Below are 111142 nucleotides of genomic sequence, written 5' to 3'. Positions count from 1 at the left end.
GCGACGGGATCGCGGTGGTGGCGCTGGAGGTCGGCGACGCCGCCGGGGCGTACGCGGAGCTGGTGGCCCGGGGTGCGACCGGGCTGATCCCGCCGCGGACCTGGACCGGGGCGGACGCCGAGGTGGTGACCGCCGAGGTCGGCGGCTTCGGCGACGTCGTGCACCGGCTGGTGCAGCGGCGCGGCGACCGGTCGGCGTTCCTGCCCGGCGCGGTCACCGCGACCGGGCCAGGCAAGGGCGAGGCCGACCTGCTCGCCGAGATCGACCACCTGGCGGTCTGCGTGCCGCCCGGGCAGCTCGACGTGACCATCGGCCACTACGAGCGGGTCTTCGGCTTCCAACAGATCTTCGAGGAGCACATCGAGGTCGCCGGCCAGGCGATGAACTCCAAGGTGGTGCAGAGCCCGTGCGGGCGGGTCACCCTGGTGCTGCTGGAACCGGATCCGACCCGCCGGCCGGGGCAGATCGACGCGTTCCTCGCCGAGCACGACGGCGCCGGGGTGCAGCACCTGGGGCTGCGCACCGACGACATCGTCACCGCGGTCGGCGCGCTCGGCGAGCGGGGGGTGCGCTTCGCCGGCACCCCCGCCAGCTACTACGACACCCTGGAGCAGCGGGTCGGACCGGTCGACGCCCCGCTGGAGCGGCTGCGCGACCTGAACATCCTGGTCGACTCCGACCACGGCGGGCAGCTGCTGCAGATCTTCACCGAGTCGATGCACCTGCGCCGCACCCTTTTCCTCGAGCTGATCGAGCGACGCGGGGCGCGCACCTTCGGCAGCGGCAACATCAAGGCGCTCTACGAGGCCAAGGAACGGGAGTTGGCCGCCGCCGCGGCGGCCGTACCGCAGGGGGTGATCGCGTGACCGCGACCGAGTTCGAGCCGACGCTGACCGCCGAGGAGGAGGCGCTGCTGCCCTCGGAGTCCGACGTGCGCTTCTACGCCGAGCACGGCTGGTACCTGTCGAAGAAGCTGCTCACCGACGACGAGGTGGACGCCCTGGCCGCGGCCGCCGACCGCTACTACGCCGGCGAGCGGGACCGCCGGCTGTCGGTCCGCCCACCGAAGCTCGCCTACTGGGAGCCGGCGCAGGGGTCGGTGCAGCGGCACAACGACTACGTGCACCACGAACACGACGGGCTGGCCGCGATCCTGCGCAAGCCGCTGATCGGCGCGGTCGCCGCCCGGCTCGCCCGGGCCACCGAGATCCGGATCTTCCAGTCCACGCTGATCTACAAGCCGCCGATCTCCGGCGAGCCGTCGAACATCGTGCCCTGGCACTTCGACAAGCACTACTGGGCGTCCTCGTCGTCGGAGGACATGCTCACCGCCTTCATCCCATTCCACGACTGCGGGGAGGAGATGGGCACGATCACCATGGTCGACGGCTCGCACCGGTGGAAGGAGATCGGCGCGGACGACACCGTGGTCCGGCACTTCGCCGAGCGCGACCGCGGCCAGCTGGAGGAGATGCTGGCCGAGAACGCCGCGTACAACGGCGCCGAGATCCGCAAGATCCCGATGGTGATCCCCCGGGGACACATGTCCTTCCACCACTGCCGCACCTACCACGGCAGCGGCGCCAACGTCAGCGGCCGTCCCCGGCAGGCGATCTCGCTGCACCTGCAGGACGGCGCGAACGCCTGGCGGGAGTACCCGCTGTCGGACGGCACGCTCGCCGCGTACAACCACGACGTGCTGGTCCGCCGCACCCACGAGGGACGGCCGGACTACGCGGACCCCGACTACTGCCCGGTCATCTGGCGCGACCGCGCCCAGCAGGGAGGCTGACAATGTCACGGTACGACTGGGGACGGACGCATCCGGGCATCGAACGGCTGGAGAAGGCGGTGACCGACCGCCGTGACGTGGTGGTCAAGCACCCGCTCTACGCCAACCTGGACACCCACGAGGCGCTGGTCACCTTCATGGAGCACCACGTCTTCGCGGTCTGGGACTTCATGTCCCTGCTGAAGTCGTTGCAGCGGCAGCTCACCTGCGTCACCGTGCCGTGGATCCCCACCGGGCCCACCGGCAGCCGCCGCCTGATCAACGACATCGTGATGGTGGAGGAGAGCGACGAGCTGGGCGAGGGCTACATCAGCCACTTCGAGCTCTACGTACGCGGCATGGCCGAGGCCGGCGCGGACACCGCCGCGGTGCAGAAGCTGATCGACCTGCTGCGCGCCGGCACCCCGGTCGCCGAGGCGCTGGCCGGGGCCGGTGTCCCGGCGGCGTCGGCCCGGTTCGCCGCCACCACCTGGAAGATCATCGAGGAGACCCCGGTGCACTGCCAGGCCGCCGCCTTCGCGTTCGGCCGGGAGGACCTGATCCCCGACATGTTCACCCAGGTGGTCGCCGTCAACGAGCGCAGCCGGCGGCTGCACACCTTCGTCGACTACCTGGAGCGGCACATCGAGGTCGACGGGGAGCAGCACACCCCGATGGCCATGCAGATGCTCGCCGACCTCTGCGGCGACGACGACGTCAAGTGGCAGCAGTGCGCGGACACGGTCAACCTGGCGCTGGCCGCCCGGGCCCGGCTCTGGGACGACATCCTCGCCGCGGTCAAGGAGGGTCGCGACCGGTGATCGACGCCGACCAGGTCCGGCTCTACCGCACGGTCCGGCTGATTCGCCGCTTCGAGGAGCGGGCCGTCGAGCTGGTCCACTCCGGGGCGATCGTCGGCGGCATCCACCCGTACCTCGGTCAGGAGGGGATCGCCGCCGGGGTGTGCGCCGCGCTGCGGGGGACGGACCTGGTCACCGGCACCCATCGCGGGCACGGGCACGTGCTCGCGAAGGGTGCCGACCCGGCCCGGATGATGGCCGAGCTGTGCGGCCGGGAGACCGGGCTGAACCGGGGCCGCGGCGGCTCCATGCACGCCGCGGACTTCTCCGTCGGGGTGCTGGGCGCCAACGCCATCGTCGGCGCCGCCGGCGCGATCCTCACCGGGGCGGTGTGGGCGCGGCGGCGGCGCGGCGGGGACACGGTGGGGGCGACCTTCTTCGGCGACGGCGCGGTCAACGAGGGGATGCTGCTGGAGGCGTTCAACCTGGCCGCGCTCTGGCGGGTGCCGGTGCTCTTCGTCTGCGAGAACAACGGCTACGCCACCACCATGCCCGTCGAGGGCGCGGTCGCCGGCACCATCACCGGCCGCGCCGACGCGTTCGGCATGCCGGCGGTCGTCGTTGACGGCCAGGACCCGGAGACGGTACGCGACGCCGCGTCCGCCGCCGTCGCGCGGATGCGCGCCGGCGGCGGCCCGGAGCTGGTCGAGGCCCGCACCTACCGGTTCGACGCCCACCACACCTTCGAACATTCGGTACGCCTCGACTACCGCCCGCCGGAGGAGGTGGCCGCCGGCCGGTCCCGGGATCCGGTGCGCATCCAGGGCGACCGGCTCCCCGCCGCCGCGCGGGCGGCCGTCGACGCGGAGGTGGAGACGGTGGTAACCGCGGCCGTCGAGTTCGCCCTGGCCAGCCCCGAGCCGGATCCGGCCGGCGCGCTGGACCACCTGTACGCCAGCGGGCTGACCGCCCGGACCGGAGGTGGCTGATGCCCAGGTTGTCGTACCGCAGGGCGCTCACCCGGGCGCTCGCCGACGAACTGGCCCGCGACGAGAACGTCTTCCTGCTCGGCGAGGACATCCGGGTGGCCGCCTCGAACGTCACCTCGGGCCTGCTCAAGCGCTTCGGGCCGGAGCGGGTCCTGGACACCCCGCTGTCCGAGCAGGCGTTCACCAGCTTCGCCACCGGGGCGGCGCTGGCCGGGATGCGGCCGGTGATCGAGTTCCAGATCCCGTCCCTGCTCTTCCTGGTCTTCGAGCAGATCGTCAACCACGCGCACAAGTTCCCGCTGATGACCGGCGGGCAGTGCGCCGCGCCGGTCACCTACCTGGTGCCCGGCTCCGGTTCCCGGACCGGCTGGGCCGGGCAGCACTCGGACCACCCGTACCCGCTCTTCGCCCACGTCGGAATCGTCACCGCGGTGCCGGCCACCCCGACCGACGCGTACGGGCTGCTGGTCTCGGCGATCCGGCACGACGACCCGGTGGTGGTCTTCGCCCCGGCCGGCGCGCTGGACGTCCGGGAGGACGTCGACCTGACCGCCCTCGCCCCGGTGCCGCTGGGGCGCGGGGTGGTCCGCCGGGCCGGCACCGACGTCACGGTGGTCGCCGTCGGGCACCTGGTGCACGACGCGCTCGCCGTCGCCGCCGAGCTGGCCGATCAGGTGTCGGTGGAGGTCTTCGACCCGCGGACCGTCTACCCGTTCGACATCGACGGGCTGCTGGAGTCGGTGTCCCGCACCGGCCGGCTGGTGGTGGTCGACGACGCGAACCGCTCCTGCGGCATCGCCGGCGAGATCATCGCCAGCGTGGTGGAACGGGTGGCGCTGGCCGCCCCACCGCGCCGGGTGACCCGCCCGGACGGCGCGGTGCTGCCCTTCGCCGCCGCCCTGGACCGGGCCGTGCAGCCCAGCCGGGACCAGCTCACCGCCGCCATCCAACTGACCATGAAGGACGGATGACCATGGACCCGAACTATGCGTGGCCGCCGGCCGGCCAGGCGTGGGCCGACCTGCCCGAGGCCGCCCGTACGGCGATGGTGGCCAGTGGCGCCGCCGCCTGGGAGCAGGTCTTCCACGGCCGGGCGACGTACAACAAGCAGTGGCGGCTGGCCCGGCCGCCGGTGCTCACCGCGGACGCGTTCCGGGAGCTGAACGAGGTCTGCGACCGGCTGGCCCAGCTCATCCTGGAGGCCTGCCGGCGGCGGGCCGGCACGGCCGGCGAGCTGCGCCGGCTGCTCGGCGTGCCGGTGGGGGAGACCCGGCTGCTGGACGAGGACGAGCCGCTGCACGAGGGCTTGCTCGCCGCGTACCGGCCGGACGTGCTGGTCTCCGGCGGGGTGCCCCGGTTCGTCGAGTACAACATCGACAGCAGCCTCGGCGGCGGCTTCGACGCGGACACGGTGATCTACCGGTACGCCGAACTCTTCCGGAAGCAGGGGCTGTTGGACGGGCTCGCGGTCCGCCCCGCGCCGTCCCTGCTCGACCAGCGGTTCGTGGCGATCCGGGAGACCCTCGGCCTGGCCGAGGGTGCCCGGGTGGCGTTGCTGATGGATTTCGACGCCGAGTACCCGGGCCTGGACGACCCGGAGACCTTCATCCGGATCCTCGACCCGCTGGCCGTCCGGGCGCGTGACTTCGGCATCGACCTGGTGATCGCCCCGGTCGCCACCGCCCGGCTGGACGACGCTCGCCGGCTGGTGGTGGGCGCGGCCCCGGTGGATGCCCTGTTCCGGCTCTTCGTGCCGAACCGGGTCACCCCGAGCGCCGGCCTGGACGCGGTGGCCGGGGCCCTGGACGCGGGGACCCTGCCGATGTTCGTCAGCGCGGCTGCCTGGCTGCTCGGCAACAAAATCAACTTCGCCTGGCTCTGGGAGGACCTGGACGAACTGCCGGAGGCCGATCGGGTGCTGGTCCGCCGGTACGTCCCGCACACCGTGGCGCTCACCGCCGACCAGCTCGACCGGGCGTTGGCCGAGCAGCGCGACCTGGTGGCCAAGCCGGCCGACGGCTCCGCCGGGTACGGGGTGCTGATCGGTCGGGAGCTGACCCCGGCCGCCTGGGAGGAGGGGCTGCGCGCCGCCCTCGCGCGCGGCGGCAACGTCCTCCAGCGGTACATGGAGGCCGACCGGGTGGCGATGGACTTCGTGCAGATCGAGACGGGCGAGACGGTCACCGCCGAGGTCCCGTACAGCCTCGCCCCCTACCTCTTCGGCCGTACCGGCTCCGGCGCCCTGGCAAGGGTCGGCTACCCCGGCTGCGAGGAGGTGCTCAACCTCGCCCGCGGCGTCCTCCTCACCGGCATCCTCCTCACCGACTGAACCCCCGCCGGGTTGGAACTCCGTTGATCAAGGAGTTTGGGCACTGTCGAGCCGCCTTCCGTGCCCAAACTTCTTGATCAGTGAATGGCGCGTGGGGCGACCGAGCTTGACCACGATGGGTGACTGTGGCGGTGGGCGCTTGTCGTGATGAGCGGTATGACGCTCCGTCATAAATATGACGCTGCGTCATATCGGTCGCGGAGCAGATACGGCCCGCCGTCGCGACACGTCCGGGAGGGCGGTCGTCGGCAGATGAGCCGACCGCAGGGGCTGCCCCTCCCGTGTCGGCGGCTCCCGCATGCGGCGCTCCATCATGCGGCGCAGGCGCCCCCGCAGGCCTTCGATCCAGCACGCGGCGCTGGCGCCCCTGCTTGCGGTCGATCCAAGGCGCGGCGCGGGCGCGTCCGGCAGGTGTTCGATCTAGGACGTGGCGGGGCCCGGGGCCGATTCGGGCGCGGGGACGCGGCGGGCGTTCAGCTGGGCGCCGGGCCGGCGGGCGGCCAGGTGGGCGCCGAGGCGGCGGACCGTCTCGGCGGCGGCGATCGCGTCACTGCGCGCGCTGCCGTGCCGCCCGTCCGCGCTGTACAGCGACGGGTCCGCGACGGCGGGATGGTCGGTGAGGTGCACGTGCAGGGTGCCCAGCCGGGCGGACAGCAGGCCGGTGCGCGACGAGAGAAGTCGCATCCGCTCCCGGAGGCCGGGCCGGAGCGAGTCCGGGACGGCCGGGCTCCACGAGACGTCGAACATGCCCACGGTGATCACCTCCGCGCCGGCGTCGCGAAGCGCGGCGACCATCGCGGCCAGCTCGGCGTCCACCGCGTCGGCGTCGAACAATGGCCGGAACGCGTCGTTGCCGCCGCACACCACCAGCGCCAGATCGGGGGCGAACGCCACCGCCGCGTCCAGCTGGGCCGCGCGCACCTCGTGCGCCCGCAGTCCGCGCCGGCCCAGGTTGAGGTACGCCAGTCCGGGCCGCGCCGCGGCCAGCTCGGCGGCGATCCGGTCCGCCCACTGCACCTCGGGGTAGCCGGCGACCGGCTCGCACATCCCCTCCGCGACACTGTCGCCGAGCACCACGAACCGGTGCCACGGGTGGCCGCGCAGCAGGTCCGCGCTCTCCCCGGCGCGCAGGCAGTACGGGTCCGTCGCTTCGGTCAGCCTCGATGGCATGCCGGCACGGTAGCCGACCGACGCCGTCCCGGGCCAGAGCCCGGCGCGGACCGGAGCCGAAGCGGTCAGAGGCGCGGGTCCAGCTCCACCTCGGCCAGGTAGATGCTGGTCCGCCCCTCGTGCGAGGAGTAGTAGCTGACCCGGAGCAGCCCGTCGTGCCAGGCCAGCCCGGGGTAGCTGGTGTCCCCGCCGGAGGGGAGCGCGACCAGCTCGTTCAGCGTGCCCTCCTCGGGGTCGAGTTCGCAGACCGCCGTACGGACGCCGCCGTCGTGCAGGCGTACGCCGGCGATCAGCCGGCCGTCGGGCAGCCGGCGCAGCGCCGGGCCACCGACCCGGACGCCGAGGTCCGTCCAGGCCCACTCCCGGTACGGCGGGCGGGCCCGGCCGAGCTGCGCGGTCGCGCCCTCGCCCCGGCCGATCTGCTCAGTCGCCGGGTTCCCGTCGCGCCGCAGCAGGCAGTACGCCGTGCCGTCGGGCGCGAAGACCAGGCCCGACTCGTTGGGGTAGCCGTCGGCGAAGAGGCTGGACACCCACGGCGACAGGTCGACCCCGTCGTCGCTGCGGTAGAGCCGGGCGAAGCGCGGGTCCCGGGTGGCGTAGCCGACCCCGTACATCGCGTCGTCCTGCCAGGCCGCCTGCCACACCCACACGTCCGGCTCCCCGACCGGGCTGGCCTCGCCCCAGCCGCGCCCGTCGTCGGAGAGCCAGGTGACCGTCGTGAAGGTCTGCTGTGCCTTCGGGGCGTCGCCGGTGGCCGCGGCGGCGAGCAGCTGCAGCCGCCCGTCGGGGCGTACCACGAACCGCGGGTCGCGCAAGTCGGTGGCGGGGCTGGTGAGCCGTGCCGCCGGCGTCCAGTCCCGGCCGTCGGGGGAGGCCAGCACCCGGATCGCCCCGTCGTCCGAGATGTGCGTCCCGCCCTCCCGGAACGCGCAGAGCCAGGTGTCGCGGTGGCGGACCAGATCGGTGAAGGCGTTGTGCGGCGCCTCGTCCCAGATCCGCCGGACCTCGCGTACCCGGGCCCCGGTCGCCTCTCGGCTGGTCGGTGTCGACGTCATCGCGGCTGCTCTCCTCCGTTCGGCGAACACGCCCGTCACCTGCGGCGCCCTCGGCGGAAACATGTGCCCTCGCTCGGCCACGATCGTAGCGCCGGCGGCTGCCTCCACCCGGCGTCGGGGCGTACCGGCGTCGCGGTCCGCCGGCCCGAGCCGCCTCGTGCGGGGGCATGATGGGCGGATGGTGCAGGTGGCGGTCTGCGGGCCGGCGTCCGCGACGGAGACCGAGCTGGCGTACGCCCGCCGGGTGGGGGAGCTGCTCGCCGCGCGCGGGGCGACGGTGCTCTGCGGAGGCGGCGGCGGGGTGATGGCCGCCGTCGCCGCCGGCGCCCGCTCCCGCGCCGGCCTGGTGATCGGGGTACGCCCCGACGACGGCACCGCGCCCGGCCCGGTCGCGGACGTCTCGGCGACCGTGGTGACCAACCTGGGACAGGCCCGCAACGCGGTGCTGGTGTGGAGCGCCGACGCGGTGATCGCGGTCGGCGGCTCGTGGGGCACGCTCAGCGAGGTGGCGCTCGCCCTGCGCCGGGGTGGCGTGCCGGTGGTGGTGCTGGGCGGCTGGCGGGTGGTGGACGCGGACGGCCACCCGGTCCGGGGCCCGGAGCACGTCGACCTCCCCGAGGAGGCGGTCCGGGTGGCGCTGTCCCGCGTCGGGCGAGCCGGGAGCGGCCGGTCCTCGTAGTTGTTCCTGAGGTCGGTCACCACCGTCGGTGCATGGTTGCCTTGGTGCCGGTCACCAGGCTCGCCGGCGGAACGTCATCGGCCACGACCGCGCCAGCGGCTACCACGGCATCACGGCCAATGCTGACGCCGGGCAGGATCGTGGCGCCGGCGCCGATCCACACGTTCTCCGCCACGTCGATGGGCGCGCCGGTGAGGTACAGCCGCCGCTCCTCGGGATCGACCGGGTGTCCGCTGGTGATGAACGTGACCTTCGGGCCGACCATCACGCGCTCGCCGAGCCGGATGCCGGCGTAGTCCAGGAACGTGCAGTTCTGGTTGATGAACACGCGCTCGGCGAGGTCGAGGTGGAGGCCGTGATCCGTGTAGAAGGGCGGATAGATCGTGACTCTCGCCGGCAGCGGCTTGCCGAGAATCTGTTCGAACAGTTCTGCCTTGCCCGCTTCGTCCTCGAAGGGCAGGACGTTCAGGCGGGAGGTGAGTTGGGTGACCTGCAGGACCCTCTCGGCCATGGCCTGGAACTCGGCGCTGTGGATGCGCATGAGACGGTCGCTGGACATCCCCTACAACTACCACCGACCCCACCGGGCAGTCGACCGCCAACCACCCGCACCACGACTCAGCGTAAGCGTCAGCAACGTCCTTGCCTCCTCCACCTGGTCCGCTGTCGGGGGTGGTGCACGGGCGTAGACAGCAGCAGGACAAACTGGACGGATGACGCGTCGTGCCGGCCTGACCCCCATGGCGCACTTCGTGCTGCGCGCGTCCGACGGGGACGCGCCGCTGCCGGAGCTCGCCGACGCCTGGGTGCGCGCCGGGAAGCGGTCGTCGCGCCTGGACGAGGCCCTGCCCGCGCTCGCCCGGGCCCTGGCCGACCTGGTGGCCGACGGGCTGGTCGAAGTACGCCGCTTCCGCACCTGGCCGGCCGGCTGGGACGGCGGCGCGCCGGTCGACGGCGACCGGCTGGATGCCGACACCCGCCAGCCCGGCACCTGGCTGCCGGGTCCGGCCCGCGACGGCCTGCTGGTCGCCCGGCTCACCGCGCGGGGCCGCGAACACCGCTGACGGTCGGGTAACTTCCGATCATGGATCTCGCCGACCTCCAGTCCCGCGCGAAGGCCGTCGCCGACCGGTACGACCAGCACCATCGCGCCGCCGGACGGGAGCCCTGGGGCGGCCCCGAGTTCGCCCTCGGTTTCGTCGGCGACGTCGGTGACCTCGCCAAGCTGGTGCTGGCCGTCGAGGGGCGACGGGACATCGCCGACGCCCGGGACCGGCTGGCGCACGAGCTGGCCGACTGCCTCTGGTCGGTGCTCGTCCTCGCCGACCGGTACGACGTGGACCTGGTCACCGAGTTCCGCCGGATGACCGCCGGCGTCGAGCGGCACCTTGACGAGCGGGACGGGTCGGCCGCCCGGTTCGCCGACACGGGCGGCGAGCGGCGGAACCTGTCGGAGTGAGCTGCCAGACTGGCCACCTACCGACCGGGGGAGGACCGGATGCGCAAGATCATCCTGTGGATGTCGGTGTCGCTCGACGGCTACTTCGAGGGGCCGGAGCACCAGCTCGACTGGCACCGGGTCGACCACGAGCTGCACGCGTACTTCAACACCGAGCTGGCCGGCATGGGCGCGTTCCTCGACGGCCGGCGCACCTTCGAGCTGATGGCCGGCTTCTGGCCGACCGCCGACCAGGATCCGGCGGCCAGCGCGACGGTGCGCGAGTTCGCCGGGATCTGGCGGGACATGCCGAAGGTGGTCTACTCCCGCACGCTGCGACACGCCGACTGGAACACCACGATCGTGCGGGACGTCGTGCCGGAGGAGGTACACGCGCTCAAGGCCCAGCCGGGCGGTGACCTGGTGCTCGGCGGGGCGGAGCTGGCCGCCACCTTCCGGGAGCGGGGGCTGATCGACGAGTACCGGATCTTCGTGCACCCGGTGCTGATCGGCCGTGGCGTGCTGCTGTTCCCGCCGTCGGACACAACCGCCGACCTGCGGCTGGTCGAGTCCCGGGCGTTCGGCAACGGCGTGGTGATGCTGCGCTACCAGGTGTAGTCGCCGCCCGCCCGGCTCAGGCGCTGCGACAGGGCGCGGTGGCCTCCGGCCGGCCGCAGGTGGCCAGGCTGCACCAGCGCCGCATGCCGGTCTCGTCGAGGAACAGCCAGCCGCACCGCGCGTCGGGGCAGACCCGGATCGTCAGCCGTCGCGGGTCGGCCAACAGCTCGGCACCGCTCCACGCCGCCGCGTGCACCGGCAGCCGCAGCCCGGCGACGAGGTCCGGCCGCCAGCGGCCCCGCCCGTCGGCCTCCTGGCGGAAGCGCATTGTCGTGGCGGCGTCCTCGGCGTACCGGGCGACCGCGTCGAAGGCTCGATGGTCCTCCGGGTCGGTCAGGCACGCGTACAGCCGGGCGCGCAGCGCGCGTGCCTCGTCGAGCGCGGCGGCCGCCCGAACCGGATCGCGCCGGGCGAGCTCGAGCAGGCGGCCCACGGCGACCTCGTCGGCCAGCCCCACGTGACTGGTCCAGACCGCCAGGGTCCGGTAACCGCGCAGCCACTCCGCGCCGGGCATCGGCGGCTGGTGGCCCCACCCGGCGAAGGTGTTGCAGAACTCCAGCGCCGGATGCCCGCCGACGCTCCACGGCAGCGCCTCCCCGCGGACCCGCACCTCGTACACCGGCCGGCCGGTGCGTTCCAACCGGGGGTCGGCGCGCAGGATCCACCGGTGCACCTCCCGCAGCCGGTCGCCCGGCTCGACTCCCAGGTCGTCCACCAGCGTCCGTCGGGTGCTGCGGTACAGCCGCAGGGCGTCGGCCTGCCGGTCGCCCCGGTACAGCGCGGTCATCAGGGTGGCGACCAGGTGTTCCCGGGTCGGGTGCCGGTCCGCCAGCGGGCTCAACTCGGTCACCACCCGGGCGTGCTGGCCCAGCGCGAGCCGGGCCTCGGCGCGCAGCTCGACGCCGGTGAGCCGGCGCTCCTCCAGCGGACCGTGCAGCCGTTCCCGCAACTCGTCGTCGGCGGTGTCGGCGAGCAGCGGCCCGCGCAACAGCACCAGCGCCCCGTCCAGCAGCCGGACCCGCTCGGCTGGGTCGGTGCTGGCGGCGGCCCGGTCCACCAGCCGGGTGAACTCCACCGCGTCCACCCGGTGCCCGTCGGGTTCCAGCAGGTAGCCGTCGCCCCGGGTGGTGATCCGGACCTGATAAGGGGCCAGCGACGCCCGCAACCGCCCGATGTACGTGTGCACGGCGCCCCGGGCCGAGGCCGGTGGGCGGCCGTTCCACAGCAGGTCGATGAGTCGGTCGGTGCTTACCAGGTGACCCACGTCGAGCAGCAGCACGGCCAGGATGCACCGTTCCTGGCGACGGCTGCCGAGGTCGACCGGCCTGCCGTCGTGGCGGGCCTCGAACGGCCCGAGCAGTCGGAACTCCATACCCCTGTGACCGTCTGGCCCTGTGGACAGGTTGTCGGGGCCGGTGATCCGGTGGTGACCGCGGCGGGCCGGCGGGCCCCGGCGGGCCTCGGCGGGGCGCGTCGACGCGGACCGACGCCGCCGCAGTGGTCAGGGCGTGGTGAGCGCCGGCGGTGATGGTGGGGGCTTGCTGACACCGAGCAAGGAGCAGACATGCGTAGGAGAATGAGCGTTGCGACCCTGCTGGCGATGGTCGCAGTCGTCGCGGCCGGGCCGGCGCCGGCGTCCGCCGCGACGACGGAGGTGACGCACGGCTGGGTGCCTGCCCCGCAGGCGCCCTTCGACCAGCCCGCCGGGGCGCGGTGCGACTTCGCCATCCACAGCGAAGCCGTCCGCGACGAGGTCCGCAAGCTCGTGCTGGACACCAACCCGGACGGCTCGCCGCGCCGGGAGTTGTACGCCGGAGATCTGATCGTCGAGGTGACCAACACCGAGAGCGGGGCGACCACCCAGGTGGACGCCAGCGGCACCGCGATGATCGAGTACTTCCCGGACGGGTCGATGACGTGGTACGCCAACGGCCCCGCGCTCTTCGGCTTCCGGGAGAACGGCGGCACCCTGCCGCGCGGCTACTGGCTCGTCGACGGGCAGTACGTGATGGAGTTCAGCCCGACGTTCTACAAGACCCTCACGCTGGTCCACGGCACGACGCACAACGTCTGCGACGACCTCGACTGATCGTCACGGCACGGGCGCGGCGGCCGGCGCGGCCGCCGCCCGCTCCGTGCGCCACCCCCCGAGCAGCAGCGGAGTGACGGTGAGCACCAGACACAGGGCCGACATCACCCACAGCGCGGGGACGAGGTCCAGCGCGGCCACCGACCACCCGCCCAGCAGCGCGCCGACCGGCAGCCCGAGGAACGCCACCGAACCCGCGATGCCCAGCACCCGGGTCTGCAACGCCTCCGGCACCCGCTCGTAGAGGGCCGCGCCGAGCAGCGGGTTCACCGCGGCGATCGCCACCCCGGACAGGAACGTCACGCCCAGCACCACCGCCAGCTCGTCGCTGAGCGCCAGCGCCAGCAACCGGGGGGTGCCGCTGGCCGCCACGCCGACCGCGAAGGTGAGCCGCCGGGGCAGCCGCGGCCCGGCCACCGTGAAGATCAGGTTTCCGAGCAGCGCGCCCCCGGAGAAGACCCCCAGCACCAGGCCGAAGCCGGCCGGGTCGCCGAAGACCTGCGCCACCCAGAGCGGGATGTAGACCGCGACGCTGGCGTTGGCGAACATGTTCAGCGCCGACACCACCACCAGCATGGTCAGCAGCACCCGGTCGGTGCGCAGGTAGGCGAAGCCGCCGCGCAGCGCCCGCAGGTAGCTCTCCCGCGGCGCCGGCTCCGTCGACGCCGGCGGATGCACGAGTACGCCGATCAGCAGCGCGCAGACCGCGAAGGTCGCCGCGTCGATCCAGATCGCCCGGGTCACCTCCACCCAGTCGATGAGCAGCCCGCCGAGCACCGCCCCGAAGAGGGTGACGCCCCGGCTCATCCCGTCGTAGGCCGACGTCAGCCGGATCAGCGACACCCCGGCCCGTTGGGCGGCCGGGCGGAACATGACGTGCTTGACCCGGTCGCCGATGCCGCGCAGCCCACCGGCCACCGCCACCATCGCGACCAGCGTGCCGAACCCCAGCCAGGGTGCCAGCGCGACCACCGCCATCACCGCCGCGCTGGCCGCGTCCGCCAGCACGGAGGTGCGCCGCACCCCGAACCGGTCCGCCCACGGGGTCGCCAGCGCGCTGGAGAGCATGTACGGCAGAGTCTCCGCCGCCGCCACCACGCCCATCTTCGTGGGGCTGCCGGTGGTCTCCAGCACCAGCCAGGGGATGGCCACCACCGAGATGCGGGTGCCCAGGTTGGAGATCAGGTCGGCGGTGACCAGGGTGTACAGCTCCCGGCGCGGGTTCACGCCGGACTGCCGATCACCGTCGGGGCGACCTCCTCCGTCGGCGGATGAGCGGCGGCGTAGCGGGCCCGCAGGGCGTTCTTGTCCACCTTGGCCGACCGGTTCAGCGGCAGCCGGTCGACGAACTCCACCCCGCCGGGCGCCCAGGTGTCGCTCAGCTCGGCGGTCACGAGCGCGATCAGCTCGTCCCCGGTCACCGTCCCGCTGGGAGCCGGCACCACGAAGGCGTACGGCAGCTCGCCGGCCACCGGGTCGGGCACGCCGATCACCGCGGCGGCGCGTACCCCGGGGTGGCCGGCGAGGACGTCCTCGATCGGCCGGGAGTAGATCGGCCAGCTGCGCTGCCGGGTGAGGATCCGGTCCTGCAACCGGTCCACCAGGTAGAGGTAGCCGTCGGTGTCCAGGTGACCGACGTCGCGGGTGCGGACCCAGCCGTCGACCAGCGTCTCGGCGGTCAGCTCCGGCTGACCGTGGTAGCCGACGAAGCTGAGGTTGGTACGGACCCAGACCTCGCCGTCCTCGCCTGCCGGCAGCGCCCGCCCGTCGGCGTCGCGGATCTCGACCGTCACGTCCCCGTACGGCCGGCCGCAGGAGCGCAGCCGCTCCGGATGCTCCGGGTCCTCGCTGAGGCCGGGCAGAGCGCAGATCACGACGGCCTCGGAAAGGCCGTACACGATCCGCAGGCACGGGCCGAAGCGGGCGATCGCCTGGCGCAGCCGGGCGGGCGCGGCGGGGCCGGCGCCCACGTTGAACATGAACATGACGGAGAAGTCGGCGCCGTCCAGGGCCGGGTGGTCGAGCACCTCGTAGAGCATCGGCGGGGTGACGAAGGTGGAGGTGAGCCGCTCGGTGTCGACGGTGCGGATGAACGCCGCCGGATCCCACTGCTGGCGCAGGAAGAGCACCCCGCCGGTGAAGAGGTTGAACAGCGTGGTGATCTGCCCGCTGGCCAGCCACATCGGCGAATGCGAAAGGTGCCGCAGCAGCGGGAAGCCGGCGCCGCGGAAGTCGGCCGCGAGGGCGAGCACCTGTCGGTAGAAGCTCTCCCGGTGGTGCACCAGCTTCGGAGTCCCGGTGGTGCCGCTGGTCTGCAGGAACGACTCCGGCGTGGGCACCCGGTCGGGCAGGTCGACCCCGGTGACGGGGGTCAGCTCCGCGCCCAGCCGCAGCACCGGCACCCCGGCCAGCGAGGCGGCGAGCTCCGCGCCGAGGCCGTCGTCGGCGTGGTGCACGAACACCTCGGGCCGGGCCAGCCGGGCGAACTCGTCGACCTCCCGGCGGGAGGTCACCGGCGCGATCCACATGGTCCGGCAGCCCAGCAGGTGCAGGGCGAGCTGGAGCAGCGGCCCCTCGACGGCGTTGCCGAGCATCACCAGCACCGCCGCGCCGGGGCGTACCCCGTGGGTGGTCAGTGCGGCGGCCAGGCCGCGCACCTCCGCGGCGACCTCGGCGTAGCTGAGCCGGCGGCCGTCGCCGACCAGCGCCTCCCGGTCGCCGAAGCCGGCGAACAGCGTGAGCGCGTCATGCACGTAGGTGGTGGATCGGTCGGCACCCTCGGTCATCGCACAGCCCCCAGGTCGATGCGGTGGCGGTCGACGCCGCGGCCCGGTGGGACGCGCCGCGGCGACCGGCCGGTGGTGACGTCCGGGCAGGTCGGAGCGCCCGGGACGCGACGGGGTGCGCGAGTTGGCGACCGCACCGCCGCCGACTGCGAGCCTAGGCGCGCAGCGGTGCCGGGGGACAGAGCCGAACGGCGTCCGGCGGCACCCCGCGGACATTCGATCATGTCGATCGGGTTGATTGACGCCCGTCAGCGCCAGCGGCTAGGTTTCTGGACCATCGTCCGGGCGGTGCGTCAATGGACTCCGGCCCTGGGCGGGCAGACCATGGAGGTTCAATGTCGACCCCGAAGAGATGGCACGTCATAGCGTCCGCGGCCGCGTTGCTGGTGGTGGGCGCCCCGGCGGTGGTGGCCAGCGCCGGTCCGTCCGACACCGACACCGTCCAGCACCCCCGGGCCGAGTGGGCGGGCAGCTGGGCCGCGGCGGTCACCCGCGGCAACACCGTCGGCCTGACCAACACCGGCCTGAACAACCAGAGCATCCGGATGACCGTGCACACCTCGGTCGGCGGCGACCGGGTGCGGGTGCGGCTGAGCAACCTCTACGGCGAGCAGGCGGTCAAGGTCGGGCACGCGACCGTCGCCCGGCCGAACACCACGACCCCCGACGACCGGTCCGACATCGACGCCGCCACGCTGCGCGAGCTGACCTTCGGCGGCGCCGCCTCGGCCACCATGAACAAGGGCGCCGAGCTGCTCAGCGACCCGCTCGACTTCCCGGTGGACGAGCAGGAGGACCTGGTGGTCACCCTGCACTTTCCGGTGCTGACCGGGCCGGTGACCTTCCACGGCCAGTCCAAGGTCACCAACTTCATCGGGGCCACCGACCTGACCACCGCCGCCGACGGCACCGGCTTCACCATCCGGCCGAACTGCTGCTGGATGTTCCTCTCCGGGGTCGACGTGGAGCGCCGGCACACCCCGGGCTCGGTGGTCGTCTTCGGCGACTCGATCGGCGACGGCAACGGCAGCACCGTCAACGCCAACAAGCGCTGGCCCGACCTGCTCGCCGACCGGCTGATCGACACCCGTCCGGAGGTGCGCACCCCCGGCGTGCTCAACCTGAGCCTGGCCGGCAACCGGCTCAACCACGAGGGCCCCGAGCCGGGCGCGGGCGGCTTCCCCGGCTACAACGAGCTCGGCCCGAACGCCCTCGCCCGGCTCAACGAGGACGTCTTCCCGCAGACCGGGGTGGAGACCCTGGTGACCCACCTCGGCATCAACGACATCTGGATGTCCGACGACTCCGCCGAGAGCATCATCGCCGCCCTGCGGCAGATCAACCAGCAGGCCAAGGAGCGCGGCCTGCGCAGCCTGGTCGGGACGATCACGCCGTACGAGGGCAACGGCGGCCCGGGGGTGTGGACGCCGGAGAAGGACGCCACCCGGCAGGCGGTCAACACCTGGCTCCGGACCCAGGGCGCGAGTGAGTTCGACGGGGTACTGGACTTCGACGCCGTGCTGCGCGACCCGGCGCAGCCCAGCCGGCTGCTGCCGGCGTACGACTCGGGTGACCACATCCACCCGAACGACGACGGCAACCAGGCGATGGCCGACGCCGTACCGCTACGACTGCTGGGTCTGTGACACCGGTGGGGCGGCGGGGGTGACCCGGCCGCCCCACCGTCCATCCTGGGGAGGAAGCACCATCGTGGACGTCGACGAGATCCTGACCGGCCTCTACAGCGAGCAGGGCCGGCAGAACCCCTATCCCTGGTACGCGGCCCTGCACGCGCACGGCCCGATCAGCGCCATCCCGACCCGCCCCGAGCACAGCACCGTCTCCGCCGTCGCCGCCGGGTACGACCTGGTCGACCAGGTGCTCCGCGACCCGCAGTGGTGCAAGGGCGCCCCGCCCGGCTGGCAGGACCAGGAGATCCTGCGGACCTTCATGTCCTCGATGATGTTCACCGACCCGCCGGACCACACCCGGATGCGGGCGGTGTTCGCGAAGACCTTCACGCCGCGGCGGCTCGGCGCGCTGGAACCGGTGATCGTCCGGGTCGTCGACACCATGCTCGACCGGATCGCCGAGGCCGGCGCCGGCGGCGCCGAGGTCGACTTCGTCGCCGACTTCGCGTACCCGGTGCCGGCGCTGGTGATGGCCGAGTTCATCGGCCTGCCCGAGGCCGACCTGCCCTGGTACCGGCAGCGGGTCGACTGGATCGACGAGTTCATGGACGTGGCCGGCAAGACCCCGGAACGCCTCGCCCGGGCGAACCAGGCCGCGGCGGAGCTGCGCGGCTACTACCGGGAGCTGATCGGGCACCGGCGCCGGCAGCCCGGCGAGGACCTGATCAGCGGGCTGGTCGAGGCGCTGGACTCCGGCGACGTGGAGCTGACCGAGGAAGAGCTGATCAGCAACCTGATCGTCCTGTTCAACGCGAGCTTCGTGACCACCGTCTACATGTTCAGCAACGGCCTGCCGCTGCTGCTCGCCCACCCGGACACCGTCGCCGCGCTGCCCGGCGACGACGGGCTGGCCCGCGGCTGCGTCGATGAGGTGCTGCGGATGGAGAGCCCGGTGCACTTCCTGGCCCGGGCCGCGCCGAGGGACACCGTCCTCGGCGGCGTGCCGGTCCGCCAGGGCGAGAACGTGCTGCTGATCATCGCCGGGGCGAACCGCGACCCGGCCCGGTTCCCCGACCCGGACCGCTTCGACCCGCGACGGTCCGGCCCGCCGTCGCTGGCCTTCGGCGTCGGCCTGCACTTCTGCCTCGGCTCGGCGGTCTCCAAGCTGGAGGGGCGGCTCGCGCTGCCCCGGCTCCTCGCCCGCTTCCCGGAGTTGACCGTGACCCGGACGCCCAGCTACAGCGGGAGCCTCTTCCTGCGCGGCATCGACAAGCTTTTCGTCTCGACCGGCGGACAGGAGCGGGCATGACCGTCGACCCTCAGGTGGTCGCGTACCGGGCCGCGCGCGCGGCCGCCGGCACGCCGCCGCTGTACACCCAGACCCTGGCCGAGGCCCGCGCCGCCGACCTCGCCGCGATCCGCGCCGGCGGCGGCGACGTCGAGCCGGTGCACCAGGTACGCGACACGCAGGTCCCCGGCCCGGGCGGTGACCTTCCGGTACGGATCCACCGCCCGGCCGGCGGCGGGCCGATGCCGACGCTGGTCTGGTTCTTCGGCGGTGGCTGGACGTTGGGCAGCGTGGACACCGCGGACGGGATCTGCCGCCGGCTGGCCAACGCGACGCCCTGCCAGGTGGTGACGGTCGGCTACCGGCTCGCCCCGGAGCACCCGTTCCCGGCCGCCGTGCTGGACTGCCACGCGGCCACCGCCTGGCTGGCCGGGCACGCCGACGAGTTCGGCGTCGACCCGGACCGGCTGGTGGTGGGCGGGGACAGCGCCGGCGGCAACCTGGCGGCGGCGGTGACCCTGCTGGCCCGGTCCAAGGGTGGGCCCCGGCTCGCCGGGCAGCTGCTGGTCTACCCGAACACGGACCAGCGGCCCGGTCGTCGGCCGGTCGGGGAGGAGGACCCGCTGCTGTTCAACCGGCACTCCGTCGACTGGTACCGGGGGCACTACCTGGCCGACCCGGCCGACGCGGCGGACCCGCTCGCCTCGCCGCTGCTCGCCGAGGACCACTCCGGTCTGCCGCCCGCCCTGGTGGTCACCGCCGAGCACGATCCGCTGTGCGACGAGGGGGAGCGCTACGCCGAGCGGCTGCGGGAGGCCGGCGTCCCGGTCCGGCTGAGCGGCTACCCCGGGATGATCCACGGGTTCTTCGCCATGCCCGGGGTCTTCGACGCCGGCCGGCGGGCCCAGGATGAGGCGGCCACCTTCCTGCGGGAACGCTTCGCGCTCGTGGGGTCCGTCCCGGGCGGGTCCGACGATGCCTGACGCCGTCCCGCCGGTCTGCCTGGCGGACTTCGCCGAGCCGGCCCGGGCAGTGGTGCCGCCGGGGGTCTGGGACTACGTCAACGGCGGCAGCGGGGCGGAGATCACCCTCGCCGCGAACCGGGCCGCCCTGGACCGGGTCGCCGTGCTGCCCCGGATGCTCACCGGGGTGGAGAACTCCCGGACGACGGCCACCCTGCTCGGCCGGGAGCAGGCGATGCCGGTGGCGGTCGCGCCGATGGCGTACCAGCGGCTGCTGCACCCCGACGGCGAACTGGCCCTCGCCGCGGCGGCCGGCGCGGCCGGCGTGCCGTACGCGCTGAGCACCCTGAGCAGCACCCCGATCGAGGAGGTCACCGCCGCGACGGCGGGACCGGTCTGGTTCCAGCTGTACTGGCTGCGCGACCGGGCGCTGGTCGCCGAGCTGGTGGACCGGGCGCACATCGCCGGCTGCGCGGCGCTGGTGGTGACCGTCGACGTGCCGGTGCTCGGCCGGCGGCGGCGGGACGTCCGCAACGCCTTCGCGCTGCCGCCCGAGGTGACCGCGGCGAACCTGCCCGGCGGCCGGGACGACCTGGCCCACACCGGCACGCCCGGGGTGTCGGCGATCGCGGCGCACACCGGTGCGGTCTTCGCCCCCGCGCTCACCTGGGCCGACCTGGAGTGGCTGCGCGACCGTACCCCATTGCCGCTGCTGGTCAAGGGCGTCCTCGACCCCCGCGACGCGGTGCGGGCGGTGCAGGTCGGCGCGGACGCGGTGGTGGTCTCCAACCACGGCGGCCGCCAGCTCGACGGCGCCCCCGCCACCGCCGCCGTGCTGCCCGAGGTGGTCGCCGCGGTCGCCGGCCGGGCCGAGGTGCTGCTCGACAGCGGGGTGCGCGGCGGCACCGACGTGCTGCGCGCCCTGGCCCTCGGCGCGACCGGGGTGCTGCTGGGACGCCCGCTGCTCTGGGCGCTCGCCGCCGGCGGGCGGGCCGGCGCCGAGAAGGCGCTGGAGCTGCTCGCCGTCGAGCTGCGCGACGCCCTCACCCTCGCCGGCTGCGCCGACCCCGCCGCGGCCCGTCAGCTGCGCACGCTGACCGGAGGCTGACGTGGACGAACCGGTGGACCTGGAGCTCGCCACGCTGCACCCGGCGGTCGACGATCCGGCCCTGAACTCGATGAACTTCCTCAACGAGGTGGCGCAGCACTGGCCGGACGCGGTGTCGCTGGCCGCCGGCCGGCCGTACGAGGAGTTCTTCGACGACGACGCCCCGCGCCGCTGGCTGGACCGGTTCCGCCGGCACCTCGCCGAGGACCTCGGGCTGAGCCCCGAGCAGGTTCGGCGGACCCTGTTCCAGTACGGCCGGACCAAGGGGATCATCCACCATCTGGTCGCCCGCAACCTCGCCGTCGACGAGGGGGTACGCGTCGATCCCGAGGCGATCGTGGTGACCGTCGGCTGCCAGGAGGCGATGTTCCTGGTGCTGCGGGCGCTGCGGGCCGGCCCGCGGGACGTGCTGCTCGCGGTGGCCCCCACGTACGTCGGGCTGACCGGCGCGGCGCGGCTGGTGGACCTGCCGGTGCGCCCGGTGGCCGGCGGCCCGGCCGGCGTCGACCTGGCCGACCTGCGCGCCCAGGTGCGCCAGGCCCGGGCCGAGGGGCTGCGGCCCCGCGCCTGCTACGTGATGCCGGACTTCGCCAACCCGTCCGGGGCCAGTCTCAGCGTGGACGACCGGCGGCGGCTGCTCGACCTGGCCGCCGAGGAGGAGCTGCTGCTGATCGAGGACAACCCGTACGGGCTCTTCCCGGCGGGCGACGCCCGCCGGCTGCCGACGCTCAAGGCGCTGGACACCGGTCGTCGGGTGGTCTACCTGGGCTCGTTCGCCAAGACGGTGCTGCCCGGCGCACGGGTCGGCTATGCCATCGCCGACCAGCGGGTCGCCGGCCCGGACGGGACAGTCGGCCCGCTCGCCGACCAGCTCGGGAAGATCAAGAGCATGGTCACGGTGAACACCTCGGCGCTGGCCCAGGCGATGATCGGCGGGGCGCTGCTGGAGCACGACTACTCGCTGGTGGCCGCGAACGTCCGGGAGCGGGCCGCGTACGGCCGCAACCTGGCCCACCTGCTCGCCGGCCTGCGTCGGCGGTTCCCGGCGCCGTCGCCGGTGCGCTGGAACGCCCCGGCCGGTGGCTTCTTCGTGGTGGTCACCGTGCCGTTCCCCGTCGACGACACGCTGCTGCGCCGCTCGGCCGAGCGGCACGGGCTGCTCTGGACGCCGATGGCCCACTTCTACGACGACGGCGCCCCGGTGAACGCGCTGCGGCTGTCGGTCAGCGCGGTCACGCCCGAGCAGATCGACCTCGGCCTGGACCGGCTCGCCGCGCTGGTCGCCGCGGAGTCGGGTGCCGCCGGGGGCGGGCGGACTCTGCTCAGCCCGGGTGCGGCCCCCTGATCTCACCCGAGCCGCGGGGGATCAGCCGGCTCGCCACCAGGTGGGTCGTCGGCCGCCACTGTTCCCCGTCCAGCCGCCGGAAGATCAGCGACGCGGCGACCCGGCCCATCTCGGACGGGTTCTGGGCGACGACGGTGACCGCCGGCTGGAGGAGATCGGCGAGCGGGAAGTCGTCGAACCCGACGAGGGCGACCTCGTGCTCCCGACCGAGCTGCTGCAGCGCGCGGATCGCCCCGACGGTGACCAGGTTCTGCGCGGTGAACAGAGCGGTGGGCGCTGACCCGGCGGACAGCAGCCGGCGCACGGCCTCTTCGGAGGCCCGCTCGGTGTGCAGGTCGTGCACGATGCTGGCGGTCGACGGTCGGATGCCGTGGTCGCTGAGCGCTTCCTTGTAGCCCTGGAACCGCTGGCGGGCCGTCGGGATGGTCCGCAGGTCGCCCAGGTAGGCGATGTCGCGATGCCCGTGCCCGACCAGATGGCGCACGGCCGCAGCGGAGCCCTCCTGGTTGTCGGTGAGGACGGCGTCCACCGGCAGCCCGACCGGAGGTCGGTCGACGAACACCACCGGGGTGCCGGTGCTGACCTCGCCGGCGAGGTAGCTGTGGTCGTCGCTGGCGGGCACGACGACCAGGGCGTCGGCCTGCCGCATGGTGAAGGCGCGGACCAGGTCGCGTTCCCGCTCCGGATTCTCGTCCACGCTGCCGGCGAAGATCAGCACCCCCCGGTCCCGCGCGGCGTCCTCGATGGCCCGGTGCAGAGCGGCCGAGAAGGGGTTGGCCAGATCCTCCAGGACCGCGGCGATCGCCGCGCTGCGACCGCTCGATCGGCGCAGGCTGCTCGCGGTGAAGTTGGGCCGGTAGTCCAGTTGGGCGACCGCCCGCCGCACCGCGGCGGTCTTGGGCGCCGACACACCCGCCTCGCCGTTCACGACCCGGGAGGCGGTCTTCGTGCTGACACCGGCGAGCATCGCGACGTCCCGAAGCGTCGGTCGGGCCTTGGCTGTGCTCGTCGGCGTGTTGGCGGCGGTGTGCATGGGCGCTCCTACCGGGCAGGTGGTGGGGCGGCGGTCGGGGCGACGTGCGCCGCCCCCGACCGGCCGCCGATGATCGACGGCCAGGTTATCGCCAGACCGAGCGCAACGGCCGGACGGTGAGTGAACGCACCACCACGTCGCCACCCGCGCTGAAGAGGCGGGTCCGGGATCCTCATCGCATCCTCCGTGCATCGAGGACGTCCGCCGCCCGGTCCCGGGCCGGCGGCCGAACGTGGGCGAATTCTGGCGCTGCTCTGACATCGATGTCAAGGGCTACCTACGAGTTGCATCCCGGTTATGGAAAACCACGCACCAATCCATTGACATCCGTCCGACACTGCCCCGAAACTGCGCTGACATCGTTGTCGGAACCCCCACGGCCCGGCCGTGTCGTCCTTGAGGGAGAAACACATGATCCAGCGCATGGCCCGCCGCCGCGTGGCCCTGCTGGTCGCCGCCGCAGCGGCAACCGGCATGGTCGTCAGCGGGTGCGGCGACAGCTCCGGCGGCGGCTCGGGAGACGGCGGCAAGAGCGTCGCCGTTTCACTGATCACCAAGAACTCCACCAACCCGTTCTTCGTGACCATGCAGCAGGGCGCGAAGAAGGCCGCCGACGCGGAGGGCGTGAAGCTGACCCTGGCCGCCGGCAAGGAGGACGGCGACGAGGCCGGGCAGGTGCAGGCTATTGAGAACGCCATCGCCCGCGGTGACCAGGGCATTTTGATCACCCCGAACGGCCCCGGCGTGAACCCGGCCATCAAGAAGGCCCGAGACGCCGGGCTCTACGTCATCGCGCTGGACACCCCGCCCGACCCGGCGAACACCGTGGACATCACCTTTGCCACCGACAACTTCAAGGCCGGCGAGCTGATCGGCAAGTGGACCGCGACCCAGCTCGCCGGCAAGCCGGCGACCGTCGCCCTGCTGGACCTCTTCAACGACAAGGTCGTCTCCGTCGACTACGACCGGGACCAGGGCTTCCTGACCGGGATGGGCATCGACACCGCCGACAAGAAAAAGAACGGCGACGAGGCGAAGACGGGCAGTTACTCAGGCGGCACCTACACGATCGCCTGTAACGAGCCGACCAACGGCGCCGAGGACGGCGGTCGCACGGCGATGGAGAACTGCCTGACCAAGAACCCGGGCATCAACGTGGTCTACACGATCAACGAGCCGGCCGCCGTCGGTGCGCACAAGGCCCTCCAGGCGGCCGGCATGACGCAGGGCGTCCTGGTGGTCTCCGTCGACGGTGGCTGCGACGGCGTTCGGCAGGTCAAGGACGGCGTCATCGGCGCCACCTCCCAGCAGTACCCGCTCAAGATGGCCGAGTTGGGTGTAAAGGCGATCAAGAAGATTGCGAACGACGGGGAGAAGCCGAAGGCCTCCGACGGCCTCGACTTCTTCGACACCGGCGTCACCCTGGTCACCGACAAGGCGGCCACCGGGGTCGAGAGCATCACCAGCACCGACGGCGCCCAGCGCTGCTGGGGCTGAGCCACCGCCGACGCGGTCGAGGGGCCCGGGGAACCTCCGCCCCGGGGCCTCGACCGCACGGTTCGTCCGCCACCGCCGACAACGGCAGGGAGCCCGCCGTGACCACCACGACACCACCCACCACCGCCGCGCAGCAGTTCGCCCAGCGCCGGCACTCGCCGCTGCAGCGCGTTCAGCACCTGCTGCACGCGCACCCCGCGATCAGCCCGTTTCTCGTGCTGGTCGGATCGTTCGTCGTCTTCTCCATGCTCAACCCGCGTTTCGCCGCGCCCAACTCACTTTCGCTCGTGCTGCAGCAGGTGGCCGTCATCGGGGCGCTCGCCGTCGGGCAGACCCTGATCATCCTGACCGCGGGCATCGACCTCTCCGTCGGCGCCATCGCCATCCTCGCCATGATGCTCTCGGCCAAGCTGGCCCAGGAGCAGGGGCTGCCGGGGATCCTCGCCATCGGTCTCGCCATCGTGGTCGGTGCGGCCGCGGGGGCACTCAACGGAGCGCTGGTGACCCGGCTGAAGCTGCCGCCGTTCATCGTCACGCTCGGCACGCTCAGCGTCTTCACCGCCATCGGGCTGCTCTACTCGGGCGGCCAGAGCGTGCAGGCCACCGACCTCCCGGCGGTGCTCAGCTGGACCGGCGAGTCCTTCCCGCTGGGCCGGTTCCGGATCACCTTCGGCGTCGTCGCGGTCGTCCTCCTCTACCTCGCTATCGGCTTCGCCCTGGCCAAGACGGCCTGGGGCCGGCACGTCTACGCCGTGGGCGACGACAAGGAGGCCGCCCGGCTCGCCGGCATCCGCGTCGACCGGGTCCTGCTGAGCGTGTACGTCGTCGCTGGTGCCATCTACGGCATCACGGCCTGGATCCTGATCGGACGTGCCGGCGCGGCGAGCCCGAACGCCATCACCGACGCCAACCTGGAGAGCATCACGGCCGTGGTCATCGGCGGCACCAGTCTCTTCGGCGGCCGGGGCGCGGTGCTCGGCACCCTGCTCGGCGCGCTGATCGTCGGTTTCTTCCGCAGCGGCCTCTCCCTCGCCGGGGTGGACGACCAGTACCGGGTACTCGCCGTCGGCCTGCTGGTGATCCTCGCCGTGGCCGTGGACCAGTGGATCAGGAAGGTGAGGTCATGACCGCCACCACGCACGTCCCCGCCAGTCGGTCGGGTGCCGCCGACAGCGAGCAGCGATCTCCGGTGCTCTCGGCCCGGGGCCTGGTCAAGACGTTCGGCAAGGTCGTCGGGCTCGACGGGGTGGACCTCGACCTGTACCCGGGTGAGGTGCTCGCCGTCATCGGGGACAACGGCGCGGGCAAGTCCACGCTGATCAAGTGCCTGACCGGGGCGCTGAGCGCCGATGCCGGACGACTCTTCCTCGAGGGGAAGCCGGCGCAGTTCAAGCGGCCGCAGGACGCTCGCGAGGCCGGTATCGAGACCGTCTACCAGACGCTGGCCGTGGCGCCGGCGCTGGACATCGCGAGCAACCTCTTCCTGGGCCGGGAGAAGCGCCGGAGCGGTGTGCTGGGCTCGGTGCTCCGGATGCTCGACCAGAAGGGCATGCGGCGGGACGCCACCCAGGCCCTCGCCGACCTCGGGATCGGCACGCTGCAGAACGTCGCGCAGGCCGTGGAGACCCTCTCCGGGGGCCAACGGCAGGCGGTTGCGGTGGCGCGGGCCGCGGCCTTCGGCAGCAAGGTGATCGTGCTCGACGAGCCGACGGCCGCGCTCGGCGTCAAGGAGTCCAACCAGGTCCTGCGGATGATTGAGGAGGTCCGCGCGAAGGGGCTGCCGGTGATCCTCATCAGCCACAACATGCCGCACGTCTTCGAGGTCGCCGACCGCATCCACATCCAGCGGCTGGGCCGCTGCGCCGGAGTGGTGACCCCGAGGTCGCACACGATGCCAGAGGCGGTGGCGATCATGACCGGTGCGACCACCCTCGAGGAGACCCCGGGGCGGACGGCGGATTGAGTCCGTGACAGATCTGAACGGAACTCGACCGTGACCCGGGAGGAGAGGAACAACGTGATCACCGTCGTCGGTGAGGCGCTGGTGGACCTGATCGAGCACGGGCCGGGGGAGGTGGTGGCTCGCGCCGGGGGCAGTCCGGCGAACGTCGCCGTCGCGCTCGCCCGGCTGGGTCAGCCCACCACCCTGCTGACCCAGCTCGGTGACGACGCACACGGGCGGAGGCTGCGCGACCACCTGAGCGGCAGCGGCGTACGGCTGGATCCCGCGTCGGTGTCCGACCTGCCGGGCACCAGCGTGGCCTGGACGCGGGTCGGCGCGGACGGGCAGGCCCGCTACGAGTTCGACATCGCGTGGCGGTCCTTCCCCGACGGAGCGTTCACGGAACCGGGTGTTCCCGCCGCCTGCCTGCACACCGGCTCCCTCGCCGCCGTGCTGCAACCGGGCGCCGACGACGTGCTGGCGCTGGTACGCGACCGGCGGGCCACCACGATGATCAGCTACGACCCGAACTGCCGGCCGTCGCTGATGGGTGACCGGGCGGCGGCGCGGCGCCGGGTGGAGGAGCTGGTGGCGGTGAGCGACATCGTCAAGGTGAGCGGGGAGGATCTGGCCTGGCTCTATCCAGGTCGCCGGCACGAGCAGGCGGCAGCTGACTGGCTGGAGCGGGCTGCGTCCCTCGTGGTCGTCACCCAGGGCGACGGTGGAGCGTGGGCGGCCACCCGCCAGTGTGCCGTGCGGGTGGACGCGCTGCCGGTGGTCGTGGTGGACACCGTCGGGGCGGGGGACGCGTTCACGGCGGGGTTGCTGGCGGCGCTCAGTGAACGGGATCTGCTCGGTGCGGCGCGGCGGAACGCCCTGCGCGCCGCCCACCCCGACGTCGTCGCCGCGGTGCTCGGGGAGGCGGCTCGCGTCGCCGCGTGGACCTGCGGCCGCCGGGGCGCCGACCCGCCCACCCGCGCCGACCTGGCGGCCGGGTCAGCCGCCGTGGCCGGAACCCCGGCCGGTGGCTGACCTTCCGGAGGAATGCAGCCGCGGTTTCGATGACCGGCGCCGGCCCACCATAATGGAGCGATGGTCGCTTGGGAGTACGCCCTGCTGGTCCGCCGCTACCAGGGACAGGGACGCAATTTCCACGTCTCGTTCGTCTGGTACGCCCCGGACGGATCGCGGACCGACATCACCGCGTACGGCGACACCGCGATCGCCCACCTCAACCGCGCCGGCCGGGAGGGCTGGGAGCTGGTCTCCGCCGCCGAGGACGTCAACAACGTCCAGGGCAGCACCGAGGTCCACCGCTACCACCTCAAGCGCCCCCTGCCCTGACCCCCCGGACCCCCGGCGCCACCCGATGAGGGGCGGCGGCGGGGGTGCGGCGGGAGCGGGTGTCAGCCGAGGTCGACGGCGGGGTAGAGCGGGAAGCCGGCCAGCAGCTCGGTGGCCTGGTGGCTGACCTTGTCGGCCAACGCGGGGTCGAGGACGTACTTGGCCTTGGACTCGCCCGGGGTGGTCTGGCTGAGCACGGTGTGGATCAACTCGGCGGTCTGGTCCATCTCCGCCGTGCCGAGGCCGCGGGTGGTCAGCGCCGGCGTGCCGATCCGGATGCCCGAGGTGTACCAGGCGCCGTTCGGGTCCTGCGGGACCGCGTTGCGGTTGGTGACGATGCCCGAGTCCAGCAGCGCCTGCTCGGCCTGCCGGCCGGTGAGGCCGTAGCCGGAGACGTCCAGCAGCACCAGGTGGTTCTCGGTGCCGCCGGTGACCAGCTTCGTCCCCCGGCTCAGCAGGCCCTCGGCGAGCGCCTGGGCGTTGTCGACGATCCGCTGGGCGTAGTCGGCGAAGTCCGGGCGGCGGGCCTCGGCCAGGGCGACGGCCTTGGCGGCCATCACGTGCGGCAGCGGGCCGCCGAGCACCATCGGGCAGCCCCGGTCGACCTGGTCGGCCAGCTCCGAACCGCAGAGCACCATCCCGCCGCGCGGGCCGCGCAGCGACTTGTGGGTGGTGGTGGTGACGATGTGCGCGTGCGGCACCGGGTCGAAGTCGCCGGTGAAGACCTTGCCGGCGACCAGGCCCGCGAAGTGCGCCATGTCGACCATGAAGGTCGCGCCGACCGAGTCGGCGATCTCCCGCATGATCCGGAAGTTGACCTTCCGCGGGTACGCGGAGTAGCCGGCGACCAGGATCAGCGGCTTGAACTCGCGGGCCGCCTCGGCCACCCGGTCGTAGTCGATCAGCCCGGTGACCGGGTCGGTGCCGTAGCTGCGCTGGTCGAACATCTTGCCGGAGATGTTCGGCCGGAAGCCGTGGGTGAGGTGGCCGCCGGCGTCCAGCGACATGCCCAGCATCCGCTGGTTGCCCAGCTCCCGGCGCAGCGCGAACCAGTCGGCCTCGGTCAGGTCGTTGACCTGGCGGACCTGCGCCTTCTTCAGCGCGGGGGACTCCACCCGGTCGGCCAGGATCGCCCAGAAGGCGACCAGGTTGGCGTCGATGCCCGAGTGCGGCTGCACGTACGCGTGCGCGGCGCCGAACAGCTCCTTGGCGTGCTCGGCGGCGAGCGCCTCGACGGTGTCGACGTTCTGGCAGCCGGCGTAGAAGCGGCGGCCGACCGTGCCCTCGGCGTACTTGTCGCTGAACCAGTTGCCCATCGTCAGCAGCGTGGCCGGGGAGGCGTAGTTCTCACTGGCGATGAGCTTGAGCGACTCGCGCTGGTCGGCCAGCTCGGCGCCGATGGCGTCGGCCACCCGGGGCTCGACGGCGCGGATCACCTCGAGCGCGCTGCGGAAGGCGGTGGATTCGGCGTTCAGCGACATGTGACCTCCTACTGACGTGTGGAAGGCCCAGGCGCTCGGCGTGCGTCCTCATGACGGGGCCGCTTCCCGATGGTGCTCCATCCCCACGCGCCAGTCACGGCCCACCGGTGATCCTAGCGGGTCGCCCCCGGACGGTCCCGGTCCACCTCCGGAGAACCCGCGTGGTTCGGTGGCCGAGCCCGGCTCGGCCGACTGACCCGTACCCGCCCCGCCGCCACCGCGTACCCCCGGCGCGGGGGCGGCGTGCGTACGATCGGCGGATGCGCGGACAGGACGGCAACCTGGTCGCCATCAGCGACCTGCACGTCGGGTACCCGCAGAACCGGGCGCTGGTCGAGGCGCTGCGACCGGAGTCGCCGCGGGACTGGCTGCTGGTCGCCGGCGACGTGGCGGACACCGTCGCCGACATCGAATGGGCCCTCGGCCTGCTCGCGCGGCACTGGCACACGGTGGTCTGGGCGCCCGGCAACCACGAGCTCTGGACCCCACCCACCGACCCGGTCACCCTGCGCGGGGTGGCCCGCTACCAGCACCTCGTCGAATTGTGCCGGCGACTGGGGGTCCTCACCCCGGAGGACGAGTACCGGGTGTGGCGGGGGCCCGGCGGACCGGCACTGGTCGCGCCGCTGTTCCTGCTCTACGACCACAGCTGGCGCCCTGACGGGTTCGACACCCGCGAGGCGGCGCTCGCCGAGGCGTACCGGACCGGGATCGTCTGCACCGACGAGTTCCTGCTGCACAACGATCCGTACCCGAGCCGCCCGGACTGGTGCGTGGCCCGGCTGGGCGAGACCGCCCGGCGGCTGGACGCCCGTGACCCGGCGCTGCCGACGGTGCTGGTCAACCACTGGCCGCTGGTCCGGGAACCGACCCGGGTGCTGCGGTACCCGATCTTCGCCCAGTGGTGCGGCACCGAGGCCACCGCCGACTGGCACCGCCGGTACGACGCCGCGGCGGTGGTCTACGGGCACCTGCACATCCCGCGCACCACCTGGTACGACGGGGTGCGCTTCGAGGAGGTCTCGGTGGGCTACCCCCGGGAGTGGCAGCCGCGGGGCGTACCCGGGCTGCGGCGGATCCTGCCCGCGCCCGACGGGGTGCCGCCGACCGCCTGGTGACACGGCACGGGGCCCGACCGCGCGGCCGGGCCCCGGGTGCTTCGCGGGTCAGGCGGTCGCGGCGTCGCGCGCGCTCTTGAGCGCCTTCGGGTCGTCGGGGCGGCGCGGCGCGTCCGCGCGCATCGCGATCATCCGCTCGCCGATCTCCTGGAGCTGGTTGCGGCCGAGCGCCTCCCGGACCTTCGGGAACCACTCCTGCTCCTCCTCCTCGACGTGGTGCTCGACGTTCTCGATCAGCACTGTGGTCTTGGCGACGAGGCGCTCGTCGGAGGCGTTCATGGCCGCCAGCTCAGCGCAGAGCAGATCGGCGACGTGGTGCTCCTCGTAGGACTCGAGAATGTCGTCCTCGAGGTCGGGCAGGAGCTTGCGGACCTCGGGGTACATCACCTCGTTCTCCAGGTACGTGTGCACCGTCAGGGCCTCCAGGATCTGCGTCACCAGCTGCTGGCGCTTCTCCGCCGGCCCGTCCTCGGCCTTCTGGAACTCCTTGAAGAGACGACGCATCTCCTTGTGGTCCTCTTTGAGCAGGACGATGGCATCGGTGGACACCGGCAGACCTCCTTGGTTCGGCTGACCGTGTTCCGGTACCCCGGGCCTGAACTGCGAAAACGGGTGGGGCCCGGCGGAATTCCGCCGGGCCCCACCACGGGTCGTGCCGTGCTGTGCTGCTACTTCACCACGTTGTACGCGTCGACCATGCCGGCCCCGTAGAACGCGTTACGCTCGCCGCCGGAGCAGGTCGCGTCGTAGGCGTGCGGGCCGGCCGCGATCAGCGGCACCGGGTTGTAGACGCCGTCCGGGCAGGACTGCGCCACCGAGGTGCCCTCCAGGAACGCCGCCAGCTCACCCGGCGACATGCCCGGGTGCGCCGACAGCGCCAGGGCGGCGACACCGGTCGCGTGCGGACCGGACATCGAGGTGCCCTGCTTGTAACCCCAGCCGTTGGTCTTCGTCGCCGTGTTGAACGTGGTCGACAGGATCCCGTCGGTGAGGGTGGAGCGGACGCCCTGGGTACGGAACCGGGTGTCGCCACCCGGCGCAGTGACGTCGATGACGCCCTGGCCGTACGAGGAGTAGTAGCTCTTCGCCCCGGTCGGGCCGACCGCCGAGACGGTCACCACGCCCGGCGCCTCGGCCGGCAGGTCGAGGCAGGCGTTGGTGAGGTTCTCGCGCTCCTCCGGAGTCCCGTCGTCCGGGCTGCCGAAGTCGGAAAGCTTGTGCGCGAGGTCGTAGTTCGAGTTACCCGCGGACGCCACGTTGAGCACGCCCTTGCTGTTCGAGTAACGGATGGCCCGCTGCACGGCCTGCCACACCGGACGCTGGCGCGCGTCGTTGCGGCAGTTGAGCTCCCACGGGTCGATGTAGTAGCTGTTGTTCGTGACCTGCATGCCGTGCGTGGCGGCCCACATGAACCCGCAGACCGCGGCCTCCGGGTAGATGTAGCCGCCGTCATTGACCACCTTCACCGCGGCGACCTTGACGCCCGGCGCGATGCCCGTCACGCCGACGCCGTTGATGGCGGCGGCGATGGTGCCGGCCACGTGCGTGCCGTGGTCGGAGGTGGTCGGGTTCCAGGCCGCCTCGGTGGTGTCGGTGACACCGCCGATGCAGGACGTGCTCTTGTCCTTGGCGATCTGGGTGGCCAGGTCGGGGTGGCTGCTGGAGATGCCGCTGTCCAGCACGCCCACCACCACGTTGGAGCTACCGGTGGTGACCGCGTGGGCCTGCGGGACGTGGATCATCGGCATGTCCCACTGCTGACCGAACAGGGGCTCCTTGGTCGGGTCGGCGGTGGCGTTCGCAGCCTCGGCCGCGGAGACCTCCAGGGTCTCGCCCTCCTCGAGGGCGGTGCCCAGGCCGGTGGTGGCGGCGACCGACTCCACGCCCACGCCCTTCACCTGGGTGGCGAAGTCGGGGTTGGTGGAGCGGACGACGAGCACACCGATCTGGTCGTACGTGGCCACCACGGTGCCGGCGGCCGCGGCCACGCGGGCCGCTGCCGGGCCGGTCGCGGCGCCCTGCGGTGCCAGGACCAGGAACGTGGTGTCCGGTCCGACGGCCGCCGCGGGCGCCAACCCACCGGTCAGGGCGAGGCCGACGCCGAGCGTCACGGCGGACGCGGCGGCCAGTGTCTTGCGACGGAGGTTCTTCACACAGACTCCCAGGGGGCCGTCCCCCGCCGGGCGGTGCCCCGCGATGAGGGAGCGGCCCGGCGGAAGCGGGCGGATGCCCGCTTTCGAAGCAACAGCGTAGGTAGTCGGTGTGGCGTTACACACATCCGTTCGGTCAGACAAGAAGTGTCAGACGGTGGCGAGGGTGTGCGGGATCTCGTCGAGCAGCTCCCGGGCGAGGAAACCGATCCTGCCGAACTGCGGGACCAGCCGTTGGCCGCTGACCGCGTGCGCCCACGCCGCCCAGCAGGCCGCCTGCGCCGGTTCCGCGCCCCGGGACAGCAGCCCGGCCAGCAGCCCCGACCGGACGTCCCCGCTGCCCGAGGTGCCCAGCCCGGCGTCGCCGCTCTCCTCCCGCCAGCCCGAACCGTCCGGGGTGGCGATGTGGCCGTAGAGCGACACCACGGCCTCGTACCGGCGGGCCAGCTCGCGGGCCTCGGCGTCCAGGTCGTCACCGGGTTCGCGGCCCAGCAGGTGCCCGGCCTCGGTCAGGTTCGGGGTGAGCACCACCTTCCGCCCCGAGCCCACCAGCAGGTCCGGCTCGTGACTGAGCGCCCCGAGCGCGTAGGCGTCCAGCACCAGCGCGGTCTCCGGTCGGGCCGAGTCCAGCACCAGGTGCAGCAGCGCGCGGGTCTGGTCGATGTCGTTGAGGCCCGGGCCGACCGCCACCACGTCGGCCCGGGACACCAGGTCGCCGAGCCGGTCGCCGGGATCACCGGCGACCGCCCCGTCGGAGGTCTCCGGCAGCCCGACGACCAGGGCCTCCGGCACCTGGATGCTCAGCGCCGCGGCGGTGGACTCGGCGGCGGCCAGTTGCAGCACGCCGGCGCCGGCCCGCAGCGCGGCCACCCCGGCCAGCAGCACCGCGCCCGGGGTGAAGCGGGAACCGCCCACCACCAGGACCGTGCCCCGGTGCTCCTTGCCGCCGGTCGGCACGGGCAGCGCCCAGTCGCGCAGCAGGGCCGGCGTGATGACGCGGGTGTCAGACCGGTTCGGCATGGACCTCGTCCTCCCTGGTCGGTCGGGCGCCCTGCTGGTGCAGGTGGCGTACGTCGTTGAAGGTGTCCGGGGTGAGCCGGCCGTCGGCATCCGCGGACCAGCCGGTCACCGAGCAGTTGGCGATCACGTGCTCCCGGGTCAGCGCCATCAGGTCCGCCTCGGTCAGCCCCTCGACCAGGTAGCGGAGCAGGAACACCAGGGCGTCGTGGCCGAAGAGCAGCACCCGCCGGCCCTCGTGGTCGCGGCGCAGGTCGCCCAGGAGGGTACGCAGCCGCAGCGCGACGTCCGTCCAGGATTCGCCGCCCGGCGGCCGGTAGTAGAACTTGCCGAGCCGGCGGCGCCGGTCGGCCTCCTCCGGGAAGCGCTGCTGGACGCCGAGGCCGGTGTAGCCGTCGAGGATGCCCAGCTCCCGGTCCCGCAGCCGCTCGTCCCGGGTGGCCGGGATCCCGGTGCCGGCCAGCGCCAGCTCCGCGGTCCGCACCGCGCGCAGGTACGGCGAGACCACCGCCACGTCCGGCCGGCGCTCGGCCGGCAGCCCGGCCAGCCAGCGCGCGGTGGCCCGGGCCTGCTCCTCCCCGGTGGTCGACAGCGGTACGTCGGCGTCGCGGTGGGTCAGGTCGATCAGCGCGGCGCCGGACGCCTCGGCCGCCGAGGCGGCCACGTTCGCCGTGCTCTCGCCGTGCCGCACGATCCAGAGGGCTGCCAGTTCGGACATGGCCCCATGCCTACCCGGGGGCCGGACCGGGTAACCGTGCCGGCTCGGCGGGACGCGGTCGGGGCCGGGCGCATGGAGCCGGTGAGGACGGGTAACCGCCGACGTCCACGACAGTGACCAGGGGAGGTACACCGTGGCGACCATGGTGAACGAACAGATCAGTCCGGTGAAGGACAAGAACTACGACCTGATCCATGCGGTGCAGATGTCGCTGAAGCACGTGTGGCAGCTCGGGATCTACATCGCCGACGCGGAGGCCCGGGGCGACACGGAGCTGGCCACCTGGTTCCGCAAGATGCAGGAGAACAACCGCAAGGCCGGCGAGCAGGGCAAGCAGATGCTGATGACGCGGCTGCGCGAGGACATCTGACCCAGGGTTGGAGCGGCCGGGTGGACCGTGCGGTCCGCCCGGCCTCCGTCGCGTACCCGACCACCGCCGGACCCGGAACGGGACTGCGCCGCACGCATCGACCCGGAAGAATGACGCCTCCGATCCCGCGCCGGGCGGGATCCGACGGGAGGCGGAGCCGGATGACCGTGGTCAAGGGGCTGCGTGAGGCGCTGGTGCTGTTCGTCGTCGCGGGGCTGGTGGCGGTGTTCGGCGCCGTGGTCTGGCACTACGCCCGGGGTGGCGACCTGGTCCAACGCCTGGGTTTCACCCTGATGATCGTCGGCGGGCTGCTGGGGATGACCAGCGACCTGACCCTCAGCCGGCTCGGCACCATGGAGTCGCGGACGATATTCGGTCGGCCCCCGGAGAAGGAGGGTGCCGGGGACGGGCGGGTGCTGACCGGGTTCGGCATCTTTCTGTTCGTCTCCGTGCCGCTGATCGCGTTGGGTCTGCTGCTGGCCTCCTGACCGCCCTCGGCGCGCTGTCGGTGGCTGCCGTTATGGTCCCCGCACATCGCGGGTGATCAAGGAGACGGGCGTGCGCAGATTCGACTGTGTCAGCGGCAGCGCGGCGAAGTTCTGGGAGGTGGAATCCGCCGAGCTGACGGTCACCGTCCGATATGGACGAATTGGCTCGGCGGGGCGGATCCAGGTGAAGGAGTTCGGCTCCGCCACCGATGCCGGCGCGCACGCCGACCGGCTGATCGCGGAGAAGCTGCGCAAGGGGTACGTCGAGGTACCCGCCGCCGGGACACCCGCCGCCCCCATGTCGAGGGCCGTGACCGCTGAACCGGCGACGTCGGCTGTGGCGGGGGAGCCGGGGACGACCGGTCCGATGTCGGCCGCCGACGGCCCGACGGCGCCGGCGACCCCGGCCGGACCGCAGGCTGAGGCGCTTCCCGACGAGGAGACCTTCGTGGTGCCGGCCGGCTGGCGGCGGCACCTCCTGCCGCGCCGCGACGGCCTGCCCGGTGCTGTCCTTCCGCGCGGAGCCAAGGCGCGCAAGGCCGGCGAGGAGTTGCTGGCGTCCCTGGCCGCCGGCGTCGAACGGCTGCTGGACAACAGTGACGACGCCGAGCTGGTCGGCGCGGTCCGCGCCCACCTGGCCGGCGAGCGCACACCGCTCGGCGCGGCCGGGCTGGTGGTGGCCGTCGGGCACGAGATCGCCTGGCGGGACACGGACCGGGGTCGCGACCTGGCCGACCTGCTGGTCGCCGACGACGGCGTGGTGGCCGCCGCCCGTGCCGTCATCGAGTCGATCGGGATCAGGACGGAGGGGCACCGGGACCACCACCGGTGCGTCCTCGCCCGGGCGGGCGGCGGGGCGGCCGACTGGGGCTACCGGGGAACCCGGCTGGCCGTCCTGGGCCGGGTCCGCGCGTACCTCGCGGTGGCCACCGACGACGAGTACGCCGCCGCCCGTGCCGCGCTCGTCCCCTACCGGCAGGTCGACCTGGCCAACCGGGTGGTCACCTCCTTCCTGCTGCCCACCGAGGCGGACTGGGTGGCCGAGGATGTGCCCGCCGTGGACGCCACCGGGGACCGGTTCCTCGCGGAGCTGATGATGTACGCGGCGCCCACCGCCGAGGACTTCGCCCGGATGGCCGACCGTCTCGGCGTCCACTCCGCCGTGTACGACCCGGCCGCGGTGGTCACCGCCGCCGCGGCCGTAGGCCCGTCGATGGCCCCGCTGCTGGGCGACTGGTTCGACCACGAGTACGTCGACGCGGCCGGCCGGCAGCGGCTGGTCTCGCTGCTGGCCGCCTTCCCCACCGACGAGGCGATGCGGCTGCTGCTGGACCGGCTCGACCAGAAGTACGTCCAGGCCGGCGTGCTGGAGATGCTCCGGCGCTTTCCGGTGCGCGGGGTCCGCCTGCTGGCCCGGGCGGCCGGGGGACGCACCGCCGCCGCCCGGGACGCCGCCACGCTGCTGCGCGGCCACGTGCTGACCAACCCGGCCGCCGTCGCCGCGGCGCTGCCGCTGCTCGACTCCGACGACCGGCAGCGGGTCACGCAGATCCACGCCGACCAGGGGTCGCTCACCCCGGCCACCCCCGACCGGCTGCCACCGGTGCTGGTCAGCCCGCCGTGGCTGGCCAGGCGGCAACGGACCGCACCGCCGGTGGTGGCCGGACTCGTCCGGCCCGACGAGGCCGCGATCGCCTGGCTGCCCGGCGAGCGGGAGCGCTGGGCGGCCACCCAGGTGTACTACATGTCGTGGTGGCGACAGGGCGAGGACCTCAGCGACCTGGCGCCGACGATCGCCTCCGGGCGGTACCCCGACAACGAAGGGATCGCCTTCTTCACCCGGGCGCCCCAGGCGGTGGCCCGTCCGCTGGTCCGGTCGTGGCGCCCGCGCGACACCTGGGACACCGGCTCGTGGCTGCCGCGGGTGGTGGGACGGCTGGAGCTGGACGCCCTCCCCGCCGCGCTGCACGTTTCCCGGAGCAGCCCGCAGGTCGCCGCCGGGGTGCTGCTGCCGTACACCGGTGGTGAGGTCGCCGACCTGATGGCCGACTGGCTCGACCGGCTCAAGTCGGCGCGCCCGGCCGCCCTGGCCTGGTTCCACCGGCACCCGGCCGCCGCCGCGCGGGCGCTGCTGCCGACGGCGTTGGGCCCGGCCGGCCCGCGCCGGCGGGCGGCCGAGCGGGCGCTGCGGACGGCGGCCGGGGCCGACCGGGACGCGGTGCTCGACGCCGCCCGGGGGTACGGCGAGGACGCCGTGCGGGGCACCCTGGCGCTGCTCGACGCGGACCCGCTGGAGCAGCTGCCGGCCCGGATCCCGGCCCTGCCCCAGTGGCTCGACCCGGTGGTGCTGCCGCCGGTGCTGCTGCGGGACCGGTCCGCCGCGCTGCCCGCCGAGGCGCTGCGGCACCTCTGCACCATGCTGGCCATCTCCAAGGCCGGCGACGTCTACCCCGGCGTGGCGCTGGTCCGCGAGGCCTGCGACCCGGCGTCGCTGGCCGAGTTCGGCTGGGCGCTCTTCGAACGCTGGCAGTCCGCCGGCGCGCCGGCGAAGGAGAGCTGGGTGCTCGCCGCGCTGGGCTGGATCGGCGACGACGACACCGCCCGCCGGCTCGCCCCGGTGATCCGGGCCTGGCCCGGCGACGGCGGGCACGCCCGGGCGGTCACCGGGCTGGACGTGCTCGCCGCCATCGGCACCGACGTGGCGCTGATGCACCTCTGGGGCATCTCCCAGAAGGTGAAGTTCCGTGGGCTGCGCGAGCGGGCCGCGCAGAAGGTCGCCGAGGTCGCCGCCGACCTGGGCCTCACCGCCGAGCAGCTCGGCGACCGCCTCGTTGCCGACCTCGGGCTCGACGCCGACGGCAGCCTGGTCCTCGACTACGGCCCGCGCCGGTTCACCGTCGGCTTCGACGAGCAGCTCAAGCCGTACGTGGTGGACGGGGCGGGGGCCCGGCGCAAGGAGCTGCCGAAGCCGGGTGCCCGGGACGACCAGGCGCTCGCGCCGGAGGCGTACCAGCGCTTCACCGGGTTGAAGAAGGACGTCCGGACCCTCGCCGCCGACCAGATCCGCCGGTTCGAGGCCGCGATGGTGGCCCAGCGCCGCTGGTCCGCCGCCGACTTCCGCCGGTACCTCCTGGCGCACCCGCTGCTCTGGCACATCGTCCGGCGGCTGGTCTGGGTCACCGTCGACGAGGCCGGGGCGGTCGGCACCGCGTTCCGGGTGGCCGAGGACCGCAGCCTGGCCGACGTCGAGGACGAGGCGTACGCCCTGCCGGACGACGCCACCGTCGGCATCGCGCACCCGCTGCACCTCGGCGACGCGCTGCCCAGCTGGGCGGAGCTCTTCGCCGACTACGAGATCCTCCAGCCCTTCGCCCAGCTCGGCCGCGAGATGCACCGGCTCGCCGACGCGGAACGCGACGAGCGGCTGCTCAGCCGGTACGCCGGCGTCGAGGTGCCGACGGGCCGGCTGCTCGGACTGGAACGCCGTGGTTGGCGCCGCGCCGACGCCCAGGACAACGGCACCCAGCCGTGGTTGGAGCGCAAGCTGCCCGGCGACCGGGCGATCGTGATCAACATCAATCCGGGCATCACCGTCGGCGTGGTCGACATGTTCCCGGAGCAGAAGATCGAGGAGATCTGGGTGAACGACCGTCCTGAGGGGCAGTGGCACGCGCGCGGCGGCCGGGTGCGCTTCGGCGAACTCGATGAGGTCACCGCGTCCGAGGTGCTGCGCGACCTCGCGGAGGTGACCCGGTGACCGCCGTCGACCCGACCGCCGAGCGGGCGCAGCGCCCCCCGGCCGAGGTCCGCTACGCCGACGAGCTGGCCAAGCTGGCCGCCGATGACGGCGACCCGCGCCCGCCGGGCTGGGCGCTGAGCCTGCGCGCCGCCCGCCGGTTCATTCTCGGCGACCCGGCCGCCGGCATCGTCCGGAAGTTCGTCGGTGACCCGTCGCTGATCGACCGGGCGCTGGTGGCGCTGGCCACCAGCCGGGGACTGATGCTGGTCGGCGAGCCCGGCACCGCCAAGTCCCTGCTGTCCGAGCTGCTCGCCGCCGCGGTCAGCGGCGACTCGACGCTGACCATCCAGGGCGGCGCGGCCACCACCGAGGACCAGATCCGCTACTCGTGGAACTACGCCCTGCTGGTGGCGGACGGCCCGTCGCCCCGGGCGCTGGTGCCGGCGCCGCTGCTGCGCGGCATGGCCCAGGGGAAAGTGGTCCGCTTCGAGGAGATCACCCGCTGCCCGCTGGAGGTGCAGGACTGCCTGCTATCCCCGCTCTCGGACCGGGTTCTCGCGGTGCCGGAGCTGCCCGGCGCCGACGCGATGGTCTTCGCCCGGGAGGGGTTCAACGTGATCGCCACCGCGAACACCCGGGACCGGGGCGTCAACGAGATGAGCGCCGCGCTGAAGCGTCGGTTCAACTTCGAGACGGTCTTCCCGATCCCGGACCTCGCCACCGAGCTGGGCCTGGTCGAGGCGGAGGCCGGCGCGCTGCTGCGGCGCTCCGGGGTGACCGTGCCGCCCCGGCGGGACGTACTGGAGGTGCTGGTCACCACGTTCCGGGAGCTGCGTACCGGATTGACCGAGCGGGGCGACGCGATGGAGCGGCTGTCGGCGGTGATGAGCACCGCCGAGGCCGTCTCCGTCGCGCACGCGGTCGGGTTGCGCGGCTGGTTCCTGCGCGGTGAGGCCGGCGACGCCGCCGACCTGGTCGCCTGCCTGGCCGGAACGGCCGCCAAGGACGACCCGGAGGACCTCGCCCGGCTGCGCCGCTACCTGGAACAGCAGGTGCCCCGCCGCCCGGGCGGCCAGTGGCAGGCGTTGCACGACGCCCGGCACCTGCTGCCCGGCTGATGGCCACCACCGACCCGGCCGGCGTCACGCTCCTCGGGGTCCGCCACCACAGCCCGGCCTGCGCCCGGCTGGTGGCGGCCACCATCGCGGCGCTGCGCCCGGCGTACGTCCTGGTGGAGGGGCCGGTCGACCTGAACGACCGACTGGACGAGCTGCTGCTCGGACACGAGCTGCCGATCGCGGTGTTCACCGCGTACCGGGACGCCGGGCGGCGGCACGCCTCGTGGAGCCCGTTCTGCGGGTACTCCCCGGAGTGGGTGGCGCTGACCGAAGGGCGGGCCGCCGGGGCGGAGGTCCGCTTCATCGACCTGCCCGCCTGGCATCCGGCGTTCGCCCGGCGCAGCAACCGGTACGCCGACGCCGACCAGCGCTACGCCGAGGCGGTGACCCGGCTCTGCGCCACCCTGTCCGTGGACAACGTGGACGCCCTCTGGGACCACCTGTTCGAGATCGGGCCGGACGACGGGCTGGCCGAGCGGCTGGCGGCCTACTTCGACCTGCTGCGCGGGGAGTCCGAGGCCGGGGAGGACGACACGGCGCGGGAGGCGTACATGGCCGGCTGGGTGCGGGCCGCCCGCGCCCGGGCCGGGGGCCGTCCGGTGCTGGTGGTCACCGGGGGCTTCCACCGGCCCGCGCTGGTCCGACTGCTCGACGCCCACCCCGTCGACGCCCCCCGGGGCTGGCCCGAGGTGCCGGCACCGGAGGGGGACGCGGTGGCCGGCAGCTACCTGGTGCCGTACTCGTTCAAGCGGCTGGACGCCTTCGACGGCTACCAGTCCGGGATGCCCTCGCCCGGCTACTATCAGCGGCTCTGGGAGGGCGGCCCGGAGCGTGCCGCGGACGGCCTGCTGGAGACCGTGACCACCCGGCTGCGCGCCCGCCGGCAGCAGGTCTCCACCGCCGACCTGATCGCGGCGCGCACCATGGCCGGCGGCCTGGCCCGGCTTCGCGGGCACGCCCATCCGGCCCGGGTGGACGTCCTCGACGGCCTGGTCTCCGCCCTGGTCACCGACGCACTCGACCAGCCCTTGCCGTGGACGGCCCGGGGCCGGCTCGCCGTCGGCACCCACCCGGCGGTGGTGGAGATGGTGGTCGCGCTGAGCGGGGAGCGGACCGGCCGGCTGCACCCGGACACCCCGCTGCCGCCGCTCGTGGGCGACGTCGAGGCGGAGCTGCGCCGGCACGGCGTCGACCCGGCGGCCGACCTGGACCTCGACCTCACCGACCCGGCGGACCTGGAGCGCAGTCGGCTGCTGCACCGGCTCCGGTTGCTCGGTGTGCCCGGTCACGTGCGCGAGCGCGGCCCGCGGGTGGGTGCCGACGCGGTGCTCGCCGAGCGCTGGGTCGCCCGACCCACACCGGACCGGCTGGCCGAGATCATCGAGGCCGGCGGGTACGGCCCGACGGTCCTCGACGCCGTCACCGCCTTGGTCGAGGAGCGGATCATCCGGATCGGTGGGGACGTCGACGGCCTCGCCACCCTGCTCTTCGACACCGCGCTCTGCGGGCTGCGCGGGCACTCCGCGCGGGCGCTCGCCGCCCTCGCCGGGGCGGTCGGCGCGGTCACCGCGCTGCCCGCGCTGGGCCGGGCGCTGGCCGTGGCGCTCGGCCTCTGGCGGCACGACCGGCTGCTCGGCAGCGCCGGGGCGGCGCCGCTCGGGGCGGTCATCACCGCCGCCGTCGACCGCGCGCTCTGGCTGGCCGAGGGCGTGCACGCCGCCACCGCCCCCGCCGACCCGGGCCGGCTGGCGGCGCTGGTCGCGGTCCGCGACGCGCTCCGGTACGCCGGCCCGGCGCTCGGTCTCGACCCCGCGCCGGCGTTGGCCGTGACCGGCCGGATCGCGGCGGACCCGGCCGCCCCGCCCGACCTGCGCGGTGCCGCGTTGGGGCTGCGCTGGTCGCTGGGGGCCGGCGGTGACCCGGCCACGGCGGTCCGGGCGGTCGCCGCCCCGACCGTGCTCGGCGACTGGCTGGCCGGCCTCTTCGCGCTGGCCCGGGAGGAGGTCGTCGACGGCGACCGGGCGCTGTTGGCGGTGCTCGACGGCCTGCTCGGGGCCATGTCGCCGCACGACTTCCTGGTGGCGCTGCCCGCGCTGCGGCAGGCGTTCGGCTGGTTCCCGCCCCGGGAGCGGGAGACGGTCGCCCGGCACGTGCTGGACCTGCGGGGCGACGCCGCACCGGCCCGCGCACTGCTCCGCCTCGACGCCGACCCGCTCGTGGTCGCCCGCGCCCGGGCGCTGGACGCCCGCGTCGACGCCCTGCTCGCCCGGGAGGGGCTGCTCCCCGACCGGCCCGACCCGCAAGGAGTTCCGCGATGACCGACCCCGTGGTGGAACGCTGGCGGCTGGTGCTCGGCGAGCCCGCCCAGTCGAGCCTCGGTTCCCTCGGCGCCGACGCCGCCGGCCGGGACGCCGCGCTGGACTGGCTCTACGGCCGGGACGAGGAGCTGGACCGGCGGGACGTCCGCCGGGCCGGCAGTGGCCCGTCCCTGCTGACCACGGTGGACTGGCTCGACGAGATTACCCGGCTCTTTCCCCGGGAGACCGTGGAGCGGCTGGAACGCGACGCCGTCGAGCGGTACGGCATCCACGACGTGGTCACCGATCCGCAGGTGCTGGCCCGGGTCGAGCCCAGCCCCACCCTGCTGCGCGCGGTGCTGCGGACCAAGCACCTGATGAACCCGGAGGTGCTGCGGCTCGCCCGGCGGATCGTGGAGGCCGTGGTCCGGCAGCTCGTGGAACGGATGGCCACCGAGGTGCGGCAGTCCTTCTCGGGGGCCCGGGCCCGTCGGCCCAGCCGGTTCCGGCAGGCGCGGAACTTCGACGTGCGGCGCACCATCCGGGCGAACCTGGCGCACTGGCGGCCGGACGAGCGGCGGCTGCACGTGCGTACCCCGCACTTCTTCTCCCGTACCCGCCGGCACGTGGACCGGTGGCAGGTGATCCTGCTGGTGGACCAGTCCGGGTCGATGACCGGGTCGGTGATCCACGCCGCGGTCACCGCCGCCTGCCTGTGGGGGCTGCCCGGGGTCCGCACCCACCTGGTCGCCTTCGACACCGCGGTGGTCGACCTCACCGCCGACGTGGACGATCCGGTGGAGCTGCTGATGAAGGTGCAGCTCGGCGGCGGCACGGACATCGCCCGCGCGGTCACGTACGGCGCGCAGCTGATCGAGAACCCGCGGCGGGCCATCGTCGCGCTGATCACCGACTTCTACGAGGGCGGCAGCGAGGCGCAGCTGGTCCGGGCGGTCCGGCAGCTGGTCGAGCAGGGCACCCACGTGCTGGGCCTGGCCGCGCTGGACGAGGAGGCCAATCCGGCGTACGACCGGGGCATGGCCCAGCGGCTCGCGGACGTCGGGGCTAGCGTCGGCGCGATGACGCCGGGCGAGCTGGCGGCCTTCGTCGCCGAGCGGGTGGGCCGGTGAGCGCCCGGGCCGACCTGTTGGCGCTCACCCCGGAGGTGCTCGCCACCCTCAGCAACCGGGGGCTGGTGAAACGGGCCGTGAAGGCGGTGGACGCGGGGGAGCTGCCGCAGCTGCGGACCGACGGCGACGGAACGGTGCACGCCGTCCATCCCGACGGAGTGGGCAGCAGCCTGCCCACCGCGGGTGGTCTGGGCGCGGGCAGCTGCTCGTGCGGGGCGGCGGGGATCTGCCGGCACCTGCTGGTCCTCGTCCTCGCCTACCAGCGGCAGGCTGCCGTCGGAGCGTCGGCACCGGACGGGTCGGACGCCGGCGCCGCAACCGCCGGGCCGCAACCGGCCGTCACCTCGGACGCCGGCGCCGCAACCGTCGGTCCGGACCCGGCCGTCGCGATCGCCGCGCCGCGGCGGCCCGCCGCGACCGTCGGGACGGACCCGGGCGGCGTTGTCGTGGCCGACGGGGCACCGACCCCGGCCGCGTCGTGGTCGCCGGGCGAGGTGACCGACGAGGCGCTGACCGAGGTGGTCGGCGCCGCCGCGCTGGCCGCCGCCCGCCGCCGGCACCGGCGGGGATACGTCGCCCTGGTCCGCCGGCCCACCGTCGAGGATCCGGTGCCGCAGGTGGAGCTGCCCACCGGCACGGTCCGCTTCCTCGTCCCGCACCAGGTCGCATTCGCCCACGCCGACGCGGCCGACGGCAGCGCAGAGGCCGTCGCACTCGCGGTCTGGGCGTACCGGGTGGCCGACCGGGAGCGCCCCGGGCTGCGCGAGGCGCAGGTCCGGGTCGGTGGCGGCGGGCCGGAGGTGGATCTCGCCGCGCTGGACCGGGCGGTGGGGGTGGCCGGTGAGGTGCTGCTGGCCGGGGCGGTGCACACCGGCGCCGGCGCGGCGGCCCCGCTCGCCGCGGCCCGCCGCGACCTGGACGCAGCCGGCCTGCGCTGGCCGTTGCTTGCCCTCGACGAGCTGGCCGCCCAGCTCGACGCGTACGCCGCGCGCGGTGCCCGCTACCGTCCCGCCGACCTGGCGGAGGTGCTGGCCGAGCTGCCCGCCCGCAGTCGGGCGGTGGCGAACCGGGGCGCCAGCCCGGCCGAGCGGGTGCTCGGCACCGACGAGCCGGCCGAGACGCCGCTACGCCGGCTGCGGCTGACCGGGATCGGCGCCCGGGTCCGCGAGTCGGCCGACGAGCTGAGCGTCGAGGTCTTCCTCGCCCAGCCGTCCGGGGCCGGCGTGCTGGTGCTGCGCCGGGACTGGCCGCGCGCCGACCAGGAGCGGGTCACCGGGCACGACCTCGCGCACCGGCGCGTCGCCGGTGCCACCGTCGGCGGCCTGGCCGGCGGCAACGTCGTCACCGAGTCGGCGGTGCGCAGCGCGTCCCGGCGGATCCGCTTCGCGGCCGGGCGGATCGCCCGCACCACCGTCTCACCGGGTGCCGGCTCCTGGGGCGAGCTGCCCCCGGGCCTGCTGGTCCGGGACCTCTCCGCACTGGACACCGCCCTCGCGGAGCTGCCGCCCCGGCTGCTGCGCCCGCGGGTCGCCGCCGAGTCGGTGCGGGTGGTGGAGATCGCCGAGGTACGGGCCGTCGGCTACGCCGCGGGCGAGCAGCGCCTCGACGCGGTGGTCGCCGACCCCTCCGGCGCCACCGCGACCGTGTCGGCGGTGCACCGGTCGATCTGCCCGGGCGCGCTGGACCGCCTCGCCGCCGCCCTGACCGGCGCGTACGGCACCCCGCGATACGTCAGCGGGGCGGTCCGGCGGGGCGCCGGCGGCCTGGTGGTCGAGCCGTTCGCGGTGGTGGCGGGCCAGACGGTGGTCGTACCCGATCTCGCGGACGGCACCGGCGACGGCCCGTTGGCCAGCGCGGAGGGCGCGGCGTTGGACGCGGTGGACGCCGCCCTGCGCGAGGGGTTGGGGCTGCTTGCCCGGGCCGCGCACGCGGGGCTGCGGCACCTGCCGGCCGGCTTCCCCGACCGGCTGCGCGCGGCGGGCGCGGCGCTGGCCGCGGCCGGGCTGGAGCGGTGCGGGGCGGCGTTGCGCGACCTCGCCGGGGCGCTCGGCCCGGCGCCGGGCGACGCGGCGGTCCGGGCGTGGGTCGACGCGCAGCTCCGGCTCCTGGTGACCGCCGAGGCCCGGTGAGCCGCGGGCCCGGATGGTGAGCGGCTACCCTGCCCCCGTGGACGGCACGGCGGACGGCGAGCGGCTGGCGGAGTCGCTCGGGCGCGCTCTGGCCCGGCTGAGCTTCGTCGACCTGCCCGCCGACGCGGTGACCGCCCGGGTCATCGAATCCGTGGCCGGCTGGGCCGGCGAGCAGGGCTGGCGGGTCTACCGTCGCGCCCCGAGCGTGCTGCCGTTGCCGCCGCCGCTGTCCGATCGGCAGTCGGTGCTGGACGTGGCGTGCGCCCGACCCGACGGGCCGCCCGTCGTCGTCGAGGTCGACCACACCGACCGGCGGCGTACCTGGGAGAAGCTGGCGGCGGAGGCCGCGGCCGGCCGGGTCGCGCTCTGGGTGCGCTGGGGGCCGGGGCGGTTCGTCGCGCCGCCGCCGCCGATCCACCTGGTGACCTGCGAGGTGGCCCGCCGCAACGGACCGGCGGGGGTGGGCCGGCTGCACAGCCGGACCCCGGATGCCCACCGGCCGCCGCCCGAGCACTCGGCCCGCGGAGCCGGCGGCACGGTCGCGGAGCCGCTGCCGTTGCCGCCGGAGGACGGGACGCCCTGAGTCACCCGGCGCGCCCGTGCCGGCGGCCTTACTCGAACCGGGACGGGTCCCCGGCGCCGCGCCGGACGATCTCCGGCTCGTCGGAGGAGAAGTCGACCACGGTGGTGGGCACGGTGCCGCACTCCCCGGAGTCGATCACCGCGTCGAGCTGGTGGTCCAGCCGCTCCTTGATCTCCCAGCCCTGCGTCATGGGTTCCTCCTCGCCGGGCAGCAGCAGGGTGCTCGACACCAGCGGCTCGCCCAGCTCCGCCAACAGGGCCTGGGCCACCGCATGGTCGGGGATCCGGACCCCGACGGTCTTCTTCTTCGGGTGCAGCAGCCGGCGTGGCACCTCCTTCGTGGCGGGCAGGATGAACGTGTAGCTGCCGGGAGTCGCCGCCTTGATCGACCGGAACAGCGCGTTGTTGATCTGGACCAACTGGCCGAGCTGCGCGAAGTCCCGGCACACCAGGGTGAAGTGGTGCCGGCTGTCCAGGTGCCGGATCTCCCTGATCCGGTCGAGGCCGTCCCGGTTGCCCATCCGGCAGCCGAGCGCGAAGCACGAGTCGGTCGGGTAGGCGATCAGCCCGTCGGAGCGCAGCAGGTCGACCACCCGGCTGATCGTCCGTGGTTGCGGGTTCTCCGGGTGCACGTCCAGGTACGTCGCCATGGCCGCAGCTTAGAAGGGTAGGTAGCGGCTCGTCGCGTCGGAGTCCCGGGGATCGGCCGCTGCCGCTGCCGAGCTGCGGACCGTGGCTTCGCCCTCGAAAACCTGCCCGGGAGGGTTGTCTAGGCTTGGGCATGTTCTAACCCCGTTGGTTCTGCTGCTCGATGTACTGATGCAGGACGGTCAGCGGGGTGCGCCGGGTAGCCGGCGGCGGGAAGTTGACCGGCAGGTGGGCGTGGTTGTTCTCGCCGTTGAACTCGATCAGCTCGGTCTGGAAGTCGGCGCACACCCCCCCCCCGCATGATCTCTTCCATGGGGTCAGGTGCCGGTCGGCGAACACGCGGTATCGGAGCCTTGTCACGAAGACCAGGTGAGCGTGAGGGGCGAAAGCCTAGCGCCCTTCTGGCCGTACGCTCGCAGATTCGGTCATAGACCGATGCTAGTTTGTCCGATGTGCAGCTTCGGTACAACTACCGCGTCTACCCGACGCCCGCCCAGGAGGAGGCGCTGGCGAGGGCGTTCGGATGCGCGCGGGTAGTGTTCAACGACGGGCTGCGCGCACGGCAAGAGGCCAGGGAGCAGGGCCTGCCGTACATCTCCGACGGGGAACTGTCGAAGCGGGTCCTCACCCAGGCCAAGGGCACCTGCGAGCGGGCGTGGCTCGGCGAGGTGTCCGCCGTGGTGCTCCAGCAGTCCCTCGCGGACCTGAACAAGGCGTACCGCAACTTCTTCGCCTCGATCAGTGGCAGGCGCAAGGGCCGCAAGGTGGCCGCGCCGAGGTTCCGCTCCCGCAAGGACAACCGGCAGGCCATCCGGTTCACGGCGAACGCCCGGTTCAAGGTGCTCGGCAACGGCCGACTTCGGCTGCCAAAGATCGGAAACGTGCGGGTGCGCTGGTCCCGGCGACTGCCGGCTGCGCCGAGTTCGGTTACGGTCGTCCGGGACGCGGCGGGGCGGTACTTCGCCTCGTTCGTCGTGGCCGCCAACGATGAACCGCTGCCGCCGGTCGACTCCGCGGTGGGCATCGACCTCGGTCTGACTCACTTCGCGGTCCTGTCGGACGGCACGAAGGTGGCCGCGCCGAGGTTCCTGCGCCGCGCGGCTCGCAAGCTGCGCCGGTTGCAGCAGGACCTGTCTCGCAAGCAGCGGGGAAGCAGCAATCGCAAGAAGGCCGTCGTGAAGGTCGCCAAGGCGCACGCCCGGGTGGCCGACACTCGACGGGACTGGCAGCACAAGGTCTCGACCCGGATCATCCGCGACAACCAAGCGGTGTACGTCGAGGACCTGTGCGTGGTCGGTCTCGCCCGCACGCGACTGGCAAAGTCCGTGCACGACGCCGGCTGGGCGTCGTTCACGGGCATGTTGGAGTACAAGGCCGCCCGGTACGGGCGGACCTTCGCCCGCATCGACCGGTTCGCGCCCACGTCGCAGACATGCTCGGCCTGCGGCCGGACCGACGGACCCAAGCCGTTGGACGTCCGGTCGTGGGCCTGCCTGTGCGGGGCGGTTCACGACCGGGACGTCAATGCGGCGATCAACGTGTTGGCCCAGGGACGCTGGGACAAGTCAAACGCCTGTGGAGCGCAGGTAAGACCGGCACCCGTGCCGGCATCGCGCCGGGAAGCAGGAATCCGCTCGGGCGTTGTGCGCTGTTCCGCGTGCAGCGCGGAGGGAATCCCCGCCTTTTTGGGCGGGGAGAATGTCAAGGTGTGAGACGTGGCGACGGCGGCCGAGGAGATCCGAGTGGGGGAGCGGCTGGTCCGGGTCTCCAGTCCCGACAAGCCCTACTTCCCCGAGCGCGGCCTCACCAAGTTGGACGTGGTCCGCTATTTCCTGGCGGTCGGCGACGGCATCCTGCGCGCGCTGCGGGACCGCCCGACCATGCTGGAACGCTGGCCGCGCGGGGTGTTCGAGGGCGCGAAGATCGGCACCCGGCAGGACAACCGGGGGGACGCCTTCTACCAGAAACGGCTGCCCGCCGGCGCCCCCGTGTGGGTACGCACCGCGCACATCACCTTCCCCAGCGGGCGGACCGCCGACGAGGTGGCGCCGAGCGAGCTGGCCGTGGTGATCTGGGCGGCCAACCTGGGCACCTTGCGGTTCCACCCCTGGCCGGTGTCCGCGGCCGACGTGGAGCACCCCGACCAGCTCCGCATCGACCTCGACCCGATGCCCGGTGTCGGGTTCGACCAGGTGGTGCCGGTCGCGCACGAGGTGCGGGCCTTCCTCGACGAGCTGGGGCTGGTCGGCTACCCGAAGACCACCGGCGGGCGCGGCCTGCACGTCTACCTGTCGATCGAGCCGAGGTGGAGCTTCGGCGAGTGCCGGCGGGCGGTGCTGGCACTGGGCCTGGAGATGCAGCGCCGGCTGCCGGAGCTGGTCACCACCACCTGGTGGCGGGAGCAGCGGGACAAGCCGGTCTTCGTCGACTACAACCAGATGGCCCGGGACCACACCGTGACCTCGGCGTACTCGATCCGGCCGACGCCGGCCGCGCTGGTCTCCGCGCCGCTGGACTGGTCGGAGCTGGACGACGTACGCCCGGAGGACTTCGACGTGCTGAGCATGCCGGCCCGGTTCGCCGAGCGCGGCGACCCGCACGCCGGGCTGGACGAGCGGCGGTTCTCCCTGGAGCCGCTGCTGGAGCTGGCCGACCGGGAGGGGCTGGAGGCCCCGCCGGAGCGCTGAGGGCTCACTGCCAGGGGCTCTGCGCGCCGTCGAATTCCTCGAAGACCAGCCAGGTACGGGTCGACAGCACCCCGGCGATGCTCTGCACCCGGTTGAGCACCACGTCGCGCAGGGTGGCGTTGTCCGGCGCGCGGACCAGGGCGAGCACGTCGTGTTCGCCGCTGAGCAGCGCGACGTGTTCGATGTAGCGGACCTGGGCCAGCTCCGCCGACACCTCCCGCCAGGTGTTCTGCTCGATGGTCAGCGAGATGTACGCCGAGGTGTCCAGCCCGGCCGGCTCCGGCGCCACCATCGCCCGGAAGCCGGTGATCACACCGTCGCGCAGCAGCCGCTCGACCCGGGCGTACGCGTTGGTGCGCGAGACGTGCACCCGTTCGGCGAGGGTCCGGACGGACATCCGGCCGTCCCGGGTCAGCTCGTGCAGGATCCGCCGGTCCACCTCGTCCAGCGGACCGGCCGAACGTCCCGTTCCGCCGGGCGCGCCCGGGCCCGGGGTGGTCTCCTGGCTCACGTCGTCCTCCTCCGGAGGCCATTCGTCCCACGTTCACCGGGGATCTTGAGTCAATCATCCGACAGCAGGAGCATAGGGCCACCACACGTCCAGGAGGTCCCCGCCGTGACGACCACACCCCAGGCGGTCCGCAGGGCATCCCCGCGCACCGCCCGGCCGGCCACCCCGGCCGCCGCACCCGACCCCACCGGCGGCCTGCTGCCGGCCGCCGAGCCGGTCCGCCTGCTCGACCCGGACGGCACCCCGCTGCCGCCCCGCGACGACTACCCCGAGCCGCCCGTCGAGGCGCTGCGTGAGATGTACCGCCGGATGATCGTCGGTCGTCGCTTCGACGTGCAGGCCACCGCGCTGACCAAGCAGGGCCGGCTCGCCGTCTACCCGTCCGCGCGCGGCCAGGAGGCCTGCCAGGTCGGGGCGGTGCTCGCCGTCGAGGACACCGACTGGGTCTTCCCCACCTACCGGGAGTCGATGGCGCTGGTCAGCCGGGGCATCGACCCGGTCGAGGTGCTCACCCTGCTGCGCGGCGACTGGCACTGCGGCTACGACCCGACGCAGGTGCACACCGCACCGCAGTGCACCCCGCTGGCGACCCAGTGCGTGCACGCCGCCGGCCTCGCCTACGGCGAGGCGTACCAGGGGCGGGACACCGTGGCGCTGGCCTTCATCGGCGACGGCGCCACCAGCGAGGGCGACTTCCACGAGGGGCTCAACTTCGCCGCGGTCTTCAAGGCCCCGGTGGTCTACTTCGTGCAGAACAACAAGTACGCGATCAGCGTCCCGCTGTCCCGGCAGACCGCCGCGCCGAGCCTGGCCTACAAGGGCGTCGGCTACGGGGTGCCCAGTGAGCAGGTCGACGGCAACGATCCGGTGGCCGTGCTCGCCGTGCTCACCCGCGCGGTAGCGCACGCCCGCGCCGGCCACGGCCCCTTCCTGGTGGAGGCGCACACCTACCGGATGGAGGCGCACACCAACGCCGACGACGCCAGCCGCTACCGCGACCCCGACGAGGTGGAGGCGTGGCGGGACCGGGACCCGGTGGCCCGGCTGGAGACGTACCTGCGCAACCGCGGCGCGCTCGACGACTCCGGCGTCGCCGCGATCGCCGAGGAGGCCGAGGCGTACGCCGCCGACCTGCGCGAGCGGATGCACGCCCAGCCCACGGTCGACCCGCTCAGCCTCTTCGACCACGTCTACGCCGAGCCGACCCCGCAGCTGGTCGAGCAGCGCGAGCAGGTCCGCGCCGAGCTGGCCGCCGCCCGCGACGAGGAGGGGGACGCCTGATGGGCACCATGACCATGGCGAAGGCGCTCAACGCCGCGCTCGCCGACGCGATGCTCGACGACGACCGGGTGGTCGTCTTCGGTGAGGACGTCGGGCAGCTCGGCGGCGTCTTCCGGATCACCGACGGGCTCCAGGCCCGGTTCGGCGACAAGCGCTGCTTCGACACCCCGCTCGCCGAGGCCGGCATCGTCGGCTTCGCCGTCGGGCTGGCCATGTCCGGCCTGCGGCCGGTGGTCGAGATGCAGTTCGACGCGTTCGCGTACCCGGCGTTCGAGCAGATCGCCTCGCACGTGGCGAAGCTGCGCAACCGCACCCGGGGCGCGCTGAGCGTGCCGATCGTCATCCGGGTTCCCTACGCCGGCGGCATCGGCGGGGTCGAGCACCACTGTGACTCGTCCGAGGCGTACTACGCGCACACCCCGGGCCTGAAGGTGGTCACCCCGGCGACCGTGGAGGACGCGTACTCCCTGCTGCGCGAGGCGATCGCCGATCCCGACCCGGTCGTCTTCATGGAGCCCAAGAAGCTCTACTTCTCCAGCGCCGAGGCGGAACTGCCTGCGGCCACCGCGCCGTTCGGCACCGCGGTCGTCCGCCGGCCCGGCACCGACGCCACCCTCGTCGCGTACGGCCCGGCGGTGCCGGTCGCCCTCGAAGCCGCCGAGGCCGCCCGCGAGGAGGGCTGGGACCTCGAGGTCGTCGACGTGCGCACCATCGTGCCCTTCGACGACGCCACCGTCGTCGCCTCGGTCCGCAAGACCGGCCGGTGCGTGGTGATCCAGGAGGCGCAGGGCTTCGCCGGCGTCGGCGCGGAGATCGCCGCCCGGGTGCAGGAGCGCTGCTTCCACGCCCTGCACGCCCCGGTGCTGCGGGTGTCCGGCCTGGACATCCCGTACCCGGCGCCGATGCTGGAGCACACCCACCTCCCGTCGGTGGACCGGGTGCTCGACACCGTCGCCCGGCTCCAGTGGGACGACCAGCCGGACACTCGCTGGCTGTCGCAGGGGAGCGCGGCATGACCACGGTGGACGGAACCCGGGTCTTCCTCCTGCCCGACCTGGGCGAGGGGCTGAGCGAGGCGGAGATCGTCGAGTGGCGGGTCGCCGTCGGCGACGTGGTCACGGTGGACCAGAGCGTGGTCGAGGTGGAGACCGCCAAGGCCGTCGTCGACGTGCCCTGCCCGTACGCCGGCCGGGTCGTCACCCTGCACGGCGCGGCGGGCGAGGTCCGTCCGGTCGGTCAGCCGCTGATCACCATCGCGCCGCTCGACGGTGACGAGCCCGCCGGGCACGCCACCTACCGGGAGGAGGAGCGGGCCGGCTCCGGCAACGTCCTCATCGGGTACGGCACCGGGCACGGCGGCTCCGGACGGCGGCGCCGCCGTCCCCGGCTGGCGCTCGCCCCCGAGCCCGGCACCGCCGCGCCCGCCCCGGCCGATGCTCCGGCGCAGCCCGCCCCGGCCGGCGCCCCGGCCGACGCTTCGGCGCAGCCGGCCGCGGCCGGCGTCCCGGGCGCGGGCGCGGCCACCGCCGGCGGGACGGCCCCGCTGGTCATCTCGCCGATCGTCCGCCGGCTGGCCAGGGAACGCGGCGTGGACCTGTCCGCGCTGCGCGGCACCGGCCCCGGCGGGGTGATCCGTCGGGCGGACGTCGAGTCCGCCCCGGACGCCCCGGCCACCCGGCTGGCCGCGGTGCCGGACGAGTCGGCCCCGGCCGCGCACGCCGGGCTCGCCCCGGTCGGCGACCAGGACGTGGTCATCCCGCTCACCGGCATCCGCAAGGTGATCGCCGACAAGCTCTCCCGCAGCCGGCGGGAGATCCCCGAGGTGACCATCTGGGTGGACGTCGACGCCACCGGCCTGCTGGAGACCCGGGCGGCGATCAACGCGGCCACCCCGGACCAGCCGGTCAGCATCCTGGCCCTGCTGGCCCGGATCTGTCTCAGCGGGCTGCGCCGGTTCCCGCAGCTCAACGCCCAGGTCGACACCGAGGGGCAGCGGATCGTCCAGTCGGCCGGGGTGCACCTGGGCATCGCCGCGCAGACCGACCGGGGCCTGCTGGTCCCGGTGCTGCGCGATGCCCAACGGCTCACCACCCGGGAGCTGGCCGCCGCGCTGGCGGAGACCACCGCCGCGGCCCGGGCCGGCACCCTGCCGCCGGGCCGGCTGACCGGAGGCACGTTCACCCTCAACAACTACGGGGTGTTCGGAGTGGACGGTTCCACCCCGATCATCAACCACCCGGAGGCGGCGCTGCTCGGCGTCGGCCGGATCGTGGACAAGCCGTGGGTGCACGACGGGCAGCTCGCGGTCCGCAAGGTGACCCAGCTCAGCCTCACCTTCGACCACCGGGTCTGCGACGGCGGGGTGGCCGGCGGTTTCCTGCGGCACGTGGCCGACTGCGTGGAGCAGCCGGCGCTGCTGGTGGCGAACGTCTGAGCCGTACGGAGTCGGCCACCCCCTGCCGGGGTGGCCGACTCCGGCGGGGATGTCCTCTTCGCCGGCCTGGCAGGACCAGCGCGGGGGCGGGGAGGCGGCGTTTTCCGGTCGATGGGCCGGGAACCCGGCGGGGGCACGACCGGACCGCCGAGAGGAGCACTTCGTGCCCTACCAGGCCCTGCCCGCCGCCGTGCGGTACCACCGGCCGCCCGTGGCCGGCGCGCCACTCTGGTGCGACGCCCACGAGTACGGCCTCACCGGCGACGGGGTGACCAACGACCAGCCGGCGCTCGCCGCCCTGGTCGACCGGCTCGGCGACGGTTACGCCGCCGACGGGCGCGCGCGGGTGATCTGGTGCCCGCCCGGGATCTACTCCATCCGTGACGCCGGCACCGTCTGGCGCAGCGGGGTGTCGCTGATCGGCGCCGGCCCCGCCGCGACGCGGTTCCTGCTCAGCAACGAGGGCAACCGGGCCGACCCCACCCCGCTGGCCTTCTGGACCACCCTCCAGCACGGCGCGGACCGGGACCGGCACATCGCCGACTGCACCTTCGCCGACTTCGAGATCGACGGCTCCGGGGTGGCGATGGCCGAGTACAACTACCTGGCCAAGGGGCTCGGGCTGCAGTACGTGGTGCGGGGTGTCTTCCGCAACCTGTACATCCACCACACCGCCGCCTCCGGGCTGGGCTGCGACTTCCTGCAGGACAGCGTCATCGACGGCGTGGTGGTGGTCGGCTGCGGCCGGCTGGACAACGGCGAGGAGATGGGCGGCGCGGGGATCGGCGTCGGCATCGGCGGCTGGGGGCCGGTCGAGCGGCTGATCATCGCCAACTGCACCGCGCTCGCCAACGGCACCAACGGCATCTTCCTGGAGCTGCAGAAGGAGAACTGGCTCCCGCCGCGCGGATACCGGATCATCGGCTGTCACAGCCAGGGCAACCGGTTCGGCATCTCCGACTGGGGCACCGACGGCCTGATCGTCTCCGGCTGCACGATGACCGGCAACCTGGAGGCCGGCTTCGACGTTTCGGCCAACGGCACCTCTGCGGTGGCCGGGCGCGGCGGCCTGCTGACCGACTGCGTGATCGACGGCAACATCGCCGACGGCGTCAGCATGGGCAACACCCCCGGCCCGTACACCGTGCGCGGCAACCGGATCAGCGGCAACGGCCGGTACGGCTACCACGAGCACAACCTGGGCCGCGGCTACCAGGACCCGGCGCTGGACATCGTGATCGAGAGCAACGAGTTCTGGGGCAACGGGCTCGACGGGATCCGGATCGACCGGCCGATGACCGACGCCGTGGTGCTCAACAACCGGATCCGCAACAACGGCCGGCAGTGCGGCGACGCCGCCACCGGGGGCGGCGCGACGGTCCGGTACAGCGACAAGGCGCTGGTGGACCGGTCGGCGAACTGGCCCCCGGACGGCCACCGGGGCAAGGTGCTTCGGGTCGGCCAGCGGGTCGCCGTGGTGGCGGCCAACACGGCCACCGAGCTGACTCTCGCGCCGGTGCGCCCCGACGCGTTCAGCGCCTGGAGCGGGGACACCCCGCTGCCGGGTACCCGCTACGAGTTGCCGCCCGTGCCGGACTGCCGGGCCGGGCTCGTGATCAATGCCCCCTTCGACTCCGCGACGGTGCGCGGCAACCGGATCTGGGACAACCACGACGAGCGCACCCAGACCCACGGGCTCTGGATCACCGACCGGGGCAGCTGCGTGGACTGCCGGGTGGAGGAGAACGACCTCGCCGGCAACGCCGAGGGGGCCGTCCGCCTGGACACCCCGCCGGTCGGCGGCCGCTGGGATCGCAACCACGGCGACCCGGACTGGGACTGACCGGTCGCGCGGGTACGGCCGGTACCAGGCCCGCCGATCGGGGACGTCCACCCCGTGGCCGCCCTCGGCAGCACAGCAATGACCAAAGGCCCGACGGTTTCCGAGTATTTCCCGCGAAAGTGCGCCACGCCCCGAGAAGCGCCGTACAGAATGTGGCCAAGGGACTGAAAACGGGGGGCTGAATATGGACGTGAGGCGGCGATTGACGCTATTGGCGGTAACCTTCGCAGCCACACCGTTGATCCTCGGTGGGTGCACCGCCGAGGGGAAGCCGGGCACCGGTTCGGGGCACGCGCGGGCCGCGGCCGCCCCCACGCTGGCGGTGACTCCCGCCGACCGGACGAAGGACGTACCGGTGAGCGCGGAGGTGGGCACCAGCGTGTCGGGCGGCCGGATCAGCAGTGTGAAGCTCATCGACGACAAGGGGAAACAGGTCGCCGGGGAGCCCCGGGAGGACGGCACCAGCTGGGTGCCGGCCACCCCGCTGGAGAACGGCCGGACGTACACCGCGGAGGTGACCGCGACCGGCGACAAGGGGCGTACCACCGTCGGGCGGACGACCTTCACCACATCGCCCAAATCCACCAGACAGGCGATAAAGAGCACGCTGTATTTCACCGGAAAAGAGACGTACGGCACCGCAATGCCGGTGACCGTAGCATTCGATCCGCCAATTCCGAAGGAGGCCCGGGCGGCCGTTCAACGGCGATTGTTCGTGAAGACCGACCCGCCGCAGCCGGGCGCCTGGTCGTGGGTGGAGGACGGCAAGCAGGTCGAATACCGGGCGCCCGACTTCTGGAAGTCCGGCACGAAGATCAGCGTGCGGAGCGCTCTGGAGGGGCTGCCGATCGGCAAGGACGCCATCGGCGACGCCGACCACGCCGCTGCCTCGAAGATCGGCCGGCAGGTCTCGCTCGACATCGACAACGCCACCAAGCAGATGTCGGTCTACCAGGACGGCAAACTGCTCCGCAAGATCCCGGTGAGTCTCGGCAAGTCGAGCACCCCGACCTCCAGCGGCAAGATGGTGATCATGGAGAAGCACGACTACACCACGTTCGACACCCGGGGTGACCCGAACGGCGGCTACGTGGTCGACGTGGAGGATGCCCAGCGGCTCACCTGGGGCGGCGAGTTCATCCACGCCGCGCCGTGGTCGGAAGGGGATCAGGGCAACATCAACGTCTCGCACGGCTGCACCAACGTGTCGGCGACGGCGGCGGACTGGCTGATGGGCATCACCAAGGTCGGTGACCTGGTCACCGTCAAGGGCACCGAGGTGCAGTTGGACCAGGGCAACGGCTGGACCGCCTGGAACGTCAGCTGGGACCAGTTCGTCAAGGGCAGCGCGCTGCCCGTGCCGCCGGGTCTGAGGCCCGCGCCCACCACCAGCCCGGTGAACCCGGGCGCGGTGGCCGGGGGGTCGCCGGCGCCGGCGCCGTCGGTCACCGGCGGCTGAGACAGACAGGGGAGGAACGGCCGGTACGACCGGTCCGCCGTCGGGCGGGCCGGTCGCGGTCGTGTCCGGCTCAGGTCAGGTCGACCCGGGCGATCCCGGTGCCGATCAGGCTGCCCAGCCAGAGCCGCTCGCCGTGCTGCCGCACGCCGGTGATCATCCAGTACGCCCCGCCGGGGCCGTGCAGCGTCCGCAGCACCCGCCCCTCGCCGTCGACCAGGGCGACCAGCCCGTACTTCTGCGGTTGTGGGCGGACCGCGTCGGGAAGCAGCGCCACCAGCTGGCGCAACCTCGGGTGCGGCAGCAGCCGCTCGACCACCGGCAGCCGCGGGCTGGGCAGGGCGATCCAGTACGTCCCGTCGCCGACCGCGGCGAGGTTGTCCGGGTACGCCGGCAGGTCGGTGAGCACGGTGGCCTTCCCGCTCGGCAGCTCCACCCGGAGCAGCCGGTGGGTGCTCGTCTCGACCAGCATCAGCGCCGACTCGTCCGGGGTCAGCGCGATCCCGTTCGGGAAGTAGAGCCCGTCGGCCACCACCTCGGTGCGCGCGCTGCCCGGGTCGTACGCCAGCACCCGCCCGTTGGGCCGGTGTTCGAGCAGGTCGTGCTTCCAGTGCGACAGCGGGAAGCGGTCGGAGGAGTCGGTGAAGTAGACGGTGCCGTCGCGGGCCACGGTGGCGTTGTCGGCGAGGTGCACCTGCGGGGCGGTGCCGGTCAGCTCCCGGACCGCCCCGTCGGGGGTGACCCGGAGCAGCCCCCGGTACGCGTCGCAGACCAGCAGGCTGCCGTCGCGCGGGTCGAGCTCGATGCCGAGCGGCCGGCCGCCGGTCTCGGCGAGCAGTTGGGGATGTGTGCCGGCGGGCGCGTCGGCCGGCCACCACCAGAGCCGGCCGTCCTCGTCGCCGCTGACCACCCGGCCGTCCGGGTCGATCAGCACGTCCTCGGGCCCGTGCGCGCCGGGAGGCAGCGGCAGCACCTCGGCCCGGTCGAGGCGGTGGTCGTCGGGGGCCCAGACGCCCTCCAGCGGCGGCGGGACGGTGGCCGCCTCCTTGACCGGACGGATCAGGCGGGGCGGGCGCTGGCGGGGTACGACCATCCGCTCATTGTCACCCGCCGATCCCGGTCGCGTCGCCCCCACCGCGTGTCGCGCGGGTCGACCCCGAGGACCACCCCGGGTCTGCTCGGGGGTGACCCTGGACGTACCCGGAACCGGCCCTCGGCAGGGCGGAAATGTCGGTGGCGACGACTAGGTTCGTCGGCATGGGACAGTGCGGTGACCGCTTCCACGTGCAGCTCAGCGTGGCTGACGACGCGGTCGAGGTGCGGGCGGTCGGCGAGATCGACATCGCCACGGTCGGCGCCTTCCGCGCCGCGCTCTGGGCCGCGCCTGCCCGGCCGGTGCTCCGGGTCGACCTCTCCGGCGTCCGGCTGTTCTCCGCCGCCGGGGTGCGCGCGCTGGTCACCGCGCACCTGCGGGTCCGGGCGCGCGGTGGCGAGCTGGTCGTCGTCGACCCCGGTCCGATGGTCGCCCGGGTGCTGCGGGCCACCGGCCTGCACCGGGTCATTCCCGTCCGGGAACGCGTGCCCGGCGGGCCCGAGGCGTCATCGGTGCCTTGGCCGTCCCTCGCGCCCGGGGCCCCGGTCCAGCGGGTGCCGTGCCTCGCCGGTGCGCCGATGGCGCTGGCGGTTGCCTGCTCCTGAGCCTGCCGCGCGGGCGATCGCCGCAGCCCCCGCCCTGCCGGCCGGCCGTGGCGCGGGGCCGCTGGCACCGCCGGCGGCCCCGCCACCGGTCAGCGGACGCCGAGCAGGTCGACGACGAAGACCAGCGTCTCGTTCGGCTTGATGACGCCGCCGGCGCCGCGGGCGCCGTACCCCAGGTGCGGCGGGATGGTCAGCCGGCGACGACCGCCGACCTTCATGCCCACGACGCACTGGTCCCAGCCGGCGATGACCTGGCCGCCGCCGAGCGGGAACTCGAAGCTCTCGCCCCGGTTCCACGACGCGTCGAACTCGCGGCCGGTGGAGTGGGACACCCCGACGTAGTGCACGCTCGCGAGCTGGCCCGGCTTGGCCTCCGGGCCGTCGCCGACGGTGATGTCCTCGATGACGAGGTCGGCCGGGGGAGCGCCCTCGATCGGGCCGATCTCGGGCTTGCCTGCCTGGGGCATGTTCATCTGCTGATCTCCTGCCGTTCTGGCTCGATCGTCCGGTCACCGTCGATCCTGCCCGATAGCGACGGGCCGATACCCGGCAGTCCCCGCACCGGGCCGGGACACGCCGGAGGGGCGCCACCTGCCGGTGGCGCCCCTCCGATCGGGTGTCGTCACTTGAGCCAGCCGAACTTCCGGACGATGGGGAGGTTCGCCCAGGCCCGACCGAGGCCGAAGGTGTTGCCCGCGCCGACGAGGGCGAGACCGGTCAGCACCGCGGCGTAGATCAGGTGGTCGTCCATGAAGAGGTTGTTCTCGGGAGGCAGGACGGCGGTCCACATGAGCACCAGCAGCAGGCCACCGGCGGCGGCCGCGAGCCGCATCCCGATGCCGAGCAGCAGGGCCACGCCGATGCCGGCCAGGCCGATCATGAACAGCCAGTCGGCCCAGGTCGCGCCGGCGATGTCGTTGTAGATGCCCTTGAACGGGCCGGCCGCGCCGAAGGTCAGGAAGCCCTTGGTGGGGCTGCCGCCGTTGATCCAGGCGTTCTTCGACTCGGTCTCGTGGCCGAGGCCGAAGGCCTTGTCCAGGAAGGCCCAGAGGAAGGTCCAGCCCAGAGCGATCCGGGTGCCGGCCCAGATGTACCGGGTGGCGCGCTCACGGGGGGTCTCGGCCGCCGGAGCGATGGTGTTGGCGGTGGCGTTCCGCTCAATTGTCGCGGTCATGATCTCCACGTCCCTTCTCTGCCTGGCACCGCGCTTCTCGGTGGCACCTTCATTCCACTCCCGACAGCCGTCGTCGGGCAGGGCCGACCGGGCCGTCCTGGGCCGGGACCTAAGGCCCCTCACGGGGGCGTCCGAGCGGGACCTTCGGCCCGTCCCGGAACGGTCCGCCGCCTCTGACCTGCGCGGGTGGGCCGCCATAGCGTCGAGCGTGAAGATCCGCCGAGGAGGTCGTGATGAGGACGTGGCAGGTTGGCGACGTGATGACGAGGGACGTCGCGACGGTGGGGGAGGAGACCCCGTACCGGCAGATCGTGGACGTGCTGATCCGGCGGGGCGTCAGCGCCGTGCCGGTGGTGGACGGGTTCCGCCGGGTGCTCGGCGTGGTGTCCGAGGCGGACCTGCTGCACAAGGTGGAGCGCGCCGGTCACCCCGACGAGCGGCGCGTCTTCGAGGGCCGGCGGCGCCGGGCGGCCCGGGAGAAGGCCGACGCACTGGTGGCGAAGGAGCTGATGACCGCCCCCGCGGTCACCACGTACCCGGAGTCGCCGCTGCCGGCCGCGGCCCGGCTGATGGACCGCGAGGCGGTCAAAAGGCTGCCGGTCCTCGACGACCTCGGTCGGCTGGTCGGCATCGTCACCCGCAGCGACCTGCTCCGGGTCCACCTGCGCAGCGACGCGGAGATCCGCGAGGACGTGGTGCAGGAGGTGCTGCGTCGGGTGCTCGCCGTGCGGGACGGCCTGGTCACCGTGCAGGTCCGCGACGGCGACGTCGTCCTGGCCGGCCGGCTGGACCGACGCACCGCGGCCGAGCTGGCGGTCCGGTTGGCCGGGCAGGTCAGCGGCGTCGTCCGGGTGACCAGCACGATCGGCTACGACGTGGACGACACCACCCTGGTGGAGCTGGAGCCCGGGCAGGTCACCCCGGTCGCCTGAGCGCCAGCCGCCGACGGCCCCGTCCGGAAGGGACGGGGCCGGTCGCGCGCCGGGAGGTCGACCCGCGCCGACCGCGCCGCAGGCCGCCGGGCACATGCGAGAGCGGCCGCCCCGCTCAGGGGGCGGCCGCCGGTCCGGACGGTTGGGGTCAGGCTCGCAGGGCGGGCTCGCTGGACACCCGGGCGGCCGGCGCCGGCACCGGAATCACCACCACCGGGCAGGACGCCCGGCGGACGCACTCCTCGCTCACCGAGCCGAGCACGGTGTGCCGCAGCCGGTTGTGCCCGTGACTGCCCAGCACCAGCAGGTCGGCGGTCCGGGCGGCCGCGGTGAGCACCTCCGCCGCTGGCCCCTCGACAACCTCGCCCGCCACCGTCCGGCCGGGGCCCTTGCGGGCGAGCAGGCCCCGCAGTTCGTCGTCGAGCACGCTGGTCGCGCGGTCCCGTTCGTCCACCGGTGCGACCGCGTCCTGCGGGCCGAACTCGATCCGGTCCCAGCGCCAGGCGACGACGGCCTGCACCGCGCCGCCCCGGGCCGCCGCCTCGTCGACCGCCCAGTCCAGCGCCCGCCGGCCGCCGTCGGAGCCGTCCACACCTACCACGATCAGTCGGTTGGTCTCCATCACCCGCTCCTCTCGTCCTTCCTCGCAGTCCACCCGCTCCAGGCGGCGGGCAACAGGCGCGAAGGGCCCGGTGGAGGCGGGTCGTTCGCCCCCTCAGGCGGGACGGGTCACCGGTCGGGCGAGCTGCCCGGCCAGCAGCGCGGGCGCCTCGGCCAGCGACGGGCCGTACCAGGTGAGGTGGCGGCCGGAGACCAGCGCGCAGGGCGTGCCGGGGAAGGCCTCCGGGCCATCGTCGGCGGTGAAGGCGTACGGCTCGTCCGGCAGCACCATCAGGTCGGGCCGCCGGGCGCGCAGCGCCTCGAGGTGGGGGCGGGGGTAGCGCTCCGGGTCGTCGGCGTAGACGTTGTCGATCCCGAGCCGGCGCAGCACGTCCCCGGCGAAGGTGTCGGCGCCCAGCACCACCCAGGGCCGGCGCCACACCGGCACCACGGCCCGGCGGCGCACGGGCGGCGTCACCATGGTGTCCCAGGCGCGGCGGGCGGCGCGCAGCCAGGCGGGTTCGCCGGTGACGCCGAGCGCACCGAGCAGGTCGGCCAGTTCGCCGAGCGCCTCCGGTACGGTGCGCGGATAGGTGACCCGGACCGGGACCCCGGCGGCGGCCAGCGCGTCGGCGTCCTCGCGGCGGTTCTCCTCGACGTTGAGCAGCACCAGGTCCGGCCGCAGGGCCAGCACCCGTTCCAGGTCCGGGTACTTGCTGCCGCCGACCCGGGCGACGTCCAGCCCGGCCGGGTGGGTGCACCAGTCGGTCGCCCCGACCAGCACCTCCGGCACGGTCACCGCGACCGCCTCGGTCAGCGACGGCACCAGCGACACGACGCGCACGGCGTACCCCCATTCTGGAGCCCGGGTGGCGGCCGGGTCCACCCCCCATGATCGCCCGTCCGGTGGCCGGTCCCGCCGCCGGGACCCACAATGACCGGGTGTCTGCGAATCCCGCCTCCCCGCCCGCCCGGCCGGTGCCCGAGTACGGCGTCGCCGCCGACGAGGCGTTGCCCCGGTGCCGCGCCTTCGCCGACTCGCTGGTGCGGCGGCGCAGCGTCCGGGAGTTCAGCGACCGGCCGCTGCCGGAGGGGGTGCTGGAGCAGGCGCTGCGGGCGGCGGCGAGCGCGCCCAGCGGGGCCAACGTGCAGCCCTGGCGGTTCGTGGTGGTCACCGATCCGCGGCTCAAGCGGCGGCTGCGGGCGGCGGCGGAGGCGGAGGAGCAGGTCTTCTACGAACGCCGGGCGCCGGAGGAGTGGCTCTCCGCGCTGTCCGCGCTCGGCACCGACGCGAGCAAGCCGTTCCTGGAGACCGCGCCGGCGGTGATCGTGGTCTTCGAGGTGCACCGCGGGCCGCGTTCGCCCCGGCCCTACTACGTCAAGGAGTCGGTGGGCATCGCGGTGGGCTTCCTGCTGGCCGCGCTGCACCAGGCGGGCCTGGCCACCCTCACCCACACCCCGAGCCCGATGCGGTTCCTCAACGAACTGCTCGACCGGCCGGCTGAGGAGCGCGGCAACCTGATCATCCCGGTCGGCTATCCGGCCGGCGGCGCGACCGTCCCGGACCTGGCCCGCAAGCCCTCCTCCGAGGTGGTCGTCTGGCATTGAGCGGCATCTCTTGCCCGCCGTGTACAACGTTGTAATATTCGGGCGTCCGTCGTGCGAGGGAGGACCGATGAGCGCCGACACCACCACCGTCGACCCGGCCGAGACCCCGGTGGAGGCGCTCGGTGACCTCTACCGGGACGGCATCACCGCGTGCCGGGGCGCCTTCGCCGTCGACTGGGTCGACCGGGTCGCCGAGGACGTCGACGCCGCCTTCCGCGAGGCGCGGTCCCGGCCGGGCGGCGCCGTCGGGCGCGGACCGGAACGCTGGTATGTGGAGATCCACCCCGAGCAGTTGCGCGGCTTCCCCGACCTGGTGACCCACCCCTGGGTGGTGGCCGTCTGCCGGGCGGTGCTCGGCCCGGACTACGTGATCGTCGAGCTGGGCTTCGACATCCCGTTCCCCGGCGCCGCCATGCAGCCCTGGCACCGGGACTTCCCGATGCCGGAGGAGACCCGGCGGCAGCGCCGGCTGACCTCGCTGGCGTTCAACCTGACCACGGTCGACACGGTCGAGGAGATGGGCCCCTTCGAGATCGCCCCGGGCACCCAGTGGGACGACGGCACGGACTTCGACCACGAGATGTTCCCGCCGAAGGAGCGCTACCCCCGCTACGAGCAGCGGGCCGTCCGCAAGTACCCGCGGCGCGGCGACATCTCGGCCCGGTCCGCGCTGACCGTCCACCGTGGCACCCCGAACGTGTCCGCGCTGGCCCGGCCGGTCCTGGTGCTCGGCGTGGACGCGCCCGGCGCCGGCAACGCCGAGCGGCACGACATGGCCGTCACCCGGGGCTACTGGGAGCGGCTGCCCGAGCTGCCCCGGGCGCACCTGCGCTGCCCGGTCGTCGACGAGCTGGCGCCGACCCGCCAGAAGCACACCATCGAGGGCCTGGTGATGGGCGCCGCCTGAACCGGCGCCCGCCCCGTCCCACTCAGTGTGGGCCGGCGGTCGCCGTGGCGGCCTCCCGGGCGACCGTGGCCACCGGCACGCCCTCCCGCGCCGCCCACTCCACCGCGTGCCGGACGTCCGCCACCGGCAGTGGCCGCCGGTCGGTCACCGTCACGGCCGCGTGCACCGCGAACGCCACGAAGGGGTACGACCGGGCCAGGCCGGCGACCGAGGCGTGCACCTGGCCGGCCACGGCGAGCGCCTGTTCCTCGGTCAGCGCGGGCAGCACCAGCAGGTACTCGTCCGGGGCGAGGCGTACCGCCCGGTCGACCGTACGCAGCGGCGCGGTGATCGCGGCGAGCACCGCCTGCGCCTCGCGGGCCGCGCTGCGCCGGCCGAAGCGCTCCGGCGTGCCGGTCGGCTCGGCCACCCGTACGCCGACCAGCGCCACCGGCAGGGTGCCGGAGGCGGTCGTCCCGTCCATCCCGGTCCACCGGCGCAGCGCCGGCTCGTCCACCAACGCCTGTGGTGCCTCGCCGTCGGCGCCGCCGGAGGGCGCGGCCGTCCGGTGGGCGCGCTCGGCCCGGTCGGCCATCAACCGCAGGGCCGCCTCCGCGCGGCTCTCACCGGGGGTGGACGGCAGATCCCGCACCCGGACCAGCACCTGATCGATCGCGCTCAGCGCGGCGGCCGGGAGGCGGTCGGCGAGCATCGTCCGCAGCCGGATCGCCTCGTGCAGGGCCTCGTCCCGGCGGAACCCCCAGCGGCCGTCGAAGAGCCGACCCGCCTCCAGGGTGGCGGCGACCTCGACCTCGCGCCGGTCCCGGGCCACCAGGGCCGCACCGAAGCGGGGCGTCAGCGCCACCACGCTCCACTCCCGGGCCAGCTCCTCGTCGTCGTGCAGCGCCACCCCGTACGCGCCGGCGGGCAGCTCCGACGGCGCCTCGCCGACCAGGCCGACCACGGTCACCGCGGCGCCCGCGGCGATCCGCTCGTAGCGGGCCCGCTCCCGGAGGAAGTACGGCATCCGCTGGAACAGCGCGATGACCACCAGCGGCCCGTCCTCGGCGGTGGCCAGCGCCGCCCGCTCGATGGCGTGCGAGACCGTCACGAGGCTCCGCTTGGTGAACAGCTCCGGATCCGGTCCGTTGTGCAGCACCCCGTGAGCCTAGAGAAAACGGCCGGACCGCGCACCCGGCGACCGTTGCCACCGGCCCGGCCGCACCGGCGAGGCGGCGGCCGTCATCGTGGTCCTAGACTCGGTCGACCGACCGACGCACGGATGGACCTGACCCGACGATGACGCGTACCAGCAGCGACGACGCGGCCCGACCGCAGTCGGGCCCGGCCGGGGCAGCGCCGCTGTTCGTCCGCGCCGGCCAGGCGGTGCACGCCGGCGGACGGCTCGGTGACCTGGTGCCGCGCCGCCCCGAGGGGATCACCGGCAACCAGTGGGGTGCGGCCGTGCGTACCCAGTTCGACCTCGTCGTCCGTCCGGCCGACGGCGGACCGCCGCTGTTCGCGACGGCGATCGGCCCGGCGTACCCGGCCGGCTCCGCGGGGCAGCGCGCCGAGCGGGCCCGGGACGCCGTCTGCGCCGCGGTCGGCCTGCCGGTGCTGCGGATCGAGTCGCCGATCCTGCGGCCCGCCGCACACGGCCGGCGGATCGTCGAGTACGTCATCGACGCGCGCTCCTACGCCGCTGCGGCACCTGAGCCGGCGGCCGACCCGGACGACGCCCCGGTGGACTTCCGCGACATCGTCGGCCGGTTGCCGGACGGGCGGACGGGCCACGTCAACGACCTCGGCGCGCTGTCCCGGGCCGCGGCGGTCGAGGCGTACGTGTCCCGGCGGCTGAGCGACCCGATCGTGCGCGGGCTGCACGTCCGCTGGTCGGACGGCGCCGCCGAGGGCTGGAGCTGGGTCGAGGTGCGCCCCGGTCAGTGCCTGGTCGAGCGGGTGACCGTCCGCGAACAGCGCTTCCGGTGCGGGGTGGACCCGGCCCGGTTGGCCGAGGACCTCGCCGCGGTGGCCGTGGGCGACCGGCTGCGCCTGCCGGAGTCCGAGGAGCCGGTGCTGGTGGAACGGGACGCGCTCCGCCGGGAGATCCGCGCGTTGCGCGACCGGCGCGACGAACTCGCCGGCGGGTTCGCGTTCGACCACCTCTGCGTCGACTGAGGCCGACCGGCCCGCGGACAGGCACCGGACGTCGCCGCGCCGTCACCGTCGGTCCTTTCCGGGCCGGGGCCCGAACTCGCGGCTGAATCTCCCGATCCCCTTTGAACCATCGCCCGCGGCGCTCCGTACCTAAGCGGGAATGGGCAGGATCTTCCAGCCGCGCCACCCGACGCGGCGGACGGTGCGGAAAGGGCATCGTCGGCCATCGACGTGCGACCGGAACGTCGCAGTGATCCCGACGGGGCGTCCACCCCGAATTTCGTCGACCCGCCGGAATCACACCTGGTACCGGATCGAGAAGGAGAGCAATTCGATGCGCAGGTCCACACGGGCGCGCCGGTCATCCGGTAACGCGCGGAGCAAGCGACTGCTGGCGGCGGTCGGCGCGCTCGCGGTCTTCGGCGGAATCGCCGCCGTGACCCAGATCTCGTCGGCCCACGAGAATTCGACGAGGACCCGTAGCGTCGCGTCGGCCTGTGTGGCACCGAGCCCGGGCGCCACGTCGCCGAGCGGCCGGGGCAGCACGACCCGGACGTGGCAGAACGGTCGGTGGGTCCGCAACCACTGGGGCGACGGCCAGATGTCGGTCGCCGAGTGCCAGGCGGTCAAGTCGGGCAACGCCCCGGTGAACACCCTCGGCTCGGCGGTGAACTGCCCGGACGTGGTCAGCAAGCTTCCGCAGGTGCCGGATCAGGCCCGTGCCGAGGTGGACCGGAACCTCGCCCTGCTGCAGAAGCAGATCGATGAGGCCAACCGCAGGCTCGCCGCGGAGGGCCGCAACGGGCAGGACTTCATCAACAACGCGATCCTGCGTCCGCTGGCGGACAAGCGGCGCGCGACTTTGAACCGGATCGCCACTGCGATCGACCGGGTGGCGCAGCGGCCCCAGGGCCTGGACCAGCTGGCGCAATGCAGCCTCGCCGCCAACAACAACGGCGGCCAGCAGGACGGCGGTCAGCAGGACGGCGGCCAGAACGGCGGCCAGCAGGACGGCGGTCAGCAGAATGGTGGCCAGGACAATGGCGGCCAGAATGGCGGCAACAACGCCGGCGGGAACAACAACGGCAACGCCCTCGGCGTGCTCGCCAAGGACTGCGGCAACAGCAAGCTCCAGCCGCACGACGGTTTCCAGAATGGCAACCGGTGTGTCAGCACCGCTTTCGGTGAGGTCGGTGCCGCCGCCAACAACCCGTCCCTGCTGATCACCCAGTTCCCGAACCAGTTGCAGCGCAACCAGGCATTCACGCTGCGGGTCTCCACCCGGAACCTGATCCGCGACCGGTTCCTCGCCGCCGGTCAGGGCGGCTACTACGTGGAGAGCTCGCTGCTGAACGACCAAGGGCTGGTCCGGGGTCACTTCCACACCGCGTGCCGGATGCTGCAGACCACCGAGGAGGCGCCGTCGAACCCGCAGGACGTGCCGGCGTTCTTCGTCGCGACCGAGGACGGTGGCGGTGGTGGGCAGGCCGACCAGGTGACGATCCAGATCCCCGGTCTGCCGCAGTCGGGCCTCGCGCAGTGCGCGGTCTGGGCCGGTGACGGCTCGCACCGGATCCCGATGATGGAGCGGGCGAACCAGACTCCCGCCTTCGACGCGGTGCGCATCGAGGTCAACTGAGCAGGCGCACGTGACGGCCGTGGGCCGCTCGGGGAGGACCCGGGCGCCCACGGCCGTACGCACCGTCGCTACGGTCTCCCGGGCCCGGCGTCGGGTAACCGGATCCGGTGACAGGGCTACCGTCCCGCGTACGGTCGGGGCATGTCGAACCACCGTTTCCCGGTCCTCCTCGACGGTCCCCACAACCTGGTCGACGACCCGCGGGAACTGCTCGTCGGATATCTGGACTGGTATCGCGACGCCCTGGACCGCAAGACCGCCGGCCTCGATGAGGCGGCGCTACGGGTCCCGGTGGCCGGCCTGGACTGGTCGCCACTGGGTCTGGTGCAGCATCTCGGCTGGGTGGAGCGGCGCTGGATCCGGTGGGGCTTCGCCGCGGAGCCGGTCGCGCCGTGCCCGCCCGGCGACGAGGACGCCGAGTGGCGGATCGACGGGCGGTCGGCGGAACAGGTGTGGCAGGCGTACCGGGCCGAGGTGGCGCAGACCCGACGGATCATCGAGGGCGTCCCGCTGACCCGGACGGCCCGGCTCGGCGGCCGCTTCTCCTCGGCCACGCACGCGCCGTCGCTCGGGCGGATCCTGTTCCACCTGTTCCAGGAGTACGCCCGGCACGTCGGGCAGCTCGACGTGGCCCGTCAGCTCATCGACGGTACGACGGGGGAGTGAGCCACCCGGCCGTCGTCTTCGCCGGCGCACGGACGGGGGAAAATTGTGAGCGGTACGAAAAGCGCCGGGGCCGGCGCTGATTTCCCAGCGTGACCCCGGCCTGCCGGATCGTGACCCGCCCGACGCGGTCAGCGGTTCTTCCACGCCTCCACGACGGAGACCGGGATGCGCCCGCGCTCGGAAATCTCGTAGCCGTTCTTGGTGGCCCATTCCCGGATGGCCCGGTTCTGCTCGCGGTCCATTCCCGAGACGGCCGGGCGGCCGGGACGACGGGCCGGACGGGCGGTCTCCACCGCGCCGCGACCCATCCGACGGCCAGCGTCGATGTACGGGTCCAGCGCCTTGCGGAGGACGCCGACGTTCTCGTCGGAGAGATCGATCGTGTATGCCGCCCCGTCCAGGCTGAACTCGACGGTCCGATCGGCCTTTCCGCCGTCGAGGTCGTCGGTCAGAACGGTGATTACTTTCCTTGCCATCGCCATTACTCCCTGTGTCGGGCGGGGTGTGGCTAAGAGTTTGACCTATCCGCCCGTTATTCCGCAACAATATGCGTCGCTTTCATTTGGCGGGTCGCGCCCAATGATGGGAAAACCGTGGCCGGCCAATCGCTGTCCGCGCTGGCGGCGGCCCCACCCCGGATGCGCCGGGCGTGTCCTGGGTCACAGCTCGGAACAAGGGGCACGCTTTGTGACTTGAGTGAGACACGCTCAACCCAACGCGATAGCAGGTGTTCGATGGCAACTCTTCCGGTACTTCCACTGACCGACGCCGTCCTGCTGCCCGGCATGGTCATCCCGGTGACTCTTGACCCGACCACCCAGGCCGCGGTCGACGCCGCGCGCGCCACCGGCGACAAGAAGCTTCTCGCCGTGCCCCGCCTCGACGGCGAGTACGGCCCCGTCGGCGTGATCGCCACCATCGAGAAGGTGGGCCGGCTGCCCGACGGCGAGCCCGCCGCCGTCGTGCGTGGTCTGTCCCGGGCCCGGATCGGCTCCGGCGTCCCCGGACCCGGCGCCGCCCTCTGGGTCGAGGCGACCGCACTCGACGAGCCCGCCCCGGCCGGTCGGGCCCGGGAACTCGGCCGCGAGTACCGCGCGCTGATGACCTCGGTCCTCCAGCAGCGCGGCGCGTGGCAGGTCATCGACGCCATGGAGCGGATGACCGACCTCTCCGAGCTGGCCGACGCGGCCGGCTACGCGCCCTGGCTCAGCCTGGCGCAGAAGACCGAACTGCTCGCCGCGCCGGACGTCACCGCCCGGCTGGAGCTGCTGGTCGGCTGGGTGAAGGACCATCTGGCCGAGCAGGAGGTCACCGAGCAGATCAACAGCGACGTCCGCGAGGGGCTGGAGAAGTCCCAGCGGGAGTTTCTGCTCCGCCAGCAGCTTGCCGCGATCCGCAAGGAACTCGGCGAGGACGAGCCGGACGGCTCCGCCGACTACCGGGCCCGGGTCGAGGCCGCCGAGCTGCCCGACACGGTGCGCGAGGCGGCGCTGCGCGAGGTCGGCAAGCTGGAGCGGGCCAGTGACGCCTCCCCGGAGGCGGGCTGGATCCGTACCTGGCTCGACACCGTCCTGGAAATGCCGTGGAGCACGCGTACCGAGGACAACACCGACCTCGGCGCGGCCCGCGCGGTGCTGGACGCCGACCACGCCGGCCTGACCGACGTGAAGGACCGCATCCTGGAGTACCTCGCGGTGCGCAACCGGCGCGCCGAGCGCAACCTCGGCGTGGTCGGCGGTCGCGGCTCCGGCGCGGTGCTCGCCCTCGCCGGCCCGCCCGGCGTCGGCAAGACCAGCCTCGGCGAGTCGGTCGCCCGGGCGCTGGGCCGCAACTTCGTGCGGGTCTCCCTCGGCGGCGTCCGGGACGAGGCGGAGATCCGCGGCCACCGGCGTACCTACGTCGGTGCGCTGCCCGGCCGGATCGTCCGCGCCCTGCGCGAGGCCGGCTCGATGAACCCCGTCGTACTCCTCGACGAGGTCGACAAGCTGGCCGCCGGGTACGCCGGCGACCCGGCCGCGGCGCTGCTCGAGGTCCTCGACCCGGCGCAGAACCACACCTTCCGGGACCACTACCTGGAGGTCGACCTCGACCTGTCCGACGTGCTCTTCCTGGCCACCGCCAACGTGGTGGAGTCCATCCCCGGCCCGCTGCTGGACCGGATGGAACTGGTCGCCCTGGACGGCTACACCGAGGACGAGAAGGTCGCCATCGCCCGGGACCACCTGCTGCCCCGGCAGCGGGAGCGGGCCGGGCTGACCGCCGACGAGGTGACGATCGCCGACGAGGCGCTCGCCCGGATCGCCGGCGAGTACACCCGGGAGGCCGGCGTCCGGCAGCTGGAGCGCGGCCTGGCCAAGATCCTACGCAAGGTCGCGGTCGCCCTGGCGTCCGACCCTGCGCCGGTCCGGGTGGACACCGGTAACCTGGCCCGCTACCTGGGCCGGCCGAAGTTCACCCCGGAGTCGGCGGAGCGGACGGCGGTGCCCGGCGTGGCGACCGGCCTGGCGGTCACCGGCGCCGGCGGCGACGTGCTCTTCATCGAGGCCACCAGCATGGAGGGCGAGCCGGGACTGACCCTGACCGGGCAGCTCGGCGACGTGATGAAGGAGTCGGCGCACATCGCGCTGTCGTACCTGCGGTCCAACGGGCGACGGTTCGGCATCGACCCGAACGTCCTCGCCGGGCGGCGGATCCACGTCCACTTCCCGGCGGGCGCGGTGCCCAAGGACGGCCCCAGCGCCGGCATCACCATGGTCACCGCGCTGGCGTCACTGGTGACCGGCCGGCCGGTCCGTCCCGAGTTCGGGATGACCGGCGAGGTGACCCTGTCGGGTCGGGTGCTGCCGATCGGCGGGGTGAAGCAGAAGCTGCTCGCCGCCCACCGGGCCGGCCTGACCGAGGTGGTCATCCCGGCCCGCAACGAGCCGGACCTGGACGACCTGCCGGCCGAGGTCCGGGAGGCGCTGACCGTGCACACGCTGGCCGACGTCGCCGACGTGCTCGCCCTGGCGCTGCGCCCGGCCGACGTCGACGCGGAGACGCTCGGCGGGCAGGCGCTCAGCGCGGCCTGATCCCGACGCGTCGAGGCCCCCGGTCGAGAAGACCGGGGGCCTCGACGTACCCGGGGGGTGTGCCGCGCCGGTGCGGGACCGTCAGCGCGGTTCGGCGCGGTCCGGGCAGCCCCCGGGCGTGGGGAGTCGGGCCAGTAACGCGCCGGTGATCTCTCCGAGCTGCGCGACCTGCTCGGCGGTGAGCGCGTCGAACACGAGCGCGCGGACCTGCGCCACGTGGCCGGGCGCGGACGCCACCAGATGGGCGTGGCCGGCGTCGGTCAGCACGGCGACGGATCCCCGGCCGTCGTCGCCGGCCCGCTCGCGGCGGACCCAGCCGCGCCGCTCGAGCCGCCCCACCAAGTGGGACAGCCGGGACTGCGAGCCGTTGACCAGCGCGGCCAGCTCGCTCATCCGGCGGGATCGACCGGGGGTCTCGGAGAGCATCGCCAGCACGCCGTAGCCGAAGTGGGTGAGGTCGGCGTCGCGCTGCAACTGGGTGTCGAGTGCGGCCGGAAGCAGGGTCAGCACGGCGAGGGTGCGCAGCCAGGTCTCCTGCTCGTCCTCGCTCAGCCAGCGGGTCGACTCCATGACGTCCAGCCTAACCGGTACTTGACGCTTCAACTAACATGCCCGTAGCGTGTACTTGAAAGGTCAAGTAAACGGCCGCCCCGGCGGCACCCCCTCGGAGGCGGCAAAGCCATGAACCTGTTCCTATGGATCCTGCAGATCCTGCTCGCGGCGGTCTTCGCCGGCGCGGGGCTGACCAAGCTGACCCAGCCCAAGGAGAAGCTCCTCGACCGGATGGCCTGGGTCCGCGACGTGCCGCTCACCCAGGTGAAGGCGCTCGGCGCGGCCGAGGTGCTGGCCGCACTCGGGCTGATCCTGCCCGGCCTGACCGGCATCGCCACCGTGCTCACCCCGCTCGCCGCCGTCGGGCTGGTCATCGTGATGGTCGGCGCGATCGTGGTGCACGGCCGCGCGAAGGAGACCCCGGCTGTCGCGGTGACCGTCGTGCTGCTGATCCTGGCCGCGATCGTCGCCTGGGGACGCTTCGGGCCGTACCCGCTCTGAGACGCGCGACGGCCCGCGCACCCGGTGGGGTGCGCGGGCCGTCCGGCGTCCTGGGTCAGCGGCCCTCGCCGCCGCGGTCCCGGCGCACCGTCGTCCTGCGGCCCTTGATCGTGCTGCCGCGCAGCCCATCGATCACCTCGTCGGCCACCCCCACCGGCACCTCCACCAGGGAGAACCGGTCCGCGATCTCGATCGAGCCGATGTCCCGCCCGTTCAGGCCGGTCTCCCCGGTGATCGCCCCCACCAGGTCCTGCGGGCGGACGCCCGCGCGCCGGCCCAGCCCGATGAACACCTGCGTGGTGTTGCCACCCGTACGCGGCCGGGCCCCGCCGCCCCGCCGCTCACCGCCACGGCCCTCGTACCCCGGCCGGGTCTCCCGCTGCGGGCGGACCGCGACCTGCGGGATCTCCTCCTCGTCGTCGCCGCCCGGCGAGGTCGCCTCGTGGGCCAGCTTCACCGCGGCGAGGGCGACCTCGATGATGTCGAACTCGTCGGTCAACGACTCCACGATCACCCGGTACGAGTCGAGGTCGTCCTCCAGCAGGCTCTCCCGCAGCGCCGCCTGGGTCAGCTCCAACCGGCGGGTCCGCATGTCCGCCAACGTGGGGATCTTGTCGATGGCGATCCGCTGCCCGGTGACCCGCTCGATGGTCTTGAGCATCCGGTGCTCGCGCGGCTCGGCGAGGGTGATCGCCACGCCCTCCCGACCGGCCCGACCGACCCGGCCGATCCGGTGCACGTACGACTCCGGCGCCGACGGCACGTCGTAGTTCACCACGTGGGTGAGCTGCTCGATGTCCAGCCCGCGGGCCGCCACGTCGGTGGCCACCAGCAGGTCGGCGGTGCCCGACCGGAGCCGGCCCATCACCCGGTCCCGTTGCTCCTGGCTCATCCCGCCGTGCAGGGCCTCCGCCCGGTAGCCCCGGCCGTTCATCGTCTCGGTGAGCCGGTCCACCTCCTCCCGGCTGCGGCAGAAGACGATCGCCGCGGTCGGCGACTCCACGTCCAGCACCCGGCCCAGGGCAGCCGGCTTGTGCCCCCGGGCGACGATGTAGGCGCTCTGCCGCACCCGGGGCGCCTCGCCGGCCACCGCCCGCTCACGCTCGATCTGGATGCGCTGCGGGTCGGTCAGGTGCTTGCGGGCCAGCCCGTCGATCCGGGACGGCATGGTCGCCGAGAAGAGCACCGTCTGCCGCTGCGCCGGGGCGTGCTCCAGGATCGCCTCGATGTCCTCGGCGAAGCCCATGTCGAGCATCTCGTCCGCCTCGTCCAGCACCACCGTGGTCACGTCGCCCAGCCGCAGGGTGCCCCGGGCGATGTGGTCCAGCGCCCGGCCCGGGGTGGCCACCACCACGTCCACGCCCATGTCCAGCGCCCGCAGCTGCCGGCCGATCGGCTGGCCGCCGTAGATCGGCAGCACCCGGGTGCCCAGGTCCTTGCCGTAGCGGTGGAACGCCTCGGAGACCTGGACGGCCAGCTCCCGGGTGGGCACCAGCACCAGCGACACCGGGTCACCGCCGCGGCGGCCGTCCGGCATCCGCTGCAGCAGCGGCAGCGCGAACGCGGCCGTCTTGCCGGTGCCGGTGGCCGCCTGGCCGAGCAGGTCGCGACCGGCCAGCAGCAGCGGGATCGCCTCGCGCTGGATCGGGGTCGGCTCCTCGTAGCCGAGCGCGCTCAGCGCCCCGAGCAGCTCGGCGCGCAGGCCGAGATCCGCGAAGGCGGTCGCCTCGTCGGGGTCGCCGGGGGTGGTGGGTTCGATCGGTGCGGGTGCGGAACTCATGGCCAAAGCTTTTCATCACCCGTGCCGGCCCGCTCCGCCGACCGGCACAACCGTCGCCCACGCCACCCTCACCCGACGATGGTGAGCACGGTGGTGACGCCGATCACCACGTCCAGGACGGCACACCACTCGGCGTATCCGCGCGGCACCACCGCGCCCCGCCGGTGGTGGGCCAGGTCCCACCCGGCGTGCCCGAGCCACCCGGCGGCCACCAGCCAGGCCGCCGGGCCGTCGCCCGCCAGCGCCGCCAGCGCCGCCAGCGCGGACCAGCCCGCCAGGCCGCCCAGTTGCGTCCGCAACAGGCCGGGGGTCCGCCACTGCCGGCGCACGGTGCCGATCACCAGGTACCCGGCGGGCAGCACCAGCAGGGCCCACGGCGGGAGGATCACCGGGGCGACCCAGTTGTCGACCGTCATCAGCAGGGCCAGCCCGGTGGGCCAGCGGCGGACGACCGCGGCGACCACCGGGCGCCGGGCCGGCGGCACCGGGTGGTGGTGCCGGTGCCGCACCGCCACCAGCACCATCGCCGGGACCATCAGCAGGTGGCCGCCGAGCATCAGGGCCTCCCCGCCGAGCAGCCCGGCGGCGTAGGGCGCCAGCAGCACCAGGAACGGGACGTACATGGCGGCGACCATCTCGGCGGTCGCCCGGTTCCCGTGCCCGCGGTGCCACATCCACGCCGCCATCCCGATCGACATGTCGGTCGCCATCACCAGTGCGGCCACCGCCGGGCGGCCCAGCGTGCCGGAGAGCCCCAGCGCCGCGCCGGCCGCCCGCCAGAGCGGCCCGAGCAGCAGCATCCCGACCAGCATGGCCACGGTCATCTCGGCCAGGTGCCGCAGTAGCCGGCGCCCGGGGCGGTCCGCGGGGACCGGCGGGGACCAGGGTACGGAGAGCGTTTCGGTCATGCCCCGACCCTGCCGCCCGGCGGCGCGCCCGGACAGGTGTGATCGTCACGATCGAGGCATGCGGAATCCACGCCGGTCCCGTGACATTCCGCAGGGGGCACCCGCCACGTCACGGGCCCTAGGATCGGCGGACATGACGGTCGGCGCGGCGGAGGTGGACCGGCGGCTGCGCCGGGCCCGGCAGCTGACCCTGGTGTCCCTTGTCGCCGGCCTCTGGACCAGCCTCGTGCTACCCGGTGTCGGGCTGGTCCGGGAGACCGACCCGGCCCTGGCGGTGTGCGGCATCGCCGGCATCGCCGTCTTCGTCGTCGCGCAGACCGCCGTCTCGTACGCGGCCGTCACGCCCTGGCTGGCCCCGGCCTGGCGGCACCGGTCCCACCTCGGTCTCGGCGTCGCCGCGGTGGCGAGCCTGCCGCTGGTCGGGCCGGTGGCGGCCGGCGCCTGGCCGACCTGGGCCTGGCTGGGCGCGTCACTGGTCGGGATGGCCCCGCTGCTGCTCCGGCCGGTGCCCGCGCTCGCCGCGGCCGCGACGACCGTCGCCGCCTCCGGCGCGGTGGCCTTCTGGGCCGGAGGCCAGGTCGGCCGCCATCTGATCATCACGGGTGGGATCGGCACCTCGATCGCGGTGGTGAACCGGTTGCAGCTGTGGTTCTGGGACGTTCTGGTCGAGGCCCGGCAGGGGCAGGCGGCCCGGGCCCGGCTGTCCGCCGCCGAGGAGCGGCTGCGCTTCGCCCGGGACGTGCACGACCTGCTCGGACAGGACCTCACCGTGATCGCGTTGAAGGCGGAGCTGGCGGCCCGACTCGCGGCGGTGGACGCCGTGCGGGCCGGCCGTGCGGCGGCCGAGGCGCAACGGCTCGCCGGGTCCGCGCTGCACCGGCTCCGCGAAGCCGTGCACGGCTACCGCGCGGTCGACCTGACCGAGCAGCTCGCCGCGCTGGCCGAGGTGCTCCGCTCGTGCGGAGTGCGGTGCACCGTCGTACCGCTGGACGAGGAGCTGCCCGCCGCCGTCGCCACGGAGCTGGCGGCGGTGCTGCGGGAGGCGGGGACGAACGTGCTGCGGCACAGCCGGGCGGGCTGGTGCCGGATCGAGATGACCCGGGAGGGTGGCGTGGCCACGATGACGATCCGCAACGACGGGGCCGGCGACGGCTCCGGCCCCGACGCCCACAGCCACGGACTGCGCGGTCTGGCCGAGCGGCTGGGCGCGGTCGGCGGCACGGTCCGTGCCGGTCGGGAGGGTGACGTCTTCACCCTCACCGCGACCGCGCCGGTCGCCTCGTGATCCGGGTGCTGCTCGCCGACGACGAGGAGTTGATCCGGCAGGCCCTCGCCGCGCTGCTGGCCCTGGAGCCGGACCTGGAGGTGGTGGCCCAGGCCGGCGACGGGCGGGCGGCGCTGGACGCGGCGCGGGCCCACCGCCCGCACGTCGCCGTGGTCGACCTGGAGATGCCGCCGCCCGGCGGCATCGCGCTCGCCGCCGAGTTGGGGCGGGCGCTGCCGGGCTGCGCGGTGGTGATCCTGACCGGCCACGGCCGCCCCGGCCACCTGCGCCGGGCGCTGACCGCCGGTGCCCGCGGCTTCCTGGCCAAGGGCGCCCCGGGCGGGGCGCTCGCCGACGTGATCCGCCGGGTCCACGCCGGAGCGCGGTACGTCGACCCGACGCTGGCCGCCGACGCGCTGACCCAGCCGGACTGTCCGCTCACCCCGCGGGAGCTGGAGACCCTGCGGCTGGCCGAGTACGGCACCCCGGTGGCGGTGATCGCCCGGCGTACCGGTCTGGCCGCCGGTACGGTCCGCAACCATCTGACGGCGTGCGTGCAGAAGATGGGGGCGGCCGACCGGGCCGAGGCGGTCCGGATCGCCCGGGCGGCGGGCTGGCTGTGAGCGGTTAGCCTGGCGGTCGTGCGTACGGTCGAACTGCTCTGCTCCCCGCCGCTGGAGCGGACCGTCCGCGCCGCGTGGGACCGGTTGGCCGCCGCCGGCCTGCCCAGCCTGGCCCGCAACACCCACCCGACCAACCGGCCGCACCTGACGGTGGCCTCGGTCGAGGAGTTCCCGCCGGGCGCGGCCGCACGCCTCGCCGACCTCCTCGACGCGGCCCTGCCCCTGCCGGTACGCCTCGACCGGGTCGCGGTGCTCGACGGCAGCGCGCCGCTGGTCTGGCTGGTCCGGCCGACACCGGAGCTGACCGCGCTGCACGCCGCCGTCTGGGACGTCCTCGCCGACGCCGACGGGCAGAACCCGTGGCACGCGCCGGGACGGTGGATCCCGCATCTGAGCCTGGCGCTGCGGTTCCGGGACAACGACCGGCGGTTGGCGCGGGCCGTCGCGGGTGGCGACCGGCCGGCGGGGGAGTTCGTGGCGGCGCGCAGCTACGACGGCGAGACCCGGACCGTCAGCCGGCTCGGCGGCACCGCCGCACCCTGACGCCGCGCCGCCGCCCACCCCTGGGGGTGAGCGGCGGCGGGTGGCCGCCCGACGTGGCGGCCGGGTGGATCAGCCGTAGAAGCGGAGGTAGTCGAACTCCGCGGTCACCGGCGGCTGGGCGCCGCCGTGCGCGACCAGGCCGACCCGCGGGGTGGTGTCGGCCGGGAACGTCCACACCCCGCCCCACGTCCAGCTCTTTCCGTCCCGGCTGGAGCCGGCCCGGAACTCGTGCTCGCCGGTGGCCGGGTCGACCCGGTGCGCGAGCCGCAGCCAGGTGGTGGTGGCCGGGGGGCCGACGATGTTGCCGCCGTAGACGGGCTGACCGGCGAAGGGCAGCTCGTAGCCGTACTCGACCTGGCGGGTGTTCCAGATGGCCACCTGGGCCAGCCGGGCGAACCGGTCGTCGTCGACGTACGCGACCAGCCCGGCCTGCTGGTAGTTGCGGACGGTCTCCTCGCCCAGGTTCAGGGTCACCTTCGTCTCGACCACGTAGTCGCCGGTCGGGGCGTCGCGCAGCAGCACCCCGGCGGTGTTGCCGGTGCCGGTCAGGTCGGCGCCCTGCACCGGCCAGCGCAGCGCGCCGCCCGAGACGCTGGCCGCCGGGTCCTCGCGGACCCATCGCCAGGCGGCGTCGAGGCCGTCGGTGAAGTCGTCGGAGTACGCCGGCAGGAGCGCGCCTACCCGGGGTCCGGCCGCCGCCTGCCGTACCGGCCGGTACAGCCGGGCGACGCTGACGTTGTCGAACTCGGCGTCGCCACCGGTGGCGGCGAGGGTGAGCCGGCCGACCACCGGCCGGTCCAGCCGCAGCGACACCGTGGCGAGCTGGTCGCCGAGCCGGGCCGGGCTCAGTTCGGCGACGAGCTGCCGTCCCCGGATCTCCACGGCCAGGTTGTGCCGGTCGGCGGGGGTGAACCCGGCCGGCAGCGGGGCGCTGGCGCTGCGGCCGCCCTGCTCCCCGGCGACCAACCGGCCGGCGGCGGCGTCGACCCGGACGTCGACCCGGTCCAGGGTGAGCCCGGCCGAGGTCGCGCCGGTGAGCCGCAGGTCGGCCTCCGCGCGCACGTCGCCGCCGGTCACCGTACGGCTGGTGAGCGCGCCGGTGCCGGTGAGCCGGCCGTCGGTGACCCGCCAGCCGCCAGTCTTCCCCCGCCAGCCGGTGAGCGCGGCGGAGTCGAAGCGGGCGTCGAGGCGGGCGGTGGTGACCGGCGCGGGGCGGGCGCCCTCGGACGGTCCGGCGCCGGCGTTGACGGTGGGCCAGCCCCCGACCCAGTCGAGCCGGTCGATCAGCATCGGCCGCTCGTTGATGCCGAACGGCTCGTCCAGGTACGGGTCGGCCCGGTCGATCGCGTGGTAGACGATCCAGTCCTGCCCGGACAGGTCGGTGAGGAAGCCGTTGTGCCCGGTGCCGATCCAGCGGTTGCCGTTCTGGGTGAGCACCGGGGTGCCGCCGGCCCGCGACGCGGTGAGCGGCACGCCGTCCCGGTCGAGGAACGGCCCGCGCGGGCTGGTCGACCGTCCGACGTGGATGGAGTAGCCGGTGGCCGGGCCGGCGCAGCAGTTCGCGGTGGAGGCGAAGAGGTAGTACCAGCCGTCGTGGCGCAGCACGTAGCTGCCCTCGAACTTGTTGTCGATGGCGACCAGGGTGGGCGTGCCGACCGCGCGCAGCCCGTCGGCGGAGAGCTCGGTGACCGAGACGCCGCCGTAGTAGCTGCCGTAGTACAGGTACCTCGTGCCGTCGACGTCGGTGAACTGGGACGGGTCGATGGTCCAGAGCCAGCCGCCGCCGCCACCGGGGCGGGGGGCCACGACCGGCTGGTCGGCGAAGGTCCACGGCCCGGCGGGGGTGGGCGCGGTGGCGGCGCCGATCGCGAAGTCACTGCCCTCGGGCGAGACGGTGGTGTCGGTGACGGTCACGTACATGACCCAGTGGTCGCCGACCCGACGGACGTCGGGGGCCCAGAAGGCCGCGCCGGGGGCGGCGTAGGCGGGGCGCTGGTCGGGGCCGAACGCGTCACCGAGGAACGTCCAGTCGACCAGGTCGGCCGAGCGGGCGGTGGGCACCCGGTGGAACTTTTTCTCGCCCTCGCGGAGCGGGTCGGTGGTGCCGTAGGCGTACCAGAAGCCGTCGTCGCCGCGGACGACGACGGGGTCGGCGAAGGTGTCGGCGAATCCGGCGGAGACCGGGTTCCGGTATCGGGTGGTGGCGTCGGCCCCGGCGGCGGCCGGCGCGGACGCCGTCGCTGTCAGCAGCAGACCGAGTACGACGGCGAGCGCGCCGCCGCGGCGGAGATGACCCATCAGACCTGCCTCGGGTGGTGTCGGTTGGGCGGTGGTGCGTCATTCCGTCCGTTTCTACAACGATGGATACAACGTTGTAAAGAGTTCGACACCGATGGGTCACCCCCGCACCGTCGCCGTGCGACGATTCCCGGATGACCGAAGCCGCCCCCGACGGTCGACGGCTGGCCGACCTCGCCGCCCTGCTCGCCGACGGCACCCGGGCCAGTTTCTGCCTGGCCCTGCTCGACGGCCGCGCCTGGACGGCCGGGGAACTGGCGCGCGGCGCCGGGGTGGCCGCCTCCACCGCCAGCGACCATCTCACCCGGCTGGTCCGCGGCGGGCTGCTGGTCGAGGAGCGCCAGGGGCGGCACCGCTACGTCCGGCTGGCCGGCCCGGCGGTGGCGCAGCTGATCGAGGACCTGGCCGGGCATGCTCCGGCCGGCCCCAGTCCGGCCCGGTCGTTGCGCGCCGTCACCGCCGACGCCGCGCTCGCGCACGCCCGTACCTGCTACGACCACCTGGCCGGGCGGCTCGGCGTCCGGCTGCGCGACACGCTGCTGGCCCGCGGCCTGCTCGGCCAGGCCGACGGCCTGGCGCTGACCCCGGCCGGGCGGGAGTGGCTGGCCGAGTTCGGCGTGGCGCCCGTCCCGCCGCGCAGCCGGCGGCCGCTGGTGCGCGACTGCCTGGACTGGACCGAACGCCGCCCGCACCTGGGCGGTTCGCTCGGTGCGGCCCTCTGCCACCGCTTCGCCGAGCTGGGCTGGACCAGCCCGGGCGCCGGCCGTGCCGTCCGGGTCACCCCGGCCGGGCTGGCCGGGTTCGGCGGGCTCGGCCTACGCCCGGACGAGCTGGTGCCGGCTCGCCGCGACGGCGGCAGCGGCCGCGCCTGAGCGGGCCCGGCCACCGCCCCGAGGCGCGGGCACACTTCGGCCGGGAGCGAAGGGATTCGCCCCTAGCGTGTGACCGGTGATCGACCTGTCCAGCCTGATCGCCCCCGCCCCCGGCACGCCACCGTGCCGGCCACCGACCCGCGACGCCGACGGCGTCTGGCTGGTGACCCGGCACGCCCACGTGCGCGCCGTGCTCACCGACCCCGCGTTCGGGGTCCCCGAGGCGCCGCCCGGACCGCCCGGCACCCTCGCCTGGTTGCGGGGAAACGTCGCCCGGTTCAGCTCCCCTCGGCGGCACCCGGGGCGGCGGGCCCTCGCCGTGGCCACCCTGGCCGGCCTCGACCCAGATCTGCTGCGTCGGGACGCCGCCCGGCTCACCGCCACCCTGGACCCGCCCGCGACGGTCGCCCCCGCCGCCGGGGGACCGGTCGCCGGTCCGCCGGACGTCGCGGGCGCGCCGGCCCGGGGCGTACCCGTGCGGGTGCTGGCGGGGCGGCTCGGCCTGGCCGACCCGGTGGCCGCCGGGCCGGCGGTGGCGGCCGTCGCCGCCGCCTATCAGCCCGGCGCGGACGAGACGGCCGTCCGGCGCGCCGACGAGGCGGTGGCGGCGCTGGTGGCGATGTCGCCGCCCGGCCCGCCGGAGGCCGTGGCGAACCGGATCGGCCTGCTGGTCCAGGCCTGCGCCGCCACCGATTCGCTGATCGTCACGGCCGCCCGGTACGCCGCCACGCTGCCGGCGTCGGTGCCCACCGAGGTGCTGCTGGCCGAGGTGCTCCGCCTCGACCCGCCGGTACGGGCGACCCGCCGCGTCGCGGGCGCCGGTGCCGCGGTGGCCGGACATCCGGTTCCGGCGGGTGCCACCGTGCTGCTCCGCTTCGACGCCGCGAACCGGGACCCGGCGTGCCGTTCCGGCCCGGACGGTTCGGTGCGGCCGACGTCCTTCGGCGTCGGCGAGCACGGCTGCCCCGGCGAGCGGCATGCCCTCGCCCTGGCCGCCGGCATCGTGGACGTGCTGCGCGCGGCCCCCCGCCTGATGGCGGGGAGGACCCGATGAACCGGAGCGCCGCGTTCCGCGCCCTGCACCGCCCCGGCCGGCCGCTGCTGCTGCCGAACGCCTGGGACCACGCCTCCGGCGCCGTGCTCGCCGACGCCGGACATCCCGCGATCGGCACCACCAGCCTCGGCGTGGCCGCCGCCGGCGGGAAACCGGACGCGGCGGCGGCCACCGCGCCCGAGACGCTGCGGCTCGCGGCGCTGCTCGTCCGGCTGCCGGTGCTGGTGACCGTCGACGTGGAGGCGGGCTTCAGCGACGACCCGGACGAGGTGGCGTCCTACGTCGCCGAGTTGGCCGGGCTGGGCGTGGTCGGGATCAACCTGGAGGACGGCCGACCCGACGGGACCCTGGCCGACCCGGCACTGGTGGCCGCGAAGATCGAGGCGGTCAAGGCCCGGGTGCCGGACCTCTTCGTCAACGCCCGCACCGACGCCTGGTGGCTCGGCCTGCCGGAACCGCTGGCGGAGGCGCTGCCCCGCGCCCGGGCGTGGCGGCGGGCCGGCGCGGACGGCCTCTTCGTCCCGGGCGTCGCCGACCCGAATGCCGTCCGGGCCCTGGCGGCGGGGACCGACGCGCCGCTCAACGTGCTGTACCAGCCCGGCGGGCCGGGGCTGGACGCCCTCGGCCGGCTCGGGGTGGCCCGGGTCAGCACCGGCTCGCTGCTGTTCCGCGCCGCGCTCGCCGCGGTGCTCCGGACCGCCGCGGCGGCGCGCGACGGCGGGGAGCCGGACCCGGCCGTGCCGTACGCCGAGGTGCAGCGGCTGAGCGAGGGCGCGATCGGAGAAATTGGTCGCCCTTAGAGGTAGATGGGAGGATTGCTCGCTCTTTGCCTGTTCCGGGTGCTTACGGTCGGTTCGACCGCAGGGTGTCGTACGGGGAGAGGACCCGATCATGCGCGTGCCCAGCCGAAGCTCCGGCCAGCACATCGGCCCGTCCGTCGCCTCGCCCGCGCCCGCCCGCCGGTCGCCCGCCCGCGGTACGGCCCGGCCCCCGGCCCCCGCCGCCCCCGACCTGACCGCCTACCGGCAGGCCGTCGCGGAGCTGCTGGTCGAGGTCGGCGCGCTCGCCGACGCGACCTCCGCCCCGGCCCGCCAGGTCCTGCTCGACCAGCGCCTGCGCGAGCCCGCCATCGCCGCGGTGCTCGACGCCACCTCGCAGGGATTCATCGGCGCCCGCGAGACCCTGCTGCTGGAGATCGCCCGCTACCAACCCAACGGGCGCACCTCGGCGAGCGACCTGACCGCGCTGGTCCGGATCTACCTGCTCTCCCGGATCGACGTGATGTGGTGGCGCGACGCGCCCACCTTCCTCACCGACGAGCAGGTCCACGCCCACCCCGACCTGGTCGACCTGGAGTGGCTGCGGCGGCGCGGCCTGATCGGCTTCCGCTACCGGGAACAACCCGCGACGGTGGTCGGCCGGGGCCTGCGCGCGATGCACCGCCGGCTGCGACCGGACGCCAGCCCGCGTACCGCCGGGCTGAAGTTCCGCCGGGCCCGGCGTGAGGTCGTGGCACTGCTGAACGACCTCGCCCGCGAGTTCGACCGGGCCACCCCGGCGGCCACCCCGCCGCTCTGGGTGACCAGCCTGGTCCGCAGCGCCGAGCACCAGCACCAGCTGCGCCGCCTCGGGTACGCGGCGATGGTCCCCAGTGGCCACTGCCTCGGCTGGGCCGTCGACGTGGAGATGGACTGGTTCGACCGGTTCGGCGCGCGGGACACCCTCGCCGGGATCCTGCTCGCCCGGCAGGCCGCCGGCGAGCTGAACGTGATCGACGAGGGCCAGGCCTGGCACGTCTGCCTCGCGCCCGACGCACGGGCCCGGCTGCGCGCGGCGTACGAGGCCGAGATGGGGGCCTGAGGCCGATGTGCGGCATCGCGCTCAGCGTCGGCCCGGAGGCCGATCCGGCGATCTTCCGCGGGATGCTCGCCACCCTCGCGTCCCGCGGCGAGGTGACCGAGACCCGGCAGGAGGCCGGCCTGCTCACCGGCGTACGGCGGCTGCCGATCGTGGACCGGGAACGGGCCGTGCAGCCGTGGACCTCGCCCGACGGGCGCCACGTCCTCTGCTACAACGGCGAGGTCTTCAACCACCACGAACTGCGTCGGGAGCTGGCCCGGGACGGATACCCCTTCGTCAGCGAGAGCGACACCGAGGTGGTGCTCGCGGCCTTCCTGCGCTGGGGCGAGGAGGCCGTGCACCGGCTGCGTGGGGAGTGGGCCCTAGCCCTGGTCGAGCGGGCCACCGGCCGGGTCTACCTGGCCCGCGACCCGCTCGGGGTCAAGCCGCTGTACTGGGCCAGGACGCCGGGCTGCCTGCACGTCGCGTCGGAGGTCAAGGCGCTGGTCGGCCAGCACGTCCCGATCGGCGAGGTGCCGCCCGGCCACCACGGCTGGGCCGACCCGGACGGCCGGGTGCGGCTGCGGCCGTACCTGGACCTGCTCACCCTCGGCGACGGACTGCCGATCATCGACGACCCGGACGAGGCCGCCCTGCTCGTCCGCGTCGCGCTCACCGACAGCATCCGGATGCGGGTGGACACCGACCTCACCGTCGGGGTGGTGCTCTCCGGCGGGCTGGACAGCTCGCTCGCCCTGCTGCACGTGCGCGACATGCACCCGGACTGTGTGGCGGTGACCGTCGGCGTGCCGGGCAGCCCCGACGTCGCGTACGCCCGGCGGCTCGCCGCCGACCTCGGCGTGCCGCATGAGGTGGTGGAGCTGCGCCCGCGCGACGTCCGGCTGGCCGACGTGCGGGAGGCGATCCGGATCTCCGAGCTGACCGAGTACGGCGACATCATCAACGCGGTGGTCTCCGTGCCGATCTTCCGCCGGCTGCGCGAGCTCGGGATCAAGGTGGTGCTCACCGGCGACGGCTCCGACGAGCTGTTCGGCGGGTACCCGATGTACCACCAGGTCGGGCCGGCGCACGCCCGGCGGCTCGTCCTCCACAAGATCCGCAACCTCTGCCGGACGGAGTTGCAGCGGGTCGACCGGGCCAGCATGGGCCACGGGGTGGAGGCGCGGGTGCCCTTCCTCGACCTCAGCGTGGTGGAACTGGCGATGCGGCTGCCGCTCGCCCTCAAGCTCCGCGAGGGTCAGGAGAAGTGGATCGTCCGGCGGGCCTTCGCCGACGTGCTGCCGGACTACATCCGGCGCCGGCCGAAGAACCCCATGTCGTACTCGTCCGGCCTGCACGAGCGGGCCCGCCTCTACAAGCCGTTCTTCGCCCGGCTGCACCGGTCGTTCGGCTACGACCTGCTGGAGCCGGTCCGTCGGGACTTCGACACCGTGCTGACCCGCTGCGGCAACGACCTGGATGCCGCGATCGCCGACGGGCTGGCCCGCCCGGACTACACCGTGCTGGAACACGCGCGGGACCTGGTCGGCGCGGCGAGGTGGAACGCCGCGCCACTGGTCCGCCGGCTGGTCGGGCCGCGCCCGCACCGGCGCGCGCCGGTGCGGTGAGCGCGGCTGCCCGCGCTTGACTCTGACACCGTGTCAGGGCCGACCGTGGAGGGACCAAGTTCACCATCGGAGACTTCGCCAGACTCGGCCGGGTGTCGGTGCAGATGTTGCGCCACTACGACGCCATCGGGCTGCTGCGTCCCGCCACCGTCGACCCGCGCAGCGGGTACCGGTACTCCCGCGCCGAGCAGCTGCGCCGGCTCGGTCAGCTGCTCGCCCTCAAGGACTGGGTCTCACCCTGGCCCAGGTCCGGGCGGTCCTCGACGACACCGTCGACACCGTTGGGCTGCGCGGCATGCTGATGTTGCGGCGCGCGCAGCTGCAGGAGCAGGTGGCGGCGGACACCGCCCGGCTGGCCGTGATCACGGCGCGGCTCCGAATGATCGACTCGGAGGGTCGGATGACCAGCGAGAATGTCGTACTGAAGGAACTTTCGCCGGTGCGGGTCGCGGAGCTGACCGGGATCGCCCGCAGCTACGCGCCCCGGACATCAGCCCGGTGATCCAGCCGCTCTACCCGGAGCTGATCCGCCGGCTCGAGGTGGCTCAGCTGCGCCCGAGCGGACCCGGGGCTCGCCTGGTACGAGCCGGTGGAGGGAGACGACGACGCGATCCTGGTGCACGCCGACCCTGCTGGCGCTCGCCGTCTGGATCGAGGAGAACGGCTGGCGGGCCGCCGGCTTCGCCCGCGAGCTCTACCTGGACTACTCCCAGGAGGCGCCGGAGAAGGGCGTCACCGAGTGCGCAGGGAGAGGGGTGTCGTGGTGGCGGAGATGCTGGCCGGACGGCTGCACGTGATCGAGCGGGCGCTGCGGATGGAGTCGGTAGCCCCACCGCACCGGCGAGCGGCGCGGTCAACCGGCGCTCAGGACGAGTTCGGCGGTCCGCTCCGGCTGGTCGATCTGCACAAAATGGCTCGCATTCGGCAGCAGGTGGAGGTCGGCGCGGGGGAAGAGCTCCGCGAAGCGGCGCGCGACCCGTGGATTGAGGGAGCGGTCCTCCGTGCCGAAGACCACCCGCACCGGCCTGTCGAACCGGCGCAGGTCGGGTATCCGGCGCCGGCGGATCAGCACGGTGCCGAGCAGGTCATCGTTGAGCCGCCAGAACGCCGGCTGGGCCGCGGTGAAGGAGTCGTACAAGAGGTTCACCACCGGGTCCCTGCGTTGGTCGTCCGAGATGAACCTGCCGACCTGCCAGTTGTACAGGCGCCGAGCGAGGTCCGACCCACGGCCGGCCAGCCTCCGGGCTGCGTTGCGCAGCAGCGGAGTTGAGTACAGCGCGATGACGGGTGGTCGGCGCAGCGCCATCGTCTGGTGGTAATAGGTGTTGAGCAACACCAGCGCGGCGACCCGGTGCGGATACAGCAGCGCCCAGTCGATCGCCGGTGGCCCGGACGCGTCGTGGGCCACGAGCACGACCTGCTCCAGCCCGAGGTGGTCGATCACCGCCGCGAGGTCGCCGGTCATGTTGTCCGCCGTGTACGGGTAGCCGTCGGGCTTGTCCGAGCGGCCCCAGCCGAGGAAGTCGAACCGGACGACCCGCCGATCGCCGAGGTGCGGCATCAGCTCGTCGTAGAGGTGCAGGTTGTCGGGAAAGCCGTGCAGCAGCACCACCGGCACTCCCTGGCTGCCGGTCACCTCGGCATGCAGCAGGTGCCCGGCCCGGGGGACCTTGAATGTCTCGCGTACCGCTGCCATTCGACTCCGATCGCCCTGACCTGAACCGACGCTAGCCCGGGAATCGGGCGGCCCGGGTGGAAACGTGCCACTGCCAGGCGCGGGAGTGACATCCCGGCGCCTGGCAGTGCTGACGGTCAGCCTCGTCCTGCCACTGGCTGAGCTGCGACAACGCGCGAAGAGATCATCGGGCACATGGCTCCCGGTGCCGACAGTTGGGGCGGCACGAGCAGCGGCGGCATTTCTGGCAAGATTGGCGTTGCCATGCCGGACCTCAGCATTATGGTCGGTGAATGATCAATGGTGCTCATGTGATCATCTACAGCCGCGACCCAGAGGCGGACCGCGCCTTCTTCCGGGACACGCTCGGCTACCACCACGTCGACGCCGGCCATGGCTGGCTCATCTTCAAGCTCCCGCCGGCCGAGCTCGCCATGCACCCGACCGAGGGCGAGCCAGCCCACGAACTCTTCCTCATGTGCGACGACGTCGCGGCGACCATGGCCGGCCTGGCCGCGAAGGGCGTCGAGTTCACGATCCCGGTCACCGAGGAGCGGTGGGGGCTGCGCACCGCGCTGCGGCTGCCCGGTGGCGGCGAACTCGGTCTCTACGAACCGCGCCACCCGGTCGCAATCTGACGCGCCGGCTTGGCGGCTCGCCGAGGCCGGCGGAAGGGCAGCCCAGGCAGCAAGAAGGCAGCGAAACCCATAGCAACAACCGTGGCCGGGTATCACCAGATGGCCGCAACCCTGCGCGTGTTGACAGTCCCTGCCACCCAGCCGGAGCCGTTGGTGCCCGCGCAGCCCCTCTTCACGCCGGCGGCGGCCTGCGGGAACCGCCCGCGTACGGATGGTTCCGGCAGGCCGCCGGAGGAGTGGTGCCGCTCAGCCCGCGGGCGGGAACGGGTCGTTCTTGTACGTGTACTCGGTCTCGATCTTCCCGTCGGCGGTGTGCACGACGAGCTGGCTCGGCTCGTTGGCGTGGGCCACCTTGCGCCCCTCCTCGACCGCCGTGTGCTTCGTGTCGTACGAGCCGACGGTCTTGGAGCCCTGCTCGACCTTCCAGCCGCCGCCGGCCGGGATCACGTGGTATTCGGTGCGCTTCATGTGTCGCCTTCCTCTCGTTCGTCCGGATCTCAGGTACCCATGCGCCCGAGCCGGAAAACCGACACCGATGCCGATCGGTGGACAACCGTCGATGCGATGCCCTAACGTCCAGGAAATATGCGGAGGACTCTCCTCGGGGCCGGGACGGCCCTGCTGCTGCTCACCACCGGCTGCGCCGGTGTCGATCCGACGCCGTCGCCGGCCACCTCCGCCGGGGCGCCGACCGCTTCCCGGCAGGACCCGGACCAGGTGGCCCGGACGCTGGCCAGCCTGCGCAGGGTCGACGACCTGCCGCTGTACGAGATGACCTACGTCGGCGGGTACGACCCGACGGTCGGCACCGACGCCACGCCGCAGGCTAGCCCGTTCGGCTGTTCGCTCTTCGCCGCCTCCGGCGATCCGGCCCGGCCGCTGTTCGCCCGCAACTTCGACTGGGACGCCAACCCGGCGATGGTGCTGCGCACCGACCCGCCCGACGGGTACGCCACGGTGTCGCTGGTCGACCTGTCGTACCTCGGGGTGGGGCCCGACCCGACCGGGGACCGGCGGCTGCTCAACGCGCCGCTGCTGCCCTTCGACGGGATGAACGAGCGCGGGCTGGCCGTGGGGCTGGCCGCCGACGACGGGGCGACCGTGACACCGGTGCCCGGCCGCCCGACGGTCGGCTCGGTGCGCATCCTGCGCCTGGTGCTCGACCGGGCCGCGAGCGTCGACGAGGCGGTGGCGCTGTTCGGTCACTACAACCTCGACTTCGACGGCGGGCCGGCGCTGCACTACCTGCTCGCCGACGCGGCCGGCCGGTCGGCGGTGGTCGAGTTCGTCGACGGGACCATGCGGGTGCGCCGCGGCGAGGGGCACTGGCAGGCGCTGACCAACGTGCCGGTGGTGGGCGTGCCGGAGGAGAAGCTCCGCGACGACCACCGCTACGGCGTCATCGCCGCCGCCCTGGAGCGGGCCGGCGCGGTGGTGGACGCCCCGGCGGCGCTGCGGATCCTCGATCAGGTGCGGCAGGGGCACACCCGCTGGTCGGTGACGTACGGGCTGCGCAGCGGTGAGGTCCGGGTGGTACCGGCCAGCGGCGGCGGCGAGCGCCGCTACCAGTTGCCGGTGAGCTGACCGGCGTACGCGGAAGGGCCCGGCCCCGACGGGGACCGGGCCCTTCCGACGTGGCCCTACCAGCTCAGGTAGCCGGCCTGGGTCTGCACGTTCAGCTCGCGGAACCGGACCAGGTTGGCCGACCAGGTCCGCCAGTCGTTGAGCTCCAGCACGTCCAGGCCCTTCTGGATGTCGCTGGAGTAGATGTGCCCGTTGTAGTAGTACGTCGACCAGGCGCCGCCGACGGCGAGCTGGGTGTCCGACAGCGGGCCGCGCTCCCAGAACCCGATCTCCTTCGGCTTGGTCGAGTCGGTGAAGTCCCAGACCGAGACGCCGCCCTGGTACCACGCCTGGACCATGATGTCGTGGCCGAGCACCGGGATCAGCGAGCCGTTGTGCGCCACGCAGTTCTCGGTGTCCGCGTTGACTCGGGGGATCTTGAAGTAGCTGCGGAAGACCATCGTCCGGGCGTCACCGCGGCCGGTGATGTCGTAGATGGCGTCCGCGCCGCGGTTCGGCCCGACCGTCTCGTTGCAGGTGGCCGCGCCGCCGCCGCCGAGCTCGTCGGTGAAGACCACCTTCGTGCCGGTGTTGTTGAACGTGGCCGAGTGCCAGAAGGCGAAGTTCACCGTGTCCCGCACCCGGTTGATCACCCGGGGCGCCTCCCGGTCGGAGATGTCCATCAGGATGCCGTCACCCATGCAGGCGCCGGCGGCCAGGTCCTTGGCCGGGTACGCGGTGATGTCGTGGCAGCCGGTGGTGGCCGAGGTCTGGCCCGGGATGCCCCCGTACCCGCCGTCCGGGAAGAGGTTCGGGGTGGCCACCACGGCCGCGGCGGTCGGGTCCTGCACCGGCACCTTGACGATGGAGATGGAGTCGTGCGGCGGCTGGCAGTCCGGGAACTCGGCCCGCGGGCTGTACGACGAGACGTACAGGTAGACCGAGCGGCGGTCCTTCGCCGGGACCAGCGTGTGGGTGTGCGAGCCGCAGTCGGTCTCCACCGACTTGACGTAGCGCGGGTTGGCCTTGTCGCTGATGTCGAAGACCTTGATCCCCTCCCACGACTCCTTCACCGAGGCCGGCTGCGCGACGCTGTTGCAGGAGTCGTCGGTGCGGGAGGAGTCGGTGGAGAGGAAGAGCAGGTTGCCGTAGATGGAGATGTCGTTCTGCGACCCGGGGCAGAGCACCTGGGACACGATGGTCGGGGCGCTCGGCTTGCCGATGTCGTAGATGACGAAGCCGTTGTAGTTGCCGACGAAGGCGTACCGGCCCTGGAAGGCCATGTCGGTGCCGAGGGAGGCCGGGGTGTCGAACGGCGCCTGCTTCGGCAGGTTGGCGATCTGGCGCAGGTTGGGGCTGCTGGAGATCTCGTCGACGCCGAGCCCGGCGGTCGCGGCGGGCGCCGCCGCCGGGGTTTCCGCGGCGTTGCTCGCCGGGGCGGTGGCGACGGAGGCGACCAGCAGGCCGGCTGCCATCAGGCTGACGATCTTCAACTGCCGTCGTCGGGGCAGGGTGAATTTGATCATCGGCACGACCCTTCGAAAGGGGATGATGATTCAGGACACCTTACCGAGCCACGAGACTCATCGATGTGATCCCGGTCACATCTACGACCTCTCATCAATGGATAGGATCGCTGCGACCTCGACCGGGAGGGGGAGTCGCATGACCGCCCGACGTGGACGGATCCTGCTCGTCGTCACAGTCGCGGCCGTACTTCTGGGAGCCCTGGGATGGGTGCTGCGGCCCGCCGACGAGCCGGAGCCGGTCGGCACCGCCGCCACCGCGACGGCCACCGCCGCGGCCGGCGACCCGACGGTCATCGTGCCCGGCCGGCCGGGGGAGTCCGCAGTGGCCCGCCCCGCCGGCGAGGTCCGCGACGCCGCCCCGCCGAGGTACAACACGCTCGACGTGTGGTTCGTCCGAATGATGATCCCGCACCACCAGCAGGCGCTGGAGATGGCCGCACTCGCCCCCGACCGGGCGGGCAGCCCCCGAATCAAGGCGGTGGCCGACCGGATCCGGGCCGCCCAGGGCCCGGAGATCGGCCTGATGCGCGGCTGGCTCGACACCCGCGGCCTGCCGGCGGAAATCGCCGGCCACGACCACGGCACCATGCGCGGCATGCAGTCGCCGGAGGCGGTCCGCCGGCTGGCCGACGCCCGGGGCGCCGAGTTCGACCGGCTCTTCGTGTCGATGATGACCGCGCACCACGAGGGTGCCGTGGCGATGGCCACCGACCTGCTGAAGGTCGGCGTCGACCAGCAGCTCAACGAGTTCGCCACCTCGGTCGCCACCGAGCAGTCCGTCGAGATCGACCGGATGCGCGCGCTGCTCTAGAGCCGTTCCACCACCGGCACGGTGCGTTCCACCAGCCGGCGGTAGAAGTCGTCCACCCGGTCCCGCTACGTCGCGTCCACCCCGGACACCACCCTCGGGGGTGTTCTCCAGCCGCCAACTCGGGTTGCCCGGGTCGATCCGTCCGGGCTGAAGCCGAGGTGGAAGTCGCCGGGGCTGCGCAGCCCACCGGCCGACTCGAGCAGTGGTCGGAGCAGGTCCTCCGTGGTCCCGGGGTACGTCGTCGACTCCAGCACCACTGTGCAGCCGGGGCGGACGTACCTCCCGATGCCGACGCCGGCCTGCTCGACGTAGCTGAGGTCGGGGGTGCCGTCCCGCAGCGGGGTGGGGACGGTGATGACGCAGATGTCGAAGCCCTCGGCGTCGGTGTACTCGGTACTGGGCCGGCACCGCCCGCCGGCCAGCGCCCGGCCCAGTCGGTCGGCGGGGATGTCCTCCACGAAGGACTCGCCGGAGGCGAGCCGCTTCACCCGGTCGGAGTCGACGTCGAGGCCGACCACGTCGAGGCCCGCCTCGACGGCGCGCATGGCGAGTGGCAGGCCGACGTACCCCTGGCCGATCACAACGACCTTTTCCACGTTCACCCGGGCTCCCCTGGCAGATGAAGTACCTGCGGGGAGCTTAAGGGGTCTTTGTGGTTATAAGTCCGTTTTGGTGTTCTTGGGGCGCGTGGTGTCGCGGGCGGCGTCAGCCGCCGACGGGCGGCGGTTCTCCGCCGACGGGCGGCGGTTCGGTCGTGGTGGGCGGCGGGTCCACCGGCGCCGACGTGGTCGTCGTCGGGTCGGTCGGCGCCGAGGTGGTGGTCGTCGGGTCCGCCGTGGTGGTCGGCGGCGTGCTGGTCGGCAGCGGCACGGCAGAACCGCTGGGCTGCGGCGATCGGGTCACCGAGGGGGTCGCCGAGGGCCGGGTCGTCGTCTGGTTCCAGGGCCGGTTCGGCCGGCTCGGCTCCGAGGAGGTCGTCTCCTCGCTGACCACCGGCTGGTCGACGGCCCCGCCGCTCGGCACGACCGCCGGCGGGGTGCTCTTGATGTTGGTCGCTCCGCTGCCGTCGGTGTCCCGGGCCGCGCCGAGCGCCGCGCCGAGCGCGGTGAGCGCCACCAGCACCGCCGCGAGCGCGCCCACCAGGGAGCCCCGCCGGCCGCGCCGACGCGTCGTGGCCGCCGCCGCCACCGGCACCGCCGTGAGGTCGTCCCGGGTGTTGGCCGAGAGTGACCCGCCGCGCAGCGGGGGCACCGCCACGGCGGTGGTCACCGCGGTGCCGTCACCCAGCGCGGTACGGGCCGTCGCGGCCATCTCCGCGCCGGTGGCGAAGCGATCCGCGGGATCCTTGGCCAGGGCCCGCGCCACCAGGGCGCGCACCGGGGCCGGGATCTCCGCCGGCAGCTCCGGCGGCTCGTCGTCGAGGTGGCGCACGGCGACCTGGAGCGGGTTGTCGCCGGTGAAGGGGGGCCCGCCGGTGAGGCAGCAGAAGGCCACCGCGCCGAGGGCGTAGATGTCCGTGGCGGCCGAGACGGGCCGGCCGGAGGCCTGCTCCGGCGCCATGTAGAGCGCGGTGCCGGGGACGGCGTTGGTGCTGGTGATGCTGGTGACGTTGGTGGACCGTGCGACACCGAAGTCCACCAGGACCACCGTGCCGTCCTCCTGCACGAGCAGGTTGGACGGCTTGACGTCGCGGTGCACGATCCCGCCGGCGTGCGCGGCGTGCAGGGCCTGGGCGGCCTGCGCGACGATCGACATCGTCTCGGTCACGTCGAGCCGGCCGGCCGCCTCGATCCGGCGCGACAGTGGCTCGCCCTCGACGAACTCCATGACCAGGTAGTCGGCCCGGCCGCCGTCGGCGAGGTCGTCCTCACCGCAGTCGAAGACCTGGACGATGCCGGGGTGCCGCAGGGCGGCCATGATCCGTGCCTCGGCGCGGAAGCGGGCGATGAAGTCCGGGTCGGAGACCAGCGCGGGCAGCAGCACCTTCACCGCGACGCGGCGGCCCAGCACCAGGTCGGTGCCACGCCAGACGTCGCCCATGCCGCCGGTGGCGACACGTTCGTCCAGGCGGTAGCGACCGCTGAGCACGACCTCGGATGACAGCACCTCAATACCGTACCCAGAGACGGCGTGTCCGGCAGACGGCGATATCCCGATGGTCGATTCCGACCCACCGGCCTGCCAGGGGCGTTCCGGACACCCGGTGACGATTCACGGACCCCGCGTGACGGCGGGCCGGCCGGAAACGCCGTACGCTCAGCGCGGCGCCACCGATCGGGGTCGGTCCGTTCCCGACGGAGCGTCCCGGGAGTGCTTTCCGTTACACCGAGCCTCGGCGTGTCGTGGTTGATGTTTCTCACTTTTTTATTGTTCGACGGCAACTTGTCACCCCGTGTGTCCGCTCCTACCGTTAGCGCGACTCGGGCCTGCCCACGGTGGTGCCGGTACGGCGGGCAGACATCGCTGGCCGTACTGTCACGACGGTGTCCAGACATGTCGCCCAGGGCCGCTTCGGCGCCGGGCGCGATCGGGTCAGCGGGGGGCTGATGGTGCGCGATGGGGTCCGGTTCTCGGGCCGGAGGTGCGTCCCGCGCCGCCGACCGGGGACCACACGGGCCGGACGGCGGGAACGGCGGAGCCATGACCGGTGAGCTGACCGAGGCGGTCGCCGCCGCGCAGGCCGGTGACGAGGAGGCCTTCCGCTTCCTCTACCGCAGCCTCCAGCCCGGTCTGCTGCGGTACCTCACCGCGCTGGTCGGCGCCGACGCCGAGGACGTCGCCTCGGAGACCTGGCTGCAGATCTCCCGGGACCTGCCGAGCTTCACCGGCGGCGAATTCCGGGCCTGGACGGTCACCATCGCCCGGAACCGGGCCATGGACCACCTGCGCCGGCAGCGCCGCCGGCCGTCGCTGCCGGTGCCCGTGCAGGCGCTGAGCGAACTGGCCGGCGACGCCGACACCGCCGAACGGGCCGGCGAGACGATCGGGACCGAGTCCGCCCTGGCGCTGATCGCGACGCTCCCGCCGCGCGAGGCCGAGGCGGTGCTGCTGCGGGCGGTGATCGGGTTGGACGCGGAGACCGCCGGCCGGGTGCTCGGGCGGCGGCCCGGCGCCGTCCGGACGGCCGCCCACCGCGGGCTGCGCCGGCTGGCCGCGCTGCTGGACCGCCAGGATCTTTCCCAGTCGTCGGACGGCGACCGGCGCACCAGCCCGCCCCGCCCGCGCCATGCTCGGGATCGGCAGGCGCCGAGCCCGTCGCGGGCCGAGCCGGCGGACGGATGACGTGAGGGGAAACGGGATGAACTTCCGTCGGTCCGAGGGGCCCGACCGGCCCGCCGACCGGGCCGAGTCGGAGCGGCTGCTCGACGCGGCCCGCGCCGGCTCGCCCCCGGCGCAAGCCGACCCGCTCGCCCGGCTGCTCTCCGCGGCGTCGGCTCCGGCCCGCCCCGGTGACCTGGCCGGCGAGCAGGAGGCGCTGGCCGCCTTCCGGGCCGCCCGCACGGCCCCGGCCACGGCGCCGGCGGCGGCACCGCGACGGCGGCGTGGCGTGACGACCGGGGTGGTGGCCTGGGTCGCCGGGATCGCCGCCACCGCCACCGCGGGCGCCGCCTTCGCCGCGGCCGCCCTCGACCGTCCCGTCGAACCGGAGCGCTCGTCCCGCCCGTCCGCGCCCGCGCCCAGCTCCGCGGGTGGCGAGCGGGGCGGCGCGTCCTCGCCCACCGGCACCTCCGGCACGCCGGGCGCGCTGCCGTCGTCCGGCACCACCAGCGGGACGCCCGGCGGCCCGGGGCGCTCGGCCGAGGCCGAGCGGTTGGCCGGGCAGTGCCGGGCGTACCTGGCCAGGTCCGAGAGCCAGCGGGCCAGGGCGCTGGAGAGCCCCGGGTACGCCGACCTGGTGGCCGCGGCGGGCGGCGCCGGTCAGGTGACCGCGTACTGCGAACGGCTGCTGCCGGCCCGCGAACCGGCGGCACCCTCCCCGCCCCGGTCCTCCCGTACGGCGCCCGCCCCGGCCCGGTCCACCCCGGCCGTGCCCACCGCCGCCGTGCCCACCCCCGCCGCCGCCGTGCCGACCCCCGCCGCGCCGACGCCGGACGCCCGCGCCAGCAGGAAGCGTTAGTCGAAAAGTCTTCACAGAAATTTCTTCCCTTCGCGCCCGGCGGACCCCGTCTGATAGACAGAAGATGGGACTGCGGGGGGCCCGGCCGGGAGCGGCCGACACCACCGTGGCGGTGCGTCGGATCCCAGCGTCGGGAGGGGGCCTTCTCGTGGTGACGTCGCCTGAGCTGGACCGGACGATTGTCCTGGGGGATGTGGCCGCCGCGGAGGGCCACCTGGCCCGGATCTGCTTCAAGACCGGGCCACCGGTCTTCACCGGCGTCGAACTGGAATGGACCGTGCACGACGCCGCCGACCCCGCTCGACCGGTGGACCGGGAGCGGCTGCGGGCGGCGCTGGGGCCGTACAGCCCCGTGACACTGGACCCCGCGAGTCCGGCCAGACCGCTCCGGCACGGTGGCACCGTGACCGTGGAGCCCGGGGGACAGGTGGAGGTCTCCACCCCGCCGCGACCCTCCGTCGCCGCGCTCATCTCGGCCACCGAGGCCGACATCGCCGAACTGATCCTCCTGCTGGATCGCGCCGGGCTGGTGCTCGGCCGCACCGGCATCGACCCGTGGCGGCCGCCCCGGCCCGTCGTCGAGACCCCGCGTTACCGGGCCATGCGCTGCGTCTTCGACCGGCGTGGGGCCGCCGGCCGGACGATGATGTACAGCACCGCCGGGCTCCAGGTCTGCCTCGACGCGGGGGAGCCGGCCGAACTCGCCGCCCGCTGGGCCGCCGTGCACGCGATCGGGCCGCCGCTGCTGGCCGCCTTCGCCACCGCCGACCGGCACGCCGGGCGGCGCACCGGTTGGGCGTCCGCGCGGATGGCCGCCTGGCTGGGCATCGACCCGGCCCGTACCCGGCCGGTCTGGTCGCCGTACCGAACGGAGGAGGACCCGGTCGCCGCCTGGACCCGGTACGTCCTCGCCGCGCCGCTGCTCTGCCTGCGCCACGACGGTCCGGACTGGACGCCGCCGGACGGGGTCACCTTCGCCGACTGGCTCGACGGCGCGCTGCCCCACCCGCCCACCACGGACGACCTGGAATACCACGTCAGCACCCTGTTCCCGCCGGTGCGCCCGCGCGGTTACCTGGAGATCCGCTATCTGGACGCGCAGCCCGGCCGGGACTGGACCGTCCCGCTCGCCGTGCTGACCGCGCTGCTCACCGGGGCCGAGACCGTCCGGGCGGCCCGGGCGGTCGGCGAGCCGGTGGCCGACCGCTGGCACGCCGCGGCCCGCCACGGGCTGGCCGACCCGTCGCTGGCCGCCGCCGCCGCGGACCTGCTCGACCTGGCACTGGCGGCGCTGCCCGGGCTGGAGCTGCCGCGGCACACCCACGAGGAGACGAGCAGACACATCCGGCGGCGACGCACCGCCGCGGAGAGGGGACACCGGTGACCGGTACGACCACCGAACGGCTCGGCGCGGAGCAGCTGCGCAGTCGGATCGCGGCGGAGCTGGAGCGCACCCGCGCCCGGACCACGCTGCTGACCGACGCGGTCGACGAGGACGACCTGATGCGCCAGCATTCGCCGCTGATGTCCCCGCTGGTCTGGGACCTCGCCCACGTGGGCAACCAGGAGGAGCTCTGGCTGGTCCGCGACGTGGGCGGACGCGAGCCGGTCCGGCACGACATCGACGACCTCTACGACGCGTTCAAACAACCTCGCCGGGACCGACCCGCGCTGCCCCTGCTGCCGCCGGCCGAGGCGCGGGCCTACCTCGCCACCGTCCGGGACAAGGTCCACGACCTGCTGGACCGGGTGCCGTTCACCGACCGTCCGCTGCTTGTCGACGGGTTCGCCTTCGGGATGATCGTCCAGCACGAGCAGCAGCACGACGAGACCATGCTCGCCACCCACCAGCTGCGCTCCGGCCCGGCGGTGCTGAACGCGCCCCCGCCGCCCGAGCCGGCGGCGCGGGTCGGCGGCGAGGTGCTGGTGCCGGCCGGCCAGTTCACCATGGGCACCGACACCGACCCGTGGGCGCTGGACAACGAGCGCCCGGCGCACGTCGTCGACCTGCCGGCGTACGTCATCGACGCGGCCCCGGTCACCAACGGCGCCTACCGGCAGTTCATCGCCGCCGGCGGGTACGACGACCCGCGCTGGTGGAGCGCGGCGGGATGGCGGCACCGCACGGAGGTGGGGCTGACCGCGCCGATGCACTGGCGTCGGGACGGCGACGGGTGGGCGTACCGGCGGTTCGGCCGCTGGTCGGCGGTGCGCGACGACGAGCCGGTGGTGCACGTCTGCTGGTACGAGGCGGAGGCCTTCGCGGCGTGGGCGGGCAAGCGGCTGCCCACCGAGGCGGAGTGGGAGAAGGCGGCCCGCTGGGACCCGGCGACCGGCCGTTCCCGGCGCTACCCCTGGGGCGACGAGGACCCGACCACCGCCCACGCCAACCTTGGGCAGCGGCATCTGTGGCCGGCGCCGGTGGGGGCGTACCCGGCGGGGGCCTCGCCACTCGGCGTGCACCAGCTGATCGGCGACGTCTGGGAGTGGACCTCGACCACCTTCCACGGCCATCCCGGGTTCACCGCCTTCCCCTACCGGGAGTACTCCGAGGTCTTCTTCGGCGACGACTACCGGGTGCTGCGCGGCGGCTCGTTCGGCACCGACCTGTCGGCCTGCCGGGGCACCTTCCGCAACTGGGACTACCCGATCCGGCGGCAGATCTTCAGCGGCTTCCGCTGCGCCCGCGACGCCCGGGCCGAGGAGGCGCACGGGTGAGCGGGGAGGCTCGCTGATGTGCCGCCACCTGGCCTACCTCGGACCGCCGGTCACCCTGGGCGCGCTGCTGTTCGACCCGCCGTACTCGCTGGCGCGGCAGTCCTGGGCGCCGCGCGACATGCGCGGCGGCGGGACGATCAACGCGGATGGTTTCGGGGTGGGCTGGTATCCCGCCGAGCCGGCCCCCGGGCAGCGGCGCGAGCCGGGCCCGGCCACCAGCGCGTCCCGGGGCGCCGGCGAGCCGGTCCGCTACCGGCGGGCCACGCCGATCTGGAGTGATCCGGCGCTGCCTCAGCTGGCGGCCGTGACCAGCAGCGGGGCGGTGCTGGCCGCGGTCCGGTCGGCCACGGTCGGCATGCCGGTGTCGGAGGCCGCCGCGGCGCCCTTCGCCGAGGGGCGCTGGCTGTTCAGCCACAACGGGGTGGTCCGCGGCTGGCCCGACTCGACGGTCCCGCTGGCCGCCCGGCTGCCGGTCCGGGACCTGCTCACCCTGGACGCTCCGACCGACGCGGCGTTGCTCTGGGCGTTGGTCCGGGACCGGCTGCGCGCCGGGGCCGACCCGGCCACGGCGATCGCCGCGACCACGGCCGAGGTCGAGGCGGCCGCGCCCGGGTCGCGGCTGAACCTGTTGCTGACCGACGGGCGGACCGTGGTGGCCACCACCGCCGGCCACGCCCTGTCGCTGCGGGTGACGCCGGAGGCGGTGCTGGTGGCCTCGGAGCCGCTCGACGACGACCCGGCCTGGCGGTCGGTGCCGGACGGCCAGCTGGTGGTGGGGACCTCGGCGGGGGTGCGGACGCATTCCCTGGTGAAGGCGTGAGCCGCACAAGTTTCGCGGGTGGAAGACAGGGATGTTCGCCGACGGAAAGGGACACCTCATGAGCGCGGAGCCACTGGAGATCTACCTGGAGGAGCAGGACCTCGGCCTGGGGCTGCGGAAGGACGTACGGGCCGGGTTGACCGACGATCCGAAGTGGTTGCCACCGAAGTGGTTCTACGACGCCCGGGGAAGCGAGCTGTTCGAGGAGATCACCAGGCTGCCGGAGTACTACCCGACCCGGGCCGAGCGGGCGGTGCTGGCCGAGCGGGCGGCGGACATCGCCGCGGTGACCGGGGCGAAGACGTTGATCGAGCTGGGCTCCGGCTCGTCGGAGAAGACCCGGCTGCTGCTGGACGCCTTCACCCGGCGCGGCGGGCTGGGCACCTTCGTCCCGCTGGACGTCTCGGTCAGCGCGCTGCGGCAGTCCACCGAGCAGATCGCCACCGACTACCCGGGGCTGCGGGTCCGGGGCATCGTCGGGGACTTCACCCACCAGCTCGACCGGCTGCCCACCGGTGGCCGGCGGCTGGTGGTCTTCCTCGGCGGCACCATCGGCAACCTGCTGCCGGAGGAGCGGGCCGACTTCCTGGCCGCGATGCGGGCCGCGCTGGAGGCGGGGGACTGGCTGCTGATCGGCACCGACCTGGTCAAGGATCCGGCGGTGCTGGTGCCGGCGTACGACGACGCGGCCGGGGTCACCGCCGAGTTCAACCGCAACGTGCTCCGGGTGGTCAACCGGGAACTGGGCGCGGACTTCGACCCGGAGGCCTTCACCCACGTGGCGCTCTGGAACCCGGACCGGGAGTGGATCGAGATGCGGCTGCGGGCGACGCGCCCGATGCGGGTGCACGTGCTGGATCTGGAGGTCGACTTCGCCGAGGGCGAGGAGCTGCGCACGGAGGTGTCGGCGAAGTTCCGGCCGGAGGGGATCGCGGCCGAGTTGGCGGCGGCCGGCTTCACCCGGGAGGAGTTCTGGACCGACCCGGACGGGCTGTTCGGGGTGACCCTGGCCCGGGCGGACTGACCGCCGCCGACCGGTCCGGCGGCGCTGCGCCGCGGTGACCCCGTTCACCCGGCGCCGCGGGCGCCGGGCCGGTCGGCTAGGCTGGCGGGCGCGAAGGGGAGTAGCCCCCAATGTCGTGGTCGACACACTGGCGCGTTCCGCGCCCGGCCACGCGGCCCCGCCGACGGCGGGGCGGGCGAGACCTTCGACTCAGGCTGTTGCAGCCGGGTCGAGGGCGCCCCTGTACCTCCTCCCGGCGTGATCGGGAAGGTTCTCATGGACGGTTTTCTTGCCGCGCTGGTGATCAGCTTCGGCGTCATCTTCGTCGCCGAACTGGGCGACAAGTCCCAGCTCATGGCGCTGACGTTCGCCACCCGGTTCAAGCCGGTGCCGGTGCTCATCGGCATCACGATCGCCACCGCGATCGTGCACCTGGCGTCGGTGGCGATCGGGTACGGGCTGAACGCGGCGCTGCCGACCGGCTGGATCTCGCTGATCGCGGGTCTGGCGTTCCTCGGCTTCGGCGCGTGGACCCTGCGCGGCGACAAGCTCACCGAGGAGGAGAAGCGCAAGGCGGAGAAGACCGGCAAGTCGGCCGTCATCGCCGTCGGCGTCGCGTTCTTCCTCGCCGAGCTGGGCGACAAGACGATGCTCGCCACCATCACCCTGGCCACCAAGTACGGATGGTTCGGCACCTGGCTCGGCTCGACGCTGGGCATGGTCGCCGCCGACGCCCTCGCCATCCTGGTCGGTCGGCTGCTCGGCCGGCACCTGCCGGAGAAGGCCATCCGGTACGGCGCCGCGGTGCTCTTCGCCATCTGTGGCCTCTGGCTGGTCCTGGAGGCCGTCCAGGAGCTCACCTGACCGTGCCGACTAGTGGCGCCGGGGGCGGGTAACGCTCCCCGGTGACGCTGGACGAACTTCTCCGCCACGGCGACCAGGTAGCCGTCGCCGTGGTGGAGACGGCCGGCGCGGTAATCATCTTCGTCGGCGCGCTCTGGGCGGCGCTGCGGTTCGTGGTCGAGGGGCTGCGGCATCGCAGCGCCGCCGCCTTCACCCCGATCCGGCTCTCGCTGGGCCGCTTTCTCACCCTGGGCCTGGAGTTCCAGCTCGCCGCGGACATCCTGCGTACCGCGGTCTCTCCCACGTTCGTCCAGTTGGGGCAGCTGGCGGCCACCGCCACCATCCGGACCGCGCTGAACTTCTTCCTGCGCCGCGAGATCGCCCAGGAGCAGCGGCAGGTGCCGGACGCCGGGCGGCCCGGATGACCGCCCTCGCCGCCGCCGTGCTGACCGGGGCGGCGCTGCTGGCGGCGGCCGTCGTGCTGGTCACGGGCGGTTCCTGGCGCGCCGCCCTGCGGGTGCTGCTGGACCTGCTGCTCGCCGTCGGGCTGCTGCGCCTAACCTCCGGCCGGAGCTGGACGGCGCTGGCGACGGCGGCCGCGATCATCCTGCTGCGCCAGCTGCTCTGGGCGGGGCTGTCGGCGCCGACGACTGGGACCACCGCCCTGCGGGTACGACGATCACCGGCTACGGTCAGCGGCAGGACGACAAACGGTACGTAACGGGAGGAAACCTCATGAGCAGGCATGACGAGCCGAACGAGTACGGCTTCGCCGGCGAGAGCACCGCCCCCGAACCCCCGGCCGGCGGCCGGGCGGACGAGCAGGACCTGGCCGAGGCGGTGGCGGTCCCGGGCGACGACTTCACCGAGCCGTACGCCGAGGCGTTGCAGGAGACCGAGGAGACCGACGAGGAACGGGCCGCCGACCGGCGGCGCTGACCGGGTGACGGGCGCGCCACCCCCGCCGGCCGGCGGGGGTGCGCGATGGTCCTGATGGGGGCCCAGCGCTGCCCGGGTAGCGCGCTGATCGGCGTCGCGGACTCCTCGCAGAGCACGGCCATCCGCTTGATCAGCTCGTCCGGGTCGGCGTGCGGGTCCAGGCCGCGGACCTCATCCGGCGCGAGCGCCGGCACCCGGACGTGCGAGATGAGCGGGTGCAGCGGGCGGCTGTCGACCTCGTCGGTGCCGAAGAGGTCCTCGTGCAGCTTCTCCCTGGGGCGCAGGCCGGTGAAGACGATCTCGGTGGGGGTGTGCGCCTCGGCCGCCAGCCGCCGTGCCACGTCGGCGATGCGGACCGGCTCGCCCATGTCGAGCACCAGCGCCTCGCCGCCCCGGCCGATGGTCGCCGCCTGGAGCACCAGGTGGACCGCCTCCTGCACGGTCATGTATTACCGGGTCACGTCCGGGTGCGTGACGGTGATCGGCACGCCGGCCTCCAGCTGCGCCTGGAAGGCGGTGAGGACCGACCCCCGACTGCTCAGCACGTTGCCGAAGCGGACGCTCAGGAAGGCCCGGTCGAGCCGCTCCGCGTAGTGGGCCGTGAGCCGCTCGGTGATCCGCTTGCTGTAGGCCCGCACACTGGCCGGGTTGGCCGCCTTGTCGGTGGAGATGAGCTCGGCCACGTCGCGGCAGGCCTCCAGGACGTTCAGCGTCCCGTACACATTGGTCTTGATCGCCTCGCCCGGATGGCGTTGCAGCAGCGTCAGGTGCTTGAGGGCGGCGGCGTGGAACACGATGTCCGGCGGCCGCTCGGCGATGACGCGGGCGATCCCCTCGGCGCGGTGGCCACCGCGAGCGCGCACTGCCGGGGGGTGAGCCCGAATTCGTACCCTGCCCAGGCCGCGATCAGAAAGCCGGCGCACCACGCGCCCGTGTCGAGCGTTAGCAGAGAGAGGGTCTTCGCGCGACGGGTGACCCAGTCACCTCGCGCGATGGAGGGGCTGCCGGCCGGGCGGGCTTCGTGGTCGATGGGTTGTCCTCTGCGATTTGCTCCACGATTGCGAGGAATCGGCTCTGCTACGAAGTTCGATCGTCTACATTCGTTTCGTCGCCTCATCACCTCTTCGGGTTGATTGGATGCTGACATGCCGTATGCGGACTTTAGGGGGAATTCGTGCAGTTTCACCGGCTAGCCGTCCCGGCGGAACGGAGGGCGTGATGGACGTTCGGACCTGCCTTCGCCTGGTCCGCCGACACTGGTGGATCGTCCTGGTCACGCTCATGCTGGCGGTCGGCTCGGCGGCGCTGATCACCGTCCGCACGGCGCCCCGGTACGTCGCCTCGGTGACCTACTTCGTCACCACCCCGAGCCAGGGGGTCACCGACGCGTACCAGGGCAGCCTCTTCCTCCAGCAGCGCGTCAAGTCGTACGCCGACCTGCTGCGCAGCGACCGCCTGGCGCAGAGCGTGGTCGCCGACAACACGATCGGCCTCACCGCGGCCGACGTGCAGCGCCGGGTCGCCACCTCGACCGAGACCGGAACCGTCCTGCTGCGCGCCACCGTCACCGACACCGACCAGACCCGGGCGCTGAAGGTCATCGAGGCGCTCTCGGCGAAGTTCGTCGAGCTGGTGCAGAAGGTCGAGACCACCAGCGACGGCAAGCCGTCTCCCATCAAGATCGAGGTGGTCGGCGGCCCGCGGGTCAGTTCCGACCCGGTCGAGCCCCAACCCACCCGCAACCTGATCCTCGGCGGCGTGATCGGCCTGCTGCTCGGCGCCGCGCTGGCCGTGCTCCGCGGCATGGTCGACGTGCGGCTGCGCGACGCCGCCGGCCTCCAGCGGGTCACCGGCAGCCCGCTGCTCGGCGAGATCCCCTTCGAGGCGGGGGCCAAGGCCGCCCCGCTGATCGTCGGCGAGGCCGCCACCTCGGTCCGTGCCGAGGCGGTCCGGAAGCTGCGTACCAACCTGCGCTTCGTGGACGCCCACGAGCCGGCCCGGGTCATCGCCGTCACCAGCGCGCTGCAGGGCGAGGGGAAGACCACGCTCTCCTGCAACCTGGCGATCGCCCTGGCCGAGGCCGGGTGGCGGGTGCTGCTGGTCGACGCCGACCTACGCCGCCCGAAGGTGGCCGACTACCTCGGGCTCGACGGCGGCGTGGGCCTGACCGACGTGCTGGTCGGCGACGTGCAGGTGGGCGACGTGGTGCAGCGCTGGGGCGAGAAGTCGATGCTGGTGCTCCCGAGCGGCTCGGCCCCGCCGAACCCGAGCGAGCTGCTCGGCTCCAAGGCGATGGCCGACCTGCTGCTCGCCCTGCGGGAGTCCGCCGACATCGTGGTCATCGACACCGCCCCGCTGCTCGCCGTCACCGACGGTGTGGTGGTGGCCGTGCAGGCCGACGGCGCCCTCCTGGTCACCCAGCAGGGGCGGACCTCGCGGACCCAGGTGGCCGCGGCGGCCCGGTCGCTGCACTCGGTCTCGGTACGCCTGCTCGGCTGCGTGCTCAACATGACCAAGGTGGCCAAGGCCGACGCGTACCAGTACGAGGCCTACCGGATCGCCAACACCCGGACGCCGTCGATTCCCACCGAGGGGGCGCCGGCCGCGGGCCGGGGCGAGCACGGTGGGTTCGACGGCGTCGGTGACCGGACGCAGGAACTCAGCCGGTTGCCCCGATGAGCGCCAGCACCGGTCGCATCGACCGTTCGATCTCCTCGGCGCAGCGCCGAAAGTCGGCGGGGGTGCCACCGACGGGGTCCCGCAGGTCGTCCGCGTCCCCGGGGGCGGGTTGCAGCCGCCCCCGGGCGCGGGCGGCCGCCCGCACGGCGGCCCGCAGCGGCGCGTCGGCCGGCTCCGCCGGTGGGTCGGCGGCCGCCGCGAGCCGGGCGAACTGGCGCAGCGTGAAGGTCCGGTGCAGCACACCCGGGGCGAGTGACGTACAGGCCGAGCGCTGGCCCCGGGTCGCGGTCAGCACCAGGGTCGCCTCGGCGAGCTGCTCGGGGCGCAGCTCGCGGCTGACGAAGGCGGCCGGGTCGGCGCCGGTCTCCGCGGCGATCTCCGCCGCGTACGGGTGCATCGGGCGGCCGGGCGCGGCGTGGGTGCCGGCGCTGGCCACCGCGATCGGCCGGTCGCCGAGCAGGTGCCGGGCGATGTACTCGGCCATCGGTGACCGGCACATGTTGGCATGGCACACGATGAGTACCCGATCGGTCATCACGGTCCCTCTCGTCGTCTGGGTCGCGGGATCCGACGCCGCGACGGCGGTGCTCCGGCGGTCGCCGCCGGACGCGGAGGGGGTGCCGGCATCCTATGTGGCGGGAGGCCCCGCCCGCCCCGGTGCCGCGCCGATCAGCGGGACGGGGACGCGGCGATGAGGATCGGCATCCTGTCGTACCACTTTCCGCCGGAGCCGGCCTTCATCCCGGGCAGCCTCGCGGAGGAACTGGCCCGGCGTGGGCACGAGGTCCGGGTGCTCACCGGCTTCCCGGACTACCCGGGCGGGCATGTCTACCCGGGGTGGCGGCAGCGGTGGCGACACCTGACCCACAGCGAGCGGCTGACCGTGCGCCGGGTGCCGCGCTACGCCGGCGGCGACGGCTCCACCGGCGCACGGATGGCCAGCTACCTCTCCTTCGCGGGTAGCGCCGCGGTGGCCGGGCGCCGCTACCTGGCCGATGTGGACGTGCTCTACGTCTTCCAGCTCCCGGCGACGACCTTCGCCACCGCCGGCCTGTCGCGACTGCTCGGCCAGGTGCCGACGGTCCTGCACGTACAGGATCTCTGGGCCGAGGAGGAGGGCGCGGGCCCCGAGCGACGGGGCTGGCCCGGTCGGATGGCGACCACCATGCGCCGGATGCACCGGGAGGCCGACGCGATCGCGGTCACCGCGCCGTCCATGCGGGACCTGGTCCTCGCCGACGGGGCGGACCCGCAGCGGGTCCGGGTGGTGCTGAACTGGACCGACGAACGGATCTTCCAGCCGGCGCGGCCGAGCCGGGCCGCCCAGCAGCTGATCCGACGCCACGGGCGGTGTGTGGTGATGCACGCCGGCACGATCGGCGTACGGCAGGGGCTGGAGACGGCCGTTCGCGCGGCGGCGGCCCTCGAGGGCCGGATGGACCTGGTGCTGGTCGGGTCGGGTGCGGAGGAGCGGCGGGTGCGGGGGCTCGCCGCCGAGCTGCACGCGGAGAACGTCCGCTTCGTGGAACGCCGCTCGCCGGTCGACATGCCCGACCTCTACGCCGCCGCCGACTACCAGCTGGTGATGTTGCGCGACCTTCCGGAGCTGCGGGGCACCGTCCCCGGCAAGCTTCAGGCCGCCCTGGCCTGCGCCTCCCCGGTGGTCGCCGCGGCGGGCGGTGACACCGTCGAGCTGGTGGAGCGGGCCCGGGCCGGTCTGTCCTGCCCGCCCGAGGACTGGGCCACGCTGGCCGACCGGTTCTGGCTGGCGTCCACCATCCCGGCGGCGGCCCGGGCCGAGATGGGTCGCCGCGGCCGGGAGATCTACCAGCGGGAGATGTCCCTGCAAGCCGGCGTGGACCGGATCGAGGGGCTGCTGAGCGACGTGGCGACCGGTCGGCAGTCGATCCGGTCATCCGAACGATCTTCCTGAAAAGGGATTGTCGGCTCTCCAGTTACGAATAACGGCACCTGACACCAGTACCCGGCCAGGCGCCGGCCCGGCGCAGTGACGGGACCACCGTCGCGATGGCGGCGGTGGCACACCCGCAGCCAGGGTCGCGGCACTTCACCGCCCAGACCAACGCGGCGGGCCGGTTCACGGTCAGCTACCGGCCGTCCGACGCCGGCGAGTTCACCTTCACCGCCACCGGGCGCACCTCCGGGCGAACGGCCAGCGCGACCCCTCACCGTGCTGCCGAAGAAGTCGCGTGGTGGCGGCGGCCTGCCGGTGGCCGGTGACAGCCTCGGTACCCCGCTGAAGGTGGGCGGCGGTCTGGTCGGCGCCTGTGCGGTCCTGATGCTGAGCGGTTCGCCTGGCGGCGTCGCGAGCGGTTCGGGATGACCCGCTGACCCGGCACCCCGGGCGGTGCCCGGAACGAGGGAACGGACGCCCGTCGGACCCAGGTCCGGCGGGCGTCCGTCCGCGTCCGCGTCCGGATACGCCGACCCGCCGGTGCGTTCCGGCGGGTCGGCGGGCCGTCAGGGGCAGGCCGGGTAGAGCCGGCGGGTGCCGGTGCCGGCGGCGTACGCGGCCCGGTCGCTGAACCGGCAGCCGAAGTCCGGCGCGGCCACCGCCTTCGGGTCGGTCACCGGGTCGCCGGCCGGGCGGTGGCCGGTGCGTACCCAGGAGACCAGGTCGTCCCAGGCGGCGCCGGCCTCGGCCTGGCTGAACTCACAGTGCTGGGTGGCCCGTACCGCCCGCTGGACGACCAGCCGGCTGCGGCCGTGCCGCGCGGCGTCGCGGGCGTACGCCTGCTCCATCGAGAACGGTACGAAGAGGTCACCGAGGTCGTGCAGGCTCAGCACCGGTGCGGTGGGTCGACCGGCGATCCGCGGCACCTCGGTCAACGTCGGCGACAGCCGCTGCCACAGGTTCTCCGGAGCCACCCGCTGCACGGTCGCGTTGACGTCCACCGGGCTGTTCGGGGTGTAGCGGGTGAGCAGGTTGGTGGCAAGCTGCCCCGGCCGCTGAGCGGGGGAGGTCCCGCCGTTGGTGGTGCTGATCGCGAAGAGGAAGTCCTTCCAGACCGCGAAGGACGCCGCCGCGCCCGGCCGCGGGCCGCCGGAGCGGTTGACGGTGATCTCCCGCAGCTGCTTGCCGAGGTCGTTGGTGGTGTCCGGCCCGGTCGGGGTCAGCCCGGCGAGGCCGAGCGCGACCTGGATCCGCGGCACCGCGTTGCTCAGGTAGTCCGGCGTCGTCGGGTACGCCCGGACGTCCGCGAGCGCCTGGGCGACCAGGTTGTAGTCCAGGTAGAAGTCGAGCAGCTCGTGGTCGCCGAGGACCCCGCACATGGGCAGCCCGCCGGCGTAGTGGCCGGGGTACTGCTCCAGCGACCGGCCGATGATGTAGCCGCCCATCGACACCCCGGTCAGGTACGTCCGCTTGGGACGCTGGACCGTGCTGGCGAAGAGGTCGCTGAGCTCCCGGGTGCTGACCACCCCAGAACGGATGTCGAAGCCGTTGGTGGTGTACGACGACGCGGCCCAGGCGTACCCCTGGTCGAGCAGGCGCTGGCGCAGCCCGAAGCCGGGCGGCTCGGGGGAGAGCACGGTGGTCTGGCCACGGTAGCCGTGCGCCCACAGGACCAGCTCGCCGTTCCAGTTCGCCGGGGTCTCGATGATGTAGCCGGCGTGCCGGTGCACGCCCTGGCGAACAGTGCTGGGGGAGCCGCCGACGACCAGCGGGGCGAGCGGCGGGTTGCTGATGGTGTAGCCGGGCAACGGCTGCGAGTCGTCGCCGTCACGGCCGGCGGCGGCGGCCGGGGCCGCGCCGGCGAGCCCGACGGCGAGGGCCAGTGCCGCGCCGGTGGCGAAGAGGCGGCGGAGGGGACGGGTGGAGGAGGACAGCTTCATCGCTCTCCCGGGGATGGTGCCGCCCATCTGGGGCGGCCGGGCGGGACGGTGCCTACCGACCGGTAGCGAACCGAAGCTAGGCCCGCCGGTCGAGCGGTGTCAATGCCCTGCTGACCGAACGGTCAGCCGATTCCGACTGACCGCCCGGTCCGGGCGTCCGGCTCAGACCAGACCGTGCGCCAGCATCGCCTCGGCCACCCGGCGGAAGCCGTTGATGTTGGCGCCCGCGACGTAGTCGCCCGGCAGGCCGTACTCCTCCGCGGTGGCCCAGCAGCGCGCGTGGATGTCCCGCATGGTCTCCCGCAGCCGCTGCTCCGACTGGGCGAAGGTCCACGAGTCCCGGCTGGCGTTCTGCTGCATCTCCAGCGCGCTCACCGCCACCCCGCCCGCGTTGGCCGCCTTGCCCGGCGCGAACCGCACCCCGGCCCGCCCGAGGATGCGCACCGCCTCCGGGGTGGTGGGCATGTTCGCCCCCTCCACCACCGCCACGCAGCCGCCGGCCACCAGGGCGGCCGCCTCCGCGCCGCCGATCTCGTTCTGCGTCGCGCAGGGCAGGGCCAGGTCGCAGGGAACCTCCCAGACGGTACGACCGGAGACCGCCACCGCGTGCGGCACGTGCCGGACGTAGTCGTCGAGCCGGGCCCGGCGCTCCTCCTTCAGCTCGCGCAGCAGCGTCAGGTCGATGCCCTTCTCGTCCAGCACGTAGCCGTCCGAATCGGAGCACGCCACCACCGTGCCGCCGAGCTGGTGCACCTTCTCGATGGCGTACGTGGCCACGTTGCCGGAGCCGGAGACCACCACCCGCTTGCCGTCCAGGCTGTCCCCGGTCTGCTTGAGCATCTCCTCGGCGAAGAAGACCGCGCCGTACCCGGTCGCCTCGGTGCGCACCTGCGCACCGCCGTACGACAGGCCCTTGCCGGTCAGGACCCCCGACTCGTACCGGTTGGTGATCCGCTTGTACTGGCCGAACAGGTAGCCGATCTCCCGTCCACCGACCCCGATGTCTCCGGCCGGCACGTCGGTCTGCTCGCCGATGTGCCGGTACAGCTCGGTCATGAAACTCTGGCAGAAGCGCATCACCTCCCGGTCCGAGCGGCCCTTCGGGTTGAAGTCCGCGCCGCCCTTGCCGCCGCCGATCGGCAGCCCGGTCAGCGCGTTCTTGAAGATCTGCTCGAAGCCGAGGAACTTGACGATCCCGAGGTAGACCGACGGGTGGAAGCGCAGGCCGCCCTTGAACGGGCCCAGGGCGCTGTTGAACTCCACCCGGAAGCCCCGGTTGACCCGGACCCGGCCGTGGTCGTCCTCCCAGGGCACCCGGAAGATCACCTGCCGCTCCGGCTCGCAGATCCGCTCGATGATCCGGGCCCGCGCGTACTCGGGGTGACGGGCCAGGGCGGGGCCGATGCTCTCCAGCACCTCCCGTACCGCCTGGTGGAACTCCGGTTCCCCGGGGTTGCGGCTGACCACACTGGCGAACACCGACTCGACGGCCTCCGGCATCACCGACACGTCCCTTCCGGATAGGTGGCGGCCTCGTCGCCGCCACCGGGTCGACGTGGTGCGCCGACCGCCCCGGGGTACGGATCGTCACCACCGTCCGGTTCACTGATCGGCGTGGACGAGTTGATCTGGGATGCGGCCCGGGCCTCCCGCGGGTGGTTGGACGCCGCGAACGGCACCGACCGGGCCGAGCTGACCTGCCGGATCCTCAAGCTCACCGAGGAGGCGGGCGAGGTCGCCGGCGCGTGGATCGGCATGGTCGGGCAGAACCCGCGCAAAGGCGTCACGCACACCCGGGAGGACGTGGCCGCCGAGCTGGCCGACGTCGTCCTCACCGCCCTCGTCGCCATCGAGAGCCTGGGCCTGGACGCCCGGTCCGTCGTCTCCGCCTGCGCGACGAAGGTCCAGGCACGGATCGCCCCGACCTCCTAGCCAACCGCCCGCAGCCGTACCCAATCGCGCAGCCCCCGCCCGGCCACCAACCCCCTCTCCTGATCGTTGATCAAGAAGTTTGGGCACGCTGTGACGCCCGGTGAGTGCGCAAACTTCTTGATCAACGGGGTGGTGGTGGCGTTTTCAGCCGGGGCTAACCGCAGGGGGCGGGTTGGCGGGATAACTGGCGCGGGTGGGTTGGTTGTCCGGTCTGGGGCCTACGGGCGGGTCCGTCTGTGCAGGCCGGTTCGCGCCGGCTGTTCGCGGTAGGGGGTGGGGCGGCTTGGCCCCCCGGTGCGTGCGTGCCGGTCTGTCCGGGAGATCCGGTGACCGGCGGCACCCTGAGCCCGGAATCGTGGCCGGCCCGCGGTCGTTACATATCCCGTACGACCGCAGTAGCAGGCCCCTCCGGCGCGGCCGGGTGGATGGCCAAGCCCCGGAATGATGGCGGGCAGGCGGTCGTTGCACATGGTCCCGGCGCCCGAGCCTCCCGGCTTGTGAAGCCTGCCGGACCTTGAGACTTTCCCCCTTGTGTTTTGAGCGCCTCTGTTCGTGGTGCTTGCCCCGCGCGCTGATCCCCCTCGCGTGTGTGGGCCAACCCCCGAAGGAGCTTTCTCCATGAAGACCACCATGCTGCGTAAGAGTGTTCTGGGTAT

106 protein-coding genes, 2 pseudogenes and 1 riboswitch (1 of these 109 cut by a window edge) are annotated in these 111142 nt (G+C 73.8%); of the genes and pseudogenes, 72 read left to right on the top strand and 36 right to left on the bottom strand.

Going from position 1 to position 111142, the window contains the following annotated elements; genetic code table 11:
* The 6 genes in view from hppD to AC5RWQ_RS05990 are tightly spaced (at most 2 nt apart) and all read left to right on the top strand, a layout consistent with a single transcriptional unit that may run on beyond the window.
* A protein-coding gene (gene hppD / locus AC5RWQ_RS06015; protein WP_494281735.1) for a 4-hydroxyphenylpyruvate dioxygenase crosses the window boundary here: on the top strand, positions 1-866 show its 3' portion. Its footprint begins 226 nt before the window's first position; 866 of the gene's 1092 nt are visible here — the last part of the coding sequence; its start codon lies off the left edge, out of view; its stop codon occupies positions 864-866.
* Positions 863-1792 carry a phytanoyl-CoA dioxygenase family protein gene (locus tag AC5RWQ_RS06010; protein ID WP_494281734.1) on the top strand — a complete coding sequence of 310 codons (930 nt, stop codon included), beginning with the start codon at positions 863-865 and terminating at the stop codon, positions 1790-1792. Before hppD ends, AC5RWQ_RS06010 begins: the two co-directional genes overlap by 4 nt.
* Before the next feature lie 2 nt (positions 1793-1794).
* Entirely contained in the window at positions 1795-2592 is a 798-nt protein-coding gene (locus AC5RWQ_RS06005) for a DUF3050 domain-containing protein (RefSeq protein WP_494281733.1), read from the top strand.
* Positions 2589-3560: a thiamine pyrophosphate-dependent dehydrogenase E1 component subunit alpha gene (locus tag AC5RWQ_RS06000; RefSeq protein ID WP_494281732.1), complete on the top strand. Its 972-nt coding sequence runs from the start codon at positions 2589-2591 to the stop codon at positions 3558-3560. The genes AC5RWQ_RS06005 and AC5RWQ_RS06000 overlap by 4 nt, the downstream gene beginning before the upstream one ends.
* Positions 3560-4531 carry an alpha-ketoacid dehydrogenase subunit beta gene (locus AC5RWQ_RS05995; RefSeq protein ID WP_494281731.1) on the top strand — a complete coding sequence of 324 codons (972 nt, stop codon included), beginning with the start codon at positions 3560-3562 and terminating at the stop codon, positions 4529-4531. The genes AC5RWQ_RS06000 and AC5RWQ_RS05995 overlap by 1 nt, the downstream gene beginning before the upstream one ends.
* 2 nt (positions 4532-4533) lie before the next feature.
* Positions 4534-5889 carry an ATP-grasp domain-containing protein gene (locus AC5RWQ_RS05990; protein ID WP_494282024.1) on the top strand — a complete coding sequence of 452 codons (1356 nt, stop codon included), beginning with the start codon at positions 4534-4536 and terminating at the stop codon, positions 5887-5889.
* A 420-nt stretch (positions 5890-6309) separates the two neighbouring features.
* Here the strand turns inward: AC5RWQ_RS05990 and AC5RWQ_RS05985 are convergent, their stop codons facing one another.
* On the bottom strand, positions 6310-7059 hold the full coding sequence (locus AC5RWQ_RS05985; RefSeq protein WP_494281730.1) for an SGNH/GDSL hydrolase family protein: 750 nt from the start codon (positions 7057-7059) through the stop codon (positions 6310-6312).
* Positions 7060-7124: 65 nt separating this feature from the next.
* Positions 7125-8114, bottom strand: a complete 990-nt coding sequence (locus AC5RWQ_RS05980; RefSeq protein WP_494281729.1) for an exo-alpha-sialidase — start codon at positions 8112-8114, stop codon at positions 7125-7127.
* A gap of 178 nt (positions 8115-8292) precedes the next feature.
* Here AC5RWQ_RS05980 and AC5RWQ_RS05975 point away from each other — a divergent pair, with 178 nt between their 5' ends.
* A complete protein-coding gene (locus tag AC5RWQ_RS05975; protein ID WP_494281728.1) occupies positions 8293-8793 on the top strand; it encodes an SLOG cluster 4 domain-containing protein in 501 nt (166 codons plus the stop codon).
* A gap of 16 nt (positions 8794-8809) precedes the next feature.
* Here AC5RWQ_RS05975 and AC5RWQ_RS05970 read toward each other — a convergent pair whose 3' ends face one another.
* Complete coding sequence (locus AC5RWQ_RS05970; protein WP_494281727.1) at positions 8810-9352, bottom strand: DapH/DapD/GlmU-related protein; 543 nt, start codon at positions 9350-9352, stop codon at positions 8810-8812.
* Positions 9353-9506: 154 nt separating this feature from the next.
* Here AC5RWQ_RS05970 and AC5RWQ_RS05965 point away from each other — a divergent pair, with 154 nt between their 5' ends.
* From AC5RWQ_RS05965 to AC5RWQ_RS05955, 3 genes are read left to right on the top strand one after another with little or no spacing between them, the layout of a single operon-like run.
* Entirely contained in the window at positions 9507-9857 is a 351-nt protein-coding gene (locus AC5RWQ_RS05965) for a hypothetical protein (RefSeq protein ID WP_494281726.1), read from the top strand.
* Between the two features lie 20 nt (positions 9858-9877).
* Positions 9878-10252, top strand: a complete 375-nt coding sequence (locus tag AC5RWQ_RS05960; protein ID WP_494281725.1) for a nucleoside triphosphate pyrophosphohydrolase family protein — start codon at positions 9878-9880, stop codon at positions 10250-10252.
* 39 nt (positions 10253-10291) lie between these two features.
* Positions 10292-10849 (top strand): dihydrofolate reductase family protein, encoded by a 558-nt coding sequence (locus tag AC5RWQ_RS05955; RefSeq protein WP_494281724.1) that lies wholly within the window; start codon positions 10292-10294, stop codon positions 10847-10849.
* A gap of 16 nt (positions 10850-10865) precedes the next feature.
* Here AC5RWQ_RS05955 and AC5RWQ_RS05950 read toward each other — a convergent pair whose 3' ends face one another.
* Positions 10866-12221 carry a BTAD domain-containing putative transcriptional regulator gene (locus AC5RWQ_RS05950; RefSeq protein ID WP_494281723.1) on the bottom strand — a complete coding sequence of 452 codons (1356 nt, stop codon included), beginning with the start codon at positions 12219-12221 and terminating at the stop codon, positions 10866-10868.
* A 192-nt stretch (positions 12222-12413) separates the two neighbouring features.
* Between AC5RWQ_RS05950 and AC5RWQ_RS05945 the strand changes: the two genes are divergently transcribed.
* Positions 12414-12938, top strand: coding sequence for a hypothetical protein (locus tag AC5RWQ_RS05945; protein WP_494281722.1), 525 nt, complete (start codon positions 12414-12416; stop codon positions 12936-12938).
* 3 nt (positions 12939-12941) lie between these two features.
* Here the strand turns inward: AC5RWQ_RS05945 and AC5RWQ_RS05940 are convergent, their stop codons facing one another.
* Both AC5RWQ_RS05940 and AC5RWQ_RS05935 read right to left on the bottom strand, forming a co-directional pair.
* Complete coding sequence (locus AC5RWQ_RS05940) at positions 12942-14165, bottom strand: MFS transporter (protein WP_494281721.1); 1224 nt, start codon at positions 14163-14165, stop codon at positions 12942-12944.
* On the bottom strand, positions 14162-15724 hold the full coding sequence (locus AC5RWQ_RS05935; protein ID WP_494281720.1) for a class I adenylate-forming enzyme family protein: 1563 nt from the start codon (positions 15722-15724) through the stop codon (positions 14162-14164). The genes AC5RWQ_RS05940 and AC5RWQ_RS05935 overlap by 4 nt, the downstream gene beginning before the upstream one ends.
* Before the next feature lie 362 nt (positions 15725-16086).
* Here AC5RWQ_RS05935 and AC5RWQ_RS05930 point away from each other — a divergent pair, with 362 nt between their 5' ends.
* The 5 genes from AC5RWQ_RS05930 (at position 16087) to AC5RWQ_RS05910 (ending at position 22058) form a co-directional block, all read left to right on the top strand.
* Entirely contained in the window at positions 16087-17370 is a 1284-nt protein-coding gene (locus AC5RWQ_RS05930; protein WP_494282023.1) for an SGNH/GDSL hydrolase family protein, read from the top strand.
* A 61-nt stretch (positions 17371-17431) separates the two neighbouring features.
* Positions 17432-18664: a cytochrome P450 gene (locus tag AC5RWQ_RS05925; protein ID WP_494282022.1), complete on the top strand. Its 1233-nt coding sequence runs from the start codon at positions 17432-17434 to the stop codon at positions 18662-18664.
* A complete protein-coding gene (gene lipP1, locus AC5RWQ_RS05920; RefSeq protein ID WP_494281719.1) occupies positions 18661-19626 on the top strand; it encodes a LipP1 family hormone-sensitive lipase in 966 nt (321 codons plus the stop codon). Before AC5RWQ_RS05925 ends, lipP1 begins: the two co-directional genes overlap by 4 nt.
* Positions 19619-20713, top strand: a complete 1095-nt coding sequence (locus AC5RWQ_RS05915; protein ID WP_494281718.1) for an alpha-hydroxy acid oxidase — start codon at positions 19619-19621, stop codon at positions 20711-20713. The genes lipP1 and AC5RWQ_RS05915 overlap by 8 nt, the downstream gene beginning before the upstream one ends.
* Position 20714: 1 nt before the next feature.
* Complete coding sequence (locus tag AC5RWQ_RS05910) at positions 20715-22058, top strand: aminotransferase-like domain-containing protein (RefSeq protein WP_494281717.1); 1344 nt, start codon at positions 20715-20717, stop codon at positions 22056-22058.
* Here AC5RWQ_RS05910 and AC5RWQ_RS05905 read toward each other — a convergent pair.
* Complete coding sequence (locus tag AC5RWQ_RS05905; RefSeq protein ID WP_494281716.1) at positions 22036-23091, bottom strand: LacI family DNA-binding transcriptional regulator; 1056 nt, start codon at positions 23089-23091, stop codon at positions 22036-22038. The two genes, AC5RWQ_RS05910 and AC5RWQ_RS05905, sit on opposite strands and share 23 nt — an antisense overlap.
* 411 nt (positions 23092-23502) lie before the next feature.
* On the opposite strand from AC5RWQ_RS05905, the gene AC5RWQ_RS05900 reads away from it, so the two are divergent.
* The 5 genes from AC5RWQ_RS05900 (at position 23503) to AC5RWQ_RS05880 (ending at position 27874) form a co-directional block, all read left to right on the top strand.
* Positions 23503-24588: a substrate-binding domain-containing protein gene (locus tag AC5RWQ_RS05900; protein WP_494281715.1), complete on the top strand. Its 1086-nt coding sequence runs from the start codon at positions 23503-23505 to the stop codon at positions 24586-24588.
* Positions 24589-24686: 98 nt separating this feature from the next.
* Positions 24687-25715, top strand: coding sequence for an ABC transporter permease (locus AC5RWQ_RS05895; RefSeq protein ID WP_494281714.1), 1029 nt, complete (start codon positions 24687-24689; stop codon positions 25713-25715).
* The gene (locus tag AC5RWQ_RS05890; RefSeq protein WP_494281713.1) at positions 25712-26551 is read left to right on the top strand and encodes an ATP-binding cassette domain-containing protein; all 840 of its coding nucleotides are present in this window, start codon (positions 25712-25714) and stop codon (positions 26549-26551) included. The genes AC5RWQ_RS05895 and AC5RWQ_RS05890 overlap by 4 nt, the downstream gene beginning before the upstream one ends.
* A gap of 30 nt (positions 26552-26581) precedes the next feature.
* On the top strand, positions 26582-27562 hold the full coding sequence (locus AC5RWQ_RS05885; protein ID WP_494281712.1) for a carbohydrate kinase family protein: 981 nt from the start codon (positions 26582-26584) through the stop codon (positions 27560-27562).
* A gap of 60 nt (positions 27563-27622) precedes the next feature.
* On the top strand, positions 27623-27874 hold the full coding sequence (locus AC5RWQ_RS05880; RefSeq protein WP_334490284.1) for a hypothetical protein: 252 nt from the start codon (positions 27623-27625) through the stop codon (positions 27872-27874).
* Between the two features lie 62 nt (positions 27875-27936).
* Here AC5RWQ_RS05880 and AC5RWQ_RS05875 read toward each other — a convergent pair whose 3' ends face one another.
* A complete protein-coding gene (locus AC5RWQ_RS05875) occupies positions 27937-29355 on the bottom strand; it encodes a glycine hydroxymethyltransferase (RefSeq protein WP_494281711.1) in 1419 nt (472 codons plus the stop codon).
* An 18-nt stretch (positions 29356-29373) separates the two neighbouring features.
* A riboswitch (ZMP/ZTP riboswitch) is annotated at positions 29374-29463 on the bottom strand.
* A 152-nt stretch (positions 29464-29615) separates the two neighbouring features.
* Here AC5RWQ_RS05875 and AC5RWQ_RS05870 point away from each other — a divergent pair.
* Positions 29616-30473 carry a metallophosphoesterase family protein gene (locus tag AC5RWQ_RS05870; RefSeq protein WP_494281710.1) on the top strand — a complete coding sequence of 286 codons (858 nt, stop codon included), beginning with the start codon at positions 29616-29618 and terminating at the stop codon, positions 30471-30473.
* A 48-nt stretch (positions 30474-30521) separates the two neighbouring features.
* On the opposite strand, the gene AC5RWQ_RS05865 is transcribed toward AC5RWQ_RS05870, so the two are convergent.
* The 4 genes from AC5RWQ_RS05865 to AC5RWQ_RS05850 form a co-directional block, all read right to left on the bottom strand.
* The gene (locus AC5RWQ_RS05865) at positions 30522-31022 is read right to left on the bottom strand and encodes a hemerythrin domain-containing protein (RefSeq protein WP_494281709.1); all 501 of its coding nucleotides are present in this window, start codon (positions 31020-31022) and stop codon (positions 30522-30524) included.
* A 119-nt stretch (positions 31023-31141) separates the two neighbouring features.
* Entirely contained in the window at positions 31142-32626 is a 1485-nt protein-coding gene (locus tag AC5RWQ_RS05860; protein ID WP_494281708.1) for a S8 family peptidase, read from the bottom strand.
* A 147-nt stretch (positions 32627-32773) separates the two neighbouring features.
* Complete coding sequence (locus tag AC5RWQ_RS05855) at positions 32774-33643, bottom strand: NAD(P)H-hydrate dehydratase (RefSeq protein WP_494281707.1); 870 nt, start codon at positions 33641-33643, stop codon at positions 32774-32776.
* Positions 33627-34358 (bottom strand): histidine phosphatase family protein, encoded by a 732-nt coding sequence (locus AC5RWQ_RS05850; RefSeq protein WP_494281706.1) that lies wholly within the window; start codon positions 34356-34358, stop codon positions 33627-33629. Before AC5RWQ_RS05850 ends, AC5RWQ_RS05855 begins: the two co-directional genes overlap by 17 nt.
* A 142-nt stretch (positions 34359-34500) precedes the next feature.
* Between AC5RWQ_RS05850 and AC5RWQ_RS05845 the strand changes: the two genes are divergently transcribed.
* From AC5RWQ_RS05845 to AC5RWQ_RS05810, 8 genes are all read left to right on the top strand, one after another.
* Positions 34501-34728, top strand: a complete 228-nt coding sequence (locus tag AC5RWQ_RS05845) for a hypothetical protein (protein WP_494281705.1) — start codon at positions 34501-34503, stop codon at positions 34726-34728.
* A gap of 161 nt (positions 34729-34889) precedes the next feature.
* On the top strand, positions 34890-35216 hold the full coding sequence (locus tag AC5RWQ_RS05840; RefSeq protein WP_494281704.1) for a hypothetical protein: 327 nt from the start codon (positions 34890-34892) through the stop codon (positions 35214-35216).
* Positions 35217-35286: 70 nt separating this feature from the next.
* Positions 35287-38973: a DUF4132 domain-containing protein gene (locus tag AC5RWQ_RS05835; RefSeq protein WP_494281703.1), complete on the top strand. Its 3687-nt coding sequence runs from the start codon at positions 35287-35289 to the stop codon at positions 38971-38973.
* Complete coding sequence (locus AC5RWQ_RS05830; protein ID WP_494281702.1) at positions 38970-40073, top strand: ATP-binding protein; 1104 nt, start codon at positions 38970-38972, stop codon at positions 40071-40073. Before AC5RWQ_RS05835 ends, AC5RWQ_RS05830 begins: the two co-directional genes overlap by 4 nt.
* Positions 40073-42391, top strand: coding sequence for a DUF5682 family protein (locus AC5RWQ_RS05825; RefSeq protein WP_494281701.1), 2319 nt, complete (start codon positions 40073-40075; stop codon positions 42389-42391). Before AC5RWQ_RS05830 ends, AC5RWQ_RS05825 begins: the two co-directional genes overlap by 1 nt.
* Positions 42388-43500 (top strand): VWA domain-containing protein, encoded by a 1113-nt coding sequence (locus AC5RWQ_RS05820; protein ID WP_494281700.1) that lies wholly within the window; start codon positions 42388-42390, stop codon positions 43498-43500. Before AC5RWQ_RS05825 ends, AC5RWQ_RS05820 begins: the two co-directional genes overlap by 4 nt.
* Positions 43497-45629: a YehQ family protein gene (locus tag AC5RWQ_RS05815; RefSeq protein ID WP_494281699.1), complete on the top strand. Its 2133-nt coding sequence runs from the start codon at positions 43497-43499 to the stop codon at positions 45627-45629. Before AC5RWQ_RS05820 ends, AC5RWQ_RS05815 begins: the two co-directional genes overlap by 4 nt.
* Before the next feature lie 37 nt (positions 45630-45666).
* Positions 45667-46212 (top strand): hypothetical protein, encoded by a 546-nt coding sequence (locus AC5RWQ_RS05810; RefSeq protein WP_494281698.1) that lies wholly within the window; start codon positions 45667-45669, stop codon positions 46210-46212.
* Positions 46213-46240: 28 nt separating this feature from the next.
* On the opposite strand, the gene AC5RWQ_RS05805 is transcribed toward AC5RWQ_RS05810, so the two are convergent.
* Positions 46241-46861: an L-threonylcarbamoyladenylate synthase gene (locus AC5RWQ_RS05805; RefSeq protein ID WP_334494160.1), complete on the bottom strand. Its 621-nt coding sequence runs from the start codon at positions 46859-46861 to the stop codon at positions 46241-46243.
* Between the two features lie 136 nt (positions 46862-46997).
* A complete protein-coding gene (locus AC5RWQ_RS05800) occupies positions 46998-47228 on the bottom strand; it encodes a transposase (RefSeq protein ID WP_494282021.1) in 231 nt (76 codons plus the stop codon).
* Positions 47229-47311: 83 nt separating this feature from the next.
* On the opposite strand from AC5RWQ_RS05800, the gene AC5RWQ_RS05795 reads away from it, so the two are divergent.
* Together AC5RWQ_RS05795 and AC5RWQ_RS05790 are read left to right on the top strand one after the other, a co-directional pair.
* Positions 47312-48571, top strand: coding sequence for an RNA-guided endonuclease InsQ/TnpB family protein (locus AC5RWQ_RS05795; RefSeq protein WP_494282020.1), 1260 nt, complete (start codon positions 47312-47314; stop codon positions 48569-48571).
* A gap of 3 nt (positions 48572-48574) precedes the next feature.
* A complete protein-coding gene (locus AC5RWQ_RS05790; RefSeq protein ID WP_494281697.1) occupies positions 48575-49546 on the top strand; it encodes a DNA polymerase domain-containing protein in 972 nt (323 codons plus the stop codon).
* A 4-nt stretch (positions 49547-49550) separates the two neighbouring features.
* On the opposite strand, the gene AC5RWQ_RS05785 is transcribed toward AC5RWQ_RS05790, so the two are convergent.
* Positions 49551-50057, bottom strand: coding sequence for an Lrp/AsnC family transcriptional regulator (locus AC5RWQ_RS05785; RefSeq protein WP_494281696.1), 507 nt, complete (start codon positions 50055-50057; stop codon positions 49551-49553).
* Between the two features lie 72 nt (positions 50058-50129).
* Here AC5RWQ_RS05785 and pdhA point away from each other — a divergent pair, with 72 nt between their 5' ends.
* From pdhA to AC5RWQ_RS05760, 5 genes are all read left to right on the top strand, one after another.
* On the top strand, positions 50130-51338 hold the full coding sequence (gene pdhA / locus AC5RWQ_RS05780) for a pyruvate dehydrogenase (acetyl-transferring) E1 component subunit alpha (RefSeq protein ID WP_494282019.1): 1209 nt from the start codon (positions 50130-50132) through the stop codon (positions 51336-51338).
* Positions 51338-52354: an alpha-ketoacid dehydrogenase subunit beta gene (locus tag AC5RWQ_RS05775; protein WP_494281695.1), complete on the top strand. Its 1017-nt coding sequence runs from the start codon at positions 51338-51340 to the stop codon at positions 52352-52354. Before pdhA ends, AC5RWQ_RS05775 begins: the two co-directional genes overlap by 1 nt.
* Positions 52351-53772, top strand: coding sequence for a dihydrolipoamide acetyltransferase family protein (locus tag AC5RWQ_RS05770; RefSeq protein WP_494281694.1), 1422 nt, complete (start codon positions 52351-52353; stop codon positions 53770-53772). The genes AC5RWQ_RS05775 and AC5RWQ_RS05770 overlap by 4 nt, the downstream gene beginning before the upstream one ends.
* 163 nt (positions 53773-53935) lie before the next feature.
* Positions 53936-55615 carry a right-handed parallel beta-helix repeat-containing protein gene (locus AC5RWQ_RS05765; protein ID WP_494281693.1) on the top strand — a complete coding sequence of 560 codons (1680 nt, stop codon included), beginning with the start codon at positions 53936-53938 and terminating at the stop codon, positions 55613-55615.
* Between the two features lie 184 nt (positions 55616-55799).
* Positions 55800-57074: a L,D-transpeptidase gene (locus tag AC5RWQ_RS05760; protein ID WP_494281692.1), complete on the top strand. Its 1275-nt coding sequence runs from the start codon at positions 55800-55802 to the stop codon at positions 57072-57074.
* Between the two features lie 70 nt (positions 57075-57144).
* Here AC5RWQ_RS05760 and AC5RWQ_RS05755 read toward each other — a convergent pair whose 3' ends face one another.
* Positions 57145-58164 carry an SMP-30/gluconolactonase/LRE family protein gene (locus AC5RWQ_RS05755; protein WP_494281691.1) on the bottom strand — a complete coding sequence of 340 codons (1020 nt, stop codon included), beginning with the start codon at positions 58162-58164 and terminating at the stop codon, positions 57145-57147.
* 164 nt (positions 58165-58328) lie between these two features.
* On the opposite strand from AC5RWQ_RS05755, the gene AC5RWQ_RS05750 reads away from it, so the two are divergent.
* A complete protein-coding gene (locus AC5RWQ_RS05750) occupies positions 58329-58769 on the top strand; it encodes an STAS domain-containing protein (RefSeq protein ID WP_494281690.1) in 441 nt (146 codons plus the stop codon).
* A gap of 89 nt (positions 58770-58858) precedes the next feature.
* On the opposite strand, the gene AC5RWQ_RS05745 is transcribed toward AC5RWQ_RS05750, so the two are convergent.
* Positions 58859-59236 (bottom strand): FKBP-type peptidyl-prolyl cis-trans isomerase, encoded by a 378-nt coding sequence (locus AC5RWQ_RS05745; protein WP_494282018.1) that lies wholly within the window; start codon positions 59234-59236, stop codon positions 58859-58861.
* 155 nt (positions 59237-59391) lie between these two features.
* Positions 59392-59952, bottom strand: a complete 561-nt coding sequence (locus tag AC5RWQ_RS05740; RefSeq protein WP_494281689.1) for a hypothetical protein — start codon at positions 59950-59952, stop codon at positions 59392-59394.
* Positions 59953-60176: 224 nt separating this feature from the next.
* On the opposite strand from AC5RWQ_RS05740, the gene AC5RWQ_RS05735 reads away from it, so the two are divergent.
* Entirely contained in the window at positions 60177-60875 is a 699-nt protein-coding gene (locus AC5RWQ_RS05735; RefSeq protein WP_494281688.1) for a CBS domain-containing protein, read from the top strand.
* Positions 60876-61023: 148 nt separating this feature from the next.
* Here the strand turns inward: AC5RWQ_RS05735 and AC5RWQ_RS05730 are convergent, their stop codons facing one another.
* Together AC5RWQ_RS05730 and AC5RWQ_RS05725 are read right to left on the bottom strand one after the other, a co-directional pair.
* Entirely contained in the window at positions 61024-61497 is a 474-nt protein-coding gene (locus tag AC5RWQ_RS05730; protein WP_494281687.1) for a universal stress protein, read from the bottom strand.
* Between the two features lie 93 nt (positions 61498-61590).
* Positions 61591-62319 carry a helical backbone metal receptor gene (locus tag AC5RWQ_RS05725; protein WP_494281686.1) on the bottom strand — a complete coding sequence of 243 codons (729 nt, stop codon included), beginning with the start codon at positions 62317-62319 and terminating at the stop codon, positions 61591-61593.
* A 134-nt stretch (positions 62320-62453) separates the two neighbouring features.
* Here AC5RWQ_RS05725 and AC5RWQ_RS05720 point away from each other — a divergent pair, with 134 nt between their 5' ends.
* Positions 62454-63083, top strand: a complete 630-nt coding sequence (locus AC5RWQ_RS05720) for a nitroreductase family protein (RefSeq protein WP_494282017.1) — start codon at positions 62454-62456, stop codon at positions 63081-63083.
* A gap of 67 nt (positions 63084-63150) precedes the next feature.
* Positions 63151-63990: a phytanoyl-CoA dioxygenase family protein gene (locus AC5RWQ_RS05715; RefSeq protein WP_494281685.1), complete on the top strand. Its 840-nt coding sequence runs from the start codon at positions 63151-63153 to the stop codon at positions 63988-63990.
* Positions 63991-64012: 22 nt separating this feature from the next.
* Here the strand turns inward: AC5RWQ_RS05715 and AC5RWQ_RS05710 are convergent, their stop codons facing one another.
* Positions 64013-65128, bottom strand: coding sequence for a DICT sensory domain-containing protein (locus AC5RWQ_RS05710; protein ID WP_494281684.1), 1116 nt, complete (start codon positions 65126-65128; stop codon positions 64013-64015).
* 140 nt (positions 65129-65268) lie between these two features.
* On the opposite strand from AC5RWQ_RS05710, the gene AC5RWQ_RS05705 reads away from it, so the two are divergent.
* A complete protein-coding gene (locus tag AC5RWQ_RS05705; RefSeq protein ID WP_494281683.1) occupies positions 65269-66147 on the top strand; it encodes a hypothetical protein in 879 nt (292 codons plus the stop codon).
* 276 nt (positions 66148-66423) lie between these two features.
* On the opposite strand, the gene AC5RWQ_RS05700 is transcribed toward AC5RWQ_RS05705, so the two are convergent.
* Positions 66424-66672, bottom strand: a complete 249-nt coding sequence (locus AC5RWQ_RS05700) for a hypothetical protein (protein ID WP_494281682.1) — start codon at positions 66670-66672, stop codon at positions 66424-66426.
* A 55-nt stretch (positions 66673-66727) separates the two neighbouring features.
* Between AC5RWQ_RS05700 and AC5RWQ_RS05695 the strand changes: the two genes are divergently transcribed.
* Both AC5RWQ_RS05695 and AC5RWQ_RS05690 read left to right on the top strand, forming a co-directional pair.
* Positions 66728-67765 carry a hypothetical protein gene (locus AC5RWQ_RS05695; RefSeq protein WP_494281681.1) on the top strand — a complete coding sequence of 346 codons (1038 nt, stop codon included), beginning with the start codon at positions 66728-66730 and terminating at the stop codon, positions 67763-67765.
* 141 nt (positions 67766-67906) lie between these two features.
* Positions 67907-68431 carry a DinB family protein gene (locus AC5RWQ_RS05690; RefSeq protein WP_494281680.1) on the top strand — a complete coding sequence of 175 codons (525 nt, stop codon included), beginning with the start codon at positions 67907-67909 and terminating at the stop codon, positions 68429-68431.
* 128 nt (positions 68432-68559) lie between these two features.
* Here AC5RWQ_RS05690 and AC5RWQ_RS05685 read toward each other — a convergent pair whose 3' ends face one another.
* A complete protein-coding gene (locus tag AC5RWQ_RS05685) occupies positions 68560-68907 on the bottom strand; it encodes a histone-like nucleoid-structuring protein Lsr2 (RefSeq protein ID WP_494281679.1) in 348 nt (115 codons plus the stop codon).
* A 258-nt stretch (positions 68908-69165) separates the two neighbouring features.
* Here AC5RWQ_RS05685 and lon point away from each other — a divergent pair, with 258 nt between their 5' ends.
* Positions 69166-71502, top strand: coding sequence for an endopeptidase La (lon, locus tag AC5RWQ_RS05680; protein ID WP_494281678.1), 2337 nt, complete (start codon positions 69166-69168; stop codon positions 71500-71502).
* An 81-nt stretch (positions 71503-71583) separates the two neighbouring features.
* On the opposite strand, the gene AC5RWQ_RS05675 is transcribed toward lon, so the two are convergent.
* On the bottom strand, positions 71584-72072 hold the full coding sequence (locus AC5RWQ_RS05675) for a MarR family winged helix-turn-helix transcriptional regulator (protein ID WP_494281677.1): 489 nt from the start codon (positions 72070-72072) through the stop codon (positions 71584-71586).
* Between the two features lie 111 nt (positions 72073-72183).
* On the opposite strand from AC5RWQ_RS05675, the gene AC5RWQ_RS05670 reads away from it, so the two are divergent.
* Complete coding sequence (locus tag AC5RWQ_RS05670) at positions 72184-72555, top strand: DoxX family protein (RefSeq protein WP_494281676.1); 372 nt, start codon at positions 72184-72186, stop codon at positions 72553-72555.
* A gap of 55 nt (positions 72556-72610) precedes the next feature.
* On the opposite strand, the gene AC5RWQ_RS05665 is transcribed toward AC5RWQ_RS05670, so the two are convergent.
* Both AC5RWQ_RS05665 and AC5RWQ_RS05660 read right to left on the bottom strand, forming a co-directional pair.
* The gene (locus tag AC5RWQ_RS05665; protein WP_494281675.1) at positions 72611-74335 is read right to left on the bottom strand and encodes a DEAD/DEAH box helicase; all 1725 of its coding nucleotides are present in this window, start codon (positions 74333-74335) and stop codon (positions 72611-72613) included.
* A 68-nt stretch (positions 74336-74403) separates the two neighbouring features.
* Positions 74404-75243, bottom strand: a complete 840-nt coding sequence (locus AC5RWQ_RS05660; RefSeq protein ID WP_494281674.1) for a hypothetical protein — start codon at positions 75241-75243, stop codon at positions 74404-74406.
* Between the two features lie 133 nt (positions 75244-75376).
* Between AC5RWQ_RS05660 and AC5RWQ_RS05655 the strand changes: the two genes are divergently transcribed.
* Genes AC5RWQ_RS05655 through AC5RWQ_RS05645 form a run of 3 tightly spaced genes read left to right on the top strand, consistent with a single transcriptional unit; the run spans position 75377 to position 77673 of the window.
* A complete protein-coding gene (locus AC5RWQ_RS05655; RefSeq protein WP_494281673.1) occupies positions 75377-76528 on the top strand; it encodes a sensor histidine kinase in 1152 nt (383 codons plus the stop codon).
* Positions 76525-77130, top strand: coding sequence for a response regulator transcription factor (locus AC5RWQ_RS05650; protein WP_334492182.1), 606 nt, complete (start codon positions 76525-76527; stop codon positions 77128-77130). The genes AC5RWQ_RS05655 and AC5RWQ_RS05650 overlap by 4 nt, the downstream gene beginning before the upstream one ends.
* 18 nt (positions 77131-77148) lie before the next feature.
* Positions 77149-77673, top strand: a complete 525-nt coding sequence (locus AC5RWQ_RS05645; RefSeq protein ID WP_494281672.1) for a 2'-5' RNA ligase family protein — start codon at positions 77149-77151, stop codon at positions 77671-77673.
* A gap of 69 nt (positions 77674-77742) precedes the next feature.
* Here the strand turns inward: AC5RWQ_RS05645 and AC5RWQ_RS05640 are convergent, their stop codons facing one another.
* Entirely contained in the window at positions 77743-79971 is a 2229-nt protein-coding gene (locus tag AC5RWQ_RS05640) for a glycoside hydrolase family 43 protein (protein WP_494281671.1), read from the bottom strand.
* Between the two features lie 134 nt (positions 79972-80105).
* Here AC5RWQ_RS05640 and AC5RWQ_RS05635 point away from each other — a divergent pair, with 134 nt between their 5' ends.
* The 6 genes and pseudogenes from AC5RWQ_RS05635 to AC5RWQ_RS05610 all read left to right on the top strand — a co-directional run bounded on the left by AC5RWQ_RS05635 (position 80106) and on the right by AC5RWQ_RS05610 (position 86161).
* Positions 80106-80843 (top strand): ArsR/SmtB family transcription factor, encoded by a 738-nt coding sequence (locus AC5RWQ_RS05635; protein WP_494281670.1) that lies wholly within the window; start codon positions 80106-80108, stop codon positions 80841-80843.
* 76 nt (positions 80844-80919) lie between these two features.
* Positions 80920-81897 carry a cytochrome P450 family protein gene (locus AC5RWQ_RS05630; protein WP_494281669.1) on the top strand — a complete coding sequence of 326 codons (978 nt, stop codon included), beginning with the start codon at positions 80920-80922 and terminating at the stop codon, positions 81895-81897.
* Complete coding sequence (locus AC5RWQ_RS05625; protein ID WP_494281668.1) at positions 81894-82697, top strand: isocitrate lyase/PEP mutase family protein; 804 nt, start codon at positions 81894-81896, stop codon at positions 82695-82697. Before AC5RWQ_RS05630 ends, AC5RWQ_RS05625 begins: the two co-directional genes overlap by 4 nt.
* Before the next feature lie 91 nt (positions 82698-82788).
* The gene (locus AC5RWQ_RS05620) at positions 82789-83757 is read left to right on the top strand and encodes a DUF5715 family protein (protein WP_494281667.1); all 969 of its coding nucleotides are present in this window, start codon (positions 82789-82791) and stop codon (positions 83755-83757) included.
* Between the two features lie 5 nt (positions 83758-83762).
* A complete protein-coding gene (locus AC5RWQ_RS05615) occupies positions 83763-85364 on the top strand; it encodes an asparagine synthetase B family protein (RefSeq protein WP_494281666.1) in 1602 nt (533 codons plus the stop codon).
* 104 nt (positions 85365-85468) lie between these two features.
* Positions 85469-86161: pseudogene (locus AC5RWQ_RS05610) on the top strand (MerR family transcriptional regulator).
* 56 nt (positions 86162-86217) lie between these two features.
* Here the strand turns inward: AC5RWQ_RS05610 and AC5RWQ_RS05605 are convergent.
* Positions 86218-87060 carry an alpha/beta fold hydrolase gene (locus AC5RWQ_RS05605; protein WP_494281665.1) on the bottom strand — a complete coding sequence of 281 codons (843 nt, stop codon included), beginning with the start codon at positions 87058-87060 and terminating at the stop codon, positions 86218-86220.
* Between the two features lie 272 nt (positions 87061-87332).
* Here AC5RWQ_RS05605 and AC5RWQ_RS05600 point away from each other — a divergent pair, with 272 nt between their 5' ends.
* Positions 87333-87677, top strand: a complete 345-nt coding sequence (locus AC5RWQ_RS05600) for a VOC family protein (protein WP_494281664.1) — start codon at positions 87333-87335, stop codon at positions 87675-87677.
* A 246-nt stretch (positions 87678-87923) separates the two neighbouring features.
* On the opposite strand, the gene AC5RWQ_RS05595 is transcribed toward AC5RWQ_RS05600, so the two are convergent.
* The gene (locus AC5RWQ_RS05595; protein ID WP_494281663.1) at positions 87924-88145 is read right to left on the bottom strand and encodes a DUF2188 domain-containing protein; all 222 of its coding nucleotides are present in this window, start codon (positions 88143-88145) and stop codon (positions 87924-87926) included.
* A gap of 117 nt (positions 88146-88262) precedes the next feature.
* Here AC5RWQ_RS05595 and AC5RWQ_RS05590 point away from each other — a divergent pair, with 117 nt between their 5' ends.
* On the top strand, positions 88263-89261 hold the full coding sequence (locus AC5RWQ_RS05590) for a carcinine hydrolase/isopenicillin-N N-acyltransferase family protein (RefSeq protein ID WP_494281662.1): 999 nt from the start codon (positions 88263-88265) through the stop codon (positions 89259-89261).
* 56 nt (positions 89262-89317) lie between these two features.
* Here the strand turns inward: AC5RWQ_RS05590 and AC5RWQ_RS05585 are convergent, their stop codons facing one another.
* The gene (locus tag AC5RWQ_RS05585) at positions 89318-90766 is read right to left on the bottom strand and encodes an LVIVD repeat-containing protein (protein WP_494281661.1); all 1449 of its coding nucleotides are present in this window, start codon (positions 90764-90766) and stop codon (positions 89318-89320) included.
* A 139-nt stretch (positions 90767-90905) separates the two neighbouring features.
* Here AC5RWQ_RS05585 and AC5RWQ_RS05580 point away from each other — a divergent pair, with 139 nt between their 5' ends.
* On the top strand, positions 90906-91580 hold the full coding sequence (locus AC5RWQ_RS05580) for a DUF305 domain-containing protein (protein WP_494281660.1): 675 nt from the start codon (positions 90906-90908) through the stop codon (positions 91578-91580).
* A gap of 65 nt (positions 91581-91645) precedes the next feature.
* Here AC5RWQ_RS05580 and AC5RWQ_RS05575 read toward each other — a convergent pair whose 3' ends face one another.
* On the bottom strand, positions 91646-92176 hold the full coding sequence (locus AC5RWQ_RS05575) for an NAD(P)-binding domain-containing protein (RefSeq protein ID WP_494281659.1): 531 nt from the start codon (positions 92174-92176) through the stop codon (positions 91646-91648).
* Positions 92177-92285: 109 nt separating this feature from the next.
* A complete protein-coding gene (locus AC5RWQ_RS05570; protein ID WP_494281658.1) occupies positions 92286-93686 on the bottom strand; it encodes a serine/threonine-protein kinase in 1401 nt (466 codons plus the stop codon).
* A gap of 534 nt (positions 93687-94220) precedes the next feature.
* Between AC5RWQ_RS05570 and AC5RWQ_RS05565 the strand changes: the two genes are divergently transcribed.
* The 10 genes from AC5RWQ_RS05565 to AC5RWQ_RS05520 all read left to right on the top strand — a co-directional run bounded on the left by AC5RWQ_RS05565 (position 94221) and on the right by AC5RWQ_RS05520 (position 102020).
* Positions 94221-94862: an RNA polymerase sigma factor gene (locus AC5RWQ_RS05565; RefSeq protein ID WP_494281657.1), complete on the top strand. Its 642-nt coding sequence runs from the start codon at positions 94221-94223 to the stop codon at positions 94860-94862.
* Positions 94863-94878: 16 nt separating this feature from the next.
* On the top strand, positions 94879-95697 hold the full coding sequence (locus tag AC5RWQ_RS05560) for a hypothetical protein (RefSeq protein ID WP_494281656.1): 819 nt from the start codon (positions 94879-94881) through the stop codon (positions 95695-95697).
* Between the two features lie 148 nt (positions 95698-95845).
* Positions 95846-97081 carry an ergothioneine biosynthesis glutamate--cysteine ligase EgtA gene (gene egtA, locus AC5RWQ_RS05555; RefSeq protein ID WP_494281655.1) on the top strand — a complete coding sequence of 412 codons (1236 nt, stop codon included), beginning with the start codon at positions 95846-95848 and terminating at the stop codon, positions 97079-97081.
* Positions 97078-98415 (top strand): ergothioneine biosynthesis protein EgtB, encoded by a 1338-nt coding sequence (egtB, locus tag AC5RWQ_RS05550; protein WP_494281654.1) that lies wholly within the window; start codon positions 97078-97080, stop codon positions 98413-98415. The genes egtA and egtB overlap by 4 nt, the downstream gene beginning before the upstream one ends.
* A gap of 16 nt (positions 98416-98431) precedes the next feature.
* Entirely contained in the window at positions 98432-99235 is an 804-nt protein-coding gene (gene egtC / locus AC5RWQ_RS05545) for an ergothioneine biosynthesis protein EgtC (protein ID WP_494281653.1), read from the top strand.
* Positions 99236-99293: 58 nt separating this feature from the next.
* Positions 99294-100259, top strand: a complete 966-nt coding sequence (egtD, locus tag AC5RWQ_RS05540) for an L-histidine N(alpha)-methyltransferase (protein ID WP_494281652.1) — start codon at positions 99294-99296, stop codon at positions 100257-100259.
* Between the two features lie 255 nt (positions 100260-100514).
* Complete coding sequence (locus tag AC5RWQ_RS05535; RefSeq protein WP_334493725.1) at positions 100515-101102, top strand: TMEM165/GDT1 family protein; 588 nt, start codon at positions 100515-100517, stop codon at positions 101100-101102.
* A gap of 41 nt (positions 101103-101143) precedes the next feature.
* The gene (locus AC5RWQ_RS05530) at positions 101144-101506 is read left to right on the top strand and encodes a DUF1622 domain-containing protein (RefSeq protein WP_494281651.1); all 363 of its coding nucleotides are present in this window, start codon (positions 101144-101146) and stop codon (positions 101504-101506) included.
* Positions 101503-101802 carry a hypothetical protein gene (locus AC5RWQ_RS05525; protein WP_494281650.1) on the top strand — a complete coding sequence of 100 codons (300 nt, stop codon included), beginning with the start codon at positions 101503-101505 and terminating at the stop codon, positions 101800-101802. The genes AC5RWQ_RS05530 and AC5RWQ_RS05525 overlap by 4 nt, the downstream gene beginning before the upstream one ends.
* Positions 101803-101816: 14 nt before the next feature.
* Positions 101817-102020: a hypothetical protein gene (locus tag AC5RWQ_RS05520; RefSeq protein WP_494282016.1), complete on the top strand. Its 204-nt coding sequence runs from the start codon at positions 101817-101819 to the stop codon at positions 102018-102020.
* A gap of 65 nt (positions 102021-102085) precedes the next feature.
* Here AC5RWQ_RS05520 and AC5RWQ_RS05515 read toward each other — a convergent pair.
* Positions 102086-102859: pseudogene (locus tag AC5RWQ_RS05515) on the bottom strand (polysaccharide biosynthesis protein); the annotation flags it as partial.
* 379 nt (positions 102860-103238) lie between these two features.
* On the opposite strand from AC5RWQ_RS05515, the gene AC5RWQ_RS05510 reads away from it, so the two are divergent.
* Entirely contained in the window at positions 103239-104699 is a 1461-nt protein-coding gene (locus AC5RWQ_RS05510) for a tyrosine-protein kinase domain-containing protein (RefSeq protein WP_494281649.1), read from the top strand.
* Here AC5RWQ_RS05510 and AC5RWQ_RS05505 read toward each other — a convergent pair.
* Positions 104680-105234, bottom strand: coding sequence for an arsenate reductase/protein-tyrosine-phosphatase family protein (locus tag AC5RWQ_RS05505; protein ID WP_494281648.1), 555 nt, complete (start codon positions 105232-105234; stop codon positions 104680-104682). The genes AC5RWQ_RS05510 and AC5RWQ_RS05505 overlap by 20 nt on opposite strands.
* A gap of 156 nt (positions 105235-105390) precedes the next feature.
* On the opposite strand from AC5RWQ_RS05505, the gene AC5RWQ_RS05500 reads away from it, so the two are divergent.
* Together AC5RWQ_RS05500 and AC5RWQ_RS05495 are read left to right on the top strand one after the other, a co-directional pair.
* Positions 105391-106632 carry a glycosyltransferase family 4 protein gene (locus AC5RWQ_RS05500; protein ID WP_494281647.1) on the top strand — a complete coding sequence of 414 codons (1242 nt, stop codon included), beginning with the start codon at positions 105391-105393 and terminating at the stop codon, positions 106630-106632.
* Positions 106633-106890: 258 nt separating this feature from the next.
* Positions 106891-107043: a hypothetical protein gene (locus AC5RWQ_RS05495; protein ID WP_494281646.1), complete on the top strand. Its 153-nt coding sequence runs from the start codon at positions 106891-106893 to the stop codon at positions 107041-107043.
* Positions 107044-107180: 137 nt separating this feature from the next.
* On the opposite strand, the gene AC5RWQ_RS05490 is transcribed toward AC5RWQ_RS05495, so the two are convergent.
* On the bottom strand, positions 107181-108554 hold the full coding sequence (locus tag AC5RWQ_RS05490; protein ID WP_494281645.1) for a hypothetical protein: 1374 nt from the start codon (positions 108552-108554) through the stop codon (positions 107181-107183).
* Positions 108555-108716: 162 nt separating this feature from the next.
* Positions 108717-110054, bottom strand: a complete 1338-nt coding sequence (gdhA, locus tag AC5RWQ_RS05485) for an NADP-specific glutamate dehydrogenase (protein WP_494281644.1) — start codon at positions 110052-110054, stop codon at positions 108717-108719.
* 114 nt (positions 110055-110168) lie between these two features.
* Between gdhA and AC5RWQ_RS05480 the strand changes: the two genes are divergently transcribed.
* Positions 110169-110486, top strand: a complete 318-nt coding sequence (locus AC5RWQ_RS05480) for a MazG-like family protein (protein WP_494281643.1) — start codon at positions 110169-110171, stop codon at positions 110484-110486.
* Positions 110487-111142: the final 656 nt, after the last annotated feature.

The sequence above is a fragment of the Micromonospora sp. BS32 genome (assembly GCF_059089345.1).
The sequence above is the reverse complement of the archived record's forward strand: the minus strand, read 5'-3'. Positions and strand labels throughout refer to the sequence as shown.

Bases quoted from the DNA above. Each gene is read 5' to 3' on its own strand.
- AC5RWQ_RS05520 (WP_494282016.1), top strand. From the start codon at position 101,817: ATGAGCAGGCATGACGAGCCGAACGAGTACGGCTTCGCCGGCGAGAGC.
- AC5RWQ_RS05770 (WP_494281694.1), top strand. From the start codon at position 52,351: ATGACCACGGTGGACGGAACCCGGGTCTTCCTCCTGCCCGACCTGGGC.
- AC5RWQ_RS05850 (WP_494281706.1), bottom strand. From the start codon at position 34,358: ATGTCCGAACTGGCAGCCCTCTGGATCGTGCGGCACGGCGAGAGCACG.
- AC5RWQ_RS05640 (WP_494281671.1), bottom strand. From the start codon at position 79,971: ATGGGTCATCTCCGCCGCGGCGGCGCGCTCGCCGTCGTACTCGGTCTG.
- AC5RWQ_RS05595 (WP_494281663.1), bottom strand. From the start codon at position 88,145: ATGAAGCGCACCGAATACCACGTGATCCCGGCCGGCGGCGGCTGGAAG.
- AC5RWQ_RS05560 (WP_494281656.1), top strand. From the start codon at position 94,879: ATGAACTTCCGTCGGTCCGAGGGGCCCGACCGGCCCGCCGACCGGGCC.
- AC5RWQ_RS05715 (WP_494281685.1), top strand. From the start codon at position 63,151: ATGAGCGCCGACACCACCACCGTCGACCCGGCCGAGACCCCGGTGGAG.
- AC5RWQ_RS05825 (WP_494281701.1), top strand. From the start codon at position 40,073: ATGGCCACCACCGACCCGGCCGGCGTCACGCTCCTCGGGGTCCGCCAC.
- AC5RWQ_RS05945 (WP_494281722.1), top strand. From the start codon at position 12,414: ATGCGTAGGAGAATGAGCGTTGCGACCCTGCTGGCGATGGTCGCAGTC.
- lon (WP_494281678.1), top strand. From the start codon at position 69,166: ATGGCAACTCTTCCGGTACTTCCACTGACCGACGCCGTCCTGCTGCCC.
- AC5RWQ_RS05620 (WP_494281667.1), top strand. From the start codon at position 82,789: ATGCGCGTGCCCAGCCGAAGCTCCGGCCAGCACATCGGCCCGTCCGTC.
- AC5RWQ_RS05625 (WP_494281668.1), top strand. From the start codon at position 81,894: ATGAACCGGAGCGCCGCGTTCCGCGCCCTGCACCGCCCCGGCCGGCCG.
- AC5RWQ_RS05745 (WP_494282018.1), bottom strand. From the start codon at position 59,236: ATGCCCCAGGCAGGCAAGCCCGAGATCGGCCCGATCGAGGGCGCTCCC.
- AC5RWQ_RS05990 (WP_494282024.1), top strand. From the start codon at position 4,534: ATGGACCCGAACTATGCGTGGCCGCCGGCCGGCCAGGCGTGGGCCGAC.
- AC5RWQ_RS05840 (WP_494281704.1), top strand. From the start codon at position 34,890: ATGACCGTGGTCAAGGGGCTGCGTGAGGCGCTGGTGCTGTTCGTCGTC.
- AC5RWQ_RS05705 (WP_494281683.1), top strand. From the start codon at position 65,269: ATGACGCGTACCAGCAGCGACGACGCGGCCCGACCGCAGTCGGGCCCG.
- AC5RWQ_RS05685 (WP_494281679.1), bottom strand. From the start codon at position 68,907: ATGGCAAGGAAAGTAATCACCGTTCTGACCGACGACCTCGACGGCGGA.
- AC5RWQ_RS05755 (WP_494281691.1), bottom strand. From the start codon at position 58,164: ATGGTCGTACCCCGCCAGCGCCCGCCCCGCCTGATCCGTCCGGTCAAG.
- AC5RWQ_RS05805 (WP_334494160.1), bottom strand. From the start codon at position 46,861: ATGGCGACGTACCTGGACGTGCACCCGGAGAACCCGCAACCACGGACG.
- AC5RWQ_RS05670 (WP_494281676.1), top strand. From the start codon at position 72,184: ATGAACCTGTTCCTATGGATCCTGCAGATCCTGCTCGCGGCGGTCTTC.
- AC5RWQ_RS05500 (WP_494281647.1), top strand. From the start codon at position 105,391: ATGAGGATCGGCATCCTGTCGTACCACTTTCCGCCGGAGCCGGCCTTC.
- AC5RWQ_RS05535 (WP_334493725.1), top strand. From the start codon at position 100,515: ATGGACGGTTTTCTTGCCGCGCTGGTGATCAGCTTCGGCGTCATCTTC.
- AC5RWQ_RS05590 (WP_494281662.1), top strand. From the start codon at position 88,263: ATGCGGAGGACTCTCCTCGGGGCCGGGACGGCCCTGCTGCTGCTCACC.
- AC5RWQ_RS05960 (WP_494281725.1), top strand. From the start codon at position 9,878: ATGGATCTCGCCGACCTCCAGTCCCGCGCGAAGGCCGTCGCCGACCGG.
- AC5RWQ_RS05995 (WP_494281731.1), top strand. From the start codon at position 3,560: ATGCCCAGGTTGTCGTACCGCAGGGCGCTCACCCGGGCGCTCGCCGAC.
- gdhA (WP_494281644.1), bottom strand. From the start codon at position 110,054: ATGCCGGAGGCCGTCGAGTCGGTGTTCGCCAGTGTGGTCAGCCGCAAC.
- AC5RWQ_RS05880 (WP_334490284.1), top strand. From the start codon at position 27,623: ATGGTCGCTTGGGAGTACGCCCTGCTGGTCCGCCGCTACCAGGGACAG.
- lipP1 (WP_494281719.1), top strand. From the start codon at position 18,661: ATGACCGTCGACCCTCAGGTGGTCGCGTACCGGGCCGCGCGCGCGGCC.
- AC5RWQ_RS05730 (WP_494281687.1), bottom strand. From the start codon at position 61,497: ATGGAGACCAACCGACTGATCGTGGTAGGTGTGGACGGCTCCGACGGC.
- AC5RWQ_RS05985 (WP_494281730.1), bottom strand. From the start codon at position 7,059: ATGCCATCGAGGCTGACCGAAGCGACGGACCCGTACTGCCTGCGCGCC.
- AC5RWQ_RS05585 (WP_494281661.1), bottom strand. From the start codon at position 90,766: ATGATCAAATTCACCCTGCCCCGACGACGGCAGTTGAAGATCGTCAGC.
- AC5RWQ_RS05605 (WP_494281665.1), bottom strand. From the start codon at position 87,060: ATGGCAGCGGTACGCGAGACATTCAAGGTCCCCCGGGCCGGGCACCTG.
- AC5RWQ_RS05820 (WP_494281700.1), top strand. From the start codon at position 42,388: ATGACCGACCCCGTGGTGGAACGCTGGCGGCTGGTGCTCGGCGAGCCC.
- AC5RWQ_RS05775 (WP_494281695.1), top strand. From the start codon at position 51,338: ATGGGCACCATGACCATGGCGAAGGCGCTCAACGCCGCGCTCGCCGAC.
- AC5RWQ_RS05490 (WP_494281645.1), bottom strand. From the start codon at position 108,554: ATGAAGCTGTCCTCCTCCACCCGTCCCCTCCGCCGCCTCTTCGCCACC.
- AC5RWQ_RS05870 (WP_494281710.1), top strand. From the start codon at position 29,616: ATGCGCGGACAGGACGGCAACCTGGTCGCCATCAGCGACCTGCACGTC.
- AC5RWQ_RS05760 (WP_494281692.1), top strand. From the start codon at position 55,800: ATGGACGTGAGGCGGCGATTGACGCTATTGGCGGTAACCTTCGCAGCC.
- AC5RWQ_RS05975 (WP_494281728.1), top strand. From the start codon at position 8,293: ATGGTGCAGGTGGCGGTCTGCGGGCCGGCGTCCGCGACGGAGACCGAG.
- AC5RWQ_RS05660 (WP_494281674.1), bottom strand. From the start codon at position 75,243: ATGACCGAAACGCTCTCCGTACCCTGGTCCCCGCCGGTCCCCGCGGAC.
- AC5RWQ_RS05980 (WP_494281729.1), bottom strand. From the start codon at position 8,114: ATGACGTCGACACCGACCAGCCGAGAGGCGACCGGGGCCCGGGTACGC.
- AC5RWQ_RS05635 (WP_494281670.1), top strand. From the start codon at position 80,106: ATGACCGAAGCCGCCCCCGACGGTCGACGGCTGGCCGACCTCGCCGCC.
- AC5RWQ_RS05965 (WP_494281726.1), top strand. From the start codon at position 9,507: ATGACGCGTCGTGCCGGCCTGACCCCCATGGCGCACTTCGTGCTGCGC.
- AC5RWQ_RS05915 (WP_494281718.1), top strand. From the start codon at position 19,619: ATGCCTGACGCCGTCCCGCCGGTCTGCCTGGCGGACTTCGCCGAGCCG.
- AC5RWQ_RS05970 (WP_494281727.1), bottom strand. From the start codon at position 9,352: ATGTCCAGCGACCGTCTCATGCGCATCCACAGCGCCGAGTTCCAGGCC.
- AC5RWQ_RS05855 (WP_494281707.1), bottom strand. From the start codon at position 33,643: ATGCCGAACCGGTCTGACACCCGCGTCATCACGCCGGCCCTGCTGCGC.
- AC5RWQ_RS05735 (WP_494281688.1), top strand. From the start codon at position 60,177: ATGAGGACGTGGCAGGTTGGCGACGTGATGACGAGGGACGTCGCGACG.
- egtD (WP_494281652.1), top strand. From the start codon at position 99,294: ATGAGCGCGGAGCCACTGGAGATCTACCTGGAGGAGCAGGACCTCGGC.
- AC5RWQ_RS05955 (WP_494281724.1), top strand. From the start codon at position 10,292: ATGCGCAAGATCATCCTGTGGATGTCGGTGTCGCTCGACGGCTACTTC.
- AC5RWQ_RS05900 (WP_494281715.1), top strand. From the start codon at position 23,503: ATGATCCAGCGCATGGCCCGCCGCCGCGTGGCCCTGCTGGTCGCCGCC.
- AC5RWQ_RS05600 (WP_494281664.1), top strand. From the start codon at position 87,333: ATGATCAATGGTGCTCATGTGATCATCTACAGCCGCGACCCAGAGGCG.
- AC5RWQ_RS05510 (WP_494281649.1), top strand. From the start codon at position 103,239: ATGGACGTTCGGACCTGCCTTCGCCTGGTCCGCCGACACTGGTGGATC.
- AC5RWQ_RS05690 (WP_494281680.1), top strand. From the start codon at position 67,907: ATGTCGAACCACCGTTTCCCGGTCCTCCTCGACGGTCCCCACAACCTG.
- AC5RWQ_RS05695 (WP_494281681.1), top strand. From the start codon at position 66,728: ATGTCGGTCGCCGAGTGCCAGGCGGTCAAGTCGGGCAACGCCCCGGTG.
- AC5RWQ_RS05675 (WP_494281677.1), bottom strand. From the start codon at position 72,072: ATGGAGTCGACCCGCTGGCTGAGCGAGGACGAGCAGGAGACCTGGCTG.
- AC5RWQ_RS06005 (WP_494281733.1), top strand. From the start codon at position 1,795: ATGTCACGGTACGACTGGGGACGGACGCATCCGGGCATCGAACGGCTG.
- egtC (WP_494281653.1), top strand. From the start codon at position 98,432: ATGTGCCGCCACCTGGCCTACCTCGGACCGCCGGTCACCCTGGGCGCG.
- AC5RWQ_RS05875 (WP_494281711.1), bottom strand. From the start codon at position 29,355: ATGTCGCTGAACGCCGAATCCACCGCCTTCCGCAGCGCGCTCGAGGTG.
- AC5RWQ_RS05905 (WP_494281716.1), bottom strand. From the start codon at position 23,091: ATGCACACCGCCGCCAACACGCCGACGAGCACAGCCAAGGCCCGACCG.
- AC5RWQ_RS05525 (WP_494281650.1), top strand. From the start codon at position 101,503: ATGACCGCCCTCGCCGCCGCCGTGCTGACCGGGGCGGCGCTGCTGGCG.
- AC5RWQ_RS05580 (WP_494281660.1), top strand. From the start codon at position 90,906: ATGACCGCCCGACGTGGACGGATCCTGCTCGTCGTCACAGTCGCGGCC.
- AC5RWQ_RS05890 (WP_494281713.1), top strand. From the start codon at position 25,712: ATGACCGCCACCACGCACGTCCCCGCCAGTCGGTCGGGTGCCGCCGAC.
- AC5RWQ_RS05665 (WP_494281675.1), bottom strand. From the start codon at position 74,335: ATGAGTTCCGCACCCGCACCGATCGAACCCACCACCCCCGGCGACCCC.
- AC5RWQ_RS05565 (WP_494281657.1), top strand. From the start codon at position 94,221: ATGACCGGTGAGCTGACCGAGGCGGTCGCCGCCGCGCAGGCCGGTGAC.
- AC5RWQ_RS05615 (WP_494281666.1), top strand. From the start codon at position 83,763: ATGTGCGGCATCGCGCTCAGCGTCGGCCCGGAGGCCGATCCGGCGATC.
- AC5RWQ_RS05655 (WP_494281673.1), top strand. From the start codon at position 75,377: ATGACGGTCGGCGCGGCGGAGGTGGACCGGCGGCTGCGCCGGGCCCGG.
- AC5RWQ_RS05750 (WP_494281690.1), top strand. From the start codon at position 58,329: ATGGGACAGTGCGGTGACCGCTTCCACGTGCAGCTCAGCGTGGCTGAC.
- AC5RWQ_RS05505 (WP_494281648.1), bottom strand. From the start codon at position 105,234: ATGACCGATCGGGTACTCATCGTGTGCCATGCCAACATGTGCCGGTCA.
- AC5RWQ_RS05935 (WP_494281720.1), bottom strand. From the start codon at position 15,724: ATGACCGAGGGTGCCGACCGATCCACCACCTACGTGCATGACGCGCTC.
- AC5RWQ_RS05845 (WP_494281705.1), top strand. From the start codon at position 34,501: ATGGTGAACGAACAGATCAGTCCGGTGAAGGACAAGAACTACGACCTG.
- AC5RWQ_RS05950 (WP_494281723.1), bottom strand. From the start codon at position 12,221: ATGGAGTTCCGACTGCTCGGGCCGTTCGAGGCCCGCCACGACGGCAGG.